Annotated in this window: 122 protein-coding genes, 5 tRNA genes and 2 riboswitches (2 of these 129 only partly in view); of the genes, 104 read left to right on the plus strand and 23 right to left on the minus strand. The window is 40.7% G+C overall.

The genetic code is table 11. The features are described from left to right. The 33 genes from lepA to B7E06_RS09825 form a co-directional block, all read left to right on the plus strand. Nucleotides 1–1587, plus strand: the 3' portion of a protein-coding gene (lepA, locus tag B7E06_RS09665) for a translation elongation factor 4 (protein ID WP_082233783.1). The gene continues 228 nt to the left of window position 1, outside the view; the window shows 1587 of its 1815 coding nt (coding positions 229–1815); its start codon lies beyond the left edge, outside the window; the stop codon is at nucleotides 1585–1587. Between the two features lie 69 nt (nucleotides 1588–1656). Further along, complete coding sequence (gene hemW / locus B7E06_RS09670) at nucleotides 1657–2796, plus strand: radical SAM family heme chaperone HemW (protein ID WP_082233784.1); 1140 nt, start codon at nucleotides 1657–1659, stop codon at nucleotides 2794–2796. 94 nt (nucleotides 2797–2890) lie between these two features. After that, on the plus strand, nucleotides 2891–3913 hold the full coding sequence (gene hrcA / locus B7E06_RS09675; protein WP_082233785.1) for a heat-inducible transcriptional repressor HrcA: 1023 nt from the start codon (nucleotides 2891–2893) through the stop codon (nucleotides 3911–3913). Nucleotides 3914–4029: 116 nt separating this feature from the next. Further along, nucleotides 4030–4575, plus strand: a complete 546-nt coding sequence (gene grpE / locus B7E06_RS09680) for a nucleotide exchange factor GrpE (RefSeq protein WP_082233786.1) — start codon at nucleotides 4030–4032, stop codon at nucleotides 4573–4575. A gap of 37 nt (nucleotides 4576–4612) precedes the next feature. Then, nucleotides 4613–6439, plus strand: a complete 1827-nt coding sequence (gene dnaK, locus B7E06_RS09685; RefSeq protein ID WP_082233787.1) for a molecular chaperone DnaK — start codon at nucleotides 4613–4615, stop codon at nucleotides 6437–6439. 139 nt (nucleotides 6440–6578) lie between these two features. Next, nucleotides 6579–7706, plus strand: a complete 1128-nt coding sequence (gene dnaJ / locus B7E06_RS09690; protein WP_082233788.1) for a molecular chaperone DnaJ — start codon at nucleotides 6579–6581, stop codon at nucleotides 7704–7706. A 139-nt stretch (nucleotides 7707–7845) separates the two neighbouring features. Further along, nucleotides 7846–8778, plus strand: a complete 933-nt coding sequence (gene prmA, locus B7E06_RS09695; RefSeq protein ID WP_082233789.1) for a 50S ribosomal protein L11 methyltransferase — start codon at nucleotides 7846–7848, stop codon at nucleotides 8776–8778. Between the two features lie 12 nt (nucleotides 8779–8790). Beyond that, nucleotides 8791–9549: a 16S rRNA (uracil(1498)-N(3))-methyltransferase gene (locus B7E06_RS09700; RefSeq protein WP_082233790.1), complete on the plus strand. Its 759-nt coding sequence runs from the start codon at nucleotides 8791–8793 to the stop codon at nucleotides 9547–9549. Nucleotides 9550–9720: 171 nt separating this feature from the next. Next, nucleotides 9721–10392, plus strand: coding sequence for a deoxyribose-phosphate aldolase (gene deoC, locus B7E06_RS09705; RefSeq protein ID WP_082233791.1), 672 nt, complete (start codon nucleotides 9721–9723; stop codon nucleotides 10390–10392). A 193-nt stretch (nucleotides 10393–10585) separates the two neighbouring features. Continuing rightward, nucleotides 10586–10759, plus strand: coding sequence for a 30S ribosomal protein S21 (gene rpsU / locus B7E06_RS09710; protein ID WP_082233792.1), 174 nt, complete (start codon nucleotides 10586–10588; stop codon nucleotides 10757–10759). Between the two features lie 21 nt (nucleotides 10760–10780). Then, nucleotides 10781–11227: a GatB/YqeY domain-containing protein gene (locus B7E06_RS09715; protein WP_082233793.1), complete on the plus strand. Its 447-nt coding sequence runs from the start codon at nucleotides 10781–10783 to the stop codon at nucleotides 11225–11227. A gap of 151 nt (nucleotides 11228–11378) precedes the next feature. Then, nucleotides 11379–12692, plus strand: a complete 1314-nt coding sequence (locus B7E06_RS09720) for an NfeD family protein (RefSeq protein ID WP_082235970.1) — start codon at nucleotides 11379–11381, stop codon at nucleotides 12690–12692. Then, a complete protein-coding gene (floA, locus tag B7E06_RS09725; protein WP_082233794.1) occupies nucleotides 12689–13675 on the plus strand; it encodes a flotillin-like protein FloA in 987 nt (328 codons plus the stop codon). The genes B7E06_RS09720 and floA overlap by 4 nt, the downstream gene beginning before the upstream one ends. Before the next feature lie 27 nt (nucleotides 13676–13702). After that, on the plus strand, nucleotides 13703–14206 hold the full coding sequence (locus tag B7E06_RS09730) for a hypothetical protein (RefSeq protein WP_082233795.1): 504 nt from the start codon (nucleotides 13703–13705) through the stop codon (nucleotides 14204–14206). Between the two features lie 68 nt (nucleotides 14207–14274). Continuing rightward, complete coding sequence (gene yqfC, locus B7E06_RS09735; protein ID WP_082233796.1) at nucleotides 14275–14562, plus strand: sporulation protein YqfC; 288 nt, start codon at nucleotides 14275–14277, stop codon at nucleotides 14560–14562. A gap of 10 nt (nucleotides 14563–14572) precedes the next feature. Beyond that, entirely contained in the window at nucleotides 14573–15757 is a 1185-nt protein-coding gene (gene yqfD, locus B7E06_RS09740) for a sporulation protein YqfD (protein ID WP_082233797.1), read from the plus strand. Nucleotides 15758–15759: 2 nt separating this feature from the next. Further along, nucleotides 15760–16722, plus strand: coding sequence for a PhoH family protein (locus B7E06_RS09745; protein WP_082233798.1), 963 nt, complete (start codon nucleotides 15760–15762; stop codon nucleotides 16720–16722). A gap of 56 nt (nucleotides 16723–16778) precedes the next feature. After that, complete coding sequence (locus B7E06_RS09750) at nucleotides 16779–18902, plus strand: HD family phosphohydrolase (protein WP_245807717.1); 2124 nt, start codon at nucleotides 16779–16781, stop codon at nucleotides 18900–18902. A 4-nt stretch (nucleotides 18903–18906) separates the two neighbouring features. Further along, entirely contained in the window at nucleotides 18907–19380 is a 474-nt protein-coding gene (ybeY, locus tag B7E06_RS09755) for an rRNA maturation RNase YbeY (protein WP_082235972.1), read from the plus strand. Further along, nucleotides 19355–19735, plus strand: a complete 381-nt coding sequence (locus B7E06_RS09760) for a diacylglycerol kinase family protein (protein ID WP_082233799.1) — start codon at nucleotides 19355–19357, stop codon at nucleotides 19733–19735. Before ybeY ends, B7E06_RS09760 begins: the two co-directional genes overlap by 26 nt. A gap of 23 nt (nucleotides 19736–19758) precedes the next feature. Next, the gene (era, locus tag B7E06_RS09765) at nucleotides 19759–20664 is read left to right on the plus strand and encodes a GTPase Era (RefSeq protein WP_082233800.1); all 906 of its coding nucleotides are present in this window, start codon (nucleotides 19759–19761) and stop codon (nucleotides 20662–20664) included. 94 nt (nucleotides 20665–20758) lie between these two features. Further along, nucleotides 20759–20902, plus strand: a complete 144-nt coding sequence (locus B7E06_RS09770) for a YqzL family protein (protein ID WP_082233801.1) — start codon at nucleotides 20759–20761, stop codon at nucleotides 20900–20902. 16 nt (nucleotides 20903–20918) lie between these two features. Continuing rightward, complete coding sequence (recO, locus tag B7E06_RS09775) at nucleotides 20919–21671, plus strand: DNA repair protein RecO (RefSeq protein ID WP_082233802.1); 753 nt, start codon at nucleotides 20919–20921, stop codon at nucleotides 21669–21671. Between the two features lie 278 nt (nucleotides 21672–21949). Then, nucleotides 21950–22837, plus strand: a complete 888-nt coding sequence (gene glyQ / locus B7E06_RS09780; protein WP_082233803.1) for a glycine--tRNA ligase subunit alpha — start codon at nucleotides 21950–21952, stop codon at nucleotides 22835–22837. Next, nucleotides 22830–24914: a glycine--tRNA ligase subunit beta gene (gene glyS / locus B7E06_RS09785; RefSeq protein ID WP_082233804.1), complete on the plus strand. Its 2085-nt coding sequence runs from the start codon at nucleotides 22830–22832 to the stop codon at nucleotides 24912–24914. Before glyQ ends, glyS begins: the two co-directional genes overlap by 8 nt. Nucleotides 24915–24998: 84 nt before the next feature. Continuing rightward, nucleotides 24999–25628 (plus strand): transcriptional regulator CcpN, encoded by a 630-nt coding sequence (gene ccpN, locus B7E06_RS09790; protein WP_082233805.1) that lies wholly within the window; start codon nucleotides 24999–25001, stop codon nucleotides 25626–25628. Between the two features lie 33 nt (nucleotides 25629–25661). Further along, nucleotides 25662–26471: a pyruvate, water dikinase regulatory protein gene (locus B7E06_RS09795; protein WP_082233806.1), complete on the plus strand. Its 810-nt coding sequence runs from the start codon at nucleotides 25662–25664 to the stop codon at nucleotides 26469–26471. A gap of 206 nt (nucleotides 26472–26677) precedes the next feature. Continuing rightward, nucleotides 26678–27148 (plus strand): DUF188 domain-containing protein, encoded by a 471-nt coding sequence (locus B7E06_RS09800; protein WP_082233807.1) that lies wholly within the window; start codon nucleotides 26678–26680, stop codon nucleotides 27146–27148. A 28-nt stretch (nucleotides 27149–27176) separates the two neighbouring features. Further along, the gene (gene dnaG, locus B7E06_RS09805; protein WP_082233808.1) at nucleotides 27177–28985 is read left to right on the plus strand and encodes a DNA primase; all 1809 of its coding nucleotides are present in this window, start codon (nucleotides 27177–27179) and stop codon (nucleotides 28983–28985) included. 34 nt (nucleotides 28986–29019) lie between these two features. Then, nucleotides 29020–30147, plus strand: coding sequence for an RNA polymerase sigma factor RpoD (gene rpoD / locus B7E06_RS09810; protein ID WP_082233809.1), 1128 nt, complete (start codon nucleotides 29020–29022; stop codon nucleotides 30145–30147). Between the two features lie 503 nt (nucleotides 30148–30650). Then, nucleotides 30651–31013, plus strand: coding sequence for a cytochrome c550 (cccA, locus tag B7E06_RS09815; protein ID WP_082233810.1), 363 nt, complete (start codon nucleotides 30651–30653; stop codon nucleotides 31011–31013). A 61-nt stretch (nucleotides 31014–31074) separates the two neighbouring features. Then, on the plus strand, nucleotides 31075–31779 hold the full coding sequence (locus tag B7E06_RS09820; protein WP_082233811.1) for a tRNA (adenine(22)-N(1))-methyltransferase: 705 nt from the start codon (nucleotides 31075–31077) through the stop codon (nucleotides 31777–31779). Then, nucleotides 31776–32882: a Nif3-like dinuclear metal center hexameric protein gene (locus tag B7E06_RS09825; protein WP_082233812.1), complete on the plus strand. Its 1107-nt coding sequence runs from the start codon at nucleotides 31776–31778 to the stop codon at nucleotides 32880–32882. The genes B7E06_RS09820 and B7E06_RS09825 overlap by 4 nt, the downstream gene beginning before the upstream one ends. A 39-nt stretch (nucleotides 32883–32921) precedes the next feature. Here the strand turns inward: B7E06_RS09825 and B7E06_RS09830 are convergent, their stop codons facing one another. Then, nucleotides 32922–33869, minus strand: coding sequence for a 4-hydroxy-3-methylbut-2-enyl diphosphate reductase (locus tag B7E06_RS09830; RefSeq protein WP_082233813.1), 948 nt, complete (start codon nucleotides 33867–33869; stop codon nucleotides 32922–32924). Nucleotides 33870–34029: 160 nt separating this feature from the next. Between B7E06_RS09830 and B7E06_RS09835 the strand changes: the two genes are divergently transcribed. After that, nucleotides 34030–35349 (plus strand): DEAD/DEAH box helicase, encoded by a 1320-nt coding sequence (locus B7E06_RS09835; RefSeq protein WP_082233814.1) that lies wholly within the window; start codon nucleotides 34030–34032, stop codon nucleotides 35347–35349. A gap of 15 nt (nucleotides 35350–35364) precedes the next feature. Beyond that, on the plus strand, nucleotides 35365–36258 hold the full coding sequence (locus B7E06_RS09840; RefSeq protein ID WP_082233815.1) for a deoxyribonuclease IV: 894 nt from the start codon (nucleotides 35365–35367) through the stop codon (nucleotides 36256–36258). Nucleotides 36259–36482: 224 nt separating this feature from the next. Here B7E06_RS09840 and B7E06_RS09845 read toward each other — a convergent pair whose 3' ends face one another. Beyond that, on the minus strand, nucleotides 36483–36767 hold the full coding sequence (locus B7E06_RS09845; RefSeq protein WP_082233816.1) for a DUF2624 domain-containing protein: 285 nt from the start codon (nucleotides 36765–36767) through the stop codon (nucleotides 36483–36485). Nucleotides 36768–36982: 215 nt separating this feature from the next. Between B7E06_RS09845 and B7E06_RS09850 the strand changes: the two genes are divergently transcribed. Beyond that, nucleotides 36983–37396 carry a DUF4190 domain-containing protein gene (locus B7E06_RS09850; protein ID WP_179134033.1) on the plus strand — a complete coding sequence of 138 codons (414 nt, stop codon included), beginning with the start codon at nucleotides 36983–36985 and terminating at the stop codon, nucleotides 37394–37396. A gap of 28 nt (nucleotides 37397–37424) precedes the next feature. On the opposite strand, the gene ispG is transcribed toward B7E06_RS09850, so the two are convergent. Continuing rightward, a complete protein-coding gene (ispG, locus tag B7E06_RS09855; protein ID WP_179134130.1) occupies nucleotides 37425–38528 on the minus strand; it encodes a flavodoxin-dependent (E)-4-hydroxy-3-methylbut-2-enyl-diphosphate synthase in 1104 nt (367 codons plus the stop codon). Nucleotides 38529–38769: 241 nt separating this feature from the next. Here ispG and B7E06_RS09860 point away from each other — a divergent pair, with 241 nt between their 5' ends. Continuing rightward, the gene (locus tag B7E06_RS09860; RefSeq protein ID WP_082233818.1) at nucleotides 38770–39408 is read left to right on the plus strand and encodes an NfeD family protein; all 639 of its coding nucleotides are present in this window, start codon (nucleotides 38770–38772) and stop codon (nucleotides 39406–39408) included. Between the two features lie 39 nt (nucleotides 39409–39447). Here the strand turns inward: B7E06_RS09860 and B7E06_RS09865 are convergent, their stop codons facing one another. Further along, a complete protein-coding gene (locus B7E06_RS09865) occupies nucleotides 39448–39939 on the minus strand; it encodes a DUF1189 family protein (protein ID WP_082233819.1) in 492 nt (163 codons plus the stop codon). Between the two features lie 225 nt (nucleotides 39940–40164). Here B7E06_RS09865 and B7E06_RS09870 point away from each other — a divergent pair, with 225 nt between their 5' ends. From B7E06_RS09870 to phoU, 15 genes are all read left to right on the plus strand, one after another. After that, a complete protein-coding gene (locus B7E06_RS09870) occupies nucleotides 40165–41802 on the plus strand; it encodes a Na/Pi cotransporter family protein (protein ID WP_082233820.1) in 1638 nt (545 codons plus the stop codon). A 499-nt stretch (nucleotides 41803–42301) separates the two neighbouring features. Then, nucleotides 42302–42375 (plus strand) — tRNA-Met (locus B7E06_RS09875). A 100-nt stretch (nucleotides 42376–42475) separates the two neighbouring features. Next, a tRNA-His gene (locus B7E06_RS09880) sits at nucleotides 42476–42551 on the plus strand. Between the two features lie 4 nt (nucleotides 42552–42555). After that, nucleotides 42556–42632: transfer RNA gene (locus B7E06_RS09885), tRNA-Ile, on the plus strand. A gap of 8 nt (nucleotides 42633–42640) precedes the next feature. Then, nucleotides 42641–42733: transfer RNA gene (locus B7E06_RS09890), tRNA-Ser, on the plus strand. 31 nt (nucleotides 42734–42764) lie between these two features. Continuing rightward, nucleotides 42765–42837 (plus strand) — tRNA-Phe (locus tag B7E06_RS09895). A gap of 193 nt (nucleotides 42838–43030) precedes the next feature. Then, the gene (locus tag B7E06_RS09900) at nucleotides 43031–43645 is read left to right on the plus strand and encodes a superoxide dismutase (RefSeq protein WP_082233821.1); all 615 of its coding nucleotides are present in this window, start codon (nucleotides 43031–43033) and stop codon (nucleotides 43643–43645) included. A 106-nt stretch (nucleotides 43646–43751) separates the two neighbouring features. Next, nucleotides 43752–44984: an MFS transporter gene (locus B7E06_RS09905; protein WP_082233822.1), complete on the plus strand. Its 1233-nt coding sequence runs from the start codon at nucleotides 43752–43754 to the stop codon at nucleotides 44982–44984. A 75-nt stretch (nucleotides 44985–45059) separates the two neighbouring features. After that, nucleotides 45060–47171 (plus strand): peptidoglycan D,D-transpeptidase FtsI family protein, encoded by a 2112-nt coding sequence (locus B7E06_RS09910; protein WP_082233823.1) that lies wholly within the window; start codon nucleotides 45060–45062, stop codon nucleotides 47169–47171. 173 nt (nucleotides 47172–47344) lie between these two features. Then, nucleotides 47345–48259, plus strand: coding sequence for a phosphate ABC transporter substrate-binding protein (locus tag B7E06_RS09915; protein ID WP_082233824.1), 915 nt, complete (start codon nucleotides 47345–47347; stop codon nucleotides 48257–48259). 140 nt (nucleotides 48260–48399) lie between these two features. After that, nucleotides 48400–49320, plus strand: a complete 921-nt coding sequence (gene pstC / locus B7E06_RS09920) for a phosphate ABC transporter permease subunit PstC (RefSeq protein WP_082233825.1) — start codon at nucleotides 48400–48402, stop codon at nucleotides 49318–49320. Further along, nucleotides 49320–50207 (plus strand): phosphate ABC transporter permease PstA, encoded by an 888-nt coding sequence (gene pstA, locus B7E06_RS09925; RefSeq protein WP_082233826.1) that lies wholly within the window; start codon nucleotides 49320–49322, stop codon nucleotides 50205–50207. The genes pstC and pstA overlap by 1 nt, the downstream gene beginning before the upstream one ends. Nucleotides 50208–50303: 96 nt before the next feature. Further along, nucleotides 50304–51068, plus strand: a complete 765-nt coding sequence (gene pstB / locus B7E06_RS09930; protein WP_218672929.1) for a phosphate ABC transporter ATP-binding protein PstB — start codon at nucleotides 50304–50306, stop codon at nucleotides 51066–51068. Next, the gene (pstB, locus tag B7E06_RS09935) at nucleotides 51068–51862 is read left to right on the plus strand and encodes a phosphate ABC transporter ATP-binding protein PstB (protein WP_082233828.1); all 795 of its coding nucleotides are present in this window, start codon (nucleotides 51068–51070) and stop codon (nucleotides 51860–51862) included. Before pstB (B7E06_RS09930) ends, pstB (B7E06_RS09935) begins: the two co-directional genes overlap by 1 nt. A 20-nt stretch (nucleotides 51863–51882) precedes the next feature. After that, nucleotides 51883–52542, plus strand: coding sequence for a phosphate signaling complex protein PhoU (gene phoU, locus B7E06_RS09940; RefSeq protein ID WP_082233829.1), 660 nt, complete (start codon nucleotides 51883–51885; stop codon nucleotides 52540–52542). Nucleotides 52543–52738: 196 nt separating this feature from the next. Here the strand turns inward: phoU and B7E06_RS09945 are convergent, their stop codons facing one another. Both B7E06_RS09945 and B7E06_RS21865 read right to left on the minus strand, forming a co-directional pair. Beyond that, a complete protein-coding gene (locus tag B7E06_RS09945; protein ID WP_082233830.1) occupies nucleotides 52739–53257 on the minus strand; it encodes an endolytic transglycosylase MltG in 519 nt (172 codons plus the stop codon). Then, nucleotides 53254–53628: a hypothetical protein gene (locus tag B7E06_RS21865; RefSeq protein ID WP_179134034.1), complete on the minus strand. Its 375-nt coding sequence runs from the start codon at nucleotides 53626–53628 to the stop codon at nucleotides 53254–53256. The genes B7E06_RS09945 and B7E06_RS21865 overlap by 4 nt, the downstream gene beginning before the upstream one ends. Before the next feature lie 177 nt (nucleotides 53629–53805). On the opposite strand from B7E06_RS21865, the gene rpmG reads away from it, so the two are divergent. The 4 genes from rpmG to B7E06_RS09970 all read left to right on the plus strand — a co-directional run bounded on the left by rpmG (nucleotide 53806) and on the right by B7E06_RS09970 (nucleotide 56458). After that, nucleotides 53806–53955: a 50S ribosomal protein L33 gene (gene rpmG, locus B7E06_RS09955; protein WP_082233831.1), complete on the plus strand. Its 150-nt coding sequence runs from the start codon at nucleotides 53806–53808 to the stop codon at nucleotides 53953–53955. A 57-nt stretch (nucleotides 53956–54012) separates the two neighbouring features. Continuing rightward, a complete protein-coding gene (locus B7E06_RS09960) occupies nucleotides 54013–54579 on the plus strand; it encodes a 5-formyltetrahydrofolate cyclo-ligase (RefSeq protein WP_082233832.1) in 567 nt (188 codons plus the stop codon). A gap of 54 nt (nucleotides 54580–54633) precedes the next feature. Next, nucleotides 54634–54816, plus strand: a complete 183-nt coding sequence (locus B7E06_RS09965; protein WP_082233833.1) for a hypothetical protein — start codon at nucleotides 54634–54636, stop codon at nucleotides 54814–54816. A gap of 103 nt (nucleotides 54817–54919) precedes the next feature. Beyond that, entirely contained in the window at nucleotides 54920–56458 is a 1539-nt protein-coding gene (locus tag B7E06_RS09970; RefSeq protein WP_082233834.1) for a rhomboid family intramembrane serine protease, read from the plus strand. Here B7E06_RS09970 and B7E06_RS09975 read toward each other — a convergent pair. Further along, complete coding sequence (locus B7E06_RS09975; protein WP_082233835.1) at nucleotides 56442–57299, minus strand: hypothetical protein; 858 nt, start codon at nucleotides 57297–57299, stop codon at nucleotides 56442–56444. The two genes, B7E06_RS09970 and B7E06_RS09975, sit on opposite strands and share 17 nt — an antisense overlap. Nucleotides 57300–57440: 141 nt before the next feature. On the opposite strand from B7E06_RS09975, the gene B7E06_RS09980 reads away from it, so the two are divergent. The 6 genes from B7E06_RS09980 (at nucleotide 57441) to B7E06_RS10005 (ending at nucleotide 63835) form a co-directional block, all read left to right on the plus strand. Further along, nucleotides 57441–58898, plus strand: a complete 1458-nt coding sequence (locus B7E06_RS09980) for a spore germination protein (RefSeq protein WP_082233836.1) — start codon at nucleotides 57441–57443, stop codon at nucleotides 58896–58898. A 72-nt stretch (nucleotides 58899–58970) separates the two neighbouring features. After that, nucleotides 58971–59180: a YqgQ family protein gene (locus B7E06_RS09985; RefSeq protein ID WP_082233837.1), complete on the plus strand. Its 210-nt coding sequence runs from the start codon at nucleotides 58971–58973 to the stop codon at nucleotides 59178–59180. 5 nt (nucleotides 59181–59185) lie between these two features. Beyond that, nucleotides 59186–60142: an ROK family glucokinase gene (locus tag B7E06_RS09990; RefSeq protein WP_082233838.1), complete on the plus strand. Its 957-nt coding sequence runs from the start codon at nucleotides 59186–59188 to the stop codon at nucleotides 60140–60142. Nucleotides 60143–60355: 213 nt separating this feature from the next. Further along, nucleotides 60356–62215: an LTA synthase family protein gene (locus B7E06_RS09995; protein ID WP_082233839.1), complete on the plus strand. Its 1860-nt coding sequence runs from the start codon at nucleotides 60356–60358 to the stop codon at nucleotides 62213–62215. A gap of 129 nt (nucleotides 62216–62344) precedes the next feature. Continuing rightward, nucleotides 62345–63031, plus strand: coding sequence for an ABC transporter ATP-binding protein (locus B7E06_RS10000; RefSeq protein WP_082233840.1), 687 nt, complete (start codon nucleotides 62345–62347; stop codon nucleotides 63029–63031). Nucleotides 63032–63046: 15 nt separating this feature from the next. Next, nucleotides 63047–63835: an ABC transporter permease gene (locus B7E06_RS10005; protein ID WP_082233841.1), complete on the plus strand. Its 789-nt coding sequence runs from the start codon at nucleotides 63047–63049 to the stop codon at nucleotides 63833–63835. A 212-nt stretch (nucleotides 63836–64047) separates the two neighbouring features. Here B7E06_RS10005 and B7E06_RS10010 read toward each other — a convergent pair whose 3' ends face one another. Further along, a complete protein-coding gene (locus B7E06_RS10010) occupies nucleotides 64048–64212 on the minus strand; it encodes a DUF2759 family protein (RefSeq protein ID WP_082233842.1) in 165 nt (54 codons plus the stop codon). A gap of 161 nt (nucleotides 64213–64373) precedes the next feature. Between B7E06_RS10010 and B7E06_RS10015 the strand changes: the two genes are divergently transcribed. Further along, the gene (locus tag B7E06_RS10015) at nucleotides 64374–64997 is read left to right on the plus strand and encodes an MBL fold metallo-hydrolase (protein WP_082233843.1); all 624 of its coding nucleotides are present in this window, start codon (nucleotides 64374–64376) and stop codon (nucleotides 64995–64997) included. 39 nt (nucleotides 64998–65036) lie between these two features. Here B7E06_RS10015 and B7E06_RS10020 read toward each other — a convergent pair whose 3' ends face one another. Then, entirely contained in the window at nucleotides 65037–65282 is a 246-nt protein-coding gene (locus tag B7E06_RS10020; protein ID WP_082233844.1) for a DUF2626 domain-containing protein, read from the minus strand. 238 nt (nucleotides 65283–65520) lie between these two features. Here B7E06_RS10020 and B7E06_RS10025 point away from each other — a divergent pair, with 238 nt between their 5' ends. Further along, nucleotides 65521–65904 carry a Spx/MgsR family RNA polymerase-binding regulatory protein gene (locus B7E06_RS10025; RefSeq protein WP_143414480.1) on the plus strand — a complete coding sequence of 128 codons (384 nt, stop codon included), beginning with the start codon at nucleotides 65521–65523 and terminating at the stop codon, nucleotides 65902–65904. Here the strand turns inward: B7E06_RS10025 and B7E06_RS10030 are convergent. Genes B7E06_RS10030 through comGA form a run of 7 tightly spaced genes read right to left on the minus strand, consistent with a single transcriptional unit; the run spans nucleotide 65885 to nucleotide 69729 of the window. Then, on the minus strand, nucleotides 65885–66283 hold the full coding sequence (locus B7E06_RS10030) for a hypothetical protein (RefSeq protein WP_082233846.1): 399 nt from the start codon (nucleotides 66281–66283) through the stop codon (nucleotides 65885–65887). The genes B7E06_RS10025 and B7E06_RS10030 overlap by 20 nt on opposite strands. Next, complete coding sequence (locus tag B7E06_RS22415) at nucleotides 66255–66668, minus strand: competence type IV pilus minor pilin ComGF (RefSeq protein WP_082233847.1); 414 nt, start codon at nucleotides 66666–66668, stop codon at nucleotides 66255–66257. Before B7E06_RS22415 ends, B7E06_RS10030 begins: the two co-directional genes overlap by 29 nt. Then, complete coding sequence (locus B7E06_RS10040) at nucleotides 66652–66975, minus strand: hypothetical protein (protein WP_082233848.1); 324 nt, start codon at nucleotides 66973–66975, stop codon at nucleotides 66652–66654. Before B7E06_RS10040 ends, B7E06_RS22415 begins: the two co-directional genes overlap by 17 nt. Continuing rightward, nucleotides 66965–67399, minus strand: coding sequence for a competence type IV pilus minor pilin ComGD (comGD, locus tag B7E06_RS10045; RefSeq protein ID WP_179134036.1), 435 nt, complete (start codon nucleotides 67397–67399; stop codon nucleotides 66965–66967). Before comGD ends, B7E06_RS10040 begins: the two co-directional genes overlap by 11 nt. Further along, entirely contained in the window at nucleotides 67396–67689 is a 294-nt protein-coding gene (comGC, locus tag B7E06_RS10050) for a competence type IV pilus major pilin ComGC (protein WP_082233850.1), read from the minus strand. The genes comGD and comGC overlap by 4 nt, the downstream gene beginning before the upstream one ends. Nucleotides 67690–67703: 14 nt before the next feature. After that, nucleotides 67704–68762 carry a type II secretion system F family protein gene (locus B7E06_RS10055; protein ID WP_082233851.1) on the minus strand — a complete coding sequence of 353 codons (1059 nt, stop codon included), beginning with the start codon at nucleotides 68760–68762 and terminating at the stop codon, nucleotides 67704–67706. Beyond that, a complete protein-coding gene (comGA, locus tag B7E06_RS10060) occupies nucleotides 68737–69729 on the minus strand; it encodes a competence type IV pilus ATPase ComGA (protein WP_082233852.1) in 993 nt (330 codons plus the stop codon). Before comGA ends, B7E06_RS10055 begins: the two co-directional genes overlap by 26 nt. 98 nt (nucleotides 69730–69827) lie before the next feature. Here comGA and B7E06_RS10065 point away from each other — a divergent pair, with 98 nt between their 5' ends. Then, nucleotides 69828–70340, plus strand: coding sequence for a shikimate kinase (locus tag B7E06_RS10065; protein ID WP_082233853.1), 513 nt, complete (start codon nucleotides 69828–69830; stop codon nucleotides 70338–70340). A gap of 23 nt (nucleotides 70341–70363) precedes the next feature. Next, nucleotides 70364–70534, plus strand: a complete 171-nt coding sequence (locus B7E06_RS10070; protein WP_082233854.1) for a YqzE family protein — start codon at nucleotides 70364–70366, stop codon at nucleotides 70532–70534. A gap of 2 nt (nucleotides 70535–70536) precedes the next feature. On the opposite strand, the gene B7E06_RS10075 is transcribed toward B7E06_RS10070, so the two are convergent. After that, nucleotides 70537–71337, minus strand: coding sequence for a YqhG family protein (locus B7E06_RS10075; RefSeq protein WP_082233855.1), 801 nt, complete (start codon nucleotides 71335–71337; stop codon nucleotides 70537–70539). Further along, nucleotides 71334–72971: a DEAD/DEAH box helicase gene (locus B7E06_RS10080; protein WP_082233856.1), complete on the minus strand. Its 1638-nt coding sequence runs from the start codon at nucleotides 72969–72971 to the stop codon at nucleotides 71334–71336. Before B7E06_RS10080 ends, B7E06_RS10075 begins: the two co-directional genes overlap by 4 nt. Before the next feature lie 167 nt (nucleotides 72972–73138). Then, nucleotides 73139–73230: riboswitch (glycine riboswitch) on the plus strand. Nucleotides 73231–73233: 3 nt separating this feature from the next. Continuing rightward, nucleotides 73234–73322, plus strand: a riboswitch (glycine riboswitch). A gap of 63 nt (nucleotides 73323–73385) precedes the next feature. On the opposite strand from B7E06_RS10080, the gene gcvT reads away from it, so the two are divergent. The 3 genes from gcvT to gcvPB are packed head-to-tail and all read left to right on the plus strand — an operon-like array spanning nucleotide 73386 to nucleotide 77311. Further along, nucleotides 73386–74486: a glycine cleavage system aminomethyltransferase GcvT gene (gcvT, locus tag B7E06_RS10085; protein WP_082233857.1), complete on the plus strand. Its 1101-nt coding sequence runs from the start codon at nucleotides 73386–73388 to the stop codon at nucleotides 74484–74486. Nucleotides 74487–74508: 22 nt separating this feature from the next. Next, a complete protein-coding gene (gcvPA, locus tag B7E06_RS10090) occupies nucleotides 74509–75858 on the plus strand; it encodes an aminomethyl-transferring glycine dehydrogenase subunit GcvPA (protein ID WP_082233858.1) in 1350 nt (449 codons plus the stop codon). Next, nucleotides 75851–77311, plus strand: a complete 1461-nt coding sequence (gene gcvPB, locus B7E06_RS10095; protein ID WP_082233859.1) for an aminomethyl-transferring glycine dehydrogenase subunit GcvPB — start codon at nucleotides 75851–75853, stop codon at nucleotides 77309–77311. Before gcvPA ends, gcvPB begins: the two co-directional genes overlap by 8 nt. Nucleotides 77312–77338: 27 nt before the next feature. Here the strand turns inward: gcvPB and B7E06_RS10100 are convergent, their stop codons facing one another. Next, nucleotides 77339–77719, minus strand: a complete 381-nt coding sequence (locus tag B7E06_RS10100; protein ID WP_082233860.1) for a rhodanese-like domain-containing protein — start codon at nucleotides 77717–77719, stop codon at nucleotides 77339–77341. 372 nt (nucleotides 77720–78091) lie between these two features. Between B7E06_RS10100 and B7E06_RS10105 the strand changes: the two genes are divergently transcribed. The 3 genes from B7E06_RS10105 (at nucleotide 78092) to B7E06_RS10115 (ending at nucleotide 82253) form a co-directional block, all read left to right on the plus strand. Further along, nucleotides 78092–80668, plus strand: coding sequence for a vitamin B12-dependent ribonucleotide reductase (locus B7E06_RS10105; RefSeq protein WP_082233861.1), 2577 nt, complete (start codon nucleotides 78092–78094; stop codon nucleotides 80666–80668). Nucleotides 80669–80861: 193 nt separating this feature from the next. After that, nucleotides 80862–81281, plus strand: coding sequence for a transcriptional regulator MntR (mntR, locus tag B7E06_RS10110; RefSeq protein WP_082233862.1), 420 nt, complete (start codon nucleotides 80862–80864; stop codon nucleotides 81279–81281). 78 nt (nucleotides 81282–81359) lie between these two features. Next, nucleotides 81360–82253: a patatin-like phospholipase family protein gene (locus B7E06_RS10115; protein WP_342743625.1), complete on the plus strand. Its 894-nt coding sequence runs from the start codon at nucleotides 81360–81362 to the stop codon at nucleotides 82251–82253. Nucleotides 82254–82271: 18 nt separating this feature from the next. Here the strand turns inward: B7E06_RS10115 and B7E06_RS10120 are convergent, their stop codons facing one another. Continuing rightward, a complete protein-coding gene (locus B7E06_RS10120) occupies nucleotides 82272–82676 on the minus strand; it encodes an SA1362 family protein (RefSeq protein ID WP_082233864.1) in 405 nt (134 codons plus the stop codon). Nucleotides 82677–83019: 343 nt separating this feature from the next. Here B7E06_RS10120 and B7E06_RS10125 point away from each other — a divergent pair, with 343 nt between their 5' ends. The 28 genes from B7E06_RS10125 to B7E06_RS10260 all read left to right on the plus strand — a co-directional run bounded on the left by B7E06_RS10125 (nucleotide 83020) and on the right by B7E06_RS10260 (nucleotide 107522). Then, the gene (locus B7E06_RS10125) at nucleotides 83020–83511 is read left to right on the plus strand and encodes a YqhR family membrane protein (protein ID WP_082233865.1); all 492 of its coding nucleotides are present in this window, start codon (nucleotides 83020–83022) and stop codon (nucleotides 83509–83511) included. 69 nt (nucleotides 83512–83580) lie between these two features. Further along, nucleotides 83581–84033: a type II 3-dehydroquinate dehydratase gene (aroQ, locus tag B7E06_RS10130; protein WP_082233866.1), complete on the plus strand. Its 453-nt coding sequence runs from the start codon at nucleotides 83581–83583 to the stop codon at nucleotides 84031–84033. Between the two features lie 2 nt (nucleotides 84034–84035). Next, nucleotides 84036–85097 (plus strand): M24 family metallopeptidase, encoded by a 1062-nt coding sequence (locus B7E06_RS10135; RefSeq protein WP_082233867.1) that lies wholly within the window; start codon nucleotides 84036–84038, stop codon nucleotides 85095–85097. Nucleotides 85098–85111: 14 nt separating this feature from the next. Then, nucleotides 85112–85669: an elongation factor P gene (efp, locus tag B7E06_RS10140; protein ID WP_082233868.1), complete on the plus strand. Its 558-nt coding sequence runs from the start codon at nucleotides 85112–85114 to the stop codon at nucleotides 85667–85669. Between the two features lie 122 nt (nucleotides 85670–85791). After that, on the plus strand, nucleotides 85792–86769 hold the full coding sequence (gene spoIIIAA / locus B7E06_RS10145) for a stage III sporulation protein AA (protein ID WP_082233869.1): 978 nt from the start codon (nucleotides 85792–85794) through the stop codon (nucleotides 86767–86769). Continuing rightward, on the plus strand, nucleotides 86714–87223 hold the full coding sequence (gene spoIIIAB / locus B7E06_RS10150; RefSeq protein WP_082233870.1) for a stage III sporulation protein SpoIIIAB: 510 nt from the start codon (nucleotides 86714–86716) through the stop codon (nucleotides 87221–87223). Before spoIIIAA ends, spoIIIAB begins: the two co-directional genes overlap by 56 nt. An 18-nt stretch (nucleotides 87224–87241) precedes the next feature. Next, entirely contained in the window at nucleotides 87242–87448 is a 207-nt protein-coding gene (gene spoIIIAC, locus B7E06_RS10155) for a stage III sporulation protein AC (protein ID WP_082233871.1), read from the plus strand. Nucleotides 87449–87454: 6 nt separating this feature from the next. Further along, the gene (gene spoIIIAD / locus B7E06_RS10160; RefSeq protein ID WP_082233872.1) at nucleotides 87455–87853 is read left to right on the plus strand and encodes a stage III sporulation protein AD; all 399 of its coding nucleotides are present in this window, start codon (nucleotides 87455–87457) and stop codon (nucleotides 87851–87853) included. 17 nt (nucleotides 87854–87870) lie between these two features. Then, on the plus strand, nucleotides 87871–89028 hold the full coding sequence (gene spoIIIAE, locus B7E06_RS10165) for a stage III sporulation protein AE (protein ID WP_082233873.1): 1158 nt from the start codon (nucleotides 87871–87873) through the stop codon (nucleotides 89026–89028). A gap of 10 nt (nucleotides 89029–89038) precedes the next feature. Beyond that, complete coding sequence (gene spoIIIAF / locus B7E06_RS10170; RefSeq protein ID WP_082233874.1) at nucleotides 89039–89641, plus strand: stage III sporulation protein AF; 603 nt, start codon at nucleotides 89039–89041, stop codon at nucleotides 89639–89641. Next, the gene (gene spoIIIAG, locus B7E06_RS10175; RefSeq protein WP_082233875.1) at nucleotides 89634–90245 is read left to right on the plus strand and encodes a stage III sporulation protein AG; all 612 of its coding nucleotides are present in this window, start codon (nucleotides 89634–89636) and stop codon (nucleotides 90243–90245) included. The genes spoIIIAF and spoIIIAG overlap by 8 nt, the downstream gene beginning before the upstream one ends. 12 nt (nucleotides 90246–90257) lie before the next feature. Next, complete coding sequence (locus B7E06_RS10180; RefSeq protein ID WP_082233876.1) at nucleotides 90258–90788, plus strand: SpoIIIAH-like family protein; 531 nt, start codon at nucleotides 90258–90260, stop codon at nucleotides 90786–90788. A 147-nt stretch (nucleotides 90789–90935) separates the two neighbouring features. Then, nucleotides 90936–91436, plus strand: a complete 501-nt coding sequence (accB, locus tag B7E06_RS10185) for an acetyl-CoA carboxylase biotin carboxyl carrier protein (protein ID WP_082233877.1) — start codon at nucleotides 90936–90938, stop codon at nucleotides 91434–91436. A gap of 15 nt (nucleotides 91437–91451) precedes the next feature. Further along, nucleotides 91452–92819, plus strand: a complete 1368-nt coding sequence (accC, locus tag B7E06_RS10190) for an acetyl-CoA carboxylase biotin carboxylase subunit (RefSeq protein ID WP_082233878.1) — start codon at nucleotides 91452–91454, stop codon at nucleotides 92817–92819. 7 nt (nucleotides 92820–92826) lie between these two features. Further along, nucleotides 92827–93228 (plus strand): Asp23/Gls24 family envelope stress response protein, encoded by a 402-nt coding sequence (locus B7E06_RS10195; RefSeq protein ID WP_082233879.1) that lies wholly within the window; start codon nucleotides 92827–92829, stop codon nucleotides 93226–93228. Nucleotides 93229–93338: 110 nt separating this feature from the next. Beyond that, nucleotides 93339–93719, plus strand: a complete 381-nt coding sequence (gene nusB / locus B7E06_RS10200) for a transcription antitermination factor NusB (protein WP_082233880.1) — start codon at nucleotides 93339–93341, stop codon at nucleotides 93717–93719. A gap of 25 nt (nucleotides 93720–93744) precedes the next feature. After that, on the plus strand, nucleotides 93745–94596 hold the full coding sequence (folD, locus tag B7E06_RS10205) for a bifunctional methylenetetrahydrofolate dehydrogenase/methenyltetrahydrofolate cyclohydrolase FolD (RefSeq protein WP_082233881.1): 852 nt from the start codon (nucleotides 93745–93747) through the stop codon (nucleotides 94594–94596). A gap of 12 nt (nucleotides 94597–94608) precedes the next feature. After that, nucleotides 94609–95955, plus strand: coding sequence for an exodeoxyribonuclease VII large subunit (gene xseA, locus B7E06_RS10210; RefSeq protein ID WP_082233882.1), 1347 nt, complete (start codon nucleotides 94609–94611; stop codon nucleotides 95953–95955). Then, entirely contained in the window at nucleotides 95952–96188 is a 237-nt protein-coding gene (locus B7E06_RS10215; protein ID WP_082233883.1) for an exodeoxyribonuclease VII small subunit, read from the plus strand. The genes xseA and B7E06_RS10215 overlap by 4 nt, the downstream gene beginning before the upstream one ends. Beyond that, complete coding sequence (locus B7E06_RS10220; protein WP_342743626.1) at nucleotides 96188–97069, plus strand: polyprenyl synthetase family protein; 882 nt, start codon at nucleotides 96188–96190, stop codon at nucleotides 97067–97069. Before B7E06_RS10215 ends, B7E06_RS10220 begins: the two co-directional genes overlap by 1 nt. A 700-nt stretch (nucleotides 97070–97769) precedes the next feature. Continuing rightward, nucleotides 97770–98369 (plus strand): hypothetical protein, encoded by a 600-nt coding sequence (locus tag B7E06_RS10225; RefSeq protein ID WP_082233884.1) that lies wholly within the window; start codon nucleotides 97770–97772, stop codon nucleotides 98367–98369. 17 nt (nucleotides 98370–98386) lie between these two features. After that, nucleotides 98387–100276 (plus strand): 1-deoxy-D-xylulose-5-phosphate synthase, encoded by a 1890-nt coding sequence (gene dxs / locus B7E06_RS10230; protein WP_082233885.1) that lies wholly within the window; start codon nucleotides 98387–98389, stop codon nucleotides 100274–100276. A 6-nt stretch (nucleotides 100277–100282) separates the two neighbouring features. After that, nucleotides 100283–101104: a TlyA family RNA methyltransferase gene (locus B7E06_RS10235; RefSeq protein WP_082233886.1), complete on the plus strand. Its 822-nt coding sequence runs from the start codon at nucleotides 100283–100285 to the stop codon at nucleotides 101102–101104. Between the two features lie 62 nt (nucleotides 101105–101166). Beyond that, nucleotides 101167–101616 carry a transcriptional regulator AhrC/ArgR gene (gene ahrC / locus B7E06_RS10240; RefSeq protein ID WP_082233887.1) on the plus strand — a complete coding sequence of 150 codons (450 nt, stop codon included), beginning with the start codon at nucleotides 101167–101169 and terminating at the stop codon, nucleotides 101614–101616. Nucleotides 101617–101635: 19 nt separating this feature from the next. Continuing rightward, entirely contained in the window at nucleotides 101636–103366 is a 1731-nt protein-coding gene (gene recN, locus B7E06_RS10245) for a DNA repair protein RecN (protein WP_082233888.1), read from the plus strand. A gap of 213 nt (nucleotides 103367–103579) precedes the next feature. Continuing rightward, complete coding sequence (gene spoIVB / locus B7E06_RS10250; protein ID WP_082235974.1) at nucleotides 103580–104770, plus strand: SpoIVB peptidase; 1191 nt, start codon at nucleotides 103580–103582, stop codon at nucleotides 104768–104770. Between the two features lie 287 nt (nucleotides 104771–105057). Next, on the plus strand, nucleotides 105058–105840 hold the full coding sequence (gene spo0A, locus B7E06_RS10255; protein WP_082233889.1) for a sporulation transcription factor Spo0A: 783 nt from the start codon (nucleotides 105058–105060) through the stop codon (nucleotides 105838–105840). Between the two features lie 335 nt (nucleotides 105841–106175). Then, nucleotides 106176–107522 carry an aspartate kinase gene (locus B7E06_RS10260; protein ID WP_082233890.1) on the plus strand — a complete coding sequence of 449 codons (1347 nt, stop codon included), beginning with the start codon at nucleotides 106176–106178 and terminating at the stop codon, nucleotides 107520–107522. Between the two features lie 35 nt (nucleotides 107523–107557). Here the strand turns inward: B7E06_RS10260 and B7E06_RS10265 are convergent, their stop codons facing one another. Genes B7E06_RS10265 through B7E06_RS10275 form a run of 3 tightly spaced genes read right to left on the minus strand, consistent with a single transcriptional unit; the run spans nucleotide 107558 to nucleotide 110489 of the window. Continuing rightward, nucleotides 107558–108292, minus strand: coding sequence for a 3'-5' exonuclease (locus tag B7E06_RS10265; RefSeq protein WP_082233891.1), 735 nt, complete (start codon nucleotides 108290–108292; stop codon nucleotides 107558–107560). A gap of 2 nt (nucleotides 108293–108294) precedes the next feature. Then, nucleotides 108295–110211 (minus strand): DUF294 nucleotidyltransferase-like domain-containing protein, encoded by a 1917-nt coding sequence (locus B7E06_RS10270; RefSeq protein ID WP_082233892.1) that lies wholly within the window; start codon nucleotides 110209–110211, stop codon nucleotides 108295–108297. A 44-nt stretch (nucleotides 110212–110255) separates the two neighbouring features. Beyond that, a complete protein-coding gene (locus B7E06_RS10275; protein ID WP_082233893.1) occupies nucleotides 110256–110489 on the minus strand; it encodes a DUF2627 domain-containing protein in 234 nt (77 codons plus the stop codon). A 136-nt stretch (nucleotides 110490–110625) separates the two neighbouring features. Between B7E06_RS10275 and B7E06_RS10280 the strand changes: the two genes are divergently transcribed. The 4 genes in view from B7E06_RS10280 to buk are tightly spaced (at most 18 nt apart) and all read left to right on the plus strand, a layout consistent with a single transcriptional unit that may run on beyond the window. Then, the gene (locus B7E06_RS10280) at nucleotides 110626–112692 is read left to right on the plus strand and encodes a sigma 54-interacting transcriptional regulator (RefSeq protein WP_082233894.1); all 2067 of its coding nucleotides are present in this window, start codon (nucleotides 110626–110628) and stop codon (nucleotides 112690–112692) included. Nucleotides 112693–112710: 18 nt separating this feature from the next. Next, entirely contained in the window at nucleotides 112711–113613 is a 903-nt protein-coding gene (gene yqiS, locus B7E06_RS10285; protein WP_082233895.1) for a phosphate butyryltransferase, read from the plus strand. 12 nt (nucleotides 113614–113625) lie between these two features. After that, on the plus strand, nucleotides 113626–114720 hold the full coding sequence (gene bcd, locus B7E06_RS10290) for a branched-chain amino acid dehydrogenase (protein WP_082233896.1): 1095 nt from the start codon (nucleotides 113626–113628) through the stop codon (nucleotides 114718–114720). Between the two features lie 15 nt (nucleotides 114721–114735). Further along, nucleotides 114736–115343: the 5' portion of a butyrate kinase gene (buk, locus tag B7E06_RS10295; RefSeq protein ID WP_179134037.1), read on the plus strand. It continues 478 nt past the right edge of the window; 608 of the gene's 1086 nt are visible here — the first part of the coding sequence; the start codon lies at nucleotides 114736–114738; its stop codon lies off the right edge, out of view.

The following is a 115343-nucleotide window of genomic DNA, read 5'->3' on the forward strand; positions in this document are numbered from 1 at the left end:
TACACGTTCCATTTAATTGATACTCCCGGGCATGTCGATTTTACATACGAAGTGTCGCGAAGTCTTGCTGCATGTGAAGGTGCGATCCTTGTAGTTGACGCTGCTCAAGGGATCGAAGCACAAACGCTGGCAAACGTCTATCTCGCTTTGGAAAACGATTTGGAGATTATTCCTGTCATTAATAAAATCGATCTTCCCGGAGCGGATCCGGAGCGTATCAAACAGGAAATCGAAGACGTCATCGGTATTGATGCATCAGAGGCTATTCTGGCTTCTGCAAAAGAAGGAGTCGGCATCGATGAAATACTGGAAAGAATTGTATCAGATATTCCGCCGCCGGAAGGCAAACCTGAGGGACCCCTTAAAGCATTAATCTTTGATTCATTGTATGATTCTTACCGGGGGGTTGTCGCTTATACATGTGTACGCGAAGGATCGGTTAAAGTCGGTGATAAGATAAAGATGATGGCGACTGGCAAAGAGTTTGAAGTAAACGAAGTTGGAGTGTTTAAACCTACACCTACCCCATTAAAAGAATTGAATGTAGGGGATGTAGGGTACTTGACTGCTTCTATAAAAAATATTGGGGACACACAGGTAGGGGACACCATTACGTTAGCTAATAATCCTGCTGTTGAGGCACTCCCTGGTTATAAGCGTTTAAATCCAATGGTGTACTGCGGCTTATATCCTGTAGATGCCGCCAACTATAACGATTTAAGAGACGCATTAGAAAGATTGGAGCTAAATGACTCTTCTCTGCAATTTGAGCCGGAAACGTCCCAGGCGCTTGGCTTTGGTTTTCGCTGCGGCTTTTTAGGAATGCTGCATATGGAAATTATTCAAGAGCGGATTGAACGCGAATATAAGATTGATTTGATTACGACGGCTCCAAGTGTAATTTACAAAGTCAGCCTAACGGACGGGGAAGAGATTGAAGTCGATAATCCCTCACGTATGCCGGATAACCAAAAGGTAGCTGAAGTCTTGGAGCCATATGTTAAAGCGACCATTATGGTTCCAAACGATTACGTAGGTGCCGTTATGGAAATATGCCAGCGAAAACGGGGAAATTTTGAGGATATGCAGTACCTGGACGATAACCGTGTAAACATTGTCTATGAAATCCCGCTGTCTGAAATTGTCTATGACTTTTTCGATTCATTGAAATCCCAGACAAAAGGGTATGCATCCTTTGACTATGAGCTAGTCGGCTACCGTGCATCCAACCTAGTGAAAATGGATATTTTATTAAACGGAGATACCATAGACGCCCTTTCGTTTATCGTTCACAGAGATTTTGCCTATGAGCGTGGAAAGGTGATTGCGGATAAGTTGAAAAAGCTAATCCCGCGTCAGCAGTTTGAGGTTCCGATTCAAGCGGCAATTGGCAATAAAATAGTGGCACGTACGACCATTAAAGCGATGAGAAAGAACGTTCTTTCCAAGTGTTATGGAGGAGACATATCCCGTAAGCGGAAGCTCCTGGAGAAACAGAAGGAAGGTAAGAAGCGCATGAAGATGGTCGGATCTGTAGAAGTGCCTCAGGAAGCTTTTATGTCCGTGCTGGAAATCGATGAAGATTAATAGAACTAATGGGAATGGCCGCAAGGAGGAACTCTCTTGCGGTTTTCCTTATGAAAGGTTTGTTATTTGATGAGCATATCATCCGCCTATATTCATATTCCGTTTTGTCAGCAAATCTGCCATTATTGCGACTTCACGAAGTTTTTCTATAATGAGCAGTTAGCTGATGAATACCTTGAGGCGCTTGAAAAGGAAATACACGCGTATATTCCTGGGGAAAAAGCACAGCTTAACACTATTTTTGTTGGGGGTGGAACGCCTACAGCCCTGACTTCACAGCAGTTAAAGAAACTTCTTGAAATGATTAACAGCCATTTTGAAATAGACAAATGCCGGGAATATACATTTGAAGCAAATCCAGGCGACCTTGATGTAGAGAAGGTGAAGCTGCTGAAAGCTTATGGAGTCAACCGGATTTCGCTTGGAGTTCAGGTGTTTGATGACAAAATGCTGGAAGAGCTTGGACGTGTCCATCGCGTAAAGGACGTATATACGAATGTGGACAGACTCCTCAATGAAGGTCTTACAAATATCAGCATTGACCTGATGTATGCACTGCCTGGTCAGACAGTGGAAGATTTCGATAAAACTATCGATGAAGCCTTGCAGTTTGACCTTCCTCATTATTCGTCTTACTCACTGCAGATAGAGCCTAAAACAGTTTTTTACAATAGGTATAAAAAAGGAAAGCTCATTAAACCACCAGAAGACGATGAAGCGGAAATGTATGAATTGCTTCAAAGGAAGCTTAAGAAAGCAGGTGTCCACCAGTATGAAATCAGTAATTTTGCTAAAGCAGGCTATGAAAGCCAGCACAATTTGACATACTGGAATAATGAATATTACTACGGGATAGGTGCGGGGTCTCACGGCTATCTGCCAGGAGTCCGCACGATCAATATACGTCCGCTGCCTGCTTATGTGAAAAAAGCGACTGCTGATGGAAAACCAATTCTCCATGAAGAGCCTATTGGTGAGAAGGAACAGATGGAAGAAGAAATGTTTCTTGGTCTTAGAAAAACAGAAGGTGTGTCAATGATCCGTTTTCAGGAAAAATTTAACCGATCGATAAAAGATGTATTTGGAATGGCTGTCCCTCACCTTGAACAAAGAGGACTAATACGGGAAGCTGATCAGAGATTACTTTTGACGGAAAAAGGGAAGATTCTCGGTAATGAAGTGTTTCAAGAATTTTTAATCGACTCATGACGAAGGATATCCATTGACATCGCAAATACCTTTTGATAATTTATTATTAGATTTAGCACTCAACTTATCCGAGTGCTAACAGAGGTGATATTTGATGCTAACGGATAGACAATTGTTAATTTTGCAAGTCATAATTGATGATTTTATCTTGACGGCTCAGCCAGTAGGATCGAGGTCCATTGCAAAAAAAGAAGGGATTAATCATAGTCCCGCCACCGTAAGGAATGACATGGCAGATCTAGAGGAATTAGGGTTCCTGGAAAAAACCCATTCGTCTTCAGGCCGTGTTCCTTCAGAAAAAGGGTATCGTTTCTATGTTGATCATTTATTATCACCTCTTCAGCTATCCAAACGGGAAATTGTTACGATTGAACAGGCTTTTCAGGATAGGATGATGGAATTTGAGAGAGTAGTTCAGAAGTCAGCTGGTATTCTTTCTGAGCTGACAAATTACACTTCCATTATCCTCGGACCTGAAGTCTTTGAAACAAAGCTGAAACAGCTGCAGATTGTTCCTCTTAATGAACAGTCGGCGATTGCAATTCTCGTTACGGATACAGGTCATGTGGAGCACAGGACATTTACTATTCCTGTTGAAATGATCCCTTCACAGCTGGAAAAGATGGTGAATATTTTAAATGACCGTCTTAAAGGAGTGCCTCTCGTAGGGCTGTACGAAAAGCTGCAGACAGAGATTTATGAGCTTATTAAAAAGCATACAGATGAACATGAACTTGCTTTCTCTTATTTGCAGGCCGCTCTATTGGATGAACACCAGACCAAATTATATATTGGCGGTAAAACGAATATCCTTATGCAGCCCGAATTTAAAGATTTAGAGAAGGTAAGGTCTCTATATGCCATCATTGAAAAAGAAAACGAGATGGCGAGTCTGCTTCGTTCTGATCAGCAGGGGCTTCATATCCGGATTGGACACGAAAACCGGATAGATGCTATGCAGAACTGCAGCCTGATTACGGCCAGCTATACACTGGGTAATGAACAGGTAGGAACAATTGCACTGCTCGGGCCTACGAGAATGGAATACAACCGGGGAATTTCTCTCTTAAATGTTTTATCCAAGCAAATGACGGATACTTTTAAAGAATGGTATTGATAAAAAAACAGATGGAGGTTTGATCTCCATCGCTTCTTTTTGTCTTTTGCTTTTTTTAGGATACAAAATCATGTTATATTCAATAACGGTGTAATGGTATTGAGGAGGTGTAACGGATGCAGGAAAAAAAGGAACAGGAACAGGAAATCATTGATTCAAAAGAAAATGAAGAAGTAAATGAGACTGAAGAAAATACAGTTGAAGTAAATGAACAGTCTGAAGTAGACGAGCTGAAAGAAGAAAAAGATGAACTGCAAAATCGTCTTCTTCGTCTCCAGGCTGATTATGATAATTTTCGCCGCCGTACTCAAAAAGAGAAAGAGGCTGACAGGAAATATAGAGTTCAGTCTTTGGTGGAAGAACTGGTTCCAGTACTTGATAACTTTGAAAGAGCCCTCCAGGTTGAAATCGTAGGAGATGCTGCTGAGAATCTTGCGAGCGGCATGAAAATGGTTTACAGCCAGCTTCAGTCGGCTCTAGAAAAAGAAGGGGTTGAAGAAATCCCTGCTGAAGGAGAAGTGTTTGACCCACACTTGCATCAGGCTGTCATGCAGGTAGAAGATGAGAACTACGAATCAAATGTAGTAGTTGAACAGCTTCAAAAAGGTTATCGATTAAAAGACCGGGTTATTCGCCCGGCTATGGTAAAAGTAAATCAATAAATTAATGATTTGAATTTTGTAGAGGAGGATATGATTTATGAGTAAGATCATTGGAATCGACTTAGGTACAACAAACTCTTGTGTTGCAGTTATGGAAGGCGGGGAAGCAAAAGTTATCCCTAACCCGGAAGGTAACCGTACAACACCTTCTGCAGTTGCCTTTAAAAATGGAGAGCGTCAGGTTGGTGAAGTGGCAAAGCGTCAGGCTATTACAAACCCTAACACTATCCTATCAATTAAACGTTATATGGGTACTGACCATAAAGTTGAAGTAGAAGGCAAAGAATATACTCCTCAAGAAGTGTCTGCTATCATCCTGCAGTACATTAAAAACTATGCAGAAGACTATCTTGGCGAAACTGTTGAAAAAGCAGTTATTACGGTCCCAGCTTATTTTAACGATGCAGAGCGTCAAGCTACGAAAGATGCTGGTAAGATTGCCGGTCTTGAAGTTGAGCGTATTATCAACGAACCGACAGCTGCAGCGTTAGCTTACGGAATCGACAAGGAAGACCAAGACCAGACTATCCTTGTATATGACCTTGGCGGCGGAACGTTTGACGTTTCCATTCTGGATATTGGAGAAGGTACTTTCGAAGTGGTAGCAACTGCCGGTGACAACCGTCTTGGCGGTGACGATTTTGATGAAGTTGTCATCGATCACATGGTTTCTGAATTTAAGAAAGAAAACGGCATTGATCTTTCCAAAGATAAAATGGCGAAACAGCGTTTGAAAGATGCAGCGGAAAAAGCTAAGAAAGATCTTTCCGGCGTATCTCAGACTCAAATTTCCCTGCCATTTATTACAGCAGGCGAAGCCGGACCGCTCCACTTAGAAATGACACTGACTCGTGCTAAGTTTGAAGAATTAGCTTCTGATTTAATTGAGCGTTCCATGAAGCCGACCCGTCAGGCAATTAAAGATGCCGGCTTAAGTGCAAATGAGATTCACAAAGTAATTCTTGTCGGTGGATCTACTCGTATCCCGGCTGTACAGGAAGCTATTAAGAAAGAAGTAGGCAAAGACCCGTCTAAAGGCGTAAACCCTGACGAAGTTGTAGCACTTGGGGCTTCTATCCAGGGCGGAGTCCTTCAAGGGGACGTTAAAGACGTCGTTCTTCTAGACGTTACACCGCTTTCTCTTGGTATTGAAACAATGGGCGGCGTTACTACAAAACTAATCGAGCGTAATACTACAATTCCTACAAGTCATTCACAAGTATTTTCTACAGCCGCTGATAATCAAACAGCTGTTGATATTCACGTTTTACAAGGTGAGCGTGAGATGGCACAGGATAATAAAACGCTTGGCCGTTTCCAGCTTACAGATATTCCTCCTGCACCGCGCGGAGTACCACAAATCGAAGTAAGCTTCGATATTGATGCTAACGGTATTGTTAATGTCCGTGCCAAAGATATGGGTACGAACAAAGAACAATCCATTACTATTAAGTCTTCTTCCGGCCTTTCTGATGAAGAGGTAGAAGATATGGTACGTCAGGCAGAAGAAAATGCTGAAGCTGACAAGAAGAAACGTGAAGAAATTGAATTGCGTAACGAAGCTGATCAGCTCGTTTTCACTACAGATAAAACAATCAAAGATCTAGGTGACCAAGTTTCTGAAGATGAAAAACAAAAAGCTGAATCTGCTAAAGATGAACTTAAGACTGCACTTGAAGGCGAAGATATCGAAGCAATCAGAGAAAAGAAAGATGCTCTTCAAGAAGTCGTCCAAAATCTATCTGTTAAGCTTTATGAGCAGGCACAGCAGCAAGCTCAAGCGGCTCAAGGTGAGCAAGGAAATGCAGATGATGATGTAGTCGATGCAGATTATGAAGAAGTAAACGAAGATGACAAGAAGTAAGAGGAAAAAGTGAAAGTCAAAGTCAGGTCATACTTGACTTTGACTTTTTTCACGTAAGCCTCTTGATATTAAGTTGCTTGGACAGGATTGTGAATGTTAATATAAACCTTATGTAACAGCCCGGGAGAGTGATTGAGAAGTGAGTAAACGCGATTATTACGACGTTCTGGGTGTGTCTAAGGATGCTTCCAAGGAAGAAATAAAGAAAGCATACCGTAAACTGGCACGTAAATATCACCCAGACGTTAGTGAAGAAGAGAATGCTTCTGAAAAGTTTAAAGAAGCTAAAGAGGCCTATGAAACATTAAGTGATCAGCAGAAGCGAACACAGTATGACCAGTTTGGCCATGCAGGCCCGCAAGGTCAAGGCTTTGGCGGCTTTGGCGGCGGAGCAGAAGATTTTGGCGGTTTTGGAGATATCTTTGATATGTTCTTTGGCGGAGGCGGCCGACGCAGAGATCCTAATGCTCCAAGAAAAGGAGCGGACCTTCAATATTCAATGACTTTGAAGTTTGAAGAAGCGATTTTTGGGAAAAATACTGAAGTCGAAATACCAATTGAAGAAGAGTGCAGCACATGCAGCGGCTCTGGAGCCAAGCCTGGGACTAATCCGGAAACCTGTTCCCATTGTCAGGGAAGCGGACAGATTAACCAGGAACAGAACACTCCATTCGGCCGTGTAGTCAATCGACGGGTCTGCCACTACTGTCAGGGAACTGGTAAAATCATTAAGGATAAATGTAATACTTGCGGAGGTGACGGCCGAGTTACTAAACGCAAGAAGATCCAGATTGATATTCCAGGCGGTATTGAAGAAGGGCAGCAAATCCGAGTTCCCGGCAAAGGCGAAGCAGGTGTGAATGGTGGACCGGCAGGCGATCTGTTTGTTGTTATCCGTGTTCAGCCGCATGAATTCTATCAGCGTGAAGGGGACCATATTTTCTGTGAAATGCCATTGACGTACGCACAGGCAGCTCTCGGAGATGAAATAGAAGTTCCTACGGTACACGGCAAAGTTAAATTGAAAATACCTGCAGGAACGCAAACCGGAAAAACCTTCCGTCTAAAAGACAAAGGAGCCCCTAACGTTCACGGCCGCGGCCAAGGTGATCAGCACGTTAAGATACGCGTCATTACTCCTGAGAAGCTGACAGAACGTCAGAAAGAGCTTCTGAGAGAGTTCAATGATATTAGCGGTAATGAAGCGACAGAAGAGCAGCATGGTAATTTTTTTGAAAGAATGAAACGCGCTTTTAAAGGCGACTAATCAGGGAGTGTCTAGATGGAAATTCACAGAGTCTAGACACTTCTTTTTTTAAAACAAGGCCTGTGACTCATTATGAAGACAAAGGAGCAGATGTTCTCCTTTTACATATAAACACAAATTTATGAAATGAGTGAGTAAGATGAAATGGTCGGAAATTTGTATTCACACTACGAATGAAGCTATTGAGCCGGTGTCTAACATTCTGCATGAAGCAGGAGCGAGTGGTGTTGTCATTGAAGATCCAAGAGACATGATTAAAGAAGAAACAGGTCTTGGGGAAATGTATGAGCTTAATCCTGAAGACTATCCAAAGGAAGGCGTTTATGTAAAAGCCTATTTACAGATGAACAGCTTTCTAGGGGAAACAGTAGATGCGATTAAGCAGTCTGTATCGAGTCTGAGTCTTTACAATATTGATATTGGAAAAAATGATGTAACATTGAGTGAAATTCATGAAGAAGACTGGGCAACTGCGTGGAAAAAGTATTATAAACCAGTTAAAATCTCTGAAAAAATTACGATTATTCCCACGTGGGAGGAGTATACGCCAGTTTCCAGTGATGAAATTATTATAGAAATGGATCCTGGCATGGCTTTTGGGACAGGGACACACCCTACCACTGTATTAAGCATTCAAGCTCTGGAGCAGTATTTAAACAAGGGTGATGTAGTGCTTGATGTCGGCTCAGGCTCAGGGATCCTGAGTGTGGCTTCTGTACTGCTCGGTGCTTCTCATGTTTACGCCTTTGATCTTGATGATGTGGCAGTAAATTCAACAAACAATAATGCGGTATTAAACGAAGTACAAAACAAAGTGACTTCCCAAAAGAATGATTTGTTAAATGGAATCGAAGTAAAGCCCGATTTAATCGTTTCAAACATCCTTGCGGAAATTATTGTTCAATTTGTAGACGATGCTTATCGACTTCTTGAAAAAGAAGGATATTTTATAACTTCCGGCATCATTTCCGGTAAGAAGCAGCTTGTTACCGAACGTTTAATGGAAGCAGGCTTTGAAATTGTTGAGACGAATAAAATGGAAGACTGGATTTCTATTATTGCTAAGAAATAAAGGTGAATATCCATGCAGAGATATTTTGTGAACGAAGAGAATTGGAGTCATAAGACGGTCGAAATAAAAGGCGAAGACTTTCATCATATTATGAATGTGATGAGGATGAAAGAAGGCGACGCCCTTATTTGTGTCCATCCGGCTAAAGGAGCGGCTCAATGTGAAATCGACAAGGCCATTGATAAGGAGACGGTCATTTGCAAGGTGGAGCAATGGCTGAAGGAAGATATTGAGCTCCCGGCAGCCGTGACAATTGTACAAAGCTTAGGAAAAGGAGATAAGCTTGAGCAGGTAGTCCAAAAAGGGACAGAGCTTGGTGCTGATTCTTTTATTCCCTTCCAGGCGGATCGCTCGGTTGCGAAGTGGGATGGCAAAAAGGCTGTAAAGAAAATACAGCGATTATCCAAAATTGCTAAAGAAGCGAGTGAACAGTCCGAGCGCAGCAAAATACCCGAAATTCACCCATTGATGGATATTGAAAAAGTGATTGAATATGCTTCTTCCTTTGACATAAAACTTTTTGCTTTTGAAGAAGAAGCGCGCAGCAGCCGAAAAATCCCCCTTAAACAACGGCTCGATGAAATAAGTCCCGGCAGCTCAATCATTATTATATTTGGTCCTGAGGGCGGCTTTTCTGTGAACGAAGCCGATGTCCTTAAATCCACAGGTTTTCTTCCGGTACGGCTTGGCCCGAGAATCTTGCGGATGGAAACGGCTTCCCTCTATTTCCTTTCAGCTGTTTCATACCATTTGGAGGAATCAAGTGAATAGCATAAAATGCCGATGTGTTTACGATTGGATATGGTAAGAGAATGGACGAGGATTTTATTTGGCAATAAGCTGGTATTATCGCTATGGTACCCCTTACAAGCTCGCTTTTTAACCAATCTCATGCTATGATACAATAGATGTACGAACAACTGATGAAGGGAAGTATTTTTTATGGAACAAAATTTAGCAAAAATGATTGATCATACACAGTTAAAGCCTGATACTACGAAAGAAAAAATTGAGCAGATCTGCGCAGAAGCTAAGGAGTACCAGTTTATGTCCGTGTGCGTGAATCCTCACTGGGTCAGCTACTGCAAAGAACTTCTAGAGGGTACAGATGTAAAAGTATGTACTGTCATCGGATTTCCACTTGGAGCGACAACCACTGATACAAAAGTATTTGAAACAAAACAGGCGATTGAAAACGGTGCTACGGAAGTAGACATGGTTATTAATATCGGTGAATTAAAGTCAGGAAACCTGGATTTTGTCCAGAAAGATATTGAAGCTGTTGTGAAAGCAGCCGCAGGAAAGGCACTGGTCAAAGTTATCATTGAAACTTCACTGTTGACAGAAGATGAAAAGATCTCCGCTTCTCAGGCCACTAAAAATGGTGGAGCGGATTTTGTAAAAACATCTACTGGTTTCTCCGGAGGCGGAGCAACTGTTGAAGATGTAAGCCTTATGCGTAAAACAGTAGGTTCAGAACTTGGAGTTAAAGCTTCCGGAGGGGTCAGAGATCTTGAGGGAGCAAAAGCGGTAATTGAAGCAGGAGCAACAAGAATTGGTGCAAGTGCTGGTATTGCTATCGTCAACGGAGAACAAGGAAAATCGGATTATTAAGAAATTCAGCCCATTTATCTATAAATAAGTGGGCTTTTTTAACTGTTTTATTAAAAGAACTATAAATTTACCGCCTATCTGCTTCGAAAAAAGTTGACCGTGCTCTAACGATATAATATAATTGTCGAAGGTATGGGAGACTTCCATACTTTTTAGAAACAGTTTTTTTTTGCTTCGGAGGGAGGGAAATAGCATGTCAAAAACAACTCGCGTGCGTAAAAACGAGTCACTTGAAGATGCTCTTCGTCGCTTCAAGCGCGATGTATCGAAAAGCGGTGCATTAGCTGAATATCGTAAACGTGAATATTACGACAAGCCTAGCGTTCGCCGTAAGAAGAAATCAGAGGCAGCTAGAAAGCGCAAGTAGTGATAAAAGAGGTGTCATTCAATGACAATTACAGAACGCCTTACTCAAGATATGAAAACAGCAATGAAGGCAAGAGATAAAAAAACTCTTTCCACCATTCGCATGGTAAAAGCTTCACTGCAGAATGAAGCAATCAAATTAGGTAAAGATGAACTTTCTGAAGAAGAAGAACTTACTGTTTTATCTCGCGAAGTAAAACAGAGAAAAGATTCCCTCCACGAGTTTAAAGAAGCTGGCCGCGAGGATCTTGTAGAAGAACTTAACGAAGAAATTAAGATCTTACAAGTTTATATGCCGGAACAGCTGTCCGATTCAGAACTTGAGCAGATCGTTCAGGAAACCATTCAAGAGGTAGGAGCTTCATCTAAAGCCGATATGGGTAAAGTCATGAGTGCAGTGATGCCTAAAGTAAAAGGCAAAACAGAAGGCTCTAAGGTGAACCAGCTCGTACTTAAGAAGTTATCATAAGTGAGAAAAGTCTCTCTTTCATTAAAAAGAGAGACTTTTTTTAAATTTTTGAAACTCTGTACATAATAAAACCGTATAAAAGGTATTCAGCGAAAGTCACAGGTAGGGGGGACGAAAGAAAGTGAAAAAGCTACGCCTCGCCATATACTTCATGCTTCTAGTCATGGCTTTAGGGCTTTCCTTGCATCAAATGGCAGTATATGCTGAGGGAGAAGGAAAACAGGTATACGTCATTCCTGTTGAAAATACAGTTGAGCGAGGGATGACCGCCTTTCTGGAAAGGACAACGAGCGAAGCCATTGAAGCCGGAGCTGATCATATTATCTTTGAGATTGATACACCGGGTGGCAGAGTCGACGCTGCAGGTGCGATTGGAGAACTATTTCAGGATTTGGAGGTTCCAAATACAGCTTTCGTGACGAGCCAGGCTTACTCTGCCGGTTCTTACATTGCTTTAAATGCGGATCAGATTTATATGAAACAGCAGGCAACCATGGGAGCATCTGGAGTTATTAATGCGGATGGAACAGCTGCCGATAAAAAAGCTCAATCTGCTTGGATTTCTTCGATGGTAGCTGCGGCTGAAGCAAATAACAGGGATCCTATCTACGCGAGAGCCATGGCTGATAGTTCAGTCGATCTTCCGGAATATGGCGCACCAGAGGGCGAATTTTTAACGTTAGGTCCTACTGCAGCCGTGGAAGTCGGCTATGCTGAAGGAATTGTCCGTCATCGTGTAGAACTGCTAAGTGAGCTCGGCCTTTCGGATGCCACTATTGTGGAAACCAGTCCCACCCCTGCTGAGAACTTCGCCCGCTTTCTGACAGACCCTGTTGTCATTCCAATCCTGTTATCCATAGCCAGTATTGGACTTGTCGTTGAATTGTATTCTCCAGGGTTTGGGATTCCGGGTATTATGGGAGTACTGGCACTTGTTCTCTTTTTCTATGGACATATCATAGCAGGACTTGCCGGATATGAAGCTATTATTTTACTCATAATAGGAATAGGCTTAATTGTGACTGAATTTTTTGTGGCCAGTGGTATACTCGGAATAATCGGCATTGTGGCAGTCTTTGCGTCCTTAATGCTTTCATCGGCAGATATGGGACAGATGGCACTAAGCCTGGGCATAGCCATTATCGCCACAATTGTGGTTGCTGTTATTCTGTTTAAAACCATTGGGACTGGAGAACGAGGGTTATTCAAAAGAATCATCTTAAATGATTCTACATCCTCTGAGCGAGGTTATGTAAGTTCAGCTACCCGACTTGAACTGATTGGATTAGAGGGTGAGGCTCTTACACCACTCCGCCCCTCCGGTACAGCTCTGTTTGATGAGGAACGGCTGGATGTTGTAACAGAAGGAAGTTATATTAATGCAAATCAGCGGGTCAAGATTGTGAGGACTGAAGGTTCGCGCATTGTGGTTCGTGTGATTAAAAATGAGGAGGAAAATGTATGACAATTCAAGAGCTTATGCCCATTATAATTATTGGGATCATTATTATTGCAATTGCTGTCCTATTTACATTTATTCCGGTAATGCTATGGATCAGTGCATTAGCTGCGGGGGTAAGGATTAGTATTCTTACTTTAATTGGGATGAGATTAAGACGGGTTATTCCATCACGTGTAATTAACCCGCTGATTAAAGCTCATAAAGCCGGGGTAAATGTAGATACTAACCAGCTGGAGAGTCACTATCTTGCCGGTGGTAATGTAGACAGGGTCGTCAATGCTTTAATTGCTGCCCAGCGTGCGAACATCGAATTGAGTTTTGAGCGCTGTGCTGCGATTGACTTAGCAGGAAGAGATGTTTTAGAAGCTGTTCAGATGAGTGTAAACCCTAAAGTTATTGAAACACCATTTATTGCAGGTGTGGCTATTGACGGAATCGAAGTAAAAGCGAAGGCCCGTATTACTGTACGTGCAAACATCGACCGCCTTGTCGGTGGTGCAGGGGAAGAAACAGTAATTGCGCGTGTCGGAGAAGGAATAGTTTCCACGATTGGTTCCAGTACAAATCATAACAAGGTACTGGAGAATCCTGACAGAATCTCTCAAAATGTACTGGAAAAAGGACTGGATGCAGGAACCGCATTTGAAATTCTCTCCATTGATATTGCGGATATCGACATTGGGAAAAACATCGGAGCTATTCTTCAGACTGACCAGGCGGAAGCAGATAAAAATATCGCCCAGGCAAAAGCAGAAGAACGTCGAGCAATGGCCATTGCTCAGGAGCAGGAAATGCGTGCCCGTGTACAAGAAATGCAGGCTAAAGTTGTTGAAGCAGAAGCTGAAGTTCCACAGGCCCTTGCAGCAGCTCTTCGTTCAGGGAAAATGGGTGTTATGGACTATATGAATTATCAAAATATAAATGCCGATACAGATATGAGAAATACACTTGGCGGCATGTCTGATAAAGATCAGGATGATAAATAATTTTCCTGAATGTAAAGGAGAATTTCTATGAATGATCTGCTGGAACTAATTTTTAGCAACTTTCTAATAGTTGCTGCTATTATTGGTGGTCTGATCAGCTTCTTTTCAAATGCCGGAAAGAAAGAAGAGCAGAGAAAGCAGGAGGGCAGGCCGCAAAACAGGCCGCAGTCGAATACTCGACCTTCCAGCCGGCAGACGTCCGAGCGTCCGACTTCAAAACAGCCTGCTGCGGGCTCCGAGATGTATCAAGAAAACAGGGATGATATAAAACGGAGTATCCAAGACCACTATGAGCAGCGTAAGCAAGAGGTAGAAGAACGCAAAGAAGCGTATGACTATATACGCTCTAAGGACAGAATGGGTAAGCCATTAGAAGTGCTTAAGCAGGAAGAAGCACCAAAAGAGAAACTGAAGGTGAATTATACTGAAAATTGGGATCGTAGCCGATTGGCTGATGGAATCATTATGTCTGAAATCCTCGGCCAGCCCCGTGCGCGTAAGCCGCACAGTTCCCACCCTAGAAAAAGATAATAAAACGCCCGAATTGTAGTGATACAATTCGGGCGTTTTTCGTATGTATAAAATAAGGGGGAATCCGGATGTCAAAATGGCAAAGTCAATTAAAAAACTGGGTAAGTCAATATTTCGACCTGCCTGCTGATGTCATGCTCGATCTTCCCAGAATTACAACGATTGGTTCGCTCCATGCGTACATAGAAAATTGTACGGGGCTGCTGCATTTTTCTGATAAAGAAATCCGCATTAAATACCGAAGAGGTGTGGTGTCCATAAAAGGCCGGGAGCTGCGGATAAAGATGATGCTAAAGGAAGAACTTCTTTTAGAAGGAGAGCTTCAGTCCATCGAGTTTTTAAAAGATAAGGACTAGGGGGGCAATAATGACAAAAAATCAGCTTCAGTTTCTGCATGGACTAATTACGATTGAAGTTTCAGGCGAATATATTGAACCCTTTATAAGAACGTGTGTACAAAAAGGAAGCCATATTTCCAATGTTAAATATATAAGTGAACATAAAGTACAAATGACGATTCGGCTTGAAGACTGGACAACCTTTCGCCGGCTCAGAAAAAGATTCAGGTGCCGGATTAAAATAAAATCAGCAGGAGGCCTTCCTTTTTTTATTCAGCGTATGAAGAAGCAGACGGCTTTATGGGTGGCTATACTTTGCAGCTTTTTAGCAGTCATTTTAATGGCCAACATGCTGTGGTCAATCAAGATCGACGGACTGACTCCTGAAGTGGAGACTGAAGTACAGACCCAGCTGAAATCTTATGGGATTAAGCCCGGCAAACTTACCTTTTCTATGAAAAAACCTCGTGAAGTCCAGCGGCTTCTTCTTGAAGATGTTAGCGACCTGCTGTGGATTGGAGTAAAGAAACAGGGTACAAGCTACCAGTTATACGGAGTTATGGAAACAAATTATGATGAAGCAGAAGATCCTAAACCTTCTAATATTGTTGCTTCCAAAAAAGGGATGATTACAAAGATGTTTATTTCTAAAGGACGCCCTGTCGTTGAAGTCAATGATATTGTAAAGAAAGGATCACTTTTAGCAACAGGTGAACTTAAAGAAGAAAGTGGAGAATTCGTCGAATCAGTCGGTACAGTAATGGCAGAAACGTGGTACCGTGCAGAAATTGAACTACCTAAAAAGCAGGAAGTTTATTTAACAGATGGAAATTCCACAGCTTCTTTTGCTTTAAAGTTAGGAAAAGTTAAAATTCCGGTCTGGGGCTTCTGGCACAAAGAAGCTGAAGATCAGAGAGAAGAATTATTTACTAGAAATCTTCACATATTAAACTGGGAGCTTCCTTTTCAAATTCAAGAAACTATTACGTATAATAGAGAATATAAAAACCATAACTTAAGCAAAAAACAGGTGTTAGAAAAAGCCAGGGAAAGTGCGGGGAAATCCTTGCTTAATCAGCTTGGGGAAGAAGCTGAAATCATAGAGGGAAAAATTTTGCACGAGCGGAACGACCGTGGTAAAGTAAAATTAATCCTATTGTTCAAAGTAAATGAAAATATAGCCGAAACAAAGTATGTTTCCCAAGGAGACTGAGTATGCAAGGAGAACTTAAAACGATCGATATCCAATTAAATAATCCATCTGAAGCCCTTTCTTTATTTGGCACAGAAGACCGCCACTTGAAACAGTTGGAGGAGCAGCTGAAGGTTACTATCATTTCCAGGGGTGAACGGGTGAGCGTCTCTGGAGGCGCGGAGCACGTCAAGCTCGTTGAAGAGGTGTTACTAGCTGTATTGGCCATTATCCGAAAAGGCTTAACTATTACAGAACGCGATGTAGTATACGCTATAGAACTTGCAAAAAAGGGAAAAATCAACCAATTTGAAGCATTATTTGAAGATGAAATTACACGTAACGCTAAAGGGAAATCTGTTCGCGTAAAAACACTGGGACAGAGAAGTTATGTTTCTGCAATAAAAAATCATGACCTGGTTTTTGGCATCGGTCCAGCAGGAACTGGAAAAACATATCTGGCTGTCGTTATGGCTGTCAATGCTTTGAAAAACGGACAAGTAAAAAGAATTGTACTCACTCGTCCTGCCGTTGAAGCGGGAGAGAGTCTGGGTTTCCTGCCAGGTGATTTAAAAGAAAAAGTAGACCCTTATCTTCGTCCACTGTATGATTCGCTTCATGATGTATTTGGAGCCGAGCATACGGCCCGTTTGATTGATAGAGGAACGATTGAAATTGCCCCGCTGGCCTATATGCGAGGAAGAACGCTGGATGATGCATTCGCCATTCTTGATGAAGCTCAAAATACTACTCCAGAACAAATGAAAATGTTTTTGACTCGTTTAGGTTTTGGATCGAAAATGATTATTACAGGAGATATTACACAGGTCGATCTGCCAAAAGGAATGACTTCCGGTCTCAGAGTGGCCGAGCAGAAGTTATCAAAAGTAAAAGGAGCATCTTTTATTCATTTAGATCAGACGGATGTCGTTCGGCACCCACTGGTCCAACGGGTAATTGATGCTTATGAGCAGAACCCGTCATAAGGCCCGGTACAGGGCCTTTCTTATTATCATGAAATCGGGGAGGAGGGGAAGGCTTTGTGAAAAGGTTATGGCATTGGCTTAGGAAATCTTCTGCACATCACAAAAGTATGCGAAAGATTACTCTTCCGGCATTACTTCTTTCACTTGTCTTTTTTTTATTCAGCTTTCCGAATGTACATATTAATACCTTTAATGTTGAAAAATTCAGCCAGGCAGAAGAAACCATCCGCTCCCCGATTACAATCGAAAATAAAGTAAAAACGGAACAGCGAATCCGGGAAGCTGCTCAATCTGTAGATGACCGCTATCAAATTTCAAAGCCGATTGCAGAAGAAAGAATTGGATATATAGAAGAAATATTCGGAGCTGTGAGGGAAGTAAAAGAATCTGGTTCATCCGATCAGTCCACAGACGAACAGCTGGAACAATTGAAAACGCTTCTATCGGAACCAATCACTTATGAGCTGCCGCCTGAAGTTCTGCGCCCCCTTCTTTCAGCAACAAATGCTGAATTGAATGAAAGTGAGGGCTTATTAATCAGTACGTTAGAGTCCCATTTCGATAAAGGGGTATTGACTACCGAGATTGAAGAGGTTGAAGAAAGCCTGCGGCTGCAAATACAGTATTCAGCTATTCCGGACCGGCTAAAAGATGAGGTGAAGGAGCTGGCTGAATTTGGTCTGGTAGAAAATACGATGTTTGACGCGGAAGCTACCAGTGAGGTGCGTAATGAAGCCGCATCTCTTGTGCAGCCGGAAATGATTCAGGCAGGAGAAGTGATTGTTTCAGAAGGAGAAATGATCACAAGCGAGATTTATGATGAATTAGAGATCACCGGTTTATTGGATAAAGAGGGAAACTATATCCCTTCCATTGGTTTGTTAATCTTTGCTTTAATCATTGCTTTATTACTCATCTATCACTTTTATCATATGATTAAAGAAGAACTCATTTGCTACCGCCATCTTTATTTAGCTGTAGTCATTTCTGTGATTATGATGGGGCTTATGAAAACGATCACTTTATTTTCCTCAGCCTATGATCCTTTGTTTTATGTACTCCCCGCAGCTTTAGGCTCTATGTTGATCAAACTACTGAGCAATGAAAGATTTGCTATCTTCTTAAGCATTGTCCTTTCTCTAATGGCAATGGTATTGTTTAATGGACAGGTCCCCGGGAATTTAAATGCTCATGCTGGTATCTATGTGTTATTTTCACAATTGGCGGGTATTTTCTTTTTAAAGAATACAAGTGACCGGCTTTTTATTTTAAAAGTTGGGACAGGCATCGGTTTAGTCAATCTTATGACCCTTAGTTTTATACTATTCCAATCTTTCGAAAAATACGGGTGGCTGGATTTTGCTTTATTTGCCGGTTATAGTATGATAAGTGCTCTCCTGTCGATTATCTTAACTTTTGGGCTGCTGCCCGTCATTGAGTCTTCCTTTGGAATTTTGTCCGATAACAAGCTGCTTCAGCTATCAAATCCCAATCATCCTCTGCTGCGCAAAATTCTTACGGAGGCACCGGGGACGTACCACCATAGTGTTATGGTAGCTAATTTGAGTGAAGCTGCCTGTGAAGCGATTGGAGCTCGCGGCCTTCTGGCAAGAGTAGCTGCTTACTATCATGATCTTGGAAAAACCGAGCAGCCCCATTACTTTATAGAAAATCAAATGGGCAGAAAGAATCCTCATGACTATATAGAACCAGAGCAGAGTGCATCGATTATTATCAGCCATCCTTACGATGGGGCAAGAAGATTAAAAAAAGAAAAGTTTCCGGAGGAAATTATTGATATTGCATTACAGCATCACGGTACTACTTTACTGAAATACTTTTATGTGAAAGCAAAGGAACAGGATAAACATGTCAGTGAAGATGTCTATCGATATCCCGGTCCTAAACCACAAACAAAAGAAGCCGCTATCGTGTGTGTGTGTGATTCAGTCGAAGCTGCTGTTCGTTCTCTAAGCGAGCCGACTCAGGATAAGATCCGTGGAATTGTCCATGCCATCATTGAAAACCGAATGCTGGACGGGCAGTTTGATGACTGCCGGATTACTTTTAATGAATTAAAAAAAGTAGAGAATGCTATTTGTGAAACCTTGAAAGGAATCTTCCATTCAAGAATCCAATACCCAGAACAACAAACAACGAAAGTGAAGGAGGCCAATTAATATGATTCATATTGATTTCCATGATGAGACCAATTCAGTAGATGAAGATTATGTAGATTTAATTGAGCGTGTAATTCAGTTCGCGGCTAAGAAGGAAAACATTCCTTCTGAAGCGGAGCTGTCTGTAACATTTGTAAATAATAAAGAAATTCAAGAGATTAATCGGAATTATCGGCAGAAAGACGAGCCGACTGATGTAATTTCTTTTGCAATGCAGGAGCTTGGTGAAGATGAAATCGAAGTTCAGTCGCAAAATGAGGATTTGCCTGTTATTTTAGGTGATATTGTAATTTCTACAGATATGGCTAAACAGCAGGCAGAAGAATATGGCCATTCATCAGAGAGAGAATATGCGTTTTTAGCCCTGCATGGTTTTCTGCATCTTCTAGGTTACGATCATATTGAAAAGGAAGATGAAAAGAAAATGTTTGAGAAGCAAGAGGAAATTTTAAATGAGTACGGACTTGAACGGTCGTAATCGAAAGTATAAGATAGGGTTTAACCATGCATTTAACGGAGTAAAACAGGTGTACCGAAAAGAAGGGAATTTTAAAATTCATTCGGTTTCAGCTGTACTGGTGGTCATCTTTAGTTATGGCCTTAATATTTCGTTATTAGAGTGGGCGCTTGTGATCACTATGATTGTCATCGTAATGGCACTTGAAATGATTAATACGAGCATTGAGAGAATTATGGATTTTTTATCTCCTGATCGTCATCCGCTGGTCGGAGAAATAAAAGATATTGCTGCAGGAGCCGTATTGATAGCTGCTACTGGGGCCGCAGTTGTAGGCTGTCTCATTTTCATACCAAAACTATTGGAATTATTTTAATGATATAACGGAGGAAGTCATACATGCAGGAAAATTTTAAGTCAGGCTTTATAGCCATCATTGGAAGACCAAACGTTGGGAAATCGACGTTTATGAATCGGGTTATCGGAGAAAAAATTGCTATTATGAGCGATAAACCTCAAACCACTCGAAATAAGATTCAAGGTGTTTTAACAGATAAAGAAGCCCAGCTAATATTTATTGATACGCCGGGTATTCATAAACCTAAACATAAACTGGGCGATTTTATGGTCAAAGTAGCGGAGAATACTTTAAATGAAGTGGATGCTATTATGTTTATGGTAAATGCACAAGAAGGCTACGGGCGAGGAGATCAATTTATCATCGATCGTCTGCAGAGAGTGGAGCAGCCTGTTTTTTTAATCGTCAACAAAATAGATAAGGTTCACCCGGATGAACTTCTCCCTTTAATTGATCTGTACAGGGAAAAGCTTGATTTTGAGGAAATCATTCCAATTTCAGCTCTGCAGGGAAACAATGTTGATCACTTGCTTAAATTATTGAAAAAAGCCCTTCCGGAAGGTCCTCAGTTTTATCCCGAAGACCAGATTACAGACCACCCTGAACGTTTTATCGTCAGTGAGCTGATTCGGGAAAAAGTTCTTCACTTAACGAGAGAGGAAATTCCACACTCAATTGCTGTCGTTATTGAAACGATGAAACCGAGAGAGGATTCAAATGCGGTATTTATTCAGGCGATGATCATCGTTGAAAGGAAATCGCAAAAGGGAATCATTATCGGCAAACAGGGGAGTATGCTTAAGGAAGTTGGACAGCGGGCCAGGAAAGACATTGAAACACTCCTCGGCAGCAAAGTATATCTGGAACTTTGGGTAAAAGTACAAAAAGACTGGCGAAACCGTCAAATACAGCTGAGTGATTTCGGCTACCGTGAAGATGAATATTAATATTGGAAAAAATTAAGCCTCATTGTTTGTTGTAGATGAAGCAACCTAATAGTGTAGTGAAATTCTTTTATGTTCATAGAAAGGGGAGTTTCTTGTGCTAGACGTCACTTGGAACGTTTTTAGACAGACAGGAAACATTGAAACCTATTTGTTAATGAAGGAATTAGAAGACGACAGTAAACAATTGGGGGAGCCTGCGACATCTGCAACAGAAGGTATGAACGATGAGCTAATTTAAAAAGCAGGTGAATACCTTGTTAGAAAAAGTAGAAGGCATTGTGCTTAGAACGAGTGATTATGGCGAGACTCACAAGATCGTTACTTTATTTACAAGGGAAAAAGGTAAAATAGGGGTAATGGCCAGAGGAGCAAAGAAACCGAAAAGCCGGATGTCCTCGATTACCCAGCCGTTTATACACGGTCAATATCTTATCCAGACAGGGTCCGGTTTAGGTTCTCTAAGTCAGGGAGAAATGCTTACTTCTCTGCGTATAATACGGGAAGACATTGTGAAAGCAGCTTATGCTGCTTTCCTGGCAGAACTCACTGACAAGCTTGTAGATGAGAAACAGCCGGATCCTTTTTTATTTGATCAATTCCTTCAGACGCTCGCATGGATGGCTGATGATAAAGACCCGGAAATTTTAGCAATGATGTACGAACTAAAAGTATACCGTAAAGGTGGATTTGCACCAAAGGTAGATTCCTGCTTGAACTGCGGCAGAGAAGAAGGACCCTTTTCTTTTTCTGTTGTGGAAGGCGGCTTATTGTGTTTCCGTTGTAAGCATCGGGATCCACAGGCATACGGCTTACCAGATCCGTTATCTAGACTTCTTAAGGTATTTTTACATATGGACGTGAAGCGGCTGGGCCAGGTATCTATGAAGGAGGAAAATAAGAAAAAACTCCGGCAGATTTTAGACGAATATTATGACCGCTATGGCGGATATCATTTGAAATCAAAAAGGTTTTTGAAACAGCTAGACCTGTTCAAGGATAATGATTGACAAATGATCGATCCCTGGAGTATGATTTTATTTACTGAATATTTGATTGCAAAGAAGGAAAGTAGTAATCGGCATTTTTCGTGTTATTAGAGAGTCCGGGATGGTGAGATTCGGGCAGCATGAAGCCGGTGAAGGCGTTCTGGAGCAATGTACGTGAAAGCGGCTTTCTTCAATGAAAGCAAATAGGGTGGAACCGCGGAAACCCCGTCCCTATGTCAATTAGAAGACATAGGGACGGGGTTCTTTATGTTTACCTATACTTATTAGGAGGTTACGTGATGAATATTCAAGACATGATACTTACTTTACAAAAGCATTGGTCCAATGAAGGCTGTCTTTTGATGCAGGCTTATGATGTGGAAAAAGGAGCTGGAACGATGTCTCCTATGACTCTTCTTCGCAGCCTTGGTCCTGAACCATGGAATGTGGCTTATGTGGAGCCATCCAGACGTCCAGCTGACGGACGCTATGGTCAAAACCCTAACCGTCTATACCAGCACCATCAATTTCAGGTGATTATGAAGCCTTCCCCGGATAATATCCAGGAATTATATCTCGATTCTTTGAAGGCATTGGGTATTGATCCAGAGAAACATGATATACGTTTTGTAGAAGATAACTGGGAAAACCCCACACTTGGTGCAGCTGGGTTAGGATGGGAAGTTTGGCTTGATGGGATGGAAATTACCCAATTTACGTATTTTCAACAAATTGGCGGATTGGAAGCACGACCAGTCTCAGCTGAAATTACTTACGGAATCGAGCGGCTGGCATCTTATATTCAGGATAAAGAGAATGTCTTTGATCTTGAATGGACAAATGGTGTAACAGTTGGAGATATTTTTACTCAGCCGGAATACGAACATTCTGTTTATACTTTTGAAGAATCTGATGATGATATGCTGTTTACTCTCTTTTCAACTTATGAGCAGGAAGCGAAGCGCATTATGGAAAAAGGGCTTGTCTTTCCTGCTTATGATTACGTACTGAAATGCTCACATACGTTTAATTTGCTTGATGCGAAAGGCGTGATCTCAGTAACTGAGCGCACAGGCTATATTTCCAGGGTTAGAAATTTAGCAAGAGCAATTGCAAAAACCTATGTAGAAGAACGAGAAAGATTAGGCTATCCAATGCTTCAGAAGGGGGAGTCCTCTCATGAGTAATTCAATTTTATTTGAGATCGGTCTTGAGGAAATGCCGGCACGGTTTATCGATGATGCCCTGGATCAGCTAGTAAATAACACAAAAAAATGGTTGGAAGATAATCGAATTCCTTACCAGTCTGTAAAAGGCTTCTCTACTCCAAGGCGGCTGGCCGTGGGAATTTCCGGTGCTGAAAATAAGCAGCCGGATCTTGAGGAAGAAGCAAAAGGACCTGCAAGAAAGGTTGCAGTTGATGAGAATGGCAGCTGGTCAAAAGCAGCCATCGGATTCTCTAAAGGTCAAGGTAAAGACGTAGAAGACATTTATTTTAAAGAGGTTAAGGGTGTAGACTATGCCCATGTTAAAAAATTTGTGCAGGGAAAACCGACGAAAGAGCTATTAACAGGTTTTAAAGAAGTAATTTTAAGCCTCAACTTCCCTAAAAACATGCGATGGGCGGATTTAAACCTTCGTTATATCCGGCCAATCCGCTGGATGGTCGCTTTAATTGAAGATGAAATTATTCCTTTTAAAATTGAAGGGGTATCCACGGGGAATAAGACATACGGACATCGTTTTCTAGGAGAATTAACGACGATTGATCATGCGAGTCAGTATGAAGAAACTCTTTCTAAACAGTTTGTTATCGCTGATGGAGATAAAAGAAAAGCTGAAATTGCGGAACAGCTTCGTAAGCTTGAAAAAGAAAAAGGCTGGAATATCATTCAGGATCCTGAGCTTTTAAAAGAAGTTACACACTTAGTGGAATACCCGGCCGTCTTCAGCGGCTCATTCAGTGATGAGTTTCTTAATGTTCCGGAAGAAGCATTAATTATGTCTATGAAAGAACACCAGCGTTATTTTCCGGTTCGCTCAGCTGATGGAGAACTGCTTCCTAACTTTGTCGCAGTAAGAAATGGTGACGATCGTCATATTGATACAGTGGCAAGAGGGAATGAAAAGGTACTGAAGGCCAGACTTTCAGATGCTCAGTTTTTCTACAATGAAGATCAGAAGGGTTCTATCGATAAAAAGCTTGAGAAACTGAAACGGATGGTATATCAAGTAGAATTAGGAACACTTGCTGATAAAGTAGACCGGGTGAAAAACATCACAGGTTATTTAAGTGAAAAACTTTCCTTAGATGAGGGACAGCAAGTGCAAGCCGTAAGAGCTGCCGAAATCTGCAAATTTGATCTTGTTACTCAAATGGTGGACGAATTTTCTGATCTGCAGGGAATTATGGGAGAAAAGTATGCAAGACTGTTTGGAGAAGATGAGGAAGTGGCCGCAGCGATTAAAGAACATTATATGCCCCGTTCAGCAAACGGAGATCTTCCTGAATCTACAATTGGAGCCATTGTAAGTGTAGCTGATAAATTAGATACAATCATCGGTTCCATTGCTATAGGGAATTTGCCGACAGGATCTCAGGATCCCTACGGATTACGCCGTCAGTCATTAGGTATTCTGCAGATTCTCAAAGAATTTGAATGGTCAGTGTCCGTGGAAGATCTATTAGATGCAGTTATTGAACGATATTATGAATGGAAACTGCCGACAGCAGAACGTGATGAACTTACTTTATCTGTACATGATTTCTTCCGGACAAGAGCTGCTTATCTTTTAAAAGATGAAAAGATTGCTCCAGATGTCGTGGATGCCGTTCTTGCAAAGGGAATCCAAGTATATAAAGTAACCCTTGAAAAAGCTGAACTTCTTATGAATAAACGGAATGAGGAATCGTTTAAGCCTGTTCATGAAGCCTTAGGCCGAGTTTTAAATTTAGCAAAAAAAGCAGACAGCACTCAAGTAAACGAAACGCTGTTTGAAAATGCGTCAGAAGAAAAGCTTTATAAAACGTATTGTGAGGTCCAGCCGGCATATCGTAAGCTTCTTGAGGAAGAGAACCCGCAGAAGGCATTAGAAGAGCTGTCTAAGCTGGCACAGCCCATTCATTCATTTTTCGACCAGACGATGGTAATGACTGAGGATGAAAAGTTGAAACAGAATAGACTGGCGCTTCTGAATACATTGTCTGCGGACATTCTCGCTTTTGCTGACTTGACAAGTATCGAGTGGAAACAACAGTTTTAAAATCATTCTTTTACCATCACAGTTAAATAGGATATAATAATTACAGAATAGTATGTCACAGTTGGTAATTAGGGTGGTGAAAGAATGGAACTATCCAGTAGACAGGAACAGATCATTCAAATAGTAAAAGAACGCGGCCCGATCACGGGTGAAAACATAGCCGATCAACTTAGTCTGACGCGGGCAACACTAAGACCGGATCTAGCTATTCTAACGATGGCCGGATTCTTAGATGCCCGCCCCCGGGTCGGCTACTTTTTTACGGGGAAAACTGGTTCAGAGCTATTAACTGAAAAGCTTAAAAAATTTAAAGTACATGAGTATCAGGCGCTCCCGGTAGTAGTAGCAGAAGACGTCTCTGCTTATGATGCGATATGTACAATGTTTTTGGAAGATGTCGGGACCCTTTTTGTTACAAATAAGCAATCATTACTAGTGGGTGTTTTATCCAGGAAAGACTTGCTGCGGGCAAGTATCGGAAATCAGGACTTAACTTCTGTCCCTGTTCATATTATTATGACACGCATGCCAAATATCTCAATTTGTGAAAAAGAAGATCTGCTGCTAGATGCTGCACAAAAATTGATTGAGAAGCAGATTGATGCACTTCCTGTCATCAAGCCTGTTGAAGAAGGATATGAAGTTGTCGGACGTTTAACAAAAACAAGTATAACTAAAGCATTAGTCGAGCTTGGAACAGATCAGCATTTGTAAAAAGAATCCTTTCATAAAGGAGAGAGGGAACTAGTGGGAAAACCAATCATCTATATTTTGTCAGATTCAGTAGGGGAAACAGCAGAACTAGTTGTTAAAGCCGCACTCAGTCAATATGATGATGGACCGTATGAAGTCCAGCGGATTCCGTATGTAGAGGATAAGGGAACTATTAACGAAGCCATTGCTCAGGCAAAAGAACATAATGCTTTAATTGGATTCACTCTCGTTAATCCTGAATTCCGTCAATACCTGCTTGAGAAAGCAAACGAACTTAATTTGGAATGTGTAGATATTATGGGGCCGATGATGGATGCAATGCAGCGCTTCTTAAAGACTGAGCCAAGGCTTGAACCGGGTCTTGTCCATAAGCTTGATGCAGACTATTTCAAACGGGTGGAAGCCATCGAGTTTGCTGTGAAATATGACGACGGCAGGGATGCAAGAGGCATCCCAAAAGCTGATATTGTACTAATTGGTGTATCACGTACATCAAAAACTCCGTTGTCCCAATATTTAGCACACAAACGTTTGAAGGTGGCTAATGTTCCGATCGTTCCTGAAGTAGAGCCTCCTGAAGAACTATACGAAGTCGATCCAAAAAAATGCATTGGTTTAAAAATCAGCCCGCAAAAACTAAATGACATTCGGAAAGAGCGTCTTAAATCACTGGGTCTGGGGTCAGAAGCAAGTTATGCAAATATGGATCGGATCAAGCAGGAAATTAGACATTTTAACTCCGTTGTTGATAGAATAGGCTGTGAGGTTATTGATGTTTCTCATAAAGCAGTTGAAGAAACAGCTAATATTATTCTTAACATAATGAGACAGCAGTCGAGATAAATCTCAAAAAAGTCGCGCTTGTGAGCCCAAAGCGCGACTTTTTTGAGGAAATTTTGATAATATATATAGATTTTATCAAATTCATGTATTATAATAGATATTTGTGTAAAAATAGTCATAATATATGTTGTCTGAAATACTTTTCAGAAAAATCAAACATTAAGAAAAGGGCAGGAATCTACGGATTATTGTAGAATTACTGAATTATGCCGAAAACTAAAAGCAAAGTATGGGTAGATGCAGACAGCTGTCCTGTTCAAAAAGAGATCACTGCTGTGTGTAACAAATTTCATACCACACCTCAATTCGTTGCAACGATCAATCACTATAAGCCGGACCCATCAGGGGAAGAGTGGATCTACCTTGACCATGGGTCCCAAAGTGTCGATCTGTATATATTAAATCATGTAAAACCGCATGATATAGTGATCACTCAAGATTTATCTCTCGGAGTGCTTCTCACACCTCAGAGGGTTTATGTCCTTACACCACGAGGTAAACTAATTAACGAAGGGGATGCGGTTCAAATTATGAATCAAAAGCACCTCCGGCAGCGGACTCTTAAGCGCAAGAAGAAATGGAAGGGGCCAAAAGCTTTTACTACAGAAGACCGTGAACAATTTTCCCGAACATTAGATGATGTTCTGCAAATGAGTATCAGGGAAAGCGGGATATAAAGTATTCTAGTACTGGTATGGTGATTTTATGGCTGGACGTATCCCAGAAGAAACTGTTGATGAAATTAGAAAGTCCGTGGATATAGCCGATATAATCGGGGACTATGTGCAACTGAAAAGGCAGGGAAGAAACTACTTTGGACTTTGCCCTTTTCACGGTGAAAACACGCCGTCTTTTTCGGTATCCAGTGATAAGCAGATCTTTCACTGCTTTGGTTGCGGTAAAGGTGGAAATGTCTATTCTTTTCTAATGGAATTGGAAGGTTACTCCTTTATCCAGGCCGTTAAAACGGTCGCTGAAAAAGCTGGTGTTCAGCTTCCGGATGATCTTGGAGAAGAAACTTCCAAGCCGCATGATCCAGAAGCCCAGAATGTGTTAGATGCCCACATGTGGCTCACCAAACTGTATCATCACCTTTTGAGGCATTCGAAAGAAGGCAAAGAAGCTCTTTCATACCTGCACGAGAGAGGATTTACCGACGAAATCATTGAAAAGTATTCGTTAGGATTTTCTCCTCCTTCACAGGAATTTGTCGTCACATTTCTTGAAAAGAAGGGGTTTCATCCCCAGACGATGGTTAAGGCAGGTCTGCTCGTTGTAAATGATCAGGGTGAATATTCCGATCGGTTTCGAGCGAGGATTATGTTTCCATTGCGTAATCACCTCGGTAAGACGGTTGCCTTTGCAGGAAGAGCAATGGGTGATCAAAGTCCAAAGTATTTAAACAGCCCTGAAACAAATCTTTTTCAGAAAAACAGGCTGCTTTACAATTTCGACTCTGCACGCTCTACTATTCGTAAATCGAAAACTGTCGTTTTATTTGAAGGATTTGCAGATGTTATTTCCGCTGATCAGGCAGGCATTCACAATGGTGTAGGTACAATGGGAACGGCTGTTTCTCAGACACAAGCTCAGCTCCTGAAGCGCTATGCAGATGAGATTATCATCTGCTATGACGGAGATAAGGCCGGTCAGCAGGCGACTGTAAAAGCCGGTGAAATTTTAAAACAAACCGGATGCACAGTAAAAACAGCCCGTCTGCCTGAGGGTATGGATCCTGATGATTATATAAAGAAATTTGGCGGAGAGCGCTTTAAATCAGAAGTGTTAGATCCTAGTGATCCGTATACTTCCTTTATTATAAATTATTGGAAAAGAAATTATAACCTTCAATTAGAAGGAGATCGCATTGCTTATATCGAAAAGGTAGTACAGGAAGTTGCAAAGCTTGATCGGGCAATCGAAAGGGAACACTATTTACATGAGATTGCCAGGGAATTTGATATTGCCGTAGAAACATTGAAGCAGGAAGCTGATGAGGTCAGGAAAAAGAGTTATACTCCGGGGCGCCCTGTACCGAATGTAGAGAAGCCTCAGGCGCGAGCCCCAATGCAAAGTAAATTGCTGCCCGCTTTTCACAATGCTGAAAGAAAACTGGTTGCCATTATGCTCAATAACCCAGTAATTGCAGAGAAAGTGCAAGAAGAAATAGGGGGAGCATTCAATATTTCCGAGCATCAGGTTATTGTTACCCATTTGTATGCATATTATGAAGACGGTCATGAATCTGATATCAGTCAGTTTGTGGAACGCCTTGACGATCCATCCATTAAGGAGCTTGCAGTTCAGCTGGCCATGTCGCCAATAGGGGAAGAGGTGACGGATCAGGAACTCGCAGATTACATTTATCGTATCAAAGCGGAAAAAACAGACCGGACAGATATTAAAGGGCTCATAGAAGAACAGAAATTAGCAGAACAGCATAATGATCCTGTCAAAGCCGCACAGATTGCTATGGAAGTTTTAAAAAGAAAAAAAGAGATGAGAAACATTTAATAATTGGTATGGATAGTTGGAAGGAGGGGGACTCATGGCAGATAAGAAACAACAGCCATCACGTTCTAAAGAAAATGATAGCGAGCTAACCTTGGAGCAGGCAAAAGAACAATTGCTTGAAATAGGTAAAAAACGCGGGATCCTCGCCTACGAAGAAGTAGCTGAAAAACTTTCAAGTTTTGAATTGGATTCCGACCAAATGGATGAATATTACGAGTTCTTAACTGAGCAGGGTGTTGAAGTAATCGGAGATTCTGATCAGGATCCAAGTATGCAGCAGTTGAATAAGGAAGAAGAATTTAATCTTAATGATTTAAGTGTGCCGCCAGGAGTCAAAATAAATGATCCTGTTCGTATGTATCTTAAAGAAATCGGACGAGTAAATCTGCTTTCCGCTAATGATGAAATCAGCCTGGCCCAGCGTATTGAGAATGGCGATGAAGAAGCGAAACGCGAACTAGCAGAAGCCAACCTGCGACTAGTCGTCAGTATTGCCAAAAGGTATGTAGGAAGAGGGATGCTTTTCCTTGATCTGATCCAGGAAGGTAACATGGGTCTGATTAAAGCTGTAGAAAAATTCGATTACCGTAAAGGTTACAAGTTTAGTACGTATGCCACATGGTGGATCAGACAAGCTATCACTCGTGCAATTGCCGATCAGGCGAGAACCATTCGTATTCCTGTTCACATGGTCGAAACTATTAATAAGTTAATCCGTGTACAGCGACAGCTTCTTCAGGATCTTGGACGCGAGCCGACGCCTGAAGAAATCGCCCAGGATATGGAGCTTACACCTGATAAGGTAAGAGAGATTCTCAAAATTGCTCAGGAACCTGTATCTTTAGAAACACCGATCGGGGAAGAAGATGATTCCCATCTCGGTGATTTCATTGAGGACCAGGAGGCTACTTCACCTTCTGACCATGCTGCTTATGAGCTCTTAAAAGAACAGCTTGAAGATGTGCTTGATACGTTAACAGACAGAGAAGAAAACGTACTTCGTCTGCGTTTTGGACTTGATGATGGCCGTACACGTACTCTAGAAGAAGTAGGTAAGGTCTTTGGAGTGACCCGTGAACGTATTCGTCAGATTGAAGCGAAAGCACTTAGAAAGTTAAGACACCCAAGCCGCAGCAAGCGGTTAAAAGATTTTATGGAATAAATCGCTTTGTGTTGAGCTTTTCACATGTTCCTCAACTTCAAGCTCATTAAATAGAACATTTATTTTATGAAAAAGTTGGGCACTGAACTAAAAAGAAATAGAGAACTTTCAGGCCAGCTGAATATAGCTGGCTGACTCTTTCTTTATTTTTGGTTCCGCTTTCATTTCTTGTCATTAATTTTACTGAAGTGGGAATTATAATGCAAACAAGACTTTTGTCGACATTTGTAAGAACTCTTTTTTTATAAGGCTTTCATTTCCTAATACATAGCAAGCGGACATTTTGTCAGTTCTAATTTATACCTTTTATTTCCTGGGGAATTTCTGGATGTTCAAAGTTGATGCCAGTAATGGTCTTTTGGGATGAAAGTAGATAGTGATACGTTTACTTTTATTAGTTTTTGAACCTTTCCCCTTTCCTGACAGGGGATTTTAAAGTAAAATAAAATTAGTCTGTAAGGCATAAGCCAATTTTCAAGGGATACATAAGGAGGATGCAGCTGATGAAAAGAAACCCTTTGATTCCTTTTGCACTGATCGCAGTGCTGGGGATTGTTGTGATGGTGGTCGTATCATCCGTGGGAGTTAACGAGAGACAAGCTATTCAAAATGAAGAAAGCGGAGAAGAAGAGGAAACCGCAGCAGGACCTGAAGAAATGTTTCAGGATTCATGTGCCAGCTGTCACGGCGGCGATCTTGAAGGGGCAAATGGTCCAAACCTTCAGCAAGTCGGTTCAAAATATGATGCTGCAGAAATTCAAGAAATTATCGAAAATGGTAAGGGCGGCGGAGCTATGCCTGCTGGACTTTACACAGGTGATGACGCGGCCACGTTAGCCGAGTGGCTGGCTGAGGAACACCAATAAATTAAGTGGAAAAGCTTTCTGCCCTTTCAGGAAGCTTTTCTTTTTATGAGAGGGATTTTATATGAACGGAAAACAATTGTCCCAGCGATTAAAAGAAGTCGCGGATTTTCTTATAGATCCGGTGTTTTTTGCAGATATTGGATCTGATCACGCTTACCTTCCGTGCTATGTGTGCTTAAATAAGCCAACAGCTCGGGCGATAGCCGGAGAATTAAATGAAGGACCTTTTCTTAGCGCAAGGAAAGAAGTTGAAGAAAACCAGCTTGAACATGTGATTGAAGTAAGAAAAGGTAACGGACTGGAAGTTATTGATGGTAGAGTAAATCAGGTAGTAATTGCAGGAATGGGAGGGCCATTGATTAAGGATATTCTTGAAAAGGGTAATGGGAAACTCAAAGATGTAACTAGAATTATCGCACAGCCTAATATTGATGCCCGTTCTGTTAGAAAATGGTTTTATGAAAATGGCTACAATCTGACTGCAGAAAGAATAATTGAAGAGAATGGCCATATCTATGAAATTCTTGTTGCTGATCGAGGCGAAGGCCCATCGCCGTATAATGAAGATAATCTTGAGAAAGAAATGTGGCTCGGTCCATATCTCATGCAAGAGAAAAACAAGGCTTTCTTTGAAAAATGGAATGATGAAAAAAAGAAGAAATTAATGATTTTGGAACAAATAAAGCAATCCAAGAATGCGGAGGAAGCAAAGGTTAAAAAATTTGAAGAACAAATTATGTGGTTAAAGGAGGAGTTAAACGAATGACCGTTACTGTTAGAGAAATCGTCAATCAGCTTGAAAAGCTGGCCCCGAAAAAATTCGCTTTCGAGTGGGACAATGTTGGACTGCAGGTTGGTTCGCTGGACCAGCCAGTGGAAAATGTTATGGTAACGCTTGATGTACTGGAAGAAGTTGTGGATGAAGCTGTAGAAAAGAATGTCAATCTTATTATTGCTCATCACCCTTTGTTGTTTAAGAAGTTGAATCAAATTGATTTCAGTACGCCAAAGGGCCGGGTCATTCGTAAATTAATTCAAAACGATATTTCCGTCTATGCCTCCCATACCAATCTGGACATTGCAGATGGTGGTGTCAATGATGCGCTTGCTGAACTTATTGGATTAAGAGACATTAAACCGCTTATTGAAACGACGAACGAATCTCTATTGAAGCTGGCAGTTTATGTCCCTGTAAGTCATGCAGACAAGGTCAGAGATGCGATGAGTGAGGCAGGAGCCGGCTATATAGGGGACTACAGCCACTGTACTTATCAGGTTAATGGAGAAGGAACCTTTAAACCTCTTGAAGGAAGTGATCCTTATATCGGGTCAACAGGAGAGCTTGAACGAGTAGAAGAAAAGCGTATTGAGACGATTGTGCCTTCTTTCCTTACTCAAAAAGTGCTAAAGGCCATGAATGAATCTCATCCATACGAAGAAGCTGCCTATGATTTAATTCAGTTGTTAAATGAAGGGAAATCTTACGGAGTAGGCAGATTAGGTGAATTAGAAGAAGAAATGACGCTAGAAGCCCTCTGTATGCTCGTCAAAGATAAATATCAAGTCCCTCAGCTTCGTTACTGTGGAAATGCCCGTCAAAAAGTGAAGAAAGTTGCTCTTCTAGGTGGCAGCGGAGAAAACTACTATAAAGATGCATTAAGAAAAGGAGCCGATGTTTACATTACGGGTGATTTGTCTTTCCATACAGCTCAGGATGCTGTGGAAGCGGGATTATCCCTAATTGATCCAGGCCACCATGTTGAAAAAGTTGTGCATACTTATGTAAAAGATTATTTGGAGAAAAACGTAAGTCAATTAGGAACTGTTCTTATTTCTAATGTGGACACAGAACCCTTTCGGTTTATGTAAAGAAAAACCCCTTCGAAAATTTTCGAAGGGGTTTCATCATTATTTCTTTTTTGCTTTGACACGAGGGAGTATTTTTTTCTGCTCAACTTTTGATTCCAGCACCCAAGTATCTTCGTTATTTGGATCATACTGTTCGATGAATTTTATCACTTCTTTTGTTATAGGTGTAGGAGTCGAAGCTCCCGCTGTGACGGCTACTTTAGATACACCCTCAAGCCAACTGAGATCAATTTCGGTAACATCAGCAATGCGATAGGCTTGAGTGCCGGCAATTTCAATGGAGACCTGAGCAAGACGGTTAGAGTTATTACTCTTTGGATCACCGACAACAAGTGTTAAGTCTGCTTCTTTTGCCTGTTCGGAAACAGCTTCCTGACGAACTTGTGTAGCCATGCAAATTTCCTGATGCTTCTCAACGTGAGGATATTTTTCTTTTACTTTTTCCATTACGTCATAAACATCCCACTGACTCATCGTCGTCTGATTGGTAATCATAAGCTTGTCGTGGTCTATTTCCAGGTTTTCCACGTCCTCTTCATTTTCTACTAAGTGGACTTTGCCTGGAGCAACACCTACGGCTCCTTCAGGTTCAGGGTGGCCTTTTTTACCGACATAAATAATCTCATAGCCATCAGCCACTCGATCACGAATGAGGTTATGGGTGTTGGTTACGTCAGGGCATGTAGCGTCAAGTGTCGTCAGTCCTTTTTTCTTTGCGCGTTCTTTTACTTCAGGTGAGACTCCATGAGCTGTAAAAATAACAGTGCCATCATTAATGCCGTCCAGTAAATCCAGACGGTTTTTTCCATCTACTGTTATAATACCTTCATCTTCAAATGCCTTCGTAACGTGTGAATTATGCACAATCATTCCTAGAATATATATTGGCCGTGGTAAATTAGGGTCTTTTGCTGCGTTTTGGGCAATGACCATAGCATCAACCACTCCATAACAATAACCGCGAGGGGCGATTTTTATGACTTCCATTGCATAAATCCTCCTCTTTGTGTACACATCTAAAACTAACTTCCACCCATTATTATAAAGCCTATAGCGTCAGAAAACAAAGAATCTTATCAGATCGTGCAATTCTACAGCCTGTGCCTTATAATATAATAGGAACATTATACATTAAAGGAGTACGTTTATGAGCAACCATATGTTTTATCAATTCGATATCCAGGAAACGGTCGGAACTATTATTGAAGGTTACGGTTTTAAAGAGCCTACACCAATTCAGCGAAAAGTAATACCAGCTGTTCTTCGAGGAGAAAGTATTATTGGGCAATCCCATACTGGTTCTGGGAAAACACATGCCTATCTGCTTCCACTGTTTAATGAAATGGCAGGAGAAGCCTCCCACGTTCAGTTTGTCATTGCCGCACCGACACGGGAACTGGCGATTCAAATACATGAAGAAGTAAAAAAATCTATTGATTACGCCGATAAAAAAGGTGAATGGAGATCAAGCCTTGTAATTGGCGGTACAGATAAGCAGAAGATGATGGAAAAGCTAAAAGGCAATCCTCCTCAAATTGTTGTCGGCACTCCAGGAAGAATTTTAGATATGGTGAAAGAAGAAGCACTGGATATGTCAAAAACAGCATCTTTTGTTTTGGATGAGGCTGATCTCATGGTGGATTTAGGGTTTATTGAAGACGTGGATCAAATTCTTGTCCGGACAAATGAAAATGTCCAGCTGCTTGTCTTCTCAGCAACGATTCCAGAAAGACTTCAACCATTTTTGAAAAAGTACCTTACCAACCCGACACATATAAAAATCGAGGATAGTAAGCCTTCTCCAGAATTGATGGAGCACCGTCTCGTAGCGTTAAGACATAAAAACCCGGCTGATGTAATTATTGATATTTCAAAAGCGATTCAGCCGTATCTTGCCATTATATTTACAAATGGAAAAGACAAGGCGGACGAGCTGGCCGGAGATTTATTAGAGCGGGGATTGGAAGCCGGTGTTATTCATGGAGGCTTAAGTCCTCGTGAGCGGAAGCGTATGCTGAAAGAACTGCAAAATTTAAAATATCAATATATTGTAGCGACAGACCTAGCTTCAAGAGGTATAGATATTCAAGGCGTTAGTCACGTAATAAATGCTCAGATGCCAAAAGAAGAAGAGTTCTATATCCACCGGGTAGGAAGAACAGCTCGTGCCGGATTAGAAGGTACAGCTATCAACCTTTATACAGAAGAAGATCTGCCGTTGATTGAAAAGCTGGAAAAGCAGGGGCTTGCGTTTACCTTCTATGAAGTAAAAGATGGGGAATGGAAAGAAGCGAAGTCCTATAAAGACAGAGAAAAAAGAACCCGAACAGCATCAGGGATGGAGAAAAAAGCGAAAGCGATGGTTAGAAAGCCTAAAAAGGTGAAACCTGGTTATAAAAAGAAAATGAAAAGAGAAGCTGACAAGAATTTTAAAAAGTTAAAGCGTGACAGTTACCGCAACAAATAGGGAGGAACAACACACATGCTTAAAATAGGTTCACACGTTTCCATGAAAGGAAAGAAAATGCTGCTGGGAGCCAGCGAGGAAGCTGTTTCTTATGGTTCTTCTACTTTTATGATTTACACCGGAGCGCCGCAAAATACGAGAAGAAAAGCAATTGAAGATTTAAATATAGAAGCTGGAACTGAACATATGAAGGCACATGGAATCGAAGACATCGTCGTACATGCCCCATATATTATAAATATTGGTAATACGACGAAGCCGGAAACCTTCCAGCTGGGTGTAGACTTTTTAAGAAGTGAAATTGAAAGAACGGAAGCCCTGGGCTCAAAACAAATCGTTCTTCACCCCGGTTCTCATGTAGGGCAGGGTGCGGATAAAGGGATTCCTAAAATTATTGAGGGCTTAAATGAAGTTCTTCATAAAGATCAGAACGTACAGATTGCTTTGGAGACTATGGCCGGAAAAGGCTCTGAATGCGGCCGCTCTTTTGAAGAAATCGCTCAAATTATTGAAGGTGTGACAATGAATGACAAACTTTCCGTTTGTTTTGATACGTGTCACGTGCATGACGCCGGGTATGATATCATCAACAACTTTGATGGTGTGTTAGAAGAATTTGACCGCATTGTAGGGCTTGACCGTATTAAAGTCCTCCACGTGAATGATAGTAAAAATATTACTGGAGCAAGGAAAGACCGTCATGAAAATATCGGATTCGGCCATATTGGCTTTGATGCTCTTCATAACATCGTCCATCATGAAGTATTTAAAGATATACCTAAGATTTTAGAAACACCGTATGTCGGCGAAAATAAAAAAGACAAAAAGCCGCCGTATAAATTTGAGATTGATATGTTGAAATCAGGAGAGTACCAAGAGGATTTAAAAGAGAAAATTGTGGTCCAATAAGCAGGGAGTTATCGTTGAACAGTTCGATTTTGGCTAATCTATGCCGCCGGGTTTCTGTTCCGGTTACTTTAGAAAGATAAAAGGGAACGGGGAATTGACTTGCCTTTAAGCATGAGCCGGTTTTGCATTTAAAAAAGATCAAAAACCTGCCTTTAAGCAAGTTATCATCTCTCCACAATAAAAAGAATGCTGAAACAGCACTTCTTTTATTGTGGAGATTTTTGTTAGTAAAGCCAATCTTCCACTCCATACTGTTTAGCTAGCTTATGCAGTAGTATGTTGACCGAATGAGCTGTCTCTTTTGAGGTGATTCTCGCCAGCTGGCGAAGCATTCTTTTTCTTCCATCAGGATCAAATGGATTTTCCTTGTTATGTTTTAATGCTTTCGTTATTTTTTTGGCTTCGTCATACGTAATCGCTATGTTATACCTCTTGCTGTAATCCATTAATTCTTCGGCAGTGATCTGCTTTAACTTATGAGTAATGTACTGTTGAGCTACGTTGAACATAGTACCGTCTCCTTCGCCCTTTATTCAGTACACCCTATGATAAAAAAGCTTATTCGGTTCTTAAAAAAGCAGAAGCCTTCGCTTTTGAATATTTTTATAATATGAAGGTCTGGCCAAGTGCTTGACCCATTTCTCCCATAAACTCCCTTACTTAAACATTCGTAAAGAATCACATACTAAACGTGATTCTCAAAACAGAAAGTGAGGGAATTCTTGTGGATGAATCAAGAGAATCTGTAGGGAATCGTCAGGAACAACCAGTAACTCAGCACGAGAAGGAAAGGCAGCAGAGTGAAGTAGAACGAGCTGCCAGCCAGCCGGTATACGGTGAAAGCTATAACGAAGAATATGCGCAGGAATCCGCAGTACCTTTAGATGAACCTATACGTTCTGAAGAAAGGGAAACAACGATGGAGGACGATGTAAAACCCGGTTTCGGGTGGGTTGCTTTAACTGCAGCGATTTTGTCGTTTTTCTTCGCTCCCTTCATCCTTGGTATTGTCGGCATTGTACTTGGGGTATTCGGTAAACGCCGCGGAGCAGACACTCTTGGGAATATGGCGATCATTATCAGTGTGATTTCTATCCTTTTCTCATTATTCCTTGCTCCGATAACACAAATGATCTAAAAAAAGTGGACCCGCTTCGGGTCCACTTTTACGCGTTTTGCTCTTCTTTTTCTTTTCGTTCTTTTTCGTAATGTTCTTCTGCCAGTTTGTCGACTTCTTTTTTGAGTTCCTCTACCATAATTTCTTCCGGAACTTTACGGATAATTTCACCGTGTCTGAAAAGAAGACCTTCACCTCTGGCGCCGGCAATGCCGATATCAGCTTCTCTCGCCTCGCCGGGACCGTTAACAGCACAGCCTAAGACGGCTACTTTAATCGGTGCCTTAATCGTCTGGATGTATTCTTCAACTTCATTGGCGATCGAGATTAGATCAATCTCAATTCGTCCGCATGTCGGACAGGAAATTAAGGTAGCGGCATTGGAAGCTAAACCAAAAGATTTCAGTAATTCTTTAGCCACTTTAACTTCCTCAACTGGATCAGCACTTAAGCTGATTCGTACAGTACTTCCTATGCCTTTGCTCAATATAGCACCTAGACCAGCGGCACTCTTCACTGTACCAGCAAATAAGGTGCCTGATTCTGTAATCCCAAGGTGAAGCGGATATTTAATCGCTTCAGCAGCTTTTTCATAAGCTTCAATAGCCAGATTAACATCTGATGCTTTAAGTGAAACGATGATATCATGAAAATCAAGGTCTTCGAGAATCTTAATATGGTGAAGGGCACTTTCCACCATGCCGTCAGCTGTTGGATATCCGTATTTCTCCAGGATGTGTCTCTCCAAGGAACCGGCATTAACTCCAATACGAATAGGAATGCCTTTGGCTTTGGCTGCTTGAACAACTGCTTCAACTTTTTCACGTTTGCCAATGTTCCCCGGGTTAATTCGGATCTTATCTGCTCCGCCTTCAATTGCTTTTAAAGCTTTTTTATAATCAAAATGAATATCCACCACCAGCGGGATGTTGATACGTTTTTTAATTTCCGGAATTGCGTCTGCTGCACGATCATCCGGGCAGGCTACGCGTACGATTTGACATCCGGCTTCTTCTAAACGGAGAATTTCCGCAACTGTAGCTTCAACATCGTGCGTTTTAGTTGTAGTCATGGACTGAATCACAACTTGATCTTCTCCGCCTATTGTGAGATTTCCAACTTTAACGGGCCGAGTGTCTTTTCTGTGAGTTATTGCCATTAATAATCGCTCCTTTATATCTAAAAAAAGCTTGTCCTCTTATAATTTTGCCAATACCTATTATAATAGGTAATTGTTGAAATGAGAAGTATTGCGGCTTGACTAGTATCTGTTCAGTCAGCTAGAGAGATTATATCATGAGTCCCATTTAAAGAAAAATTTTTGTGCATCTTTTGAAACATTTTCAATACTTCGTACGTATTATAAATATGGGAAACAAAGAGGAGGTACTGTCATGGATTTACTGGCTTACGACTGGATGGTCATGTTTATTACATTATTTGGGACGATGTTTTTAATTGGCGAGCTTCTCGTTAACGCGAGAGGGCTTTTTGGGATATTAGGTTTTGGATTTATTACGGTTTATTTCTATTCTTTTCTTGAGCCGGACATGTTTGCCATTATGATGTTTGTCTATATTTTAGGGCTTGTCCTTGTAATTATTGATGGGAAAGTTGTAAATGATGGAACATTGGCGACAATTGGTGGAGCGGCTATGATCATCGCTGTTGGTTTTAGTGCCCCTAACTGGACGGCTGGTTTGTATAGTGTAATCGGTGTCCTGATCGGCGGGTTTTCATCTCTCTTATTTCTAAAAGTGTTTAAACGCAGGGCCATGTGGACGAAAATTACATTGGGCGATCAAATGTCTTCAGAAATGGGATATAACTCGATGAAAGAGACTTATAAATCATTAATTGGAAAAAAAGGAAAAGCCAAGACGGATATGAGACCAGTCGGTACTATTGAGGTCGAGGGCGAAGATTATAGCGCGATCTCAAACGGCCGATGGATCTATAAAGGAGACGAGATAAAAGTTACTTCTGTAGATGGAACGCGGATATTAGTGAAAAAAGAAGATATAAATGAATAGGATTCAAAATTAGCATCTCAAGCTGCGCGGCTTGAGATGCTAATTTTTTTTGGGAAGATACCGAAGAGCGAGAGCAATATAAATAATGGAAACAGCAGCAAACAGATAAAACAAAGAATTATCGGACCAGAAAAAGGATTCGATAACTACGAGAACAATGGCAGGGGCCGTAATGGAGAAGGCACTAATATTCCAAACCTGCTTGTAATCAGCCCGCAATCTGGCCCATTTAGCTCCACCTAATGCTAAAAAGGCTAATATAGAAACCGTAATAAATAAAACAGCCGTGATAAAGAAATAGATAAAGGGCAGGAATATGATGATAAATACTCCGCTTGATATATTATTAAGTACTGAAGGGGCAGCGTCGGAAAACCAATAGGTGAAAACAGCGCTTAACAGTACAGGGATTAATACAATGAGACTAAGATAAAAAATATAGCTGATGGCTTTGCCCATTGGAAGAATTCTAAGCGCTGAAAGCATTTTAAAGTGGTAAAAACTTTTGATCATCTGCTGGGATTTACTCATAGATTAAAAACTCCTTCTTACATGTCTTATTTATCGTAATCGACAACCTATAGCGAATCAAGGAAATTTATAGAATATGACGTCTAAATCACACGTTTGTAAATTTAATGTTAAGATTTGAAAGAACACTTTACAAAGCATTTTGCGATCGTCAATAATGGGGAAGGTGTTAAAAAGATAAATAAAAAAAATAACTTTGGATGAATTAGAAAGGGTGGAGGACTTTTGGAAATCAATATTCAAGAGATGCTGTTTCAGTTTCTTGGAGGACTGGGGATATTCCTTTTCGGTCTGAAATATTTAGCGGACGGTCTACAACGTACAGCCGGTGACCGCCTGAGAGAAATTCTGGATAAATTTACGAGCAACCCCTTTATGGGTGTGTTAGCTGGGACAGTCGTAACCATACTGGTGCAAAGTAGTTCGACAACTACGGTACTGACAGTTGGTCTGGTTAACGCCGGATTTATGACCTTTAGACAGGCCATCGGTGTTATTATGGGGGCCAACATTGGAACGACAATGACTGCATTTATTATTGGTATTGATATTGGCGCTTACGGCCTGCCAATTCTTGCTCTAGGTGCTTTTCTGCTGTTCTTCTTTAAAAATAAAAAGGTTAGCAATTTTGGGCAGCTGTTCTTTGGTTTGGGGGCCTTATTCTATGGGCTTGATGTAATGAGCGGCGGTATGAAGCCATTACGTAGTCTGGAAGCATTCCAAGACCTGACGGTGAGTATGAGTGATAACCCTATTTTAGGTGTTGTGATCGGGACCCTGTTTACGGTTATCGTACAAAGTTCAAGTGCTACTATTGGGATTCTTCAGCAATTGTTTGGTGAAGGATTAATTGATTTACAAGCAGCACTTCCTGTACTGTTTGGTGATAATATTGGAACGACCATTACAGCTGTACTCGCGGCTATTGGTTCAAGTATAGGTGCAAAACGCGCAGCTGCCGCCCATGTCATGTTTAATGTAATAGGTGCCGCTGTATTTCTAATTTTATTAGTACCATTTACGGCTTATGTCGAATGGCTGAGAGCCACTCTGGATTTAAATCCGGAAATGACCATTGCCTTTGCGCACGGGTCATTTAACATTGCAAACACAGTTGTTCAATTTCCATTTATAGCTGGAATTGCATGGGTTGTAATGAGAGTAGTTCCTGGGGAAGACTCAGTGATCGAATACAAACCACAACACCTTGATCCGATTTTTATTGAACAATCTCCATCCCTGGCTTTAGATCAGGCAAAAGAAGAGGTTATCCGTATGGGTGAGTATGCTTATAAAGGACTGGAAGAGACAAGCCTCTATCTAAATAAAAAACAAACGAAGCATTCTGAGCTCGCTATGCAGATAGAAGAAGCTTTAAACAATTTAGACCGTAAAATTACGGACTATCTAGTAGCTCTATCTTCTGCAGAACTTTCAGATGAAGACAGTCACAAACACGGTGCATTACTGGATTCTGTGAGAGATATTGAAAGAATCGGTGACCACTTTGAAAACATTATTGAGTTAATTGATTACAAGAACTCCAACAAAGTTATTCTTACAGATCAGGCAATTGACGATTTAAATGAAATGTTTGACTTGGCACTGATGACCGTTAAACAGGCGATGAAATCGCTTGAATATATGGACCGCGAAGAAGCTCTTGCTGTTGTTCAGAAAGAGAATGAGCTGGACCGTATGGAGAGATCTTTCCGTAAGAAGCACATTATCCGTATGAACGAAGGCCTTTGCACTGGACAGGCAGGTATCGTATTTGTTGATATGCTCAGCAACCTTGAGCGTATCGGTGACCATGCTGTTAACATTGCAGAAGAAGTACTTGGTGAGAAAGAAAGTTTATAATAAGAAAAGCCGCTGTTTGGTACAGCGGCTTTTTTATTTTCGAGAATGTCGATTGGAACTAGATAAGTACTATACATGGGTTCATGTCGGGAAAGCTATTCTTTTTTACAGTAGAAAAACGGCAAAGAGCGAATTAGCCCGTTTCCCGCGGTCCGGTTTTATAGCTATCGGAATCGGTTTCTCCCCACATCATCGTATTTCTTAGTGATTAAAAGTTCCAAGATAGGAAGAGGTTCTTTAACAACCTGGTAAAGCCAGTGTTCATTAACATTTAGTAAGATGAAGAACGGGTACTTATTAGGCAAATTTTTTTCTTGTTTAAAATCTTTTCAAAAAAATTAAGAAAAACTATTGAAAAGGCAAAATGCTCATGCTATATTAATTTTGCTGTCAAAAAATCTGCAGAAGCTAATGGAAAACACATTAAATAAACTGCTTGACAGTAATGGCGATACATGTTATATTTATTAGCGTCGCTTCAATTGGAGCGGAAACATATGGCGGTGTAGCTCAGCTGGCTAGAGCGTACGGTTCATACCCGTGAGGTCGGGGGTTCGATCCCCTCCGCCGCTACTTTCAAGTAATTCGATGATGTTAGTCATACTCCCTTAACTTTACGATCTCATATAGGGACTGGGAGAAGAAATTGAGTTGAATACATATTAAAAACATGGCGGTTGTGGCGAAGTGGTTAACGCACCGGATTGTGGTTCCGGCATTCGTGGGTTCGATTCCCATCAGCCGCCCCATGTTGGACCCTTAGCTCAGCTGGTTAGAGCTATCGGCTCATAACCGATCGGTCGCAGGTTCGAGTCCTGCAGGGTCCACCATTTTTTGCGGAGGAGTACCCAAGTTCGGCTGAAGGGAGCGGTCTTGAAAACCGCCAGGGGCTTCACGGCCCGCGGGGGTTCGAATCCCTCCTCCTCCGCCATTACATATTTTGTGAATTTGGGTGTAATTACGGCTCGGTAGCTCAGTCGGTAGAGCAACGGACTGAAAATCCGTGTGTCGGCGGTTCGATTCCGTCCCGAGCCACTTTTAAAACAAGCGTGTCGTCACGCTTGTTTTTTTATGTTTATTTCATATAATAGCGGGTATTTTACATACGTAGTGAATGTTAAGCAGTTTTCTGCATAATGTTTGCAAGATAAATATCGGTTTGGTAATGTAAAAGTGGGCGGAAGCCGATGCCCATCGATTTACATATTAATTAAAAGGAGGAGTTAACATGGCTAAATTTGAACTACCAGAACTACCTTATGCGTATGACGCACTGGAACCAACGATCGATAAGGAAACGATGAACATCCACCATACGAAGCACCACAACAAGTATGTTACTGAATTGAACAATGCCCTTGAAGGACATGACGATCTTCAGGAAAAATCTATTGATGAACTGCTGGCAAATAACTTGTCTGCAATTCCCGAAGATATCAAGACAAAAGTTCGTAACAACGGTGGAGGTCATGCTAACCATGACTTATTCTGGACTATTCTTTCTCCAAATGGCGGAGGACAGCCGTCTGGTGAATTAGCTTCAAAAATTGAGGAAACGTTCGGCGGTTTCGATCAATTTAAAGAAAAGTTTGAAGCTACGGCTACCGGCCGTTTTGGCTCTGGCTGGGCTTGGCTAGTAGTAAACAACGGCAGCCTGGAAGTAATCGATACGCTAAATCAGGACTCCCCGCTTATGGAAGGTAAAACTCCAGTTCTTGGCCTGGATGTTTGGGAGCATGCTTACTATCTGAACTACCAAAACCGCCGTCCGGATTATGCGAAAGCTTTCTGGAACGTGGTAAACTGGGAAGAAGTATCAAGACGCTACGAAGAAGCTAAATAATAAATGTTTAAAGGTACAGGTCTTAACACCTGTACCTTTATTTTTTGTATATCTCGATCTCCTTTGATCACACTAAGAAAAGATAAATCAAAGGAGATATTCTATTATGATACAAAAACTGAAGGTGTGGTTGTCCCAGGAAAATGTCTCTAAAGATTTAATTTTGCTACTGGTAATCGGTGGACTATATTCCATTGGTATCTTTCTTTCGAGTACTTTTGTTAACGTTTATTTATGGAAACAATCAAATAGTTATGCAGATATTGCTTTATATAATCTGTGTATTTATATTATGCAGCCGATCACATTTATTGTGGCCGGAAAGTGTGCAAAAAGAATTGATCGTGTTATTGTCTTGCGCGCAGGCGTAACGGTTCTTTCCTTGTTTTTTTTAACTGTTCTTTTTATCGGAGATAATGCTGCAAAATATAATCTGTTGTTAGGCGGCCTGCTCGGGGTAGGGTATGGTTTTTACTGGCTGGCTTATAACGTGTTGACATTTGAAATTACAGAGCCTGATACAAGAGATTTTTTTAACGGGTTTTTAGGAATCCTTCAGTCTTTTGGCGGGATGACAGGCCCTCTCTTTGCCGGATATGTGATTTCACGTATGAATCAATTTACGGGCTATACGGTTATTTTTACGATTTCCTTCAGCTTTTTTATTATTGCAGTTATCATTAGTTTTTTCCTATCAAGAAGGAAAGCAAAAGGGAATTTTTCTTTTAAAAGGATCATTCTTGAACGCAAGCATAACAGCAATTGGAATAAAATTTTGAAGGCTCATATTTCTCAAGGATTTCGAGAAGGAACATTTTTATTCGCGGTGACAATTTGGATTTATTTAGTTACCCGGGATGAATTTTCCCTCGGGATATTTAATCTGGTGTATTCTGGGTTTTCGTTATTGTTTTATTTTCTTGTGACACGGTGGATTAAACCTGGAAAGAGAAAACAGGCGATTTTTCTTGCCGGTCTGTCGCTTTATTTATCTGTAGTTTTGCTCATTTTCAGTAATAGTCTGCCTCTGATCTTATTTTACGGGGCCATCGCAGGTGTGTTCTTCCCTGTTCTATTTGTGCCGTACCTGTCGTTGACATATGATGTGATAGGAAAGGCATGGAATGCAGGGGAAATGAGAATCGAATATATCGTCGTTAGAGAGATTTTTCTTAACGCGGGCCGCATCCTTTCTATTCTCATATTCTTGGTTGCCATTGTATTTATAACGCCGGAAACAGGGATTCCGTATATTCTTCTGATTGTAGGGGGCGGGCATTTCTTTATTTACTTTTTTATTAAGGATATTAACTTCACTCCGAAAGAGAGTGTCAGCTAAAATCTCTAGTTCTTTATTAGAAAAAGATGCTATACTAAAAAATAGAGAATTTTTTCGAGTAAGGGAGAGGAACTTATGGGGAAGAAAGCTGGCAGGAGTAAGTCGCACTTACCTTTCCGTTTAAATATCGTTTTTTTCGTAGTGTTTTTGCTTTTTGCAATATTAATTCTTCAACTTGGTGTCGTGCAAATACTTACAGGACAAGCTGCCCAGGATCAGATTGACCGTACCGAAAATACAACGACGACGATTCCTGTACCTAGGGGGGAAATGTATGACAGATATGGACGGTTAGTCGTTAACAATGAGCCCCTTTATTCAATTACATATACACCGCCGAAAGGTGTACAGCCAAAGGATAGACTTGAATTGGCGGAAAAGCTGGCTCAATATATAAATATGGAATATGAAGATAAATTAACAGAACGTGATTTAAAAGATTATTACTTTTTAATTAATGAAGAAGAAATATCCAAGCGTATACCGGAAGAAGACTTAGAGGGGCTTGATAATGGGGAAGTTTATAAAGCTCAAATTGATTCGATAACGGAAGAAGAAATCAGCAGTTTTGATGGCGATACACAGGAAATCATTGCTATTAAAAAAGAGCTGGACCAGGCTTATGCTTTGGCTCCCCACGTTGTGAAAAATGAAGGGATAACCGAGGAAGAGTATTCTATTGTCGCAGAGCATTTGCCGGAACTTCCCGGAATTAATGTAACTGCCGACTGGGACCGTGAATATTTATTTGAAGATACTTTCAGAAGCTACATTGGGAACATTACAACGAGTGATCAGGGGATACCTCAAGAAATGGAAGACTATTATATGTCGCTCGATTACAGTCGTAATGACCGTGTAGGCATAAGTGGAATTGAAGAACAATATGAAGAGGTTCTAAGAGGCACGAAAGAAAAAGTACAGTATACAACGGATAGTGACAATAAAGTCGTAAACACAGATGTTGTCCGTGAAGGCTCCCGTGGTAAAGACTTAATGCTTTCCCTTGATATGGAGCTTCAGCAGGAAGTTGATAAAATTGTTGAAGAAGAGCTTGTAAAAGCGATTGAGCAGGAGCCGGCTGCTAACCGCCATATGGAAAACGCGATTGTCGTCATGTCAGACCCGAATAATGGTGAGATACTCGCCATATCAGGGAAAGAATATAATCGAAACCGTGAATCAGGAGAAGAAAAAGTATCCAATGTTGGCCATCAAGCCCTTTATAATGCATACATGCCCGGTTCCACTATAAAGGGTGCAACCGTATTAACAGGTCTAAATGAGGGTGTAATCGGTCCTTCAACTTATGTAAATGACCGGACACTCAGATTCGCTGGTTCTCCTAATAAGAGCTCTTACCGATCAGGTATCGGAAATGTAAACTATTATTCCGCCCTGCAGCAATCTTCCAATGTTTACATGTATTTTATTGCTATGTGGATGGGCGGCCATGAGTATGTAGATAATGGTCCTTTAAATTTAAAAAGTGATACAATGCAGCGATTTGTTTATCACTTTAATCAATTTGGTTTAGGGGTGGAGACAGGGATAGACTTCCCATACGAAGCCCGGGGGTTTGAAGAAATGGATTTCCCTAATCCAGGGGTAGTGCTCGATTTTGCCATTGGCCAGTACAGCACATATACAGCCATGCAGCTTAATCAATATGTTTCCACAATTGCTAATGGAGGAAACAGAGTACGGCCTAAACTCGTTCGAGAAATTCACAATCCAAGTTCTGATGGAGAAGGTCTGGGTCCGCTTTATAAGAAATACGATACAGAAGTTATGAACAATCTTACTATGGACAAAGAAGATATCCAGCGAGTTCAGGAAGGTTTCCGTGCTGTGTTTCAGCCGGGTGGAACCGCAAATAGCTATTTTAGTGGCGCGGACTATCAGGCGGCTGGAAAAACGGGTACAGCCCAGCAGCAAAAGTATTATACTCAAGAAAATGGAGAGTCTGTCGGATATGAGACCCTTAACCTGACGATGGTTGGTTATGCTCCATATGATAATCCAGAGGTAGCTTTCTCGGTGATCGTGCCATTTACCGGAGAAGACTCCAACACGAGTATAAATGGATATATTTCCCGTAGGATATTAGATGCTTACTTTGATTTGAAAGAAGAAAGAGCTGAAGCAGGAATTAAGAAAGAATTAACAGAAGCAGATGAAGAGTGATGCCACATAGGCGTCACTCTTTTTTTGTGTTAATTTTTCCAATTGGCAAAATCGATCATTTACAAAACATTTACGTTTAATATATATGGGCTTAAAGTTGTGTCTTTATGATATGAATTGTGAGTTGGTCAAGCCAACATCCAAACATAAGAGACTTAGGGGGAAGTAGTTAAATGAAGAACTTTAAGATTTTCGCTTTACTATTTGCATTTATTTTAGCAGCAGGAGTACTGGCTGCTTGTGGATCATCTGAGGATTCCAGTTCAGGTGAAGGAAGCGGAGAAGGAGAAGCTGAACAATCAGGTTCTATCGTCGTAGGCGGATCCAGCGCCATGCAGCCTCTAGTCGGCGCGGCAGCTGAACAATACATGTCAGACAACCCTGATGCTCAAATTGACGTACAAGGCGGCGGGAGCGGCACAGGTCTTAGTGAAGTAGCGGCTGGAAATTTTGATATTGGTAACTCTGACTACTTTGCTGAAACTAAAGAGGACATCCCGGCTGACGAACTAACTGACCACAAAGTGGCCGTAGTTGGTATGACTGCAGCTGCTCACCCGGAAGTTGGCGTAGAAGAACTATCTAAAGAAGATTTAAAAGCAATTTTTACTGGTGAAATTACGAACTGGTCAGAAGTTGGCGGAGCAGACCAGGAAATTACTCTTGTAAACCGTCCGGATGGTTCCGGAACACGCGCTACGTTCAATGAATTTGGATTGGATGGCGAAGAACCAGCAGAAGGAATTACTGAAGATTCTTCTAACCGTGTTATGCAAATTATAGAGGAGACTCCTGGTGCAGTAGGCTACCTTGCATTTTCATACTTTGAACAAAGTGAAGACATCATTCCTTTAGCAATTGATGGAGTCGAAGCAACAGATGAAAACGTAAAAAGCGGAGAATTTCCTATTTGGGCCTATCAGCACAGCTATACTCAAGGCGAACCAGAAGGTCTGGCTAAAGAATTTCTAGATTATATGATGACTGAAGAAGTTCAAACATCCCTTCTTCCACAGCAAGGATATATTCCAGTCACTGAAATGCAAGTAGAACGTGACGCAGAAGGCAACGAAACTGAAGTAAAGTAATTTGAGCATCAATGAAAGTGAATAGGGAATGGCAGAGGGTTGGCCGGTTCGTCTGCTGATTTTAATATAAGTGCTCAAAGCTTATGTTAAAACCAGACAAACCGTTCAGCCCCTTTCCCGTGCATTAGGAGGAGTATATTATGGCGAACGTTCAAAGCTCTGAGAAGGATAACCATAGATTATTAAAAAACAATCGTTCATCAGGTAAACACAATGAAACACGAGGTAAGATTCTTGTATTTTCAAGTGCATTCTTAGTAATTGCTGCTACCATCGCAATTACTTTATTTCTAGGTTATAAAGGCATAAGAACTTTTTTTGCCTTTGACGTAAACTTGTGGAATTTTCTTACAACGACAGGATGGGATGGGACAGAGAACAGCGGTGCCCTCTCATTTATATTCGGATCATTTGCAGTTACCTTCCTGGCGGCATTATTTGCAGCTCCATTAGGGATTGGAAGTGCAATCTTTATGACAGAGATAGCAAAAAAATGGGGACAAAAAGTGATGCAGCCTGTAATTGAAATATTAGTAGGCATTCCATCTGTCGTCTATGGATTAATTGGTGTGACCGTTATTGTTCCATTGATAAGAGATAATATTGGAGGGATTGGTTTTAGTTTACTAGCAGGAATGGTCGTAGTTGGCATTATGATTCTTCCAACGATTACCAGTATTTCTGCCGATGCGATTAAAGCGATTCCTGATGATATAAAAAATGCGTCCTACGGTCTGGGAGCCACAAGGTGGCAGACAATATATAAAGTTATTCTTCCGGCTGCCCTTCCTTCCCTGATGACTGCGATCGTATTAGGAATGGCCCGGGCATTTGGAGAAGCTTTAGCTGTACAGATGGTAATAGGAAACGTAAGAGGGCTGCCTTCATCTATAACCGATTCTGCAGCTACCCTTACTTCTATAATTACTTTGGATATGCCACACACCACTTATGGAAGTGTTCATAACAGCTTACTTTGGTCTCTGGGACTCTTCCTGTTAATTATGTCCTACGTGTTTATTATTGTCATCCGTGTCGTGTCCTCAAGGAGGAAAGTGTAATGAACAGACGTTTTACAAACACCGTAGCCACATCAGCTTTTGTTTTATGTGCAGTGATAATGTCAGCAACCTTAGTTTATCTGCTAGGTTATATTCTGACCAATGGTTTTTCATATGTTGATCTATCTTTCTTAACATCTGACTCCAGTTCATTTATGGAAGGCGGCGGAATCAAGAACCAGCTTTGGAATTCATTCTATATCTTAGTGGTTACTCTAATTTTATCAGTCCCTCTTGGAATTCTTGGCGGTATCTATCTTGCTGAATATTCTCGTCCCGGTAAATTAACAAACATCATTCGTACGAGTGTAGAAGTATTATCATCACTGCCCTCTATAGTAGTAGGTATGTTCGGCTTACTCGTATTTGTTCAATATATGGGATTAGGTTACTCCATTATTGCAGGTTCACTTGCTTTAACAGTTTTTAACCTGCCAATTATTGTGAGGGTTACAGAAGATTCCATCAGATCTGTACCTGTGAAACAAAAAAATGCCAGTCTGGCTCTCGGTATTACACACTGGCACACGGTAAAAACCGTCCTTGTACCGGCTGCATTTCCCGGTATCTTAACAGGAATTTTACTTTCTGCCGGAAGAATATTTGGTGAAGCAGCAGCATTGTTGTTTACGGCAGGTCTTTCTACGAACAATTTACAGTTTGATACGTGGAACCCTTTTGACAACAATTCACCGCTTAACCCTTTTCGATCAGCAGAAACGCTTTCGGTCCATATTTGGAAAGTAAATTCACAAGGGATCATGCCAGACGTAGATGCCATTGCGGCAGGTTCAGCGGCTGTACTCATTATATTTGTTCTTATCTTTAATGTAACAGCACGAGTGATCGGCAATATTATTTTCAAAAAGATTACCGGTTCTAAGTAGGAAGGGGAGCATATTAAAATGGTCAACCTTAATATAAAATCGAAAACTTCTACGCAGGAACAGAAAAAAACGAGTTCAAGCGTAATAGATAATAGAATGAAAGAACAGGCAGAAGTCCAGCTGAATTTGGATAATCTCAGTGTCTTTTACGGAAATAATCAGGCAGTGAAAAATGTAACAATGCCTATTGAAAAAAATAAAGTAACGGCTTTTATAGGACCTTCCGGATGCGGAAAATCCACCCTATTAAGAACGATAAACCGTATGAATGACCAAATTAGAATTGCCCGTTATGAAGGAAAAATCATGTACGATGGAATAAATATACTCAATAAAGACATTGACGTAGTAGCTTTGAGAAAAGAAATTGGGATGGTGTTTCAGGAGCCCAATCCTTTTCCGAAACCTATTAAGAAAAACATCACACATGCTCTTCAGTACATGAAAATGTCTAAAGTAAATATGCAGGAGATAGTAGAAACTTCATTAAAGCAGGCGGCACTGTGGGATGAAATTAAAGACAGGCTGAATGATTCGGCTTTATCATTATCCGGCGGGCAGCAGCAGCGACTTTGTATTGCGAGAGCTTTAGCTCTTCAGCCTAATATTCTGCTATTGGATGAACCAACTTCGGCGCTGGATCCGATATCTAGTGCAAAAGTCGAGGACTTAATCATGGAACTGAAAGAACATTACACAATTGCAGTCGTTACCCACAACATGGAGCAGGCAGCCAGAATTTCAGATAACACAGCATTTATGTACAATGGTGATTTAGTAGAATATGGTGATACCTCAAGCTTATTTACAAATCCAAAAGAGCAGAGGACGGAAGATTATATCTCCGGTAAATTCAGCTAATGTCAGTCCTAATCGATGAAAAAAGGATGAGTCTTATGGAAAAACATTCATATGAAATTGAAAATCTAAACTTGTGGTATGGGAGCAACCAGGCGCTTTATGAAATAAAAATGGACATTCCGACTAATAAGGTCACAGCGATTATCGGTCCTTCCGGCTGCGGAAAGTCCACATATTTAAAAGCATTAAACCGAATGGTGGAAATGGTGCCGGGAGTTAAAGTCTCCGGCAGAATTAAATACCATGGAGATAATATTCTTGAATCCGGCTATCACCCTGAAGACTTGCGAACTAAAGTGGGAATGGTTTTCCAGCATCCGAATCCATTTCCAAAATCAATTTATGAAAATGTGGTTTTTGGAGCCAGAATTCAAGGTATACGTAAAAAAGCTGTCCTCGATGAAATGGTGGAAAGAAGTTTAAAGCAGGCAGCGATTTGGGACGAAGTGAAAGATCGTCTCCACACAAGTGCAATGGGGCTGTCGGGAGGACAGCAGCAGAGGATTTGTATAGCTCGTGCGCTGGCAAACGAGCCCGACGTCATACTGATGGATGAGCCTACTTCCGCCTTAGATCCCATTTCGACACTGAGAGTTGAGGAACTGATTCATCAGCTAAAAGAAAACTATACGATTGTAATTGTCACTCACAATATGCAGCAGGCTTCAAGAGTGTCGGATCGTACAGCCTTTTTCTTAAATGGCGAACTAGTTGAGTATGATGAAACATCCCAGATTTTTTCTAACCCGCGTGATCGCCGTACAGAAGATTATATCAGTGGCAGATTTGGATAATTTGAAAGGTGGAAATAAGAATGCAAACTCGCCGTTTTTTTGATGAAGAACTAAATCAATTGAAAAAAGAAGTGGAAGAGCTGGCAGAGGATACAAAGCAGGTATTAAGAAAAGCCGTAAACGCATTATACGACAGTGACTTAGAAGCCGCTCAGACTATTATAGATAGTGATAATATTTACAACAGCAAAGAACAGCATATAAATGAATCCGCCTTAGTTATGATTGCTAAACAGCAGCCTGTCGCTTCGGATTTAAGAAGGCTGATCGTAGCTATTAAAATTTCAACAGATTTAGAAAGAATGGCAGACCATGGGAAAAATATTGCAAAAGCAACACTGCACTTAGGAGAAAACCATCCGATATCTATCCACCCATCAATTAAAGACATGATGAATTCAGCGCTGGAAATGGTAGATACAGCAATAAATGCCTATCATTTGGAAGATGTATCATTTGCGCGTCTGCTTGCTGAAAAAGATGATAAGGTGGATAAACTGTACGGACAGGTGACGAAAGATTTGCTTGAGTTAACCGCAGATAATCCGGATCAGATTCAAAACATCATGCAAACGGCATATATATCCCGCTATATTGAACGCTTCGCCGATCATATTACTAACATTGGAGAAAGCATCCTTTATTTAATTAAAGGTGTCTCTTATGACTTAAACGATTAAGAACAAATAGTCTTATTCATAACGGTTAAGAGTCTTTCTTGAGGGGTGTTTTTCTATATTATGGAAAACGAAACCGGTTAAAGACAGGGACTATTAAAAAAAGTTTGGTCAGCCACATCAATATATTTAAAAAGCAGAAAACCTACGGAAAGGTTCCGTAGGTTTTTCCAGTTCATCTATTTTCTTATTATTGACATTACTGCCTTGTAATCGTATCAGCAATTTCATCTCGGTTCATGCCTTTTACGATTTCAAATTCTCCTATTTGGACGTATTCAGTAAGATTGCGATCATTCATATAAGTATTAAAAGATTCGGCATTATTAATAAAGCCTTTATCCTCTAAGGTCTGATAAACCTCTGTAGGACTTGTTCCTTCTCTTATTACTAATTTATATGTAGAAGGTTCTTTATTCTTGGTGATTTCTTTTTCTTTATTCTCATTCTTTTCGTCTTCTTTAATTTTCTCTTTCTGTTCTTTATTTTCCTTTAATAGCTCTACTTTCTCAACTTCCGAAACCCTGGCTTCGAGCTCAAATAATTCTTGGTCTGTCAGAACTTGATAATTATTTGCTTCCAATTTCGCGATGATTTCTTCATCGGTGATTGCCTTAGCAGCTTCTGATGAGTTTTCGGGTAAAGCTGTGTAGAAAATACTAATGATCACAGTAGCTGTCAGCAATCCGATTGAAAAGAATTGAAGGGGCTTTTTCATTGTCTCACACCTTTGACTTCTATCTTACTGACAATGCTGTGTATATCTTCCTGACTGAGTTGAGTTTCTTCGGCAATTCGCTCTTTTGAATAGCCTCCGCGGTACATACTTTTGATCGTCTGCTCGAGACGTGGTTTAGAAAAGTTTTGGTGGCTGGTGAACGGTTTAGCCCCGGGCTTTTCTAAATCACCGGCCAGCAGCTCTTCCTCTAAAACATTTAATTTCTTTTTTACCAGATATGTATCTTGCATAGCTTGAATGGACAACTGTTCGACTTGTTCTTCTATATCTTTTAAGCGGTCGTTCATAAACATAGATGTAATGAACAGTACAATGGCCACTGAAGCTAATGTAATGAATACAGTTGTCATTTTAGTATCTCTCCTCTCTTTTTCCAGGTATAGTTATACCATAATACGAAAAGGATATCTATGTATTTTTACTTATAAGAATAGTACTTGAAAGACGGAAGAAGTTTTGGTACGATAAGTAAGTCTGATTATGTGATGAAAGACAGTGAATAGATTTTTTAATTTGGAGGGATAATTATGCGTGTAAATGTTACTCTTGCTTGCACTGAAACTGGTGACCGTAACTATATTACTACAAAAAATAAGCGTACTAACCCAGAGCGTATTGAACTTAAAAAGTACAGCCCGCGCCTAGGTAAGCATACGCTTCACCGTGAGACTAAATAAACAGCAGGAGATTGCCTCCTGCTGTTTTTTTTATATTGTTTTGGAGGAGGAGTGTAATTGAAAAAGAAAGCTTTAAGGGAGCATGGGAAGCTCATCCTAAAATCTTTTTCCGACACATTTAAACAGGAGACAGAATTAAACATTCACCGGCAGCTATTTAATTCTGAAAGCTTTAGAAAAGCAGCTTCAATAGCTGTCACGGTTTCTTTTAAGCATGAGTGGGATACTTATGCGATTATAGAGGAAGCGTGGAGGCAGAAGAAACGTGTAGCTGTACCGAAATGTGACCCAGTATCAAAACAGATGACTTTCTATTATTTACATAATTTCAAACAGCTTGAATCGGTGTATTACGGGTTAAAAGAACCGGATCCAGAGAAGTCAGAGGCTGTTGAAAAAACAAACCTTGACTTAATTATTGTTCCAGGTCTGCTCTTTGACAGGAAAGGGTACCGAATTGGTTATGGGGGAGGCTTCTATGATCGCTATTTAAACAATTATGAAGGAGAAACACTATCTATATTATCAACTAAACAGCTTATTAATGAGGTACCCGTGGAGCCCTTTGATGTAAAAGTTAATCAACTGATAACTGAAGAAGGAAGTATCACCTGTCAAGAATAAATAATCTTCTGCTGGCTCATCCTACCTTTAAACAGATTGTTTAGGAGGATTCGAATGAAAACTTTAAAAATGCTGCTGCTTGTATTAATTCCAGCTGGAGCCGCAGGATATACGTTTAGAAACCGACTTGTTTCCTTTATTGCTTCTGTGCCGGTTCTGCGTAAGTATGCTGTCCGTACAGCAATGCGCATTCCCTTTGTAAGGAATAAATTCATGAGTCAGCTGTTTCGCTCATAGATTTAAGGAAAAGCTGCTTGCTTATCAGGCAGTTTTTTTATGAGCTTTTTCGGACACATATAGTAAATAAGCATGATATGATCGAAGAAAGGAGGGGTGAGCTGTGTACATTAGACAAGAGTATTACTTATGGAAGCTTGCTTATGAACTGGTCAGCCAATTCAACTTTGACATCCTCCATATGGAAAGGGAAAAGAGTGAAATATGGCTTGAAAAGGAAGAAAAAGGAGAGCGTCATATTTTTCGTCTAATGCACAGTGCATTTAACTGGCGAAATGAGCTTAGAAGAGATTTAGATAATGTCATACAGCAGATAAGAAAGAACAATAAGCTGCTTGGCGGTAGAAATGTACACGTTCACTGCCTGTATGTTTCTCAATATCCTCCTGTTGACGAATGGGAGAATGTCGATGTAAAAACGGATGGATTATTAAAAAAACTGCATATTCACTATCTTGATGATGAAGAAAAACAGAAGGATGATTTAAGAATTTCTCCAGTATTAGCTGATGTTCGTGTAAATGGTGGGGAACAGCTGGATGGGGCAGAAATGGAAAGCTATGTTGCCTATTTTAAGGAGCAGCTGGCTGCACTGCAGCAGAAAAAAATTAAAGAAGTACAGGAGATTTTTTCCTTTGGAAAACCGTTGTTCACGTATATTCTGCTCGCTATTAATCTGCTCATGTTTGCCTGGCTGGAGATGGCCGGCGGAAGTACTTCAGTCAGAACTCTTATTGAAATGGGGGCCAAGTATAATCCGGCGATCATTGACGGAGAGTGGTGGAGAATCATTAGTTCAATGTTTCTTCACATCGGAGTTTTTCATTTATTAATGAATATGCTGGCTCTCTATTATTTAGGGATGGCGGTAGAACAGATCTTTGGTTCTGTAAGGTTTCTTATTATTTATTTCCTCGCTGGGATTTTTGGCGGGCTTGCAAGCTTTGCTTTTAATCCGAGCGTAGCCGCAGGAGCATCTGGGGCTATATTCGGTTTATTTGGAGCACTTCTTTATTTCGGATTAAAAAACAAGCGGATTTTTTTTCAAACGATGGGATATAATTTAATCTTTATTATCACAATTAATGTTGTGTTTGGATTTGCTGTTCCCCAGATTGATAACGGGGCACACCTCGGAGGATTAGTTGGAGGATTTTTAGCTTCCGCAATGGTAAGCCTCCCTAAAAGAAAAGAAGCGCTAAAACAAGTCCTAAGTATTATTGTTTATACAGCAGCTGTTTTATTTCTTGTATATACGGGAGTAGCTGGTGAAAACTCAGGGGAGTTCGGGCTGGCAGAAGTCCAGTTTTCACAGGAATTAATTGATGAAAAACAATTTGAGGAAGCGATCGGACGTACGACTGATGCGCTGGAGAATCCAGGAATGTATGAAGCGGAGTTGCTGTTTAATCGATCATTTGCCTTTACCCAGACGGAAGACCTTGCATCCGCACAGGCTGATCTTGAAAAAGTAATCGAGCTTCGACCGGAAATGGCTGAAGCTCATTATAATCTTGCCTTAATATATCAGGCAAATGAATTATTAGATCTCGCAATAAATCACGCCACAGAAGCAGCGCGGTTGAACCCTGACGAGGAGCAATTTAAAGAATTGGCGGAAAAGCTTAGTAATACTGAATGAGCTGATGATTTTCTCCCTTGTCGTCTTCAAATAAAACCATTAAATGAGTCCCTTTTTTATCAAACAGCAGCAGAGGTTCATAGCTCTGGATGGGGTGTGTTGTGCTGTTTGAATCTTTAATACCGAGTACGTAGTTTTTATATAAGCCTTCCCAAAGCTGCCCGTATATTCGTTCAAATTGAGCCGGGTCTGTATACGGGAAAGGATTTTTTTTGCTGTAATTTGCTAATTCAGTCAAAGGGGCTTTAATATATTGGTCTGTTGACAGCTGATAATAATCCATCAGTTCCTCCCACTGCGCTTCAAGCTGCTGATTAATAGAGTTATCCAGCTTTTTCTGCCATTGTTCTTCTTCAGGAGATTGAGGTTTATGAAAAGCGATTCTGCTAGTATGTGGAGAATCAATGATATAGAGGCGGTCACTTGAAACAGCCTGAATACTCTTAATCACGTTATTTTCGTGAAACTCTCCATAATGAAAAGACAATGCTTCATACCTTTTCGTATCTTCTCCGTGAAGGTATGAAAGCTTATGAATTTCATTTACATCCTGCTTCCACTTATTTACTACTCCTTTGAGGCGTCCGTTTACATAGAGAAGTGAAATGTCCTGTCTTAAATAGGCAGGCTGATCACTCTTTGAGAATACTTCCCACTCTACCTCGTATTCATCATCTCCCTCACTTTCTTTAAAGGCCAATGTCGTAGAGGCTGTATCGAATTTTCTTTCTTCATCAATAGGAAAGTATTGAATGACAGATATTTCCTTATGAGAAAAATGAAAATATGTAATGACCATCCCGACGAGAAAAAGGCCGATATATAACCAGATGTATTTCATTACATCCACTCCCTGTCCATGCTCTATGTTACTTTATGAAACCTAAAGAATAGACATGCTAAAAATTTCTTTATAATAGGAGAATGTTTTTTCATTAATGGCACAACCTAAATCTGATAAGTAAGATTAGGGGCGGACGTTATGAAGAGAAAAGAACAGCCGATATTCAGCCAATATGATGATAATATAAAATATTTAACAAACTACTTAGGGGTAGATGAGAGTTTTGATGTCATCCATCTCGACCTTTTATATGCCAATAGAAGAATGTCTCTCTTTATGATTGATGGGTTTGTAAAGGATGAGATCCTTCACTATTTAATGAGGGAGCTCGCACATCTTGAACCGGATGATTTAGATCCGGATCCCCTGGAGAAATTATTTAAAACCCGCCTTTCTTATGTTGAATTGGATAGAGTGAAGGATCTTAACCAGGCAGCAGATCTCGTACTGGCAGGACCAACTGCGCTCGTAGTAGAAGGTATCGATGAAATTATTATGATCGATGCCAGAACTTATCCCGTAAGAGGACCAGAAGAACCTGATCTCGAACGGGTGGTGAGAGGTCCTCGTGATGGGTATGTGGAAACCATTGTTTTTAATACGGCTCTCACCCGAAGGAGAGTAAGAGACCATTCGCTCCGGATGGAATATATACAAATCGGCAGGCGCTCACAAACAGACGTATGTCTTTGTTATTTAAAAGAAATTGCCGATGATGAAAGGGTTGAACATCTGCGCCGCGTTCTTCATGAAATAGACACAGACGCCCTTCCTATGGCAGAGAAGACAGTTGAAGAGTTCATCAGCGGACGTCACTGGAACCCTTACCCGGTAATTCGATATACGGAGCGTCCGGACACAGCAGCTGCTCATCTTTATGAAGGTCATATTCTAGTAATAATTGATGGTTCCCCAAGCGTCATGATTACCCCTGCTACATTTTGGCATCATATGCAGCATGCTGAAGAGTACCGGCAGAAGCCGCTCGTCGGTGCTTACCTGCGCTGGGTTCGATTTATTGCATTATTTGTATCCATTTTTCTGTTGCCGCTATATTATTTATTTTCTATTCAGCCAGAAATTCTCCCGGTAGACTTATCCTTCTTTGGTCCTGAAGATACAGGAAGAATCCCGCTAATCATTCAATTTTTAATAGCTGAGATAGGAATTGATATGCTTAGAATGGCTGCTATCCACACCCCATCCTCACTAGCTACGGCTCTGGGGCTTGTAGCCGCCATTTTAATAGGGCAGGTAGCAGTAGACGTAGGACTGTTTTCAATAGAAGTAGTTCTTTATCTTTCAATTGCTGCAATAGGGACGTTTGCAACCCCTTCCTATGAAGTAGGTATGGCTGATCGCATCACCCGAATTGCCCTGTTGATTGTTACCGGCTTATTCGGTGTAAAAGGATATATGATTGGAATTACCTTCTGGATCCTTTATTTAACTCATATGAATACTTTTAAGACACCTTATTTTTGGCCATTTATGCCTTTTTCTTTAAGGCCTTTCAGGGACGTGTTTATTCGCTCCCCAATTCCGCTAAAGAATCGCAGGCCTGTATTTCTTCATCCGAAAGACCCCGACCGATAATTTTCCCGGCCGGGGATTTTTAACGTTTTCATTAAAGGGAGCGATTGGTATAATAAAAAAAGGTGATTAAAAATGAAAACAATTTATGATGTACAACAATTATTAAAAAAGTTCGGGACTTTTATCTATATTGGTGACCGCCTTGCTGAGCTTGAACTAATGGAAGAAGAGATTATGGAATTATACAAGTCTCAATGTCTTCCTAAAGAACAATTTGAACTTGCTGTCATGCTGCTCAGGTCTGAAATAGCAGTACTAAAAGATAAAAAAACAGGAGAGTGATTTGGATGAAAGAATTATACAGTATTGGAGCAGATATTGGAGGAACTACTGTTAAACTGGCTGTAATTTCTACAGATGGGGTAATTGTGAAGAAATGGGAAATTCCAACAGATACTACAAATAAAGGGGCAAATATTACTGCAGATATTAAAACTGCCATCGAATTGGCATTAAAAGAACTCGATCTACATAAGTCTTCAATATTAGGAATCGGGGCAGGAGCCCCTGGTTTTGTTGACTCGAGTACAGGATACATAAATGAAGCGATTAATATCGGCTGGAAGAATTTCGATTTTGGAAATGAACTTCAGGAACTAACGGGACTTCCTGTATGGGTGGATAATGATGCCAACCTGGCAGCACTTGGGGAAAACTGGCTAGGAGCCGGACGAGGAGTAGACAACATGATTGCTGTTACTCTCGGAACAGGGGTTGGCGGAGGAATAGTTGCTAATGGTGAAGTTATTAATGGAGCAAATGGGACGGCGGCAGAAATCGGCCACATGCTCGTTAAAACTTCCGGGGGAGCTCCATGTAACTGCGGGAGAAGTGGGTGTCTTGAGACAGAAACGTCGGCAACAGCTATTGTAAGGAAAGCAAAGGAAAAGTTTCAAGAATATCCAGATTCTAATCTGTCTAAGCTAGATAACATTACGGCAAAAGATGTGTTTCAAGCGGCGCATCAAGGAGATAGAGCGGCGGCAGAAGTCCTTCAAAACGTCACAGATACACTGGGACTTGCGCTTTCAAACTTAACAGTGGTTACAAATCCGAGCAAAATAGTTCTGGGCGGCGGTGTTTCCGCAGCTGGGGATCAACTGTTAACTCCGCTAAAGGAAGCCTATGATTCTTATGTCCTCCCACGTGCTGGAGAAGCTTGTACTTTTGAGCTCGCTGAACTCGGAAATGATGCCGGAGTTATCGGAGGAGCTTTTCTCGTCAAGCAGTATCATAAAGGATAAAAAAACTGTAGGGTTTGTCCTTAAGGAAATCGTCTATGTATTGTCTGCATCGTCTGCACAGAAGTGAAACTATATTTTGTGAAACTTTTATGATACTATATTCGTCATAATAAAATGGACGCGGTTTTAAAAAGAGATAACCGTGGATTAATTTAAAAACATCTTTGTGACTACACATTTGTTTGACGTTGCGGGGTGAAGGAGGACAACACCATGCAGTTGAATAGATTGCGCCTACCCTTATTTATAATTGCCTCATTCTTATTTGGGCTGAAAACATACTTTGTTTACAGATTTATGTTTGACTTGTCCATTGAGAATGCACTCCAGGAATTTATTTTATTTTTAAACCCGCTGGCAAGCGCCTATTTTGTTTTTGCCCTCAGCGTATGGCTGAAACCAAAAAACCAGATAAGATACTTGCGCGTGGCCATGTTGCTTGGAACTCTTGTTTTATATTTTAATTTAGTTTTTTATCGCAACTTTACCGATTTTATTACTATCCCAGTTCTTTTTCAAGGAAGTAATGCGGCAGATTTAACATCTAGTATATTGACACTCATTCACTTTGAAGATTTGCTTCTGCTTCTGGATGTAGTATTAGTCTGGTATTTAAGTAAAAGGCTTGAAGAACCAGCTGTCATTTTGAACCGTCATGCGAAGATTGCAGCTACAGCCGTTACTTTTCTGCTGCTTGCCGGAAACGTAGTGCTTGCAGAAATTGAACGGCCCATGCTGTTTGTTCGTGCATTTGACAGAGAGTATCTCGTAAAAAATATCGGCCTCTATAATTACCATTTATATGATGCGACCATGCACACAAAGACAAAAGCACAGAGGGTTTTCGCTGATGGAAGTGATGTAAATAAAATTGGTAACTATATGAGAGAGGAAACTGGATCAAACGAGCCTTCGGAGATGTATGGAGTAGCTGAAGACAAGAATGTGATTTTCATTAGCGTTGAATCCTTTCAAAATTTCCTCTTAGATTCAGAGATAAATGGAACGGAAACGACTCCGTTCTTAAATGATCTTAAAGAAAGCAAGGATACGATCTGGTTCAAGAATTTTTATCATCAAACGGCACAGGGGAAAACCTCTGACTCGGAATTTATTACAGAAAACTCGCTTTATCCATTGGACCGTGGAGCTGTTTATTTTACTCATGCGCAAAATGAGTATCATGCACTTCCAGAAATATTAAAAAATAATGGATATTATTCTTCCGTTTATCATTCGAATAATAAGAGTTTTTGGAACCGTGAGGTAATGTACGAGAATATCGGTTATGATCATTTTTTTGGTGAAGAATCCTTTGAAGAAACACCAGAGAATACATTTGGCTGGGGACTTGAAGATAAAGAGTTTTTTAAACAGTCCATACCATATTTAAAAGAACAAAAGCAGCCATTTTACAGTAAATTTATTACGTTAACCCACCACTTTCCATTTGAACTGCCAGAAGAGAAAGCAAACATCGATAAGTATAATTCTGGATCACAGACCTTGAATCAGTATTTTCAGACAGCCAGGTATACAGATGAGGCACTTGAAGGTTTTTTCAAAGAGCTGAAAGAGGCCGGGCTTTATGAAGATTCAATTATAATCTTAATGGGTGACCATTATGGAATCAGTGAATTTCACAATAAAGCAATGGGTGAATTCCTAGGTAAAGAAATCAATCCATATGAACATATGAAGCTCCAAAGAGTACCCTTTATGATTCATATCCCAGGATACGAAAAAGGAGAGGTGCGAGAAGAAGTCGTAGGGCAGATTGATGTAAAGCCGACTTTATTAAACCTTCTTGGTATTCAGGATATGAGAGACTTAAATTTTGGCTCGGATATGTTTTCAGAAGACCGTAAAAATTTCATTGCCATGCGTGATGGAAGCTTCGTAAGCGACGAGTATATTTATACTAAAGATATCTGTTACGAGAGGGAGTCAGGAGCAGAGATTGCCCCAGAAGAAGAGGCATGCCAGCCAATTCGGGAAAAAGTAGATAAAGAACTTCAATATTCAAACGATATTATATATGGTGATTTGTTCAGGTTCTATGAATTTAAATAAGTAAATGAAAAAGCCATTGTGGAAACTATCCATAATGGCTTTTTGCTTAACTCACTTCTCTTTAGGGTAGGTATAATTACGTATCTTTTAGTGAAAGATTTAGATAGATAAAAAGGGGGGACAAGCGTTATGTTTTCATTTGAAAATGTATCCTGTGGTCCATTAAAGAACTTGAATTTTAAAATTGAGAGGAAAGAGCGGGTTATTTTATTTGGTCCATCAGGAGCAGGGAAAAGTACGCTGTTGTTTCTATTTAACAGACTATACAGCCCTGATTCAGGAACTATTTATTATGAAGGTGAGAATATTGTAAATCAATCAGTTTCTCAATTGAGGAAAAAAGCAGGACTTGTCCTTCAGGAACCGAATCTTTTCCCGGGAACGGTTATAGATAACCTCAAATATGGACCCAGTCTTTTTGAGGAATGGGAAGGGAAAAACGGGGGGGAGCTTCTTGAATATGTACAGTTGCCGGCTTCATACTTAGAGAGAGATGTAGAGCAGCTATCTGGTGGGGAAAAACAGCGAGTTTCACTGGCCAGGACACTGGCGAATAAGCCAGAAGTACTTTTACTCGATGAGCCGACAAGCGCTCTTGACTATCGGACAGCAGAAGAAATTGAGGAGGTCCTGGATCGTTTAATTAAAGAGAACGGTTTATCTATGATTATGGTAACCCATAATTTAAAGCAGGCAGAACGCCTGGGGAATAGAGGTTTGTTTTTAATGGATGGAACAATAAAAGAAGATGGAAGATTACCTGACATGCTGAACCGACCTGCATCTCGGGAACTTGCAGAATTTCTTGAAGAGTAGAGGGAGAGATCGCTTATGGAGCCGGAAATTACAAATCAGTCCTTATTATTTCTTATCATATTTGTGTTAATCCCCTTGTCTCTTTCCTATTTATATCAACTGGGAATGAGCAAGAACATTATGTGGTCTTCTATCAGGGGGACCATTCAGTTATTTGCCATTGGATACTTACTTACCTACTTATTTGATTTACCTGCGGTTATAGGAATTCCAATTATGATTAGTATTATGATCGTAGTCGCTTCTTTTCATGCGCGTAAGAAAGGGAAAGAACTACCGAATGTTCTCTGGTATCTTTTAGTTGGCCTCATAATTATAGAAGCCGGGGTGCTGAGCATGTGGCTGGCGTTTGATATGGTACAATTCACCCCCTCAGAAGTCATTCCGATGAGCGGAATGGTTATAGGAAACAGCATGGTAGCTATGGGGCTGGCACTTGAAAGAATGAAAAATGAATTTAAAGAAAACAACGGCCGTTTATTAGCTGCTCTTTCATTAGGAGCTAAGCCGAAAACAGCCTCTAAACTGATTGTTCAAAAAACACTAAACGCAGCATTAATACCTAATGTGGATCAGTTAAAAACAATTGGACTTGTTCAGTTGCCGGGTATGATGACAGGGCTCATCCTCGGGGGGGTCGATCCTGTAATGGCGATTAAATATCAGCTCGTCATTTCTTTAAGTATCTTTTCATCTGTTTCACTTAGTGCGATGTTTATCACCCTGTCCATGTATAAATACTTTTTTAACGAAAATGACCAGCTGCTCCGAACAGAAGAAGAAATACGGGCCCAATCCCACTAAATAAACCAGCTGCTAATTATGTAGCTGGTTTTTACTAGGATGATGAAACTTGCTTTTACGGTTTCAACGCAGATTACTGGAACAAAAGAAAAAAGACTGAGAAAACAAGTCGTTTCCTCCAGCCCGATTCTCTATGTGAAGCAAAAGGAACTCTAAAATTTTTCTGCAGCCAGTAAAAAACCAGCAGCTATAATAGCCGCTGGTTTTTCGATTTAGCCGAACAAGTTTGCATAAATGGTCATGATGGAGAACCATCCAAAAACAAGAGCAGACAAGCCTGCAAAAGCTACAGCAAAAAAGTTTTTAGTTTTCAGTTCTCGAAAGACTGCAAAAATGCACAGAATCGTAACAATTAAAAGAAGAATGGCTGTAAACATATTTATGACCTCCCAAGTGCTTTTCCTTAGTATCACCGCAAAGTTAAGGATGTTATACTTATTCTATGTAGCGCTTTAATCTCCATTTATTTTATATGAAAAGCGCTGATTTGTCGAGTCTTCTCGATTGAATTTATAACGGTTAAGAAGAGGTGGACGTCATGTTGAAAATTACCCGGCTTCCTTTAGGGCCATTAGGAACAAATGCTTATATTATAACTGAACAGGGAAAAGCACTTATCGTTGACCCTGGCGGTGACTTTGAAAAACTGAAAAATTTAGTGAGTGAGAAAAAAGTAGAAGTACTGGCTGTAATATTAACTCATGCCCATTTTGATCATATTGGGGCTGTGGAAGAAGTAAGAAATGCATATAATGTACCTGTTTACTTGCATAAGGCGGAACACAACTGGCTCACAGACAGCTCCTTAAATGGATCTTCATTTTTTCAAATGGGAGAAATTACGGCAGCCCCTGCTGAATATGACTTACAACCGGGGCCAATGGAGTTAGGGCCGTTCACATTTGAAATTCGCCACACTCCAGGACATTCACCCGGAAGTGTGTCACTCGTGTTTAGAAATCAGCGGTTTACTATCGCCGGCGATACGCTCTTTCAGAGTGGAATCGGCCGTACAGATCTTCCGGGAGGCGACCATCAACAGCTGATCGACAGTATTAATACTCAGCTGCTGTCGCTTAGAAATGATATGAGAATCTATCCGGGTCATGGAAGCCCGACCACCATCGAAGCAGAAAGATTAAACAATCCTTTTCTCCAATAATAAAAAAACCTGTTATCCGAAGGAGGATAACAGGTTTTTTTAGTGACCTCCAAATGAAGGTACAAGAATAAAAGATGAGTAGTACGTAAAACCAATCATAAATACTGTCAGGTATGAAAAGAATATGTATACATACATACGTTCAGACAGCTTCAGAAAGCCAATTGTAAGGAAAAAGGCCGTTTGAGCAAGAGATAAAAATGCCGCTTCCACCATGTCTCCCGTATAGAACAAGACAGCAAAGATACCCGTCCAAAAAGCCAGCATTCGAAAGGTGCGGTCCATGCTTTTCCCCCTCCTTTTTCATCTAACATCGTAAAACTATCATCCATATTATAAACGACTGCACGCTGAAAGTAAATATAACGTGGTAACGTTTACTATCTTTCCTCCTTTTTCCTATTTTTAAACATTTAAAAAATAATCGAAGAATGTCGAAAAAATAGGTTTAAATTATTGTACAAAGGTTATACAATGATTATACAGAGAGCGAATCTCATCAATACTTAAAGGAGCGATCATGATGGAAGGATTAACGTTTTACAGCTACCCGAGTTGCACATCTTGTCGCCGTACGAAAGCTTGGCTTAAGAGTCAGGATATTGCTTTTAAAGAACAACACTTGTTTAGAGATACCCCTAACACCGAGGAGCTTAAACGGATTCTTTCTTTAACAACTAATGGAATTGATGAAATTTTAGCCAAACGGAGTAAGGAATTTAAAAAATTGAGCATAAATGTAGATGAAATGTCTGTAAATGAGTTTCTTGAACTTGTCATGGAAAAACCAAAGCTCTTACGCCGTCCGATACTTACGGATGGGGAAAAATTAGTTGTAGGGTACAATGTAGAAGGACTTCGAGGCATAACAAATAGGCGCAAAGAGTTCAGCGAACAAATTTCATAGAATTTAGTACAGTATTTCGCACCATACCGGCGGGATACTGTTTTTTTATGGACATGTTTTTACCGTTGTTTAGTTCTGCTTCCATTAAGCACTCATCCATTTCTTCAGAAAAGGGATGGCAGGTGATGATAACTGACCCCGAGGGAAGTTTATATAGAACGGGATCTGTAAATTCACTGGTTTCCTTCATCATGGTTTGACCATAATTAAGGAGGTTCTGAAGCTGCGCTTGAGAGGTGTTAGACGCAGTAGATATTATTTCATTTTTATATTGATGAGAGATCGACACGGTGATCATAATCATAATAAGTGAAGCGATTAAGAACCATGGGAAAATAAAACCTCTGTCATCATTTAGGAGAATAAATAATTTTTTCATAGGTTTTCCCTTCTGTTGTCCGTAATTCTATAAATAAATGATGATCCTTTTGCGAAATTAAATGAAAGCTCAGATCCTGTATTAATAGTTCGTGTCCAGAACCGTTTACCTGTCGACGGATGTCCTGATTATATTGTGAGATTGTAACCCGACGATCTGTATTATCGATTATGACCAGCGTATCCTTTTCAATCCTCCAATCTCTGCTTCTATTTATTTCATCTTGAATAAAATTGAAATATTGAAAGATGCTCATCTCCGCTGTGTAGGTGGGGCTCTCATAAATTTTTAGAATAGGCAGACTGAACGTAAGGAGGATAGATAATACAGTTAGGGTCATAATCGTTTCGGCTAAAGTGAAACCTTCTTTATGGGAGAGGAACATACAAACATACTTCTTTTTTCTGAGCACGTTTTCCTTCCCCTTTCCACCTGGCGCATCCCTCAATATATCCCGACGACTGTTTTAAAATAAAATCTGCCCATTCCCCGGTCGTATGGATAGGAAAGGAAGTATCTTGATTGATTTCATAAAGCTTACTTTCTAAATCTAGAACATTCATCCGCTCTATTGAGAGGTTTTTTTGCTCCAGGCGCATTTGGCTTAAGAAAGGAAGAGTAAAGAGGATAATAAGGAGCAAAAGTCCAAAGGCGCTTATCACTTCAATTAATGTAAATCCACTATTGTTCATCTATTCTCACCCTGCTTTTTCCAAAAGGAAAAGTAATTTTATATCTGTTCGAGGAGGTTGATATAAACATCGTTCCCGGCCGTTCCAGAGTACCTGCTGTGTTAAAACGAATAGGGACGCTTAAACTTTGAAGCTGAATGGTCCAATCAGGAGGAAAAGTACGAATGAAAACCGATTTTCTGGCTTGTCCATCGTATAAGTAATATTCGTTAGAAGAAGGACGGATCATTATCCAGTATCTAGGGTGATCCTGCATCGTCAACTGCTGGGCGAGCAGCAGATCACTTTTTAGCTGCTCTAAATAAAGATCGGCCTCTGTTTTACTATGGAGTTTAGCTGGTAATGGAGCTGTGAGCAGTAAAAAGATAGAGAAAATAGTCAGTACAAGGATCACTTCGCTGAGCGTATACCCCTTGTTATTCAAGGGGCCTGAATTCTTCCTTCGGAGTATCCGATTGTATCGCCATTCGGGCACGTGGCTGTATTTAAATATCCCTCATCGACGAGCTCGTCAAGAGTTGCAGGATACTCTTCATTTTCTATAAAGTAGGCTTCTACCTGTGCTTCAGCGGTAAGAATCAGAGCTTCACATCCTTTATCTCGAACACTGTCTGTGTTGTTGGTAAGATTAGGAATGGCGATCATTAGGAGGACAGAAATTATAAGCAGGACAATGAGCATTTCTATAAGAGTGAATCCTTTTTGGTTAAACATAATCTAATCTCCTTTTAAATTTGGTTCAGCCATTGATAGAGAGGGAGCATAATTGAGGCATAAATAAGCACAACTATACAGGCGATCCCTATGAAAAATAAAGGCTGAAGAATTTGGATGAATTTTGTTAGTTTTTCTTTTAACTGATCAATTAATAACTCAGAAAGAACCTGGAGTTCCCGGCTTAAGTTATCCAGGTCTGACGTTTCATGAAAGATGGAAGTAATTTGTTCTCGAAGAAATGTACAAGTATGGACAGAAGATCCAAGTAAATGACCTTCGTTTAAATGTCTGAGAATATTAGCAGCATAATAAGAGATATAGGGACTGCGCTTCTGTTCATTTATAAGCTCAAGGGCAGGTTTTAAAGAAAGGCCGGATTTAAGGAGAGAACTGAGGTGTGTTGCGAATGAAAAAGTAATGGTAAACACCATATAACTTTTTACAAGAGGAATTTTTTCATAAAGCGCAAGAAGCTGAGGAGTTGCCAATTTCTGCTTTAGCGCGTAAAAAGCAGTACAACTGATTAAGAAGACAAGAAAAACTATAAACGCCGCTGTTAAAAAAGTATCTACTCCCTTTAAAATCAGGAGGCTCCATGGTGGAGTGCCGCTGTTACTAAATAACGTGTGAAAGCTGGGAAGTATAGTATGTTTTATAACGCCAAAAGAAAGTATTAAAAAAACAAATAAAAATAAAGGATATCTCATGGCGTCTAGAAGTTTTTTAGAGTAATCATACTGCAACTGCAGCAGATCGGCACATTGACTGATTAAGAGGGGAAGGTCCTGATGAATTCTTGCAAAGTAAAGAAAAGCTACGACATGGGAAGAAAAATTAGCTTTTTTAAAAGCAGTATCAATCGGACTTCCATTATTTAGCTCTTCAAGCAGCTGGTTTGAAATATTGTGAAACGCAGGATCCCAGCTGGCCATTCTTAATGAATTTGAAATTGGGTAACCTTTGCTAAGCAGTTTACTCAATCGGTTTAAATAGGTAATCTGTTTTTTAATAGAGATTTTGGGGGGCTCTTTAGAATTTAATCTTCTAAGATAGTGTAAAGCCGAGGGCATAAGCTTTCCTCCTTAATGAAGAGAAGGTCTGATAAGAAGGGTCATCAGTGGGAGGGATATTTTTTATAGCCTTTAGCAGTGTTTCTTTTTCTAACAATTCTACAATCGCGGCTCTTGGGGGTGCTGTTCTCATCTTTTTTATTGGCAGCAGCTGCTGGGCGGCGATGGCAATTAAGGTCTGCTCTAATTCCACTGTCTTTATTTTCATCTCTTTTAACCGCTGAATGGTTCCAAAAGCATCTTTAGCGTGAATAGTACTTATTACAAGATGTCCGCTAAGCGCAGCTCGAAAAGCAAAATGTGCGGTCTCCTGATCCCGGATTTCACCCACCATCAACAGGTCAGGATCATGTCTTAAAGCTGCTTTTAAACCGGTATCATAAGTGACGCCTGCACGTTCATTAACTTGTACCTGAATAACTTCACTGATATTTTTTTCTATCGGGTCTTCAAGGGTGATCGTCTGATAGGACTGATTTTCCATAAGGGATTCAAGAAGAGCATATAAAGTAGTGGTTTTTCCGCTTCCGGTTGCCCCGGTAAATAGGATCATGCCGCTTTTGTGAGAAAGCCACTGTTTTATTACTTCTAATTGTGAAGGAAAAAGGAATAGGCGTTGTAACTCCAAATGGTTATGCGGGGAAAGAATGCGGATGGCCAGGCTTTCGGAAGAATCAATAGGCAGTGTGGAGAGCCTGAGGCTGTAGAGGGCATCACTTGTTCTGTGTTCTAACACTCCGTTTTGCGGTTTAGTCACTTCACCGATATCCATACCTGATGTAAACTTTAGATAAGCGAGAAGTTTTTGGTATACCGGCCGGGGAAGAGATGAGTGGAAGTGACGTTCTCCGTGGATGCGAAAGTAAATACTTGTTTTACTTTTGAAAGGAGAAAAGTGGATATCCGAAGCTGCCTGCTCAATAGCTGTAGAAATAAGTTCTCTTGCATTAATGACTGCGGTACTCACCTAAAATATCACCTCATTTTTTATTAGTCTTAGTTGTACTATTCGACATCAGCACGTAAAATCCTGCTTAGGCTGCACACATAAATGGAGGAATGAAAATGATTTATCTTATTGGATATATGGGAAGCGGAAAATCAACTGTTGCTTCTGTTCTCAGCAGAAAATTAAATTATGAATACATAGAAATGGATCAGCAGATCGAACAAAAAGAAGGTTTATCGATTCCAGAAATTTTTCAAAAATATGGAGAGGCTTATTTCAGGAAGGCTGAATCAGAGCTGCTGCAATCTATAAGCGGCGATGTGATTGTATCAACAGGGGGCGGTATTGTCCTTTCCGATGAAAACCGCAAATGGCTCAAAGGGAACACCGTTGTTTACCTGGATGCTTCATTTGAGACGATTGATGAACGACTTAGCGGGGATATGAGCAGGCCGCTCTGGTCCGGCCAGAAAAATGAGAATAACAAACGGTATGAGGAACGTCTGCCGCTCTATCAGTCGTCAGCTTCCTGTACAGTAAAGGTGGATGGAAAAGAGCCTGAAGAAATTGCTGATGAAGTATTATCCTGTCTAAACCTTCAAATCTCGGGCCATAATAAAGAGAGATAATGATAAAAAAGGCGTGATAAAATTTGAAGAAGAGTGACTATGCGCAGTTTTTGACTGAAGAAATGCTTAAACATATGCACATGACAAAAGAAGAGAAGCTTGAGAAAAAGCAGTTGAAATCTAAAGGCTCATCACACTGGTTTGGACTTTTACCGCTTGCCATAAAAATGATAAGACGAAAAAATAAAAAGTAGCCTTAGCGGGCTACTTTTTGTCCTGTAGATATAGAAAGATAGAATAGGCCGCCATTGGCTGTTTCAAAGGTAATTCTCGGCTTATAGCGAATTTCGAGCTGCCTGGCTTCTTTCTTATAGGATTCCTCTTCCATATCATTGCGGTTGTAAAAATCTTCTAAAAGCCCTGTCTCTGTATTCAGCTGATGTTCAGATTCCTCTGCCCACGTACTGCTCATTCTGGAAATATAATCTTGTGCGTATTCCAGCAGACGGTTATAACCGCTCTCGATCCTAATTAAAGGCGTCATAGGAAAAGTATAGTCAGAGACCTTCGAAGTTAAGGGAAGGTCTTTTATTTTATCCATAGCCTTGGATAGAACGACACCGTTTATTAAATTAAGCCCGAGGGATAAAATTTCATTTCGCGTTTGTTTTCCCCGAAAAGTCAGTAGAATATTTACAAACAGCCAGGGCTGAAGGGGAAGATGTGTCATCGGATAAGGAATGGATTCGTATAACCTTGTGAATTTTCCCTTCTCCAGGGCGAAATCATAAATTTGATGGAGCTTAGGTGTGCCTGCATGAAGAAAAACCCCTTCTTCCTCATCTCCTAAACGGATGTCTTTAAAAGACAAACTCATCGGGTCGCCGGACCTGTTCATTTTTTTAATATAGTGCCAATAAAAAGGACGGTTCATTAATGCTTCATCCAGCTCCTGGGTAAGCTGGACTTTAATAAACTTATCGTCTCTTTCTTCAATCGTACATCCATTAATAGTAAAAAATTCTTTTGTAAATTCATAGTGCGGATTGGATGTCAACTTAATTCCTTCCTTTCATTTACCGTATACTCCACATAACTCACAAGGTTTTTCATTTTTATATCGATTTCTCCTTGAGATTCTGACTCCTGAAGTATTTTTTGGACGTGGCTTTCAAAAGTTCCGCCCGGTATTCTTTCTAAAATGGCATCAAGATCACCAACCGCGTTTTGAAAGAGTTGAATCTTTTCATAAAGAAGATTCATAATATACTCCTCCAGTGTGTTCTTTATGGAAAAGTTATATATGTTCACATTGGACTCCTGTCCGAAACGGTGAATACGGCCGATCCGCTGTTCAAGTCGCATTGGATTCCAGGGAAGATCATAATTGATCATGTTATGGCAGAACTGGAGGTTAATTCCTTCAGCGCCTGCTTCAGTCGCAACCATAACCTGTGCTTTCGTTCTAAAGAGCTGTTTCATCCAATCACGCTTACTCTTATTGAATTTCCCGCTGAATGGCACAGAAGATATTCCGCGCTGCTGAAGAAACCACTGCAGGTAAAATTGGCTGGCCCTGTATTCGGTGAACACTATAAATTTTTCCCCTGACTTTTCAATTAAGTCTGCCATTTTTTCTGCTTTCGTATGGTGGGGGAGTGTGCCGAGCTTTTCCATCATAGATGTGAGCAGCTCAGAAGGCTGTTTTTCGTTCATCGCTTTCAGTGACATATAGCATGCTTCTCTTGAGGAGCATAGCTCTTTAGCAAGGGTCAGCCATGTGAAAGAAGGATAGGCTGCTCTAATTTCTTCCAGGTTATTGTAGAAACTCTGCTCTTCCTCATTAAAAGAGAGCGTAATATTCTTTACATTCCGCTTTGAGGCATCAAGACCGGTATCTTTTCGTAAGTTGCGGATCATCAATTTATTCAGCAGGGAATGAATATGCTGCTGGTTTTCTTTATCTTCTAAATTTACGTTTTTGTATTTTTTCTTAAAAGTAGTTAAATCTCCTAAATACCCTGGCTTTAATATCGAAACGAGATTAAACAGATCACTTAAATGGTTTTGTATCGGCGTTGCTGTGAGCAGAAGGCAGTATGTTTTTTTCAGCTGCTTCACAAATTGATAGTTTTTGGTTTGATGATTTTTAAGCTTATGGGCTTCGTCAATAATAATTAAGTCGTAATCGATATCGAGAATTTCTTCACGGTGCCGCTCTCTCTTAGCCATATCAATAGAGGTAACTGTAATATCCCAGTTTTTCCAATCTGCATGTTTTTTTCTAGGGGCAGCGGCCTGAATGTAGAATTTCTCGCTTAATTCCTGGATCCACTGGTTAACGAGAGAGGCAGGGGTCAAGATCAGCACTTTCTTTGCCATTCCACGAATCATATATTCTTTTAAGATAAGCCCTGCTTCAAGAGTTTTTCCAAGCCCTACTTCGTCAGCAAGTATGGCACGCCCATTCATTTCATGAACAACTGTTTCACAGGCTTTTACCTGATGTTCAAGAAAATTCATATGAGGAAGCTGCTCTATAGAAAGAAGCCCATCAAAAGAGGGGATCGACTGCAATTCCAGGCTTTTATAGGCAAGTTTATATTCTTCCCATGAACAGAGCGAATCTGTTTGTTCCAGCTGTATATTCAATTCTTTAATAAATGACGGATCATATTGAAGATTAATCATTCGTAGACCTCCTAAAAAAACAGCTGCTGCAAGATTTTTTTGAAATTTTAAAAACCGGCCTGTACGACAAGTAACGCTATGGTATAATGAAGCTGAAATTAATAGAGATTTGTCGTTAGCTTTAAAGGTTAGTATATCCAAATTAATCTAACAAAATACTAAAGCGGATGACTGCAGGGGGAGAGTCTACATAATGTAGCGCCGAAGGAGCAAGCAATTTATTGTGAATCTCTCAGGCAAAGCAGACCTCTGCAGGACGCAGCTCTGGAGAGTGTTTATGTAATAATAAACCACCCAAGAAGCAAGTGCTGTCTGCTCGGCAGTGTGAAACTTTCTGGTTAATGGACAGAGACTCCTAAGATAAGCGGTGGAGTCTCTCTTTTTTATGGGAAAAATTGATCAAGGAGTGAGAAAATGGCAGATTTAAAGCGAACCCCTCTTTTTGATGAATATCAAAAACAAGGGGCTAAAACAATTGATTTTGGCGGATGGGACCTGCCTGTGCAGTTTACGAGTATTAAGAAAGAACATGAAGCTACACGGAACGAGGCGGGACTCTTTGATGTTTCTCATATGGGAGAAGTGCTGGTAGAGGGAGAAAACAGTCTTCCTTTCCTGCAAAAAGTGCTGACAAATGATGTCTCCAAACTGGAAAGAGGAAAAGCTCAGTATACGATTATGTGCTATGAAGACGGAGGCACAGTAGATGACCTTATCGTGTATATGCTTGATGTCGATAAATACCTGCTTGTCGTAAATGCCGCCAACCGTGAGAAGGACGTCGAGTGGCTGAAATCTCAACAGGAGGGAAATGTTTCCATTACCGATGTTTCAGATGAGTATGTCCAGTTGGCGCTGCAAGGTCCGCACGCTGAAAAAGCGCTTCAGCAGCTAACAGATGAAGATCTTTCATCCATTAAATTTTTCCGCTTTCTTCAGAATGTTTCTTTTAAAGATGTAAAAGATAAGGCGATCGTATCACGTACCGGCTATACTGGCGAGGACGGCTTTGAAATTTATCTGTCAAGCGGCTCAGGTCCAGCGCTATGGCAAGCTATTTTAAAAGCAGGAGAACAATATGGTGTCCAGCCGATTGGTCTTGGAGCCAGAGACACATTGAGGTTCGAGGCTAACCTTGCGCTTTATGGTCAGGAGCTCAGTCCAGAAATTTCGCCTCTGGAAGCTGGACTTGGCTTTGCAGTTAAGCTGAACAAAGAAGCTGACTTTATCGGCAAGAAAGCCTTGAAAAAGCAAAAAGAAGAAGGATTATCCCGCAAGATCGTAGGAATTGAAATGATCGATAAAGGAATTCCCCGTACAGGCTATCAGGTTTTTGACGGAGAAAAGGAAATTGGTTTTGTTACAACAGGCACTCAATCTCCAACATTAGGCAAGAATGTCGGTCTGGCTCTGTTGGACAAAGAATACACAGAGGTGGGTACTCAAGTAGAAGTGCAAGTCCGTAAACGTACATTACGTGCGCAAATAGTGCCGACTCCATTTTATAAAAGGTAGAGAAAGAGGGAGGGTATCATCTATGGAATTTCGCTATTTACCTATGACAGAAAAAGATAAGAAAGAAATGCTGGAAACGATTGGTGTATCATCAACAAAAGAACTATTTGCAGATATTCCAGAAAATGTCCGATTCAAAGGCGAATTGAATATTAAGCCGCCAAAAAATGAATATGCACTGACAAAAGAGCTGACAGAGCTCTCCAATCAGAATATCAGTACGAAAAGCCATACAAGTTTTCTTGGGGCAGGGGTTTATGACCACTATATACCTTCTATCGTGGATCACGTAATTTCCCGGTCCGAATTTTATACAGCTTATACTCCTTATCAGCCGGAAATTTCACAAGGAGAACTGCAGGCAATCTTTGAGTTCCAGACGATGATCTGTGAGCTGACAGGCATGGATGTGGCCAACTCCTCCATGTATGATGGGGGCACCGCATTAGCTGAAGCTGTAAACCTTTCAGCAGGACAGACGAAAAAGAAAAAAGTACTAGTTTCTAAAGCCATTCACCCCGAGTCGCTTGCGGTTATCCATTCATATGTAAAGGGACCTGACCTTGAGATTGTTGAAATCAATCATAAAGACGGACTGACGGATTTAGAGCAGCTTGAGAGCGAGCTTGATGAAAATACGGCGAGCGTTGTCGTTCAATATCCTAACTTTTTTGGCCAGGTAGAGCCGTTGGATCAAGTGAAACAACTTGTAGATCGCCAGAAGAAAACAATGCTGATTGCTTCTAGCAACCCATTAGCCTTAGGCTATCTTACACCGCCGGGAGAATTTGGGGCAGACATTGTAGTCGGTGATACACAGGTCTTTGGAATTCCAGCTCAATATGGGGGGCCGCATTGTGGCTATTTTGCCACGACTAAGAAGCTGATGAGAAAAGTACCGGGGCGACTAGTCGGCCAGACGAACGATGAAGAAGGACGGCGTGGCTTCGTACTTACTCTTCAGGCGCGTGAGCAGCATATTCGACGTGATAAAGCAACTTCAAATATTTGTTCCAATCAGGCATTAAATGCCCTCGCATCTTCAGTAGCGTTATCTTCCCTAGGGAAGCAGGGATTAAAAAGAATGTCATGGATGAATATTCAAAAAGCAGCTTACATGAAGAGTCAGTTGGAGAAGGCTGGCTTTGTAACAGCATTTAATGGCTCATTCTTTAATGAACTGGTAATCGACTTAAAACGTGATGTGACAGAAGTTAATAAAAAGCTGCTAGAAAAGGGAATCATCGGAGGCTACGACTTAAATCGGGATTTCGATGAACTTCAAGGGAACATGCTAATAGCCATAACCGAAATCCGAACTAAAGAAGAGATTGATCAATTCATTAGAGAAATGGGGGATATTTGTGTCTAATCAGGACTTTCCATTAATTTTTGAATTGAGCCAGGAAAGCCGTACAGGCTTCAGCCTGCCAGAACTTGATGTTCCAGAATCAAATGTAGAGGAAATGCTTGGTGAAACATTTGTCAGAAGTGAAGCACCGGATCTTCCGGAGCTTAGTGAACTGCAGATTATGAGGCATTATACAGGACTGTCTACTCGAAACCATGGTGTGGATTCAGGTTTTTATCCGCTCGGATCCTGTACGATGAAATACAATCCAAAAGTAAACGAAGATATCGCCCGGCTTGAAGGGTTTGCTCATATTCACCCATTACAGTCTGAAGAAACCGTCCAGGGAGCCCTGGGGTTGTTGTATGATTTGCAGACAACGCTTGCTGAAATTACCGGAATGGATACGGTAACCCTGCAGCCTGCTGCAGGAGCCCATGGGGAATGGACAGGACTCATGATGATTCGTGCTTATCATGAAGCTAATGGAGATTATAACCGTACGAAAGTTATCGTACCAGACTCTGCTCATGGTACTAACCCGGCATCAGCCACTGTTGCAGGATTTGAAGCGGTAACCGTAAAATCTGATGATCGGGGCCTTGTCGATTTGGAAGATTTAAAGCGAGTAGTCGATGAACAGACGGCCGCCCTTATGCTGACAAATCCCAATACGCTTGGACTATTTGAAGAAAATATTGAACAAATGGCAGCCATTGTTCATGAAGCGGGTGGTAAGCTTTACTATGATGGCGCGAACCTGAATGCTATTCTTGGATACGCGCGCCCGGGTGATATGGGATTTGATGTTGTACACTTAAATCTTCATAAGACGTTTACAGGCCCGCATGGCGGTGGAGGACCGGGGTCAGGACCCGTAGGTGTCACCGCAGAGTTTGAGCCTTATCTTCCAAAGCCGCTGCTTGTGAAAAAAGGGGATCAGTTCGGTTTTGAATACGACCGTCCTAAATCGATCGGAAGAGTAAAACCGTATTACGGAAACTTTGGAATCAATGTCCGTGCCTATACGTATATTCGTACAATGGGAGCAGAAGGTCTGAAGAAAGTTAGTGAGTATGCTGTATTAAACGCCAACTATATGATGCGCCGACTGCAAAAAGAATACGAACTGCCTTATGATCAGCATTGTAAGCATGAATTTATTTTATCTGGAAAACGACAGAAAAAACTTGGCGTCCGCACACTTGATATTGCAAAGCGGCTGTTAGATTTCGGCTACCATCCGCCGACTATCTACTTCCCGATTAATGTAGAGGAAGCTATTATGGCAGAGCCGACAGAAACAGAGTCTAAAGAAACTCTCGATGCTTTCATATCCGCTATGCTGCAAATTGCAGAGGAAGCGAAAGAGAATCCTGAAATCGTCCAGGAAGCTCCTCATACAACGATTGTAAGCCGTATGGATGAGACAAAAGCGGCAAGAAAACCTATCCTAAGATATACGAAAGAATAAAAAAGACGCTGCTGAAATGCAGCGTCTTTAGTTTTTCTTTTTAATTTTTCCGTTCCACTTTTTAAATCCGCCTTGCAGCTGATTTAATTCTTTATAGCCTTTTTTATCGAGCATGAGCGCAGCACGTGTGGAACGGGCTCCACTCTGGCAGTAGAGATAGACAGGCTTGTCTTTGCGAATTTCAACGAGACGATTTCTCATTTGAGACAGCGGAATATTTCTGGCTCCCAATATATGACCGCCATCAAATTCCTTCGGCTCGCGAACATCGATAAGCTGTGCTTTTCTGTATCCTTGGCGAAACTCATCTTCTGTTAATGTTTTTAATACTTTTCTAGCTTTTAAATACCGAAAGATTCCAAAGCCGATTAAGAAAATAATGGCTCCTAGTAAAATCCAAAGTTCCATTCATTAATACCCCCTCTTCCCCTATCTATTATATGAGGCTTGCCGTTTGATTTCAAAGTTTTTATTTTAAGCCGTTTCATGGACTCTGCTCATTAAATCAGGTACAATCTTGCAAGTAAGAAAAAATCCAGTGACAGGGAAATAGAAGGTTATTTTCTTTCATTATCTCTGTTTCGCTCAATTAAATGGATAATTTAATAATTGACAAACTTCTACATAGTTGTTCAAGAACACAATATATGGAGAGTGGAATAATTTTGAGTACAATATATTGATTAAAAATTTAAAAATGTGGTATGTTACTAATAGATTAATAAAAATAGAGGTACGACATGCTTCCTCTCGTGAAGCATGGAGAAGGGAGAGACTTGGATGCAGATTACGTCCACTAGCAGTGATGCTAACTCTAAAATCGATATTGACCGTTTAAATGCAGACATAAGACAATTTGAACAGGTGCATGAAATTACACCTGACATGAAACTTACTCACAGCGGGGTATCACGATTGGTTATGCTCGACCGTTATGCCTTTAAAGATACAGAGAAAGTTACTCTCTCTGAAGGTGATTTTGTTGTTCTTACAGTAAAAGATGATCCTAAGTTCCCAGCTCGAGGCTTTGGTTTTATCCAGTCTATTGATTGGAATACCCACAAAGCTGTCGTAAAAGTGGAACCGGAATTTGTAAATGTGCTGGAGAATAAAGAGCAGCAGGAAACAGGATTAATTACGAGAAATCTGGATACCATCGACAAGCCTCTTGAAGTATATTACGAGCAAATTGCTTTAAGAAACGCCACAGGCCTTTCGGCGGTAGAAGTTGATGAACGGAGAAGACAGGAGAGCTTTGAAAAGTTCTATGATGAATTATCGAGTTTAAACTTCATCCCTGCCGGCCGGGTTCTTTATGGAGCTGGCTCAGGTACAGACGTTACTTATTTTAACTGCTATGTAATGCCATATATTCAGGATTCACGCGAAGGCATTTCCGATCATCGCAAACAGGTAATGGAGATTATGTCACGAGGCGGCGGTGTAGGGACAAATGGCTCCACATTACGACCTCGAAATACATTGGCCCGTGGTGTGAATGGTAAATCATCTGGTTCTGTTTCCTGGCTTGACGATATCGCTAAACTGACTCATTTAGTAGAACAGGGCGGTTCAAGACGCGGAGCACAAATGATTATGTTAGCTGACTGGCACCCGGATATTATTGAGTTTATCATTTCAAAAATGCAGAATCCGAGAATTCTTCGCTACTTGATCGAAAATACAGAAGATGAACAAATCAAGAGCCTGGCAAAGGACAAACTGAAGTTTACACCGTTAACTGAAACGGAAAAAGATTTATATCAAAGCGTTGTGAACTACAAAACTATGCCAGGTCTTGGAGGGTTTACAGAACTTGCGATCCGTGAAGCAGAAGATAAGCTGCAAACCGGAGGTACTTATACAGTGAATAATCCGGATTTCCTGACAGGGGCGAATATTTCTGTCTGTATTACGAAGGAATTTATGGAAGCGGTAGAAAATGAAACAAAGTACCACTTGCGCTTTCCGGATGTAGAATCCTACACACCCGAAGAAATGGCAGTTTATAATGCTGAATGGCAGGAAAGCGGAGATGTCAGGGAATGGGAAGCAAGAGGTTTAGGAGTGAAGACTTATCGCACCGTTCAGGCAGAAGAACTGTGGAAACTGATTAACATTTGTGCGACATACTCCGCAGAACCTGGTATTTTCTTTATCGACAATGCTAATGAAAAAACAAATGCCAGTGCTTATGGACACAAAGTGGTGGCAACAAATCCATGTGGCGAACAGCCCCTTGCCCCTTATTCTGTATGCAATCTCGCAGCTGTAAACTTAGCAGCTGTTGCTGATAAAGAAGCGAAGAAAGTAAATTTTGATAAGCTTAGAGAAACAGTAGCCACAGGGGTGAGAATGCAGGACAATGTCATTGATGCCACTCCTTACTTCCTGGAGGAAAATAAAAAGCAGGCACTTGGCGAGCGCCGAGTCGGCCTTGGCGTTATGGGACTTCATGATCTTTTAATCTATTGCGAAACCGAATACGGATCGGAAAAAGGAAATAAGCTGGTTGATGAAATATTTGAAGTAATTGCGACAACAGCTTATCGCGCATCAATTGAACTGGCTCAAGAAAAAGGAAGCTTTCCGTTCTTAGTCGGTAAGACTGATGAGGAAACTAGACAGTTAAGAGAAAGCTTTATCCAGACCGGTTATATGAGAGATATGCCGGAAGATATTCGAGATGGAGTGTTAAAATACGGAATCCGTAATTCCCATCTCCTGACGGTTGCTCCTACAGGAAGTACTGGTACAATGGTGGGTGTCAGCACGGGACTGGAGCCTTACTTCTCCTTCTCTTATTTTAGAAGCGGACGTTTAGGCAAATTTATTGAGGTAAAAGCAGATATTGTGAAGGAGTATTTGGAAGCAAATCCTGATCAGGACCCAGATCACCTGCCAGATTGGTTTATTACAGCCATGACGATGGCACCTGAGGCTCACGCAGATACGCAATGCATTATCCAGCGCTGGGTTGACAGCTCAATTTCCAAGACTGTGAACGCGCCTAAAGGTTATACTGTAGAACAAGTAGAAAAAGTATATCAGCGTCTTTATCATGGCGGTGCAAAAGGCGGTACTGTTTATGTAGATGGCAGCCGTGACAGTCAGGTTTTGACATTAAAGGCAGAGGAAAATGCTTTTGATGGTGAACAGACGGAGTTCGAATTTGAAGAAGATAATAAACCGCGCGTCGTTCTAATGGATACAATTCATGAGCTTGAAAAAACGAACGTAACCATTGGTTCAGAAGTGGGAGATACATGTCCAGTCTGCCGAAAAGGAACAGTAGAGGATATCGGCGGCTGTAACACATGTACGAATTGTAATGCCCAGCTGAAATGCGGATTATAATAGAGTAAGAAAGGGTTGCCGGAAAATTACCCGGCAGCTTTTTTTCTTTCTGTTTGTTAAGTAAAAGTATGAGAGGAATGATAAGTTTATCTTTGCTCAGGTTTTTGCAAGACAAATCGCTTCCTTGTTTTTAACAACAAACTAGTGTATCATTTTCATGAAAACTAACCGAAAGCTGTATTGGAGGTTTACCATGCCGACGCCAAGTATGGAAGATTACATAGAACAAATATACATATTAATTGAGGATAAAGGATACGCCCGTGTGTCAGATATTGCAGAGAACCTGCAAGTTCACCCGTCTTCTGTAACTAAGATGGTCCAGAAGCTTGATCGTGATAAATATCTTAATTATGAAAAATACCGTGGATTAATTTTGACCGCTAAAGGAAAGAAGATCGGCAAACGCCTCGTCTACCGTCATGAGTTACTTGAACAGTTTCTGGAAATAATTGGCGTTGATGCAGACAAAATTTACGAAGATGTTGAAGGTATTGAGCATCATTTAAGCTGGGACTCCATTGATCGAATTGGAGATTTAGTACAGTACTTTGACGAGAATGAGGAACGAGTTAAAGAGCTGAGGGAAGTTCAGCGTAAGAATGAAGAGTAAGAGGCGCCATTGGGGCGTCTTTTTTTAACGCCAAGTTCTATACGAACAGATCCTTTTCTATACATATAACGTGGGGGGATGTGCGTGAACGTAGATGGCGTATTCTCTGGTGGCGGAGTTAAAGCTCTGGCGTTTATTGGAGCACTCGAAGTGCTTGAGACCAACGGATATAAGTTCAAGAGAGTAGCAGGAACGTCGGCAGGGGCAATCATAGCCAGTCTCCTCGTTGCCGGCTATAAGGCAGAGGACTTAAAAGAAATCATGGAGGAGCTTTCATTAGAAAGAGTGATCGATCAGCCGCTCTCTGATCGAATTATGCCTTTTTCAAAATGGATGTTCCTTTATTACCGAATGGGGCTTTATAAAGGAAATATGCTTGAACAGCTTATTGATAAGTGGCTTTCTAAAAAAGGGATACGGACTTTTGCCCACCTGCCGGAAGATAGTTTGAAAGTGATTTGTTCCGATCTTACACTTGGACGAATGGTTGTACTTCCTGATGATTTAAAGGAAGTATATGGAATTGACCCACACACTTTTTCAGTAGCTAAAGCAGTGAGAATAAGTTCAAGCCTTCCCTATTTTTTTATGCCGGTAAAACTACATGGAAAAAAGGGCAAGTCTCTGCTTGTAGATGGAGGAGTACTCAGCAATTTTCCAATCTGGCTGCTAGAAAATGACCATGGAAGAAGAAAAAGACCGATTATCGGAATGCAGTTAAGCGATCCGCCTGATCAACTTCCTGAGCAGAAAATAAAAAATGCAATTCAAATGTTTCACGCTCTGTTTCGAACGATGAAACAAGCACATGACGATAGGTATATATCAGTGACGAATAGCCGGGATGTCATCTTTATTCCTGTAAAAGGGGTGCAGACGACAGATTTTTGTTTAAGTGAAAGTCAAAAGCAGGAGCTTTTGGGATTAGGCAGAAAACACGCAGCTTTATTTTTAAAACGCTGGACCAAATAAAAAGATCGAGCCACTAAATTAAAAAGAGGCTCGATCTTTTCTTTTATTATTTTTTTGACCTTCAATTACGCGGAGATTAGCTGTACTTTTCCTGCGCTGTTTCTTATTTTTCATCACTGACGGCTTCGCTGGTGATGGCTGGGCTTTCGCTGGTTTTATACTAGGTGATTTGTATTTCTGTTTTGATTGTTTAACGGCTTGCTTATATTTTTTCATTTCATTACTACGGCTGCCGCCTCTGCCGCCTGTTCGGTGCCGAAGGATGAAGAAATACAGGGCCCCGTAAATTAGAACAGCCATACCAATCATCATGATGATTGATGAAAGAAACGATGATGTGTTTGTGAATAATTGGAGTCCGATGTAAAACAAAGCCAGAGTCATCAAGGTATAGATCAATGGTGTCATCCAGTTTCTTGACATATATATAACCTCCTTCATTAAGTTTACCTTTAAAAAATTTCCCTCTTCATATACCTATACCACTTGAAGGGCATTTTCTATCATTAAATCACAGGTTTTTGCAAGTTTAATCCAATTGAATTATTAAATTTAGTTTATAACAAAGAACTGTTTTCATTTTTACCTATATTTTAAATAATATTCCCTAAAAAATATCGGACTTTCTGTCGCTTATAAATATTTCGTTAAAGTCTTTTAAGATACTTATATTTTACCCCAAAAGTTACTGTTTCACTAGTCTTTAAGCAGCTTTTAAAAGTATGAATTTTATGTTTTGGGAAACTATAAAACTGAGGTGATGAATATGTCGGACAAACGAAGACAGCAGGATCAGACAGAGCCGCCGCAAAGCATTCTTGCCAAATCATTGACGGTAGGATTTGTGGCCGGGTTGATTTGGAGTACATTTGGGAGTATCTTTTACTATTTTCATTTTACCCAGGTTTCCGCTGCCACATTTATTTTTCGTTCTTTTTGGCAGACAGACTGGACAGGTTCTCTGCTCGCAGAAATTTTATCCATTCTCGTCGTTGGATTACTGTCTATTTTTGTAGCCCTGCTCTATTTTTTAATATTAAAAAAGAAAAAAGGAATTTGGCCGGGTGTGATTTATGGAGTGTTACTGTTTGTAGTAGTTTTTATAGCTTTGAATCCTGTTTTTTCAGCAGTTCCCAGCTGGTCTGAAATGACAAGTGATTCCTATGTCACAAATATTTGTCTGTTTATTTTATATGGCGTGTTCACAGGGTATTCAATTTCTTATGAATATAGGGAATACAACCAACTGCCTCAGTGATGATAAAACCATAGTATGGTAAAATAATAGAGAATATTCATATCAAAACAGAGTAAGGATGGTGGATGCATGGGGAAGCGTTTACTATTGCTGAATGGTCCTAACTTGAATATGTTAGGACAGAGAGAACCTGAGACTTATGGCAGCGCTACGCTTAAAGATGTAGTGGATATGGTAAAAGAAGTTTGTGAACAGCATGGGTATGAATTGGATTATTTTCAGTCCAATCATGAAGGGGACTTGATTGACCGCCTGCAGAAAGCAAATAATGAAGCGGCTGGTATTATTTTTAACCCTGCTGCGTACACCCATACAAGCATTGCCCTGCGTGATGCTATAGCAGCGATAAATCCGCCGGTAGTTGAAGTTCATATTTCCAATGTTCATAAGCGGGAGGAATTTCGTCATCATTCCATGCTCGCACCCGTCTGCCTTAGCCAGATTGTAGGTTTTGGGGTAGATGGATACTGGCTGGCTGCCATGGGCCTTATTCAAAAGATAGAAAGTGAAGGGAGAATGTAATAATGGCAAAACTGGATAAACTGCGTCAGTCTTTAACAGAAAACAACCTGGACGGCCTTCTTGTAATAAGTGAAAAAAACAGAAGATATATATCTAACTTTACAGGAACTGCCGGAGCAATCTTAATCAGTCAGAAAAAAGCCCTTTTAATCACTGATTTTCGTTATATGGAACAGGCTGCTGAGCAAGCAGAAGGCTTTGAAGTTATTGAGCATAAAGTTCCTCTTCAGGAAGCGATTATAAATTTCATTAAAGAAGAGGGTCTCAAAAGAGTGGGGTTTGAAAAAGATCACTTAACATACAGCCAATATGAAGGGCTTCAAAGCGGTCTATCGGAAAAGTTAGTACCTACGGCTGGGTTAATAGAGAATTTGCGCTTGATAAAGTCCGAAGATGAGCTTAGTATATTAAAGGATGCAGTCAAGATTGCCGACGATGCTTTTGACCATATTTTAAATTACATAAAGCCGGGGATAAAAGAAATCGACGTATCGAATGAATTGGAGTTCTTTATGAGAAAGCAGGGAGCCACCTCTTCCAGCTTTGATATTATTGTTGCTTCCGGTTATCGATCTGCCCTTCCCCATGGTGTAGCCTCTGAAAAAGAGATTCAAAGAGGAGAGCTTGTTACGCTGGATTTTGGTGCCCTATATAAAGGGTACTGCTCCGATATTACCCGGACGGTAGCGGTTGGAGAAATCAGCACTGAATTAAAAGAAATTTATGATACAGTTCTTAACGCTCAGCTAAAAGGTATGGAAGGTTTGAAAGCAGGCATCACAGGGAAAGAAGCAGATGCCCTAACAAGAGATTACATTAAAGAAAAAGGCTATGGAGACTATTTTGGTCATTCCACAGGACACGGCATCGGCCTTGACGTACATGAAGGACCTGGTCTGTCGTTTAGATCCGATGTTGCACTTGAGCCCGGAATGGTAGTAACTGTAGAGCCAGGCATCTATGTACCCGGTGTAGGCGGCTGTCGTATTGAAGATGACGCCGTCATTACAAAAAACGGAAGTGAAACATTAAGTTTCGCGCCGAAAGAACTCATTACTTTATAACAGGAGGTATTTAAATGATTTCAGTAAACGATTTTAAGACAGGCTTGACCATTGAAGTTGACGGAGGCATTTGGCAGGTCCTGGAGTTTCAACACGTGAAACCGGGAAAAGGTGCAGCATTCGTACGCTCCAAACTCCGCAATCTGCGAAACGGAAATATCCAGGAGAAAACGTTTCGCGGCGGTGAAAAAGTAGAAAAAGCACATATCGATAATAGAAAAATGCAATATTTATATGCTTCAGGAGATATGCATGCGTTTATGGATACCAACACATACGAGCAGGTTGAAATTCCGGCAGCGCAAATTTCTGATCAGCTTAACTATCTAAAAGAAAACATGGAAGTGCAAATACAGACATTCCAAGGTGAAACGCTCGGTGTAGAGCTTCCTAAAAACGTAGAATTAAAAGTGGTTGAAACGGAACCGGGTATTAAAGGCGATACAGCGAGCGGCGGTACTAAACCGGCAACGCTTGAGACGGGCTTAACGGTTCAAGTTCCTTTCTTTATTAATGAAGGAGAGAACTTGTTAATCAGTACAACTGACGGAAAATATGTATCAAGAGCTTAGTCTAATAAGAAGAGCAATCCTATTACACGGGTTGCTCTTTTTTTCTTCCTTTCCACAGGGGAATAATTTAATAGTTTTTCACATACATATAGGTTAAAGCATTGATAAAAGGAGCTTTTACTATGGAAGAAGTCATTCGTCTATTTCCGAAAACCTACCATTCTACTCTATCTCGCCATGTAAGCTGGAAGACCGTTCAGGAAATCAGGCTTAGAGCTTTAAAATCAATTGAAGTAATCAGTGCAGACAAGGTTATATCCATTCCTCACTCTGAGCTGTCTATGAACGAAATGACCTACGTTTTAAATCAAGTCAGCCACTTCTCCTTGTATAAATTTAAAGAAGAAGTAAAAGAAGGATTTATTACCATTCAGGGCGGCCATCGAGTCGGGCTTGCCGGCAAAGCTAACCTTGATAAAGGAAAGGTAGCGACCCTAAAAGATATTACCTTCATGAATATCCGGATTGCCCGTTCTCACCTTGAAGCAGGAAGAAATCTGGTGCCTTTTTTACAAGAGGACGGGCAGTGGCTGAACACTCTAATTGTCGGCCCTCCTCACTCAGGGAAAACTACTATTCTTCGAACACTCGCGCGGGTAGCAGGGACAGAGGCGGGGGAAACGGGATCTAAAAAGGTTGCTATTGTGGACGAGCGTTCTGAAATTGCCGCCTGTCAGGACGGCATCCCTCAGCTTAATGTGGGGGAAAGAACGGATGTAATGGACGGCTGTCCTAAGGCAATAGGGCTGATGATGATGATCAGATCAATGTCTCCTGAAATAATTATTGTCGATGAAATGGGAGGATTAACCGATGCAGAGGCTGTTCAGGAAGCAGTGTATTCGGGAGTACAGGTAATTTGCAGTGTCCACGGGGCAAGTCTTGAATCTGTGGCAAAGCGTCCATCAGTTCGTCACATGATGCAGGAAAAGATTTTTGACCGATATATCATTTTAGACCGTCTCAAAATCGATAGTGAAAACAGAATTCAGATTTTAGATGAACATGGCAGGGAGCTGGCTCTATTAAAAGGGGAGAGAGGATATGGAATGGATAGGGGCCGTCATCATTCTAACCGTTACCACGTGGATAGGGTTTGATACAGCGGCAAAATTCAGAAAACGGCCGGGACAGATCAGGCAATGGAAAAGCGCACTGCAGATGATAGAAGCTGAAATGGTGTACAGCCAGTCTTCCTTATGGGAAGTATGTGAAAAGATGTCCAAAGTCCTGCCATCACCTATTTGCTATTTCTTTACAGGACTTTTAAGAGAAAGAGAAACTTGTACAGATTTTGGAGGTTTATGGGCTTCGGAATTAAGAAAGCAGTGGTTTTGGAATTCTATGACAAAAAGTGATATGGACATCTTAATTCAGTTTGGCAGTACGCTTGGACAGCACGATTTAATTCAGCAGCAGAAACAAATCAAGCTTACTTCCCATCATCTGGATTTACAGTTAAACGAAGCGATTGAAGTATCAGGGAAGCATCAGCGGCTGGCGAGAGGAATAGGCGTGCTTAGCGGACTTTTAGTTGTAATACTACTTATATGATAAGGGGGAGGGGACGTTGTGCTGCAAGACGCATCCATCCTGTTTCAAATTGCTGGTATAGGCATTATTGTCGCAATGATCCACAGTATCTTAAAACAAATGGGTAAGGAAGAGATTGCCCAAGTCGTTACATTGACTGGCTTTATTATTGTACTCTTTATCGTTCTGCACAGACTAGCTGATCTGTTTCAACAAATCAAGTCAGTCTTTCTTTACCAGGGGTAGCGGTCTATGGATATCGTTCAAATCGTCTCATTAGGGCTTGTAGCTACTGTCTTAATTATCCTGCTAAAGGAACATAAATCATCGATCGCCTTTTTACTGCTTATTTTTACTACCGTGTTAATTTTTATCTCGGTCTTAGAACATATAAAGTATATCTTTTCGCTTCTTCAGTATATAGCGGAACAAGCACAGGTGGAATCTATTTATTTAAAAACCATTCTTAAAATTATCGGAATTGCTTATATTACCGAATTTGGTGCACAACTCATAAGAGATGCGGGACTGGCAGCTTTAGCATCGAAAGTGGAGCTGGCAGGGAAATTATTCATCCTGATGCTGGCCATACCAATTATAACGGCTCTTATTGAAACAATCCTTGACTTTATACCTGTTGCCGCAGGGTGAAGATTGAGAGGTACGATATGAAACATTTAATTTGTTTAGCTCTTATGTTCGCAGCTGTTCTTATTAGCCCGACGATAATATTTGCTTCTCCTGCAGAAGAAAATATACGCACACTGAATGACTACATTTCAACCGAAGAACTTGAGAAAAACTATGATAATCTTCATGAACAATACGGAGAATACATGCCTTCCATTTCATTTGAAGAGATCTCAGAGTGGAGTGAAAATGGAAATCCAACATCAGGGTGGATTGAAGGAATCATTAAATTTCTATTTCATGAACTGCTTGCTAATGGCAAGTTATTAGGATCTCTTCTCTTTTTAACGATGTTCAGTGCCCTGCTGAATGCGATACAGTCATCTTTTGAAAACACAGTAGTAAGTAAAATTGCTTATATGATCATCTATATTGTCTTAATCGGTCTGGCACTGGAAAGTTTTGGACAAGTTATTCAGTTTACGACAGGGACTATTGAACAAATGAGCAGCTTTATGATTGGACTGCTGCCGTTATTACTGGGAATTATGGCTTCTTTCAGCAACCTGATGTCTATTTCTTTTTTTCACCCCATTATTGTTGCGCTTGTTCAATCCAGTGGTCTGCTCGTTAAGTACTTGCTCATTCCTTTATTCGCATCCTCAGCCCTGCTTATGGTTGTGGGTAGTCTAAATACTGCTTTTAAAGTCGATCAGCTGGCAGAGCTGTTAAGAAAGTCAGGCATGGCGATCATGGGGGCTTACCTGACTCTGTTTCTTGGAGTTATTTCGGTACAGGGGACGGTTACTGCGGTCCAGGATGGTGTAACGATGAAAACAGCCCGATTTGTGACAGGCAACTTTGTTCCTGTTGTCGGCAGACTGTTTACCGACGCCACCGATACGATTCTAGGAGCGTCACTATTGCTTAAGAATACTGTAGGACTTGCAGGTGTTGTGATCCTGCTTGGAATTGCTCTCTTTCCTGCAATTAAAATCTTTGCTCTAGCTTTAGTATATAAATTTGCAGCAGCCATTCTCCAGCCGATTGGCGATGGACCAATCGTTTCAGCCATGGTAATTGTCAGCCGGCACATGATGTATATATTTGCAGCCCTGCTCATGGTCTCAATGATGTTTTTTCTAGTAATTGTCATTCTTGTAGCTGCGAGTAACATTACAATGATGGTTCGATAAGGGTGATAGGATGCAGATGTTCACAGAATGGATAACACAAATTGTTCTTTACTTGCTGCTGGCTATGCTTGCTGACACCTTACTTCCTTCCGGGCTGATGAAGAAGTATGCCCGATTGGTTTTAGCTATTTTGCTTTTATTAATTATTATTGATCCTCTGCTTCAATTATTGAAAGTTAATCCTCATCAGATTGTCCAAGCAGTCAACGAGCAGATGAACGCCAACTTTGAAACAGAACAGTTAACAAAAGAAATAGAAGAAAAGAAAAATGAAATAATGCGTGGACAAGATGCATATACATTACAACAAGTGGAGGAAGCGGTTGTCAGCCAGCTTAAAAGCCCGCTGGAAGCAGAACGGGCGGCCATAGAAACGGTAGAGTTTGAATTTTCATCAGAGCCGTACAGCCTGGATTCTCTGGACAAGCTGACACTTACTTTGTCTTCTAATGAAGAGAAAAGTCTGGTGGAAGATGTTGTCATTACGGCAAGTGACGAGAGTACCCATGGCATGAATCATCCGAATGAAGAAAACATAAAGAATTTAGTTGCCGGCAACCTTGGGTTGAATAAGCAGCAAATCGAAATTCGGTGGGAGGAAGATCATGAGTAAATGGTGGAATAAACTCTTAGGCCTACTATCATCAGGAGAAGGTCAAAGATTAAATAAAAGAAAATATTTCATCATCGTTGGCTTGGTTGGGGTCTTGTTTATTTTGCTGAGCAACATGTTTCAGTCACCAGATCAGGCGGCTCAACCTGCGCCCCCTGCTGAAAAACAGGCGGCTGAAAGCAGTGCGGATTCACCAGGCTTGACGACAGCAGATTTAGAAAAAGAGTATGAGACACAACTGACTCCCCTGCTTGAAAATATTAAGGGTGTCAGTGAAGTGGAGTTGATGATCAATCTGGCAGCAACCGAAGAGAAAGTGTTTGACAAAAACTTAATAATTGGCAAGCAGACAACAAAAGAAACAGATAAGAATGGAGGGGAAAGAGAAATTGAAGATTATTCAAAGGAACAGCAGCTAGTACTTATCCGCCAGGGTGACCGTGAAGTTCCATTGCTTACGAAAACTAATAAACCGCCGGTCAGCGGAGTGTTCGTAACCGCCAAAGGGGTGGATAATATGAAAGTTAAGGAATGGGTTGTAGAAGCGGTATCCCGCGTTTTAGATGTTCCTAGTCATAGGGTTTCAGTGTTGCCTAAACAATAGGGAGGGATTCTCTTGGTAAAAAAACAAACAGTTTGGCTGTTAACAATGCTGAGTTTATTGATTGTATTAAGCGTGTATTATATGACTTCCCCCGATAATGGAGAGATGGCTTTCATTCAGGATGATCAGTGGCTCGAAGAAGAAGCGGAAGGAAATGAAGCAGAGAATGCGGTAACTTCAGATGTTTCCACAGAAGAGTTGTTTGCTTCTATCCGATTGGAGAAACAGAATGAACGAGATCAGAAAACAGAGCAGCTCTCAGAAATAGTAGCTTCCAGTGATTTCTCTGCAGATGAAAAGAATGAAGCAATGGAAGAGATGGAAGTCATACAGGCAACAGCATCCAAAGAATCTGTACTTGAAAATACAATCCGGGCCAGTGTTCCTTATGATGATGTCTTAGTAAGAGCTGAAGAAGACGTCATTCAAGTAACCATTAAGGCGAACGAGCTTACTAAAGAAGAAACTAGAGAGATTATGCAAATGGTTTCCGATGAATTTGGTCCTACAAGAGTAGAAGTAAAATTTCAGCCGGAGAACTAATATGTAAGCCCTTAACGGTATCGTTAAGGGTTTTTGTTTTGGTCATCATTCAAGCAGAGTTGAGTAATGTGCAAATGTATCGTAAAATGTTAAAAGGAGTTTTTAGTACCAGCTATGAAATTATTATACATAAAGGAGTGGACAAGAATGTTAAAAGTCCAGGAAATACGTGAATTAATAAAGTTAATTGATCAATCGCAAATTGATGAGTTTTCATATGAATCAAATGGAACTAAAGTTTGCATGAAGAAAAGTAATGGAGCTGTAGTGACGGAAGCGGCACCCGCTGTTCAGGAGCAGCCTAAGCCCCAGGCGGAACCAGTACAGCAGCCAGCACAAGAAACATCTGAAAAGCCTGCTCCAAAAGAAGAGAGCAAACCAGAAGACAAATCCGCATCTGCCGACTATGATAAAGAAATTACGTCACCGATGGTTGGAACGTTTTATAAATCTCCATCTCCTGACCAGGATGCTTATGTAAAAGTAGGCGATCAAGTGAAACAGGAGTCTGTCGTCTGTATTGTTGAAGCCATGAAGCTGTTTAATGAAATTGAAGCTGAAGTCTCTGGAGAAATTGTAGAGATTTTAGTGAATGATGGAGAGCTAGTAGAATATGGACAGCCGTTATTTAGAGTAAAGACGGCGTAAGTGGGGAGTGGAAAAATGATTAAGAAAGTGTTAGTTGCGAACAGGGGCGAAATCGCAGTTCGTATTATTCGTGCCTGTAAGGAAATGGGGATAGAAACAGTAGCGATTTACTCAGAAGCAGATCGTGAAGCCCTTCATGTCCAGATAGCGGATGAAGCATACTGTGTGGGTCCTACTTTAAGCAAAGACAGCTACTTAAATTATACAAATATCATGAGCCTGGCAACATTAACTGAAACGGATGCCATTCATCCAGGTTATGGATTCTTATCAGAGAATGCAGAATTTGCTGAAATGTGCGAGGAGTGTAATATTACTTTCGTAGGTCCTTCTTCATACGCCATTCAAAAAATGGGGACAAAAGATGTTGCAAGGGAAACAATGAGAGAAGCAGGAGTTCCTGTTGTACCAGGTTCTAAAGGTATTATTGAAAACATTGAGGCAGGAAAAAAAGTAGCTGAAGAAATAGGCTACCCTGTTATTATTAAAGCAACAGCAGGCGGCGGCGGAAAAGGAATCCGAGTTGCGCGTACAGAAGAAGATCTTGTTAGAGGCATTAACATGACGCAGCAGGAGGCAGAGACAGCTTTCGGAAATCCAGGAGTTTATATTGAGAAGTACATTGAAGACTTCCGCCATGTCGAGATCCAAGTGCTTGCCGACAATCATGGCAATGCCGTTCACTTAGGAGAGCGTGATTGTTCGGTTCAGCGTCGCCTTCAGAAGCTTATCGAGGAAACTCCATCGCCTGCAGTAACTCCGGGAATCCGTGAAGAAATGGGAGATGCAGCCGTTAAAGCTGCTTTGGCTGTAAATTATTCGGGCGCAGGTACAGTAGAATTTATATTTGATCAAAATGAACAGAAGTTCTACTTTATGGAAATGAATACTCGTATCCAAGTAGAGCATCCTGTAACTGAGATGGTAACGGGTGTCGACTTGATTAAAGAACAGCTGAAAGTCGCAAACGATGAGAAGCTTTCTTTTGAACAAGAGGACATTGAGTTTGAAGGCTGGGCGATTGAATGCCGAATTAATGCCGAGAATCCATTTAAAAACTTTATGCCTTCTGCCGGAAAGATTGATATGTACCTTCCGCCTGGAGGATTAGGCGTTCGCGTCGATTCTGCTGCATATCCTGGCTATATGATTCCGCCTTATTATGATTCCATGGTTGCTAAATTAATTACGTATGGCCGTGATCGTCGGGAAGCCATCCAAAGAATGAAGCGCGCGCTAGATGAGTTTGTAATCGAAGGGGTTCATACGACGATTCCTTTCCATCAGCGTATGATGGAGCACGAAGTATTTGTCGGCGGGGATTTTAATACAAAATTTCTTGAGACCTATAGCGTAATGAGTGACGAAACAGGAGAGGAGTAGTCGACCAATGGATGAAAAACAGTTGCTGAAAGTTACAGAAAGCTCAGCTTTAGGTAATGTAGAAATTGCACCTGAGGTCATTGAAGTAATTGCGGGAATCGCAGTATCTGAAGTAGCCGGTGTTGCATCCATGCGCGGGAATTTTGCCACAGGAGTAGTAGAACGCTTAGGAAAAAAAAGTCATGGTAAAGGTGTAAAAGTAGAATTGGATGCAGAAGGAATTACCATAGACGCTTTTGTCGTTATGGATTATGGTATTTCTATTCCTGAAACTGCTAAAAAGATTCAAGATAATACGAGACAGGCTTTAAAAAACATGACAGCTTTAGAGATAAAAGAAATTAATGTTCATGTAGTCGGTGTTCAGATGGAAACAAGGGATGAAAGCGAATTAGAAGAAGAAAAGTAAAAAGAAAGGCCAGCAGGGATTACCTTAGCTGGTCTTTTGTCGGTTTATAGCATTTTATAAATGAAAATGTTATGATTCTAACGGATATGACCTTTAAAGGAGCAATATAGATGAAACGACGTTTAGCAAGAGAAAAAGCTTTTCAAGCTTTGTTTCAAATGGATTCTCACGAAATTTCAGCACAGGAGGCAATAGAACACGTAACAGAGGAGGATCAGGAAGATAAATTCCTGAACGAGCTCGTTTATGGTGTGAATCAGTATTTGGCCGATATTGATGCTGCTATTGAAAAGAATCTAGAGAGGTGGTCATTTTCTCGTTTAGCAAGAGTGGAAAAAACTCTGCTTCGAATGGCCGCTTATGAATTGCTTTATCAGGAGGAAGTACCTCCACAAATAGCTATTAATGAAGCCGTAGAATTGGCCAAGGTATTCGGAGAAGAACAATCCGGCAAATTCATTAATGGTGTTCTATCTAAAATGACTAAGTAAACCAGCATAGAGGGGAAGATGAGCGATGAGTGCAGAAGTAATTTATGGAAAAGAATTGGCCCAGCGGCTACGTCAGGAAATGAAAGAAGAAGTTAGTCAGCTGGCAGAGAATGGAATTAATCCCAAATTAACAGTTGTTATTGTGGGAGAAGACCCAGCTTCTATGTCTTATGTAAAAGGTAAGCAGAGAGCTTCCGAAAATATTGGGATGGATTCAGACCTGCTTGAATTGCCTGCGGACACAACCGAAGAGAAACTTCTAAAAATTATAAGTGAACTCAATGAAGATTCTACTGTCCATGGAATTCTCGTTCAGCTTCCGCTTCCGAAGCAAATTGATGAACAGAAGGTAATTGAAGCAATAGATCCGACAAAAGATGTGGACGGCTTTCATCCAATAAATGTAGGAAAGCTGATGACCGGTCAGGAAACATTTTATCCTTGTACACCATATGGCATTGTTGTAATGCTCCAGCGTGCCAATATAACAATAGAAGGTAAGCACGTAGTTATCATTGGCCGCAGTAACCTTGTAGGCAAGCCGGTAGGACAGCTTCTATTAAATGAAAATGCCACAGTTACTTACTGTCATTCACGGACAAAGGATTTGAGAGCCCATACGAAACAGGCAGATATTCTTATTGTGGCCGCCGGAAAAGCTCAATTAATAACAGGAGAAGATATTTCTGAAGGAACAGTTGTTATTGATGTTGGTGTAAACCGTGTGGATGGAAAGCTGACAGGTGACGTGGATTTTGAATCTGCTTCAGAAAAAGCTTCCCACATTACTCCGGTTCCTAAAGGTGTAGGACCGATGACGATTACTATGCTTCTTCATAACACCATTAAAGCGGCTAAGTGGATTCATCAAAAATAAGGGGAAATTCACGTGAATGATCGATATTTAACGGTGACCGCATTAACAAAATATATTAAAAGAAAATTATCACATGACCCGCATTTAAAAGAAGTATGGCTGAGAGGAGAAGTTTCCAATTTCAAACGTCACAGCCGCGGGCATATGTATTTAACTTTAAAAGATGAGCAGTCAAGGATTCAAGCCGTTATGTTTGCGGGAAATAACCGTTTCTTAAAATTCGTTCCTGAAAATGGAATGAATGTACTGATACGGGGAGAAATTAATGTTTATGAGCCGATGGGAAGCTATCAGCTCTACATACAGGAAATGCAGCCTGATGGGATTGGAGAATTATATTTAGCCTTTGAACAGCTTAAAAATAAACTGGAACAAGAAGGAATCTTCGCTATTGAAAAGAAAAAAAGGATTCCATCTTTTCCTAAGCACATCGGTGTGATCACTTCTCCCACTGGGGCCGCTATCCGCGATATATTAACGACAATTAAACGTAGATATCCAATAGTTAAGGTCTCTATTTTTCCTGTAGTTGTTCAGGGGAAAATGGCGGCTTCATCTGTCTCTAAAGCCATTGACTATGTGAACCGCCATATTGACTGCGATGTGCTAATCGTCGGCCGTGGTGGAGGATCAATTGAGGATTTATGGGGATTTAATGAGGAAATGGTGGCAAGAGCAATTGAACAGTCAAAAATCCCCATTATTTCAGCTGTCGGCCATGAGACAGATACAACAATTAGTGATTTTGCAGCTGATATTCGTGCAGCAACGCCTACGGGAGCGGCTGAGATAGCTGTGCCTTCTTTAGTAGAGGTACATGAGCAGATTAATAACTTAACAAGCAGGCTCAGTCGCAGCATGAATGTTTTACATTCCGATGGAAGCAAAAGACTAAACCGGTTAAGGAGATCCTATGCCTTTAAGTACCCCGAACAGCTGTTGAGGCAGAAAGAACAAGATCTTGACAGAATTATTGAGCATTTAAATAATCGCACAGCACAGGTGCAGAAGTCTTACTCGGAAAAACTATCCTACCTTCAAAATCGATTACGTCAGCAGCATCCAGCAGGAGAAATTGAAACAAATCGTAAAGCCGTAAAAAATACGACAAAGCAGCTGCAATCCAATTTTGATGCCGTTTTATCAGGCGGAAAAGAACAGTTTTATAAACACTTGGAGAAGCTTTCGCTATTAAATCCGCTGGATACTATAAAGAGAGGGTATGCCATTCCTTATACAAGTGAGGACCAAGTGGTCAACGATATCCATAAAGTTCAGCAAGATGACGTATTAAAAGTAAAGGTAAGAAACGGCATGATCTACTCAAAGGTTGATAGAACAGAGGAGGAAAGCGAATGAGTGAGGAAACAAAAGAGCTGAACTTTGAGGAAGCGATGAAGCAGCTCGAAGATATTGTACAGAAACTGGAAACTGGTGAAGTTCCTCTAGAAAAAGCGATCCAGTATTATCAGGAGGGTATGAAGCTTTCCAAATTATGTAACGAAAAGCTGGGAAGTGTAGAGAAACAAATGCAGCAAATATTAAATGAACATGGTGAGTTTGAACCGTTCGATGTTCAGGAGGAGGAGTAGTGGGATCGTTAGAAAAGTTTGTGGAGAAGAATAAAATCCTTATTAATGACTACCTCGAGATGTATATTCAGGAATATACAAGAGAAGGTCGTCTTAGGGAAGCGATGCTTTACTCCATTAGAGCTGGTGGAAAGAGGCTTCGGCCTATTCTTGTTCTTGCCGGCCTGGAAGCTTTTGATGAAGACATAGCCAAAGGGATATCGACGGCGTGTGCTTTAGAAATGATCCATACTTATTCCCTTATTCATGATGATCTGCCAGCAATGGATGACGATGACTTGAGAAGAGGCCTGCCGACAAACCACAAAAAGTTTGATGAAGCAACTGCGATTTTAGCAGGAGATGCTCTGCTTACTTTGAGTTTTCAAGTTCTTTCTGATGATCCTCTGCTCTCCGATCGTGAAAAGGTATATTTAATAAATCAACTTTCAAGGGCCAGTGGACCTAAAGGTATGGTTAACGGCCAGATGCTTGATATGGAAAGTGAAAATAGCAGGATCAGTCTTGAAGAACTCGAATATGTTCATAATAATAAAACAGGACAGCTTTTGAGGTTCGCCGTACTTGCCGGCAGCTATTTAGGTGGTGCGGTTGAACAAGAACGTACTGAAATGCTGAAGATGGCAAAAGCACTCGGGCTTATTTTTCAAATTCAGGACGATATTTTGGATGTAACTGGGGATGCAGAGGCGATTGGAAAACCGGTCGGAAGTGATGTTTCCAATAAGAAGAGCACATATCCTAAACTGCTCGGGCTGGATGGGGCTGTTGAACAGAAGGAGCGCTATGTTCATATTGCCAAGCAGGCTTTACAAAATGCAGCTGTGGAAGACTCACTTCTCTCTGAACTTATAGATTATTTAAGTCAGAGAAGCAACTGATTTATGAGAATACTTTATTAATTGAGCACTTGAAGTGATTTATGTTATATTATATTTACAAAAGGAATGGTGCAGTATTCTAGTCGGTCCTCCGTTCCCGAAGGCGGGCCTAAAAATCCGCCGAAGGGCACATCGATGAAGTTCCTTGTGCCGGCTTGAGGCGCCCAGCCTTGGGTCGGTGCTGGGAGTTAAGGTTGCAGGGCGATCCACAAAGGCATGTGGGCGTTGACCCAGCTTCCGCGGAGGCCCATCTTTGTAAGAGATCCTCTTGCCAGAGACTCTTATGAAATGGGGTATGAACCTACATTTTACGGGGGGACCTGTAAAAGTAGCGTAGCCTGCCTTGAGTGGTTATTGAGGGGATTATAGTCATGAACAATTCATAATTCAGATGGCCACTGAAAAATGGATTTTGTATACTATATGAAATCAGGACTGCAAAAGAGGCTAAGGAACGGCCAAAGACTGTTGGGGAAATCCCCTAGACTGTTCATAGCACATAACTAAGGAATTATAGTACGGACTGAGTGGTAATCTAGTCCAGCTTGCGGAAACGGAGCTGATTTGGATTTAAAGGGGAACCGCCAGAGTGGTGACGCTCGGTATCCAAATGGGAAAACCTACTAGACCTAAGCCGTAATTTTTACCTTATTTATGACCATTCCTTTCCTACATACTATTTATTAAATTGAGGTAATGAATGAATAATAATTTAAAAAGATCAATTAAATTCAGTGTGAGTATTGCCGTTATCACTTTTGTGTTAGCGGCTATTTTTTCAATTGTGTCAAACTCGGTAATGAGTGGTGTAGCCTGGGGCATCGGCCTGATCATTGTATTTATCATTGTATTGACAGGTGTTGTTTTTGATATGCTAGGGATAGCAGCAACAGCTGCAGACGAACCGCCTTTTCATGCTATGGCCGCAGAAAAGATCCCAGGTGCCAAAGAAGCGATTATCATCGTTCGAAACGCGGACAGATTTGCAAGTTTTTGTAATGACGTAATAGGGGATATTTCTGGTATAGTAAGTGGGACGGCGTCTGCTGTTGTCGTTATTCAATTAGCTAATGCTTTAGGGTCATCTGATGGATCCGGCGTTCAGATCACTTTATCCGTATTACTCACAAGTATAGTGGCCGCTCTCACTGTTGGGGGTAAGGCCGTAGGGAAGTTTTTTGCGATTCATTCTTCAACAAAAATAATATTTGCAACAGCACGTGTAATTGCGTGGATTGAATCTAATTTAAAGATAAGAATTTTATCGGTTTCAACCAAATCCACACGAAAAACACGATAATATAAGGGGGTCCATTTATGGATCTGTATAAAATTAAAGATCCTTCTTTTCTTAAGGATATGTCAATTGATCAGTTAAAAGAGTTATCTAATGATGTGCGAAAGTTTCTTATTGAAAACCTTTCCGCTACCGGCGGACATTTAGGAGCAAACCTGGGAGTTGTCGAACTGACACTTGCCCTTCATAAAGTATATGAAAGCCCTAAGGATCGTTTTTTATTTGATGTGGGTCATCAATCTTATATCCATAAGATTTTAACAGGGCGTGCAGAAAAGTTTGATACACTGAGAAAGTATAAAGGACTGTGCGGCTTTCCTAAACGTAATGAGAGCGATCATGATATTTGGGAAACAGGCCATAGCTCCACATCGCTGTCAGCAGCAATGGGTATGGCAATTGCAAGAGACTTAAATGATGAGAAGCATTCCATTATTCCAATCATTGGAGATGGAGCGCTTACAGGCGGAATGGCGCTTGAAGCTCTCAACCATATCGGGGATGAGAAAAAAAATGTAACCGTTATCTTAAACGATAACGAAATGTCTATAGCACGTAATGTTGGTGCGCTTCACGGAGCCCTTGGCCGGATGAGGAGCGCTGGAAAGTATCACAGGGCCAAAGACGATTTAGAATGGCTCCTTAAACGAATTCCTGCGGTCGGCGGCAAGCTGGCACAGGCGGCAGAACGATTAAAAGACAGTATGAAGTACTTTGTAGTTCCCGGCATGTTTTTTGAAGAGCTGGGTTTTACTTATTATGGACCCGTAGACGGGCATGATTATAATGATCTATTAGAGAATTTGAATTATGCTAAGAAAACAGAAGGACCTGTTATCATTCATGTGATTACTCAGAAAGGAAAAGGGTATCACCCAGCAGAATCCGACCTGAAAGACAAATGGCACGGAGTAGGTCCTTATAAAATTGAATCAGGTGAAAAAATTAAATCAGCTGAAGCACCACCCGCGTGGAGTGAGGTTATCAGTGAAACGCTAAGAAAAGAAGCCCGCAAAGATAAAAGAATAGTGGCGGTGACGCCTGCAATGGTGCTTGGCTCCAAACTGGAAAAGTTTCAAAAAGAGTTTCCATCAAGGCTGTTTGATGTCGGGATAGCTGAACAGCATGCTACTACGATGTCGGCTGGACTTGCTACACAGGGGATGAAACCTTTTCTGGCAATATATTCAACATTTTTACAGCGTGGGTATGATCAGGTCATTCACGATGTAGCACGACAAAATTTAAACGTAATGTTTGGCATTGACCGTGCGGGATTAGTTGGGGCAGACGGAGAAACACACCAGGGTGTATTTGATGTAGCGTTTCTACGCTCCGTACCAAACATCGTTCTTATGATGCCTAAAGATGAAAATGAAGGCCAGAATATGGTTCATACAGCCGTTCATTATGATGATGGTCCGATAGCCATTCGTTATCCACGTGGAAACGGCCTTGGTGTGAAAATGGATGATAAGCTTTCTCCAATTCCTATCGGAAGCTGGGAAGTACTAAGAGAAGGCACAGATGCAGTCATTTTAACTTTCGGGACAACGATTTCTCTAGCTTTAAAAGCCAGTGAGCAATTAAGCAAAGAGGGGTATTCTGTACGCGTAGTGAATGCAAGATTTATTAAACCAATGGATGAGGCAATGCTGCACGATATTATGAAAGAAAGCCTTCCCGTGCTGACGATCGAAGAAGCCGTGCTGCAAGGAGGATTTGGTTCAAGTATTTTAGAATTTAAATCTGACCACAACTATATTTCAATCGTGAAGCGCCTTGGGATTCCTGATCGGTTTATTGAGCACGGAACCGTAGACAAGCTTCTTGAAGAAATCGGGCTAACCGAAGATACCGTGGTAAAAGAAATTAAAAATATGACAATGATGAAACAGCAGAGGGCATAGAAGTTTATGGGAAAGAAAATAAGACTCGATGTTCTTCTCGTAGAGAGAGGACTTATTGAAACTAGAGAAAAAGCAAAACGGACGATTATGGCCGGTTTAGTGTTTGAAGGCCAGACGAGACTGGATAAACCGGGAGTAAAAGTAGAGGAAACAATCGATATTAAAATTAAGGGAAGACCCATTCCTTACGTAAGCAGAGGCGGTTTAAAGCTTGAAAAAGCTCTTAAAGAGTTTTCCATTGATTTAAAAGGGAAGAAAATGGTCGACATCGGTTCATCAACCGGCGGATTTACAGACTGCGCCCTTCAAAATGGCGTGAGCTTAAGTTATGCCATTGATGTCGGCTATAACCAGCTCGATTGGAAACTAAGAAATCACGATCAGGTCGTCGTTATGGAGCGCACGAATTTTCGCTATGTAACCGCTGATGACCTTGTTCATGGAAAGCCTGAGTTTGCATCTATTGACGTTTCCTTTATATCCTTAAAACTTATCCTTCCTGTTCTAGCGAATTTGTTAAAGGAAGGCAGTGACATAGTTGCCTTAATTAAACCGCAATTTGAAGCAGGAAGAGAACTGGTTGGCAAAAAGGGGATTGTTCGTGAAGCAAAAGTTCACCGGCAGGTAGTGGAGGAAATTTTAAGCTTTTCCATGGAAAAAGGCTATTGTGTCCATGGATTAACTTACTCTCCTATTACCGGCGGAGATGGGAATATTGAATTTTTAGTTCATCTTCATTACCCTGGAACAGGAGAAGAAGGAAAGATGCTTCCACAGGTAAATACCCGGGAAGTTATTGAAGAGGCACATGCTTCGCTGAAAAAATGAACAAACTGATGAATAGAGAGACTAGCCTTTAGTCTCTCTATTGTTTAGTAAGGAGGGTGACCATGAATAAAGGTCAGCGACACATAAAAATACGTGAATTAATTACAAACGATGATATTGAGACACAGGATGAGCTTGTCGACCGTTTAAAAGGAATGGGGTATAATGTCACACAAGCCACAGTATCACGTGATATTAAAGAACTTCATTTAGTAAAGGTGCCGATGATGGATGGGCGCTATAAATACAGTCTACCTGCCGATCAGCGGTTTAATCCGCTTGAGAAGCTAAAGAGGCTGATGATGGACGCCTTTGTAAGTATAGACCGTGCCGGGCATTTTATCATTTTAAAAACCCTCCCTGGAAATGCTAATGCTGTAGGAGCTTTAATTGATAACCTTGAATGGGAAGAAATTATGGGTACAATTTGCGGAGATGACACATGCTTGATCATATGTCGAAGCCAGGAACAGACAGAAAGCATTAGTGATCAATTATTAAATATGTTATAAAACCGAGGTGACTCGCTACATGCTAACAGAATTATCGATTAAAGACTTTGCGATAATTGATGAAGTTTCTATTACATTTAACGAAGGACTTACCGTATTGACAGGAGAAACAGGGGCAGGAAAATCAATCATTATTGATGCCATCCAGCTTCTGTCAGGGTCCAGAGGTTCTGTGGAGTTTGTACGACATGGTACAAATAAAGCCTCAATTGAAGGCTTGTTTTCCATTGCAGCGAATCATCCTGTTTATCAAAAAGGAGAAGAGTTCGGGATTGAAATTGAAGAAGACGGTATGGTCGTACTTCAAAGGACCATCACAAGTCAGGGGAAAAGCATCTGCCGCATAAACGGCAAGCTTGTAACCCTTGCCATTCTCAGGGAGTTCGGGCGCTCGCTTATTGATATTCACTCCCAGCATGAAACTCAGTCACTAATGGATTCTGACCGGCATATAGAACTGCTCGACCTCTACGCAAGCCGTGAATTAAAACGTACGAAAGAAGAGTATAAAAAATCCTATCATGAGTTTCTGTCACTTAGAAAGCGTTTTAAAGAACTAGGTGAAAATGAGCAGGAAATGGCCCAGCGCCTTGATTTGCTTGGGTTTCAGCTGAGAGAGCTTCAGCAGGCTGAATTAAAGCCGTTAGAAGACGAAGAGCTTGAAGAAGAACGAAAAAAATTGCTGAACTACGAAAAACTTTATAAGGGCATTCATGATTCTTATTATTCCCTTTACGGCGAGCAAAAAGGATTGGATTGGCTGAGTCATTCTATGGCCGCTCTAGAAAGCGCCGCAGAGTATGAAGAACAGACAAAGAAACTTTCCGAAGAGCTGACAAATGCCTACTACATAATTGAAGAAATATCTTTTCAATTAAGCATGCAAATGTCTGATCTTGAGTTCGATCCGGAGCGTTTAAACCAGATTGAATCCCGTCTTGACGAAATTAACAGACTGAAGAAAAAATATGGGGCTTCCGTTGAAGATATGCTCGAGTATGTTTCTAAAATTGAAGAAGAAATTGAAGAAATCACCAACAAAGATCTTCACCTTAACCGACTTGAGGAAAGAATTCTAGAAGCTGGAAAAGATGCTGTTATTGAAGCAAAGCATCTTCATGAGATCAGGAAAAAATCAGCTGGGAAATTGTCAAAGTCTATTTCCAGGGAATTAAAAGATCTCTATTTAGAAAAGGCTGCCTTTGAAGTGGATTTCTCATTTAGAGAAGGGAAAGAACAGGATCCAGAGCTGGATGGTCAGAAGGTTCAGCTGAATAAAAATGGAATCGATACGGTTACTTTTTTAATTACCACAAACCCGGGTGAACCTTTAAAAGAAATTCACAAAACAGCATCCGGCGGTGAACTATCGAGGATCATGCTCGCTTTAAAACACATTTTCTCCAGACATCAGGGTGTTACAAGTGTTATCTTTGATGAAGTTGATACAGGAGTAAGCGGCCGTGTAGCACAGGCGATTGCGGAAAAAATTTACGGCATCTCTGAAGGATCTCAAGTATTATGTATATCTCATCTGCCGCAGGTCGCTGCCATGTCGGATACACATATAAGAATTGAAAAACAAGTTAAAAATAACCGGACATCTACAAAAGTTTATGAATTGGCTAAAGATGAAAAAGCTGACGAAATCTCAAGGATGATCACAGGAGCTGAACTCACTGAAACTACGCTTGATCATGCCAGAGAGCTTTTAGCCTTAGCAGAAAAGCACAAAACTTTGACTTCGTAGAACGCATGAATTATTCATGCGTTTTTTCTTTTGGTGAATGTTTCAAGGTAAGGGAAAGCATCCTATAATTTCTGTGATTATGCTCGTTTAAAAAACTGTCAGGAAGCCAACATTATAAGTAAGCCAATTGATTGGTTCAGGAGTAAAAAAGGAGTGTTACCATTGTTTCAAAAAGACCATGTCAAGTATTTATGTGGCTCCATACTCCTGTTGATGATGCTTATCATACCATTCTTATCCCCACTTCAAGAGTATATATCCATTCCAAAAGAAGTGAGAATTTCCATTTCTCAGCCGGTTATGGCCAGTGAAAATCCGGTCCCGGCATTTTCTTCCAAAGAAATGGACGTAGCAACGGATTCCGTCTTTCATGAATATGCAGGACTTCCTATAAAGAAAACGGAAATGAAGCCAGTAAAAGACTTACGTTTAATACCTGGCGGGCATTCAGTAGGAGTTGAACTGCAGACAAAAGGAGTTCTTGTCGTCGGACATCACCTTGTTAGTGAAAATAATGAAAGGCAGACATCACCGGGAGAGAATGCAGATATTCAAATCGGAGACATTCTTTTAACAGGTAATGGCAAAGAATTAAACCATATGGAAGATTTATCTTCCCTGGTTGATCAGTCAGGAAGAAATAATAAAGACATCACATTTAAAGTAAAAAGAGGCGGAGATACATTTGAAACCTCAATCACCCCGACTATAAATAAGCAGGACAATGAATATCAGATCGGTTTATACGTCAGGGATTCAGCTGCCGGGATTGGTACTATGACTTTTTATGATCCAATATCGAAAAAATATGGCGCTCTTGGTCATGTAATTGCCGATATGGATACGAAGAAGCCAATTGAAATTCATGAGGGCACAATTGTTAATTCCCGAGTCACTTCTATTGAAAAAGGCGGACAGGGCGTACCGGGTGAAAAGAAAGCTGAGTTTTCCCTTACAGATGACCGCATGGGAACGATCGCAAAAAACAGTTCTTTCGGAGTATTTGGTGACTTGGAAACTCCAATTATAAATAAAAAGTATCAAAAAGGACTTCCAATTGGATATGCGGAAGAGGTAAAAGAAGGACCAGCAGAAATATTAACTGTGCTTAAAGGAGATAAACTTGAGTCTTTTGATGTGGAAATTGTTCGCAATATGCCAAAAGATTCCCCCGTAACTAAAGGAATGATTATAAAGATCACAGATCCAGAGCTTCTTGATAAAACGGGAGGTATTGTTCAGGGAATGAGCGGCAGCCCAATTATCCAGGATGGTAAAATTATCGGTGCTGTAACTCATGTTTTTGTAAACGACCCCACTTCCGGGTATGGTGTCCATATTGAATGGATGCTTAAAGAAGCAGGAATTGATGTTTACGAAAATAACAAGCAAAAAGCAAGTTAATCATTAGCTGTCGAGAAAACGTCGACAGCTATTTTTTTGTAAATAAATTTCTCTAATTGTGATGTACTATTGAACACCATGTAACTAATTCGACAAATTTCGACATATACTAATTAACTTATGTTGAATTTTATCGAATAACAAAGAAAACAAGAGTAAATGAAAGCATTTTAAAGATAACCTTATTTTTTGTAAAAATATTTGCTATAATAAAAAGGGTTACAATTGTTAATGTCGAATTAGTTATAAACAGGGACAGGATAAATCTGTAAGGAGGAAGGAAATAAATGGATAAAATAAAGGTTTGTTTAGCAGATGATAATCGTGAGCTCGTGAGGTTGCTTGAGGAATATTTTACAGATGCACAGGGAATTGAAGTGATTGGAACAGCATATAACGGCAGGGACTGTCTGGAAATGCTGAAATCTAAGGATCCTGATGTCCTGATTCTTGATATCATAATGCCTCATGTAGATGGACTTGCTGTGCTGCAGGAGCTAAACGGCAAAGCGAACTCACCTGAAGTCATCATGCTGACTGCATTTGGACAAGAAGAAGTAACTAAAAAGGCTGTAGAGCTTGGAGCAGCTTACTTCATGATGAAACCTTTTGATTTAGATCATTTATGTGAGCAGGTCCGACAAATCAAGCATGTAGGAGATCCAATCAACCGTGCGATGGGCAGCAGCTATACGAAGTCGAAAAAGCCGGATCTTGATACAAGTATTACCCATATCATACACGAAGTTGGAGTGCCAGCCCACATTAAAGGCTACCTTTATTTAAGGGAAGCTATCACGATGGTTTATAATGATATCGATTTGCTTGGATCGATCACTAAAGTCCTTTATCCTGATATTGCTTCTAAATATAATACGACTGCCTCCCGTGTCGAAAGAGCTATCCGGCATGCAATTGAAGTCGCCTGGAACCGTGGTAATATCGATGCTATTTCCTCCTTATTTGGTTATACGATTTCTTCTACAAAAGCTAAGCCGACAAACAGTGAATTTATTGCGATGGTAGCAGATCGCTTAAGACTGGAGCATAAAGCAGCCTCTTCTTTGTAAGAGGCTTTTTTGTTTGCAAAAATAACCTTATATGAGAAAGGAATCAAGAAATTTTTCAGGGAGATAGAGCCAGGGACAAGATGTACGAGTATTGAGTAACAGGAGTAAGCTCACTGTCTTGATGTGTAAAGCAAGTAGATATCACAATCTGTTTTGTGAAAATGGAAATATGAGCGTCTATTCCAAAATGAATCTGTATGGAGAAAATTCCTAAAGCTGAACTCCGAGTGAATTGGGAGCTTATTTATCCAGTTTAGATATTATTTCATCTTCTTGTCGGATTATGTTACAATTCTTAATTATTAAACACTTTAGCAAAATAGGGAGTTGTACATATGAAAGTCGTTAAATTTGGAGGCAGCTCAGTCGCAGATGCTAATCAATTAAGAAAAGTGACTGAGATTATCAAATCAGATCAGGACAGAAAAGCAATTGTCGTATCAGCACCAGGCAAACGACATAGTGAAGATACAAAAACTACAGATTTATTAATAGCTCTTGGTGATTCCGTTAAGACATCGAATTTAGATGAGAAGCTTTATGATGAGGTTGTAGAAAGGTTTGCTTCCATTGTTAGAGAACTCGAAGTGGGAAGCCCAGTCCTAGAAGAAATTAAACAGAACATTGATCAAGCCTGCGAGTTACTAAAAACAGATAACCGTAGAGGGATGGACGCATTAAAGTCGTGTGGTGAAGATGGAACGGCCCGTATTTTAAGTTCATACTTAAATCAAAGGGAACTGGAATCTTATTATGTAAACCCGAAAGAGGCAGGGATTTTAGTAAGTGATCAGCCAGGCGGTGCTTTAGTACTTGATGAAAGTTTCGAAAGGCTCTATAAGTTAAGAGAAAGGCAGGGCATTCTGGTAATTCCCGGGTTTTTTGGATATACATTGAACGATGAACTTGTAACTTTTTCTCGGGGAGGCTCTGATATTACAGGCTCAATTGTAGCTGCAGGGATGAAAGCATCACTATATGAAAACTTTACAGATGTAGATTCAGTTTATTGTGTAAACCCGATGATTGTTGATCAGCCTAAAGAGTTAAAAACGTTAACTTACAGAGAAATGAGAGAACTTTCTTATGCTGGTTTTTCAGTATTTCACGATGAAGCCCTTATTCCTGCCTTTAAAGAAAAGATCCCTGTCTGTATTAAAAATACAAATAACCCTGCAGCAGAAGGCACAATGATTGTCTCAGAACTTCCGGATAGAGACGGCCACGTGGCGGGTATAGCGAGTGACTCCGGATTCATTAATTTATATGTAAGTAAGTATTTAATGAACCGTGAAAAAGGATTTGGCCGCAGGCTTCTTCAAATTTTGGAAGAAGAAGATATTTCTTTTGAGCATGCTCCTTCTGGAATTGATGACATGTCAGTCATTATACGTTCCCATCAACTGCCGCTTGAAAAAGAAGAAATTGTCAAAGAACGCATTATAAATGAACTAAATGTGGATACCATTGCTATTGAAAGAGATATGGCGATGATTATGATTGTAGGGGAAGGGATGAATGAAGCGGTAGGTATTGCCAGTAAAGCAGCAACAGCCTTTAAAGATGCCAATATAAATATTGATATGATTAACCAGGGTTCTTCTGAAGTTTCCATGATGTTTGGAATTAATTCCTCGGATCTTGAGGAAGCCGTTAGATCTCTATACCGTGCTTTTTTCTAAGAAAGAAACAGAAAAGTGAGCAGCAAAAGCGCTGCTCACTTTTTTTGTACTTTAGGAAGAGTTTCTTTTAATTGTTTAAGTGTAAATATATTTTTTTCCTCCATAGCTTTAGCTAGCTCTCTAAACAATTCTGCTGTCATAATTGAATCATTTAATGCATGATGACGTTTGAGCTTGGGTATTGAAAATTTTCGTAACAGCGGATCAAGCTGATAATACTTTCTTTCAGGAAAAAGATATTTTGCCATTAATTGAGCGTCAATAACGGGAGGAGAGTAATCAGGTAAATGCCAGCGTTTTAACATTGTTTTCATAAAGCGCATGTCAAACTTTGCAGGATATGCGACGAGCACGGTCCCTCTGCTGAATTCAAAAAAGCGGTCAAATGCCTCAATAAACGTAGGGGCCTCATTTACTTGATCTTTTTTTAAACCAGTTAACGAAAGAATACTTTTTCTTACCGGCCGAATGGGTTTAACCACTTGATGAAACGGTTCATGGTGATAAGTGTCCAGGCCATTTATTTTGACAGCTCCAATAGATAGGATTTCATGACCAATTTCCGGAAGAAAGCCGGTTGTTTCAAGATCAAAAACTGTATAAGTGATATTATTTAAAGGCTGTTTTTCCTGGTCGTCAACAAATTCTTCACAAAGTTTCTTTTTTAAAGCTATATAGCTGTCCGTTGTTAAATAGGGCCGTATTTTATAAGCATAAATCGGTTTTTCAAAAAACAGATACTTTAAAATTTGTAAATCAATGGGTAGCATACCTACACCACCCGGTTTCGGTTATAGCTTAATTCGAGCACCTGCTGTAATCGTTTCGCTATGTTTAATGCTTCTTTTAAAGAGCGTCGTTCTTCCTTGTTTAACTGGGTCAGCTTCAACTCATTCGATAATGGCTCATTATTATCAAGCTGACGAAGATTCTCTTTTAAGCGAAAAGCCATGAGTTTATGAAGGGCCACTTTTGTATTTTCTGCATCACGCGGGTGGAAGCGTTCTTGTTCAGCGAGGTCATCGAGCCGGGAAATAGTGTTTATGCTTTCAACACCATATTTCATGCTGTATATGCGTATCGTATTTACAATTTGCATGATGGCTGATTTCTTTAAATTTAAAGTCTTCTGTTTACCGACACCTGTAATCCGCCCAAAAGGCTGAACGGGAACACGAAATCTTAATGTATCCTTCATAAGGAGCTGATGCAGCCCTAGTGAATGTTGGACGCGGCGGGTAACATATTTTTTTAAGTCATAAGCAAGGGAAAAGTCACCAAAGATGGGTCGAAAATCCATAAAAATTGTGAAATCCCTGATTTCTTCGGCATCCATTTTTTTAATCCAGCGATCAATACTGTGATGCCAGTCTGTTTTCATTTGCCTCCACTTTTCCTCACGTGCCATAATATCCCCTGTACAGTATGGGAAGCCGCACATGTTCAGCATATCATTGATCTTATTAGTGAAAATTTTGAAATACTGATTAATCTGGTCTTTATTTTCAGAATGTTCATAGTCAGCCAGGATCATGCCATTATCCTGATCCGTTGAGAACGCCTGTTCCTTACGTCCTTCACTGCCCATTACGATAAAACAATAGTTTATGGGAGGAGCCCCATAACCTTCCTGGATCATTTCGTCTTCGGCAATTTGAATAACCTGCTTATGAATTCTGTCATTATAGTTCGTAATAAGTTCAGTTATATTGTAGGAAAGCATATGGTCATCCATTAAGCCTTTAATAAAGGTTTGGAACCTTGAATTATATACTGGTGATAGTGGTTTAATCTCATCTACTTTTTTAGCATTGGAAATTCGGTATGTCAGATCAAAGTAAACAGAATTCTTAATTGTAAAAAAGGAAGATTGTCTTAACACACCGACGATTTTATCTTTATGGTGTACAGGTATAATTTCTGTGGGATGATGCTTAAGATAGCTAAGTGCATCATAAATGAACTCCTGGTCACTTATAAAATAAGGCTCTTCGGTCATATGAAGATAAACCGGGTCCCGGTGGTTATTTTCAAAATAAGCCTTTAGAAGTTCACCATAACCAATCATGCCCAGGAGGGTCTGACGATCTTCACTGACAAGCAATGCTTCAATTTTTTCCTGTTCAAGCAGACGTGAAGCCTTCTCAATAGAATCTTGTGGGTGAATAAATGCCGGCTTTTCCATATAGGCTCCTGCACGTTTTTTGTACAGCTCCTTATCGTCGTTATCATCGGTTGAAGAACTCTTATATTTCACTTCATCATACAAGCTTTTCATTAGATGGCTGATTCCATCCATAACCACTTTTGAAAACTGGGTATTATCCGACATAACTTTTAGAAAGGTTTCTCTGTCAAACTTCAGTGTTTTCAGTGGCTCAAGGGCTTGTACGGAAAATCTCATTTCCCCACTCGTTAATAAAATCATTACTCCGATTAAATCACCAGGGTAATAGAACCTTACCGATAACTGGCGTCCGTTTGACCGATGCATAATATTTTTTGCAAGACCTGTCACTAGAAAATGGATGTCGATGGAATCGTCATTCTGATCTTCGTGAATAATAAATTCATTCTGATTATATTCCTTCTCTTCAGCCAGGCTGAAGATTTGCTGAAACTGGTCTTCACTCAGCAGATCGAAAGGATATTGTTGTCTGTAAAAAGTGAGTAAGTCTGATTGTGCCATGTTTTAAACTCCTTTCATCCACTTAAAAAAAGCAGATCAAAAAACTACTTCTTTTTGAAACGTCCTTTTGTTAAATTTCGCTTACGGTCACGGTGAAGAATAAACCCACCGATGAACGCAATACCTCCAATTACAAACAAAAGACCTACAATTCCTTGAACAGCTACATGTAAAAAAATCGGGTGAAAAACATTAAAAAGAGCGTCTCTTATTAATTTTATCCCAATTACAGCCATAATACCTGGCATTACTAATATTAATAATGCAATTAATCGCATATCTCGGTCTCCTTTATTCTAAATCCTTCCCTAGTATACCAAAACACCTATAACCTGAAAACTAAGCCGGCTATTGCTAATTTATGCAGAATAATGTACGATTAAATTACGCAAAATATTGCAGGGTGTGATCATTATGAAGCGGGTATTAATTGTTGGAGCCGGTAAAGGCGGAACAGCTTTATTAAAAATTTTGCATGATAGTGATCAGCTTACCGTTGCTGCGGTAATTGATCATAATCCCGGTGCTGAAGGTTTAACAATTGCTGAGAATTTAGGAATTGAAACAGGCGATGAGTGGCGGTCATACATACATAAAAATATTGATATCGTCATTGAAGCTACAGGTTCTGAAAAAGTGTTTGAGCAGTTACGCAAGGCTCGACCGGCTGAAACTGTAGTTATTCCTGGGTCAGTGGCCTATATTATTTCGGAGCTGTTAGAAGAAAAAGAAGGATTATTAAGGAAATTAAAAGATCAGACGAATAACCAGAATTTAATTTTAAACAGCATCCATGACGGTATGGTTGTCATCGATAAAAATGCTAATGTAACATTTCTTAATCAGAGTGGAGAAAAGATTGTGGGAAGAAACCGGGAAGAAGTGGTTGGACAGCACATAAATCATGTGATTCCAGCTTCCGGACTGCCTTTGCTGCTTACTACGAGAACGAAAGAAATAAACAGAGAGCTTTTGCTTGAAAACGGCCGGAAGGTAATCACTACAAGAATTCCGCTGATTGGATCTAATGATAATGTTATCGGTGCTTACGCTGTATTTAAAGATATTACAGAAATCGTAGGCTTGGCTGAAGAAATCACGGACTTAAAAGAAGTAAAAACAATGCTTGAAGCGATTATTCATTCTTCGGATGAAGCGATTTCTGTTGTAGACGAAATTGGAAGCGGTTTAATGATAAACCCTGCCTATACGAGAATCACTGGCTTAAAAGAAAGTGATATTGTAGGCAAACCGGCAACTGTTGATATATCCGAAGGAGAAAGCATGCACCTTAGAGTACTGAAGACACGACGTGCGGTAAGAGGGGCGAGAATGAAAGTTGGACCTTTAAAAAAAGAGGTTCTTGTCAATGTAGCTCCCGTCATCGTAGATGGAAAGCTCAAAGGAAGTGTAGGTGTCCTTCACGATGTTAGTGAAATTCAGTCATTAACATCAGAACTTAAGAGAGCACGGCAGATTATTAGAAATTTAGAGGCTAAATATACATTTGCTGATATAACCGGGGATTCTCAAGAACTGACGCTTGCATTAGAACAGGCGAGAGTCGGAGCAAAGACGCCTGCGACTGTGTTGTTAAGGGGAGAATCAGGTACGGGAAAAGAATTATTTGCTCATGCCATCCATAATGAGAGCAATCGGAGGCATAATAAATTTATCCGGGTGAATTGTGCAGCGATTGCAGAATCGCAGATAGAGAGTGAACTATTCGGTTACGAAGAGGGCGCTTTTGCAGGTGCTAAACAAGGCGGAAAAAAAGGTTATTTTGAAGAGGCAAATAACGGAAGTATTTTTCTCGATGAGATTGGTGACTTGACGCTGCCGATGCAGGCAAAACTGCTTAGAGTCCTGCAGGAGAAGGAGATCGTAAGGATTGGCGGCACAAAGCCGATTTTGGTCGATGTCCGGGTAATAGCGGCTACGAACGTTAATCTTGAAAAAGCCATCATGCAAAAGACTTTTAGAGAAGATCTATATTATCGGCTGAATCGTCTGCCCATATATATTCCTCCGCTTAGAGAACGGAAGGGAGATTTAACCCCATTAACTAAACATTTAATTCAAAAATTAAATGAGGATTATGGGCGGAATGTTAAATCAATTGATGAGGAAGCTTTTACTAAACTCTGTGAATATGACTGGCCGGGCAATGTTCGTGAGCTTGAGAACGTCATTGGCCGGGCGATGATCTTTATGGAGCATCAGGAGGAAGTGATTAAGAAAACTCATCTTCCTGCACTTACTTCATTCTATGATTCACAGAGAGAAGGCCCCATATGGTTTGGCGGATCTCTTCAGGAGGCCGTAGATGAATATGAAAAGGGCTTGCTGGCAGATGCCTTTAAGACTCACGATTTTAATAAAACACAGACAGCTAAAGCGCTCGGCATATCGATACGGAATCTTTATTATAAGCTTGATAAATACAATTTAAATAAAGAAAACATGCAAGGATTTTCATAAGGTACAGGAGTTGAGGGTATGAGAAAATTACAGGAATTGATTGACCGTCTGAAGGGCCATAACGTTAGAAGGGTAGCCATTGCTCAAGGAGCAGATGAAGAAGTGCTAACAGCTGTCAAACAAGCAATCGAAATAGAGATGGCAGCTTTCTTACTAATAGGTGACAAAGACAGCATCACAGAAGCAGCACAAAAAGTGGGACTGGATCTGCAGCATCCTTTTATACAGGTTAAGCACTGTGAAGTATCTGAAGCTTCCATTGAAGCAGTGAAGGCAGTAAAAGCCAAGGAAGCCGAAGTAGTTATGAAAGGTAAAGTGGATACGAAAACCCTGCTTAAAGCTGTTCTGCATAAAGAGAGCGGGTTAAGAGGGAAAAGAGTGTTGTCTCATGTAGCCTTGTTTGAAATCCCCAATCAGGATCGGTTAATATTTTTGACGGATTCTGCTATGAATATGAGTCCTACTTTAGAAGAAAAAGTACAAATTATTAACAATGCAGTCGAGGTGGCAGTCAAATGTGGCTGGGAGAAACCTAAGGTAGCCCCGCTGGCAGCAGTAGAGGTTATTAACCCGGCAATGCAGGCCACGCTTGATGCGGCAGCACTTTCTCAAATGAATCGAAGAGGCCAGATTACTCAATGCATCATCGATGGACCTCTTGCTTTTGATAATGCAGTAAGTATGAAAGCAGCCAGCCAGAAAGGCATTGATTCAGAAGTGGCAGGATCATCTGATATACTTTTGGCCCACTCTATTGAAGCAGCCAATTCTTTGTATAAATCTTTTATCTATTTTGCCGATGCAAAAGTAGCGGCAGTAATCAGTGGAGCGGAGGCTCCGATCGTATTAACTTCAAGATCAGACACAGCAGAAAGTAAATTATATTCATTAGCGTTAGCATTAAATTATAGTTCAAATTAGGAGGAATCACCAATGGAGATTTTTGAATACATGAGCAAATATGACTACGAACAGTTAGTAATGTGCCACGATAAGGAATCTGGTTTAAAGGCGATTATCGCAATTCACGACACTACACTCGGCCCAGCTCTTGGCGGTACAAGAATGTGGACGTATGCATCAGAGGAAGCAGCTATCGAAGATGCCCTTCGCCTGGCAAAAGGGATGACGTACAAAAACGCAGCAGCAGGGTTAAACCTCGGCGGTGGTAAAACGGTAATTATCGGGAATCCTAAAGAAGATAAAAATGAAGCAATGTTCAGAGCTTTTGGCCGCTATATTCAAGGCTTAAACGGTCGATACATTACAGCAGAGGACGTGGGTACAACAGAACAGGATATGGACATTATTCATGAGGAAACGGATTATGTAACGGGAATTTCACCTGCATTTGGATCTTCAGGAAATCCTTCTCCAGTAACAGCTTATGGAGTATACCGGGGGATAAAAGCAGCAGCGAAAGAAGGCTTCGGCACAGATTCATTAGAAGGCAAAACAATTGCTGTCCAAGGTGTAGGAAATGTAGCATTTACTCTGTGCCGTCATTTACACGAAGAAGGAGCAAGGCTGATCGTTACTGATATTAATAAAGAAGCTGTTAATCGAGCAGTCGAAGAATTTGGTGCAACAGCTGTGGAACCTGATGAGATTTACAGTGTCGATTGTGATATTTATGCTCCTTGTGCACTCGGAGCCACTATAAATGATCAAACACTCGAGCAGCTAAAGGCGAAAGTAATTGCTGGAGCAGCGAACAACCAGCTTAAAGAAACCAAGCATGGCGATATTCTTCATGAAAGAGGTATCGTGTATGCACCGGATTATGTAATTAACGCAGGCGGGGTAATTAATGTTGCAGATGAACTGCATGGCTATAATAAAGAGAGAGCTATGAAACGTGTAGAATCAATATATGATAATGTTGCCCGTGTATTTGAAATTTCTAAAAGAGATCAAATTCCAACATATAAAGCGGCAGACCGGATGGCTGAGGAAAGAATTGAACAGATGCGTCATTCCCGCAGCCAATTCCTTCAAAACGGCCATCACATTTTAAGCAGAAGATAAGTGGAGGATTAGATCGTGCAATTACACAGAATTTTAGTAATTAATCCTGGTTCGACCTCTACGAAAATTGGTGTATTTGAAAATGAGCAGGAAGTATTTGAAAAAACCATTCGCCATACCGTAGATGAAATTAATCAGTTTAATAATATTATCGACCAATATGAATTTAGAAAAGAAGTTATACTGTCTCAGCTCGATAATGAAGGAATTAATATTAGCAAGCTTAGTGCTGTATGCGGACGTGGAGGATTGCTGCGTCCAATCGAAGGAGGCACATACGAAGTTAATGAAGCAATGCTTGAAGACTTGAAGAACGGTTATAACGGAGAGCATGCCTCTAACCTCGGCGGCATTATCGCTCATGAGATTGCTAAAGGGCTTAATATCGGTGCCTATATTGTAGACCCTGTTGTCGTAGATGAACTCCAGGACTTAGCAAGAATCTCAGGAGTACCTGAAATTCCAAGAAAGAGCATTTTTCATGCGCTGAACCAAAAAGCCGTAGCACGCAGAACCGCATCGGATTTAGGCATCAGCTATAAAGATGCCCGTCTGATTGTCGTTCATATGGGCGGGGGAATAACCGTAGGTGCTCATAGGGAAGGACGGGTAGTGGATGTAAA

Source organism: Halobacillus massiliensis, from assembly GCF_900166625.1.
GTDB lineage: Bacteria > Bacillota > Bacilli > Bacillales > Halobacillaceae > Halobacillus_A > Halobacillus_A massiliensis.

Bases quoted from the DNA above. Each gene is read 5' to 3' on its own strand.
- B7E06_RS09905 (WP_082233822.1), top strand. From the start codon at position 43,752: ATGATACAAAAACTGAAGGTGTGGTTGTCCCAGGAAAATGTCTCTAAA.
- ahrC (WP_082233887.1), top strand. From the start codon at position 101,167: ATGAATAAAGGTCAGCGACACATAAAAATACGTGAATTAATTACAAAC.
- rpoD (WP_082233809.1), top strand. From the start codon at position 29,020: ATGGCAGATAAGAAACAACAGCCATCACGTTCTAAAGAAAATGATAGC.
- deoC (WP_082233791.1), top strand. From the start codon at position 9,721: ATGGAACAAAATTTAGCAAAAATGATTGATCATACACAGTTAAAGCCT.
- dnaK (WP_082233787.1), top strand. From the start codon at position 4,613: ATGAGTAAGATCATTGGAATCGACTTAGGTACAACAAACTCTTGTGTT.
- bcd (WP_082233896.1), top strand. From the start codon at position 113,626: ATGGAGATTTTTGAATACATGAGCAAATATGACTACGAACAGTTAGTA.
- spoIIIAF (WP_082233874.1), top strand. From the start codon at position 89,039: ATGCAGATGTTCACAGAATGGATAACACAAATTGTTCTTTACTTGCTG.
- ccpN (WP_082233805.1), top strand. From the start codon at position 24,999: ATGGAACTATCCAGTAGACAGGAACAGATCATTCAAATAGTAAAAGAA.
- gcvPA (WP_082233858.1), top strand. From the start codon at position 74,509: ATGGAATTTCGCTATTTACCTATGACAGAAAAAGATAAGAAAGAAATG.
- yqfC (WP_082233796.1), top strand. From the start codon at position 14,275: ATGTCAAAATGGCAAAGTCAATTAAAAAACTGGGTAAGTCAATATTTC.
- aroQ (WP_082233866.1), top strand. From the start codon at position 83,581: ATGGGGAAGCGTTTACTATTGCTGAATGGTCCTAACTTGAATATGTTA.
- recN (WP_082233888.1), top strand. From the start codon at position 101,636: ATGCTAACAGAATTATCGATTAAAGACTTTGCGATAATTGATGAAGTT.
- B7E06_RS10010 (WP_082233842.1), bottom strand. From the start codon at position 64,212: ATGTTTACAGCCATTCTTCTTTTAATTGTTACGATTCTGTGCATTTTT.
- floA (WP_082233794.1), top strand. From the start codon at position 12,689: ATGACAATTCAAGAGCTTATGCCCATTATAATTATTGGGATCATTATT.
- B7E06_RS09745 (WP_082233798.1), top strand. From the start codon at position 15,760: ATGCAAGGAGAACTTAAAACGATCGATATCCAATTAAATAATCCATCT.
- spoIIIAA (WP_082233869.1), top strand. From the start codon at position 85,792: ATGGAAGAAGTCATTCGTCTATTTCCGAAAACCTACCATTCTACTCTA.
- B7E06_RS09730 (WP_082233795.1), top strand. From the start codon at position 13,703: ATGAATGATCTGCTGGAACTAATTTTTAGCAACTTTCTAATAGTTGCT.
- comGC (WP_082233850.1), bottom strand. From the start codon at position 67,689: ATGTTTAACCAAAAAGGATTCACTCTTATAGAAATGCTCATTGTCCTG.
- phoU (WP_082233829.1), top strand. From the start codon at position 51,883: ATGCAAACTCGCCGTTTTTTTGATGAAGAACTAAATCAATTGAAAAAA.
- spoIVB (WP_082235974.1), top strand. From the start codon at position 103,580: ATGATGCTTATCATACCATTCTTATCCCCACTTCAAGAGTATATATCC.
- B7E06_RS10195 (WP_082233879.1), top strand. From the start codon at position 92,827: ATGGATGAAAAACAGTTGCTGAAAGTTACAGAAAGCTCAGCTTTAGGT.
- B7E06_RS10120 (WP_082233864.1), bottom strand. From the start codon at position 82,676: ATGTCAAGAAACTGGATGACACCATTGATCTATACCTTGATGACTCTG.
- B7E06_RS10000 (WP_082233840.1), top strand. From the start codon at position 62,345: ATGTTTTCATTTGAAAATGTATCCTGTGGTCCATTAAAGAACTTGAAT.
- B7E06_RS10135 (WP_082233867.1), top strand. From the start codon at position 84,036: ATGGCAAAACTGGATAAACTGCGTCAGTCTTTAACAGAAAACAACCTG.
- B7E06_RS09820 (WP_082233811.1), top strand. From the start codon at position 31,075: ATGAACGGAAAACAATTGTCCCAGCGATTAAAAGAAGTCGCGGATTTT.
- spoIIIAB (WP_082233870.1), top strand. From the start codon at position 86,714: ATGGAATGGATAGGGGCCGTCATCATTCTAACCGTTACCACGTGGATA.
- B7E06_RS09700 (WP_082233790.1), top strand. From the start codon at position 8,791: ATGCAGAGATATTTTGTGAACGAAGAGAATTGGAGTCATAAGACGGTC.
- dxs (WP_082233885.1), top strand. From the start codon at position 98,387: ATGGATCTGTATAAAATTAAAGATCCTTCTTTTCTTAAGGATATGTCA.
- B7E06_RS09845 (WP_082233816.1), bottom strand. From the start codon at position 36,767: ATGTTCAACGTAGCTCAACAGTACATTACTCATAAGTTAAAGCAGATC.
- B7E06_RS09945 (WP_082233830.1), bottom strand. From the start codon at position 53,257: ATGAAAAAGCCCCTTCAATTCTTTTCAATCGGATTGCTGACAGCTACT.
- B7E06_RS09910 (WP_082233823.1), top strand. From the start codon at position 45,060: ATGGGGAAGAAAGCTGGCAGGAGTAAGTCGCACTTACCTTTCCGTTTA.
- B7E06_RS09760 (WP_082233799.1), top strand. From the start codon at position 19,355: ATGAGTACGGACTTGAACGGTCGTAATCGAAAGTATAAGATAGGGTTT.
- B7E06_RS10270 (WP_082233892.1), bottom strand. From the start codon at position 110,211: ATGGCACAATCAGACTTACTCACTTTTTACAGACAACAATATCCTTTC.
- yqfD (WP_082233797.1), top strand. From the start codon at position 14,573: ATGACAAAAAATCAGCTTCAGTTTCTGCATGGACTAATTACGATTGAA.
- B7E06_RS09830 (WP_082233813.1), bottom strand. From the start codon at position 33,869: ATGGAAGTCATAAAAATCGCCCCTCGCGGTTATTGTTATGGAGTGGTT.
- spoIIIAE (WP_082233873.1), top strand. From the start codon at position 87,871: ATGAAACATTTAATTTGTTTAGCTCTTATGTTCGCAGCTGTTCTTATT.
- spo0A (WP_082233889.1), top strand. From the start codon at position 105,058: ATGGATAAAATAAAGGTTTGTTTAGCAGATGATAATCGTGAGCTCGTG.
- B7E06_RS10125 (WP_082233865.1), top strand. From the start codon at position 83,020: ATGTCGGACAAACGAAGACAGCAGGATCAGACAGAGCCGCCGCAAAGC.
- B7E06_RS09975 (WP_082233835.1), bottom strand. From the start codon at position 57,299: ATGAAATACATCTGGTTATATATCGGCCTTTTTCTCGTCGGGATGGTC.
- B7E06_RS21865 (WP_179134034.1), bottom strand. From the start codon at position 53,628: ATGACAACTGTATTCATTACATTAGCTTCAGTGGCCATTGTACTGTTC.
- B7E06_RS10275 (WP_082233893.1), bottom strand. From the start codon at position 110,489: ATGCGATTAATTGCATTATTAATATTAGTAATGCCAGGTATTATGGCT.
- B7E06_RS09990 (WP_082233838.1), top strand. From the start codon at position 59,186: ATGAAAGAATTATACAGTATTGGAGCAGATATTGGAGGAACTACTGTT.
- grpE (WP_082233786.1), top strand. From the start codon at position 4,030: ATGCAGGAAAAAAAGGAACAGGAACAGGAAATCATTGATTCAAAAGAA.
- mntR (WP_082233862.1), top strand. From the start codon at position 80,862: ATGCCGACGCCAAGTATGGAAGATTACATAGAACAAATATACATATTA.
- spoIIIAD (WP_082233872.1), top strand. From the start codon at position 87,455: ATGGATATCGTTCAAATCGTCTCATTAGGGCTTGTAGCTACTGTCTTA.
- B7E06_RS10215 (WP_082233883.1), top strand. From the start codon at position 95,952: ATGAGTGAGGAAACAAAAGAGCTGAACTTTGAGGAAGCGATGAAGCAG.
- B7E06_RS09965 (WP_082233833.1), top strand. From the start codon at position 54,634: ATGAAAACTTTAAAAATGCTGCTGCTTGTATTAATTCCAGCTGGAGCC.
- B7E06_RS10030 (WP_082233846.1), bottom strand. From the start codon at position 66,283: ATGAAAAAATTATTTATTCTCCTAAATGATGACAGAGGTTTTATTTTC.
- B7E06_RS10225 (WP_082233884.1), top strand. From the start codon at position 97,770: ATGAATAATAATTTAAAAAGATCAATTAAATTCAGTGTGAGTATTGCC.
- B7E06_RS10040 (WP_082233848.1), bottom strand. From the start codon at position 66,975: ATGAACAATAGTGGATTTACATTAATTGAAGTGATAAGCGCCTTTGGA.
- B7E06_RS09840 (WP_082233815.1), top strand. From the start codon at position 35,365: ATGCTTAAAATAGGTTCACACGTTTCCATGAAAGGAAAGAAAATGCTG.
- hemW (WP_082233784.1), top strand. From the start codon at position 1,657: ATGAGCATATCATCCGCCTATATTCATATTCCGTTTTGTCAGCAAATC.
- prmA (WP_082233789.1), top strand. From the start codon at position 7,846: ATGAAATGGTCGGAAATTTGTATTCACACTACGAATGAAGCTATTGAG.
- B7E06_RS10015 (WP_082233843.1), top strand. From the start codon at position 64,374: ATGTTGAAAATTACCCGGCTTCCTTTAGGGCCATTAGGAACAAATGCT.
- B7E06_RS10115 (WP_342743625.1), top strand. From the start codon at position 81,360: ATGTGCGTGAACGTAGATGGCGTATTCTCTGGTGGCGGAGTTAAAGCT.
- folD (WP_082233881.1), top strand. From the start codon at position 93,745: ATGAGTGCAGAAGTAATTTATGGAAAAGAATTGGCCCAGCGGCTACGT.
- B7E06_RS09720 (WP_082235970.1), top strand. From the start codon at position 11,379: ATGCTTCTAGTCATGGCTTTAGGGCTTTCCTTGCATCAAATGGCAGTA.
- nusB (WP_082233880.1), top strand. From the start codon at position 93,339: ATGAAACGACGTTTAGCAAGAGAAAAAGCTTTTCAAGCTTTGTTTCAA.
- B7E06_RS09800 (WP_082233807.1), top strand. From the start codon at position 26,678: ATGCCGAAAACTAAAAGCAAAGTATGGGTAGATGCAGACAGCTGTCCT.
- accC (WP_082233878.1), top strand. From the start codon at position 91,452: ATGATTAAGAAAGTGTTAGTTGCGAACAGGGGCGAAATCGCAGTTCGT.
- B7E06_RS10025 (WP_143414480.1), top strand. From the start codon at position 65,521: ATGGAAGGATTAACGTTTTACAGCTACCCGAGTTGCACATCTTGTCGC.
- hrcA (WP_082233785.1), top strand. From the start codon at position 2,891: ATGCTAACGGATAGACAATTGTTAATTTTGCAAGTCATAATTGATGAT.
- B7E06_RS10005 (WP_082233841.1), top strand. From the start codon at position 63,047: ATGGAGCCGGAAATTACAAATCAGTCCTTATTATTTCTTATCATATTT.
- B7E06_RS10065 (WP_082233853.1), top strand. From the start codon at position 69,828: ATGATTTATCTTATTGGATATATGGGAAGCGGAAAATCAACTGTTGCT.
- B7E06_RS10235 (WP_082233886.1), top strand. From the start codon at position 100,283: ATGGGAAAGAAAATAAGACTCGATGTTCTTCTCGTAGAGAGAGGACTT.
- B7E06_RS10100 (WP_082233860.1), bottom strand. From the start codon at position 77,719: ATGGAACTTTGGATTTTACTAGGAGCCATTATTTTCTTAATCGGCTTT.
- B7E06_RS09715 (WP_082233793.1), top strand. From the start codon at position 10,781: ATGACAATTACAGAACGCCTTACTCAAGATATGAAAACAGCAATGAAG.
- gcvT (WP_082233857.1), top strand. From the start codon at position 73,386: ATGGCAGATTTAAAGCGAACCCCTCTTTTTGATGAATATCAAAAACAA.
- efp (WP_082233868.1), top strand. From the start codon at position 85,112: ATGATTTCAGTAAACGATTTTAAGACAGGCTTGACCATTGAAGTTGAC.
- dnaG (WP_082233808.1), top strand. From the start codon at position 27,177: ATGGCTGGACGTATCCCAGAAGAAACTGTTGATGAAATTAGAAAGTCC.
- B7E06_RS10105 (WP_082233861.1), top strand. From the start codon at position 78,092: ATGCAGATTACGTCCACTAGCAGTGATGCTAACTCTAAAATCGATATT.
- pstB (WP_218672929.1), top strand. From the start codon at position 50,304: ATGAAAGAACAGGCAGAAGTCCAGCTGAATTTGGATAATCTCAGTGTC.
- B7E06_RS10260 (WP_082233890.1), top strand. From the start codon at position 106,176: ATGAAAGTCGTTAAATTTGGAGGCAGCTCAGTCGCAGATGCTAATCAA.
- spoIIIAG (WP_082233875.1), top strand. From the start codon at position 89,634: ATGAGTAAATGGTGGAATAAACTCTTAGGCCTACTATCATCAGGAGAA.
- B7E06_RS10280 (WP_082233894.1), top strand. From the start codon at position 110,626: ATGAAGCGGGTATTAATTGTTGGAGCCGGTAAAGGCGGAACAGCTTTA.
- rpmG (WP_082233831.1), top strand. From the start codon at position 53,806: ATGCGTGTAAATGTTACTCTTGCTTGCACTGAAACTGGTGACCGTAAC.
- B7E06_RS10055 (WP_082233851.1), bottom strand. From the start codon at position 68,762: ATGCCCTCGGCTTTACACTATCTTAGAAGATTAAATTCTAAAGAGCCC.
- B7E06_RS09835 (WP_082233814.1), top strand. From the start codon at position 34,030: ATGAGCAACCATATGTTTTATCAATTCGATATCCAGGAAACGGTCGGA.
- pstC (WP_082233825.1), top strand. From the start codon at position 48,400: ATGGCGAACGTTCAAAGCTCTGAGAAGGATAACCATAGATTATTAAAA.
- B7E06_RS10080 (WP_082233856.1), bottom strand. From the start codon at position 72,971: ATGATTAATCTTCAATATGATCCGTCATTTATTAAAGAATTGAATATA.
- B7E06_RS09900 (WP_082233821.1), top strand. From the start codon at position 43,031: ATGGCTAAATTTGAACTACCAGAACTACCTTATGCGTATGACGCACTG.
- pstB (WP_082233828.1), top strand. From the start codon at position 51,068: ATGTCAGTCCTAATCGATGAAAAAAGGATGAGTCTTATGGAAAAACAT.
- era (WP_082233800.1), top strand. From the start codon at position 19,759: ATGCAGGAAAATTTTAAGTCAGGCTTTATAGCCATCATTGGAAGACCA.
- rpsU (WP_082233792.1), top strand. From the start codon at position 10,586: ATGTCAAAAACAACTCGCGTGCGTAAAAACGAGTCACTTGAAGATGCT.
- B7E06_RS09915 (WP_082233824.1), top strand. From the start codon at position 47,345: ATGAAGAACTTTAAGATTTTCGCTTTACTATTTGCATTTATTTTAGCA.
- cccA (WP_082233810.1), top strand. From the start codon at position 30,651: ATGAAAAGAAACCCTTTGATTCCTTTTGCACTGATCGCAGTGCTGGGG.
- B7E06_RS09985 (WP_082233837.1), top strand. From the start codon at position 58,971: ATGAAAACAATTTATGATGTACAACAATTATTAAAAAAGTTCGGGACT.
- glyQ (WP_082233803.1), top strand. From the start codon at position 21,950: ATGAATATTCAAGACATGATACTTACTTTACAAAAGCATTGGTCCAAT.
- B7E06_RS10020 (WP_082233844.1), bottom strand. From the start codon at position 65,282: ATGGACCGCACCTTTCGAATGCTGGCTTTTTGGACGGGTATCTTTGCT.
- B7E06_RS09995 (WP_082233839.1), top strand. From the start codon at position 60,356: ATGCAGTTGAATAGATTGCGCCTACCCTTATTTATAATTGCCTCATTC.
- B7E06_RS09980 (WP_082233836.1), top strand. From the start codon at position 57,441: ATGAAGAGAAAAGAACAGCCGATATTCAGCCAATATGATGATAATATA.
- B7E06_RS09825 (WP_082233812.1), top strand. From the start codon at position 31,776: ATGACCGTTACTGTTAGAGAAATCGTCAATCAGCTTGAAAAGCTGGCC.
- B7E06_RS22415 (WP_082233847.1), bottom strand. From the start codon at position 66,668: ATGTTCCTCTCCCATAAAGAAGGTTTCACTTTAGCCGAAACGATTATG.
- B7E06_RS10265 (WP_082233891.1), bottom strand. From the start codon at position 108,292: ATGCTACCCATTGATTTACAAATTTTAAAGTATCTGTTTTTTGAAAAA.
- B7E06_RS09865 (WP_082233819.1), bottom strand. From the start codon at position 39,939: ATGAGTAAATCCCAGCAGATGATCAAAAGTTTTTACCACTTTAAAATG.
- glyS (WP_082233804.1), top strand. From the start codon at position 22,830: ATGAGTAATTCAATTTTATTTGAGATCGGTCTTGAGGAAATGCCGGCA.
- yqiS (WP_082233895.1), top strand. From the start codon at position 112,711: ATGAGAAAATTACAGGAATTGATTGACCGTCTGAAGGGCCATAACGTT.
- accB (WP_082233877.1), top strand. From the start codon at position 90,936: ATGTTAAAAGTCCAGGAAATACGTGAATTAATAAAGTTAATTGATCAA.
- pstA (WP_082233826.1), top strand. From the start codon at position 49,320: ATGAACAGACGTTTTACAAACACCGTAGCCACATCAGCTTTTGTTTTA.
- B7E06_RS09860 (WP_082233818.1), top strand. From the start codon at position 38,770: ATGGATTTACTGGCTTACGACTGGATGGTCATGTTTATTACATTATTT.